The organism is Bradyrhizobium sp. CCBAU 051011 (assembly GCF_009930815.1).
Lineage (GTDB): Bacteria > Pseudomonadota > Alphaproteobacteria > Rhizobiales > Xanthobacteraceae > Bradyrhizobium.
On sequence record NZ_CP022222.1, the window covers coordinates 2170166 to 2283833 of the forward strand.

The window sequence follows — 113668 nt, forward strand, 5'->3', positions numbered from 1 at the left end:
GCGGCCGCCCGACGTGTGCGGCGGCAATGAGTGGGAGGGAAAGATGTCCGAGAAGATTTACGACGTATCAGCCGATTGGGCCAAACGCGCCTTTGTCACCGATGCCAAGTACCGCGAAATGTACGCCCGCTCGGTCTCGGACCCCAACGGTTTCTGGGCCGAACAGGCCAAGCGGGTGGACTGGATCAAGCCGCCCCACAAGATCGAAAACGTCTCCTTCGCCCCCGGCAACATCTCGATCAAATGGTTCGAGGACGGCGTCCTCAACGCCGCCTGGAACTGCATCGACCGTCACCTCGACAAGCGCGGCCACCAGACCGCGATCATCTGGGAAGGCGACGATCCCTCGCAGTCCAAGCACATCACCTATCGCCAATTGCACGACGAAGTCTGCAAGATGGCCAACATCCTGCGCACAAGGAACGTCAAGAAGGGCGACCGCGTCACGATCTATCTGCCGATGATCCCGGAAGCGGCCTATGCGATGCTGGCCTGCGCGCGGATCGGCGCCATTCATTCGGTGGTGTTCGCCGGCTTCTCGCCCGACAGCCTCGCCCAGCGCATTACCGATTGCGAGTCCAAGGTCATCATCACCGCCGACGAGGGACTGCGCGGCGGCAAGAAGGTGCCGCTGAAGGCCAATGTCGATGCGGCCGTTGCCAAAGCCGGCGGCGTCGATTGGGTCGTCGTGGTCAAGCGCACCGGTGCAGCCGTCGACATGAATCCGTCGCGCGATTTCTGGTATCACGAAGCGGCTGCGATGGTGACGACCGAATGCCCGGTCGAGCACATGCATGCGGAAGACCCGCTGTTCATTCTCTACACATCAGGCTCCACCGGCCAGCCGAAGGGCGTGCTGCACACCACCGGCGGCTATCTCGTATTCGCGTCGCTGACGCACCAATACGTGTTCGATTATCACGACGGTGATATCTACTGGTGCACCGCCGACGTCGGCTGGGTCACCGGCCACAGCTATATTCTGTATGGACCGCTGGCGAACGGCGCCACCACGCTGATGTTCGAAGGCGTGCCGAACTATCCCGACAATTCGCGCTTCTGGAACGTCATCGACAAGCACAACGTCAACATCTTCTACACCGCGCCGACCGCGATCCGCGCGCTGATGCAGGCCGGCGATGCGCCCGTGCAGAAGACCTCGCGCAAGAGCCTGCGCCTGCTCGGCTCGGTGGGCGAGCCGATCAATCCGGAAGCGTGGGAATGGTACCACCGCGTGGTCGGCGACGGCCGCTGCCCGATCGTCGACACCTGGTGGCAGACCGAGACCGGCGGCATCCTGATCACGCCGCTGCCGGGCGCGACAAAACTCAAGCCGGGTTCAGCGACGCGGCCGTTCTTCGGCGTGGTGCCTGAAATCGTCGACGCCGACGGCAAGGTGCTGGAGGGCGAGACATCAGGCAATCTCTGCCTCGCCAAATCCTGGCCGGGTCAGATGCGCACGGTCTATGGCGATCACGCGCGTTTCGAGCAGACCTATTTCTCGACCTACAAGGGCAAGTATTTTACCGGCGACGGCTGCCGCCGGGATGCCGACGGCTATTACTGGATCACCGGCCGCGTCGACGACGTCATCAACGTCTCCGGCCATCGCATGGGTACCGCCGAGGTCGAGAGCTCGCTGGTCGCGCATGCCAAGGTGTCGGAAGCCGCCGTCGTGGGCTACCCCCACGACATCAAGGGCCAGGGCATCTACGCCTATGTGACGCTGATGGCCGGCACCGAGCCGACCGAGGAGCTGCGGAAAGAGCTGGTCGCCTGGGTGCGCAAGGACATCGGGCCGATCGCCTCCCCCGACCAGATCCAGTTCGCCCCGGGCCTGCCGAAGACCCGCTCCGGCAAGATCATGCGCCGCATCCTGCGCAAGATCGCCGAGGACGAGCCGTCGAGCCTCGGCGACACCTCGACCCTCGCCGACCCCGCCGTGGTCGACGATCTCGTCAAGAACCGGCAGAACAAGAAGGGCGCACCCGCATAGGGCTATCGCCCCCCCCGCATCGTCATCGCCGGCATAGCCGTCCGAAGGACGGCGTTGCTTCCGCTCGCCTGGGCCCGGCCATCCACGTCTCAGCCCTGCACAGAAAGAAATGGATACCCGGGACATCTGGCGCTCCGCGCTTTTGCCCGGGCATGACGGGTTTGTGGGACTGATTCCGGCACACCGAAGCAGCAGATCCTGCCGGAAATTCCATCGCTCACGCGGTTGTCAGTGGCGAGCCCGCCTCAGTGGGGTTTTCGCTGCCATGTGTTGTTTTCCGGTTATTTACTTTATTTCCAACATTTCCTTTGTTCCGCCCGTCGAAATCAGTCTCGAGGGCCGGCGTTGAAACCAGCCGGTCAGTTCGCGCGACTAAACTGAAGGCCGCGCACGCGAGACAGCGGGCCGTCAAGACTTGAAAGGATAGTTGAGGGTCCCCGAGAGGGCGGGCAGAGTGGAGCTGGGAAATGTTTACGAGAATTGCGGTGGCGTTGGCCGCCACCATGGCTGCGGGCATTGCGATGTCGTCGGCGGCGCAAGCGCGGCCGGAACTGGTTGCCATTAGCGACGATTACGCGCCGGGTACGATCGTCGTGAAAACCCATGAGCGGCGTCTCTACCTCGTTCTCGAATCCGGCCGCGCGATGCGCTATCCGGTCGGCGTCGGCAAGGCCGGCAAGCAATGGTCGGGCACCACCAAGATCGACGGCAAATATCTCAACCCGGCCTGGGCGCCGCCGAGCGAAGTCAAGCGCGACAAGCCCGATATGCCGGACGTCATTCCCGGCGGCTCGCCGCGCAACCCGATGGGCGTTGCGGCGATGACGCTGGCCGGCGGCGAATATGCCATTCACGGCACCAACGTGCCTGGCTCGATCGGCGGCTTCGTTTCCTACGGCTGCATCCGCATGCTCAACGACGACATCGCCGACCTCTATCAACGCGTACCGGTCGGAACGACCGTGACCGTCACACGTTGATCTTCGGATCAGATTGAATACAAGAGCCGCGCGATTGCGCGGCTCTTTCATTTCATTTGGATAATGGCTGGCTTGCGGTCGCGCACCAGCCGTTGCGGTGGCCGCCGCCATAGCTGCGCGCCTGGCCTGCGGCGAGCATGGCCGTCGATACGTTCCCGGTGCGCCTCGTCGCGGCGTCGGCCACGACCCGGCCGCCATATTTGTCCGGCCCGATATTGAAGATCGTGACATCGCCCTCGCGCAGCAGCGCGCGCAGGGCGTCGGTCGCAGCTTCCGCCATCTGCAGCTCCTGCGGACACGACGCCTTCAATTCGGGAGCATCGATACCGCGCAGCCGTATGCGCGTAGTCGGTTCGACGCCGGGCGACAAATGCACCCGCGCCTCGAACGTGTCGCCGTCGATGGTGCGGATGACATCGACGGGGTGACGCATGTCAGGACTTCCAGCTCGCTTCCAGACCAGCTCGGCGTCGCGTGCCGCCTGGCTGTCGGTGACATCAGGCAACGACCGCCGCACCCAGTCCCGCACCGGCAGCATCGACACCGCCGCCACGCACAGCACGAACACCCACGGCAGGGCGGCCGCAAACCAGCGCCGCGAGGGACCCCGGCGCGGGGCCCGGTATGCATTCATTCTCTCGTAGGGGGACATATTTCGACTAAGGGCTGAGTCGCCTCTTCCGGCAAGACCCTCAGGCGATCAAAAATCCGACGCGATCCCTTTGCGCTCCCAATCGCCGTAGCGGGTCGGTTCCGGGCCCTTCGGTCCCTGGAATTCCTTCTGCAGCGTCGTTGCATTGGCCTCGGCAGCCTTGCGGCGCGCTTCCGCCTCGGCGAGCGCGCGCTCGGCCGCGGGCGTCAGCTTCTTGCGTTCCGCGACAGGCGCGGAAGATGAAGAATTGTCGGTCATCGCAACTCATCCATAGCATGGGATGGGCGCACAGATGACATCACATTCGCAAAATTGTCTGTGGCGATTCTTACATTTGGCATATTCGCATGCCAAAGGAACCTCCCATCCATTGGCATGAGCCGAACCTTTCCGCCTTCCGAGACATTGCTGCTGCATGCCCCCGTCAAGATTCGCAGTACCTTCAGAAGTGCCCGGCCTCGCAGCGCGGCGCATCGCGGCTGACATTCTCGACGGCGTGCTGCACAAGCATCGCACCCTCGACGACCAGCTCGACGGCGCCGGCGCGCATCCCGGACTGAAGACGCTCGCCGATCGTGACCGCGCTTTGATGCGGCGGCTGGTGGCGACGATCCTGCGGCGGCTCGGCACGCTCGGCCATTTGCTGTCGCGCCTGCTCGATCGCGGCATCCCGACTGACGCGCCGCGCGCGCAGAGCGCGCTGCTGATCGGTGCGGCGCAGATTCTCTGGATGGACGTGCCCGATCACGCCGCCGTCGATCTTTCGGTGCGGCTGGTGCAATCGGATCGGCGCGCCGCGAAATATGCCGGCCTCGTCAACGCTGTGTTGCGCCGCTGCGCCCGCGAGGGACAACCGCTGATCGAGGAAGTCAAATCGCAGACGCTGGACATTCCGCCGTGGCTGCTCGCGCGCTGGATCGGTGCCTATGGCGAGAGCACTGCGCGAGAGATGGCGCGCGCCATCGGCCACGAGCCGTCACTCGACATCACCGTGAAGGCCGACGCGCCGCAATGGGCGAACCGTCTGCATGGCGAAACCTTGCCGACCGGAACGGTGCGCACGCTGTTGCAGGGTGCGGTGACCATGCTGCCTGGTTTCTCCGAGGGACAATGGTGGGTGCAGGACGCCGCCGCTGCGCTGCCGGCGCGGTTGTTTGGCGACGTCGGCGGCAAGACCATTGTCGACCTCTGCGCCGCGCCTGGCGGCAAGACCGCACAGCTCGTGCAGGCCGGCGCGCGCGTCACCGCAGTCGATCGCTCGCCGGCGCGCATGGCGCGGCTGCGCGACAATCTGGCGCGGCTTTCGCTGCAGGCCGATGACGTCGTGACCGATGCCGCCGAGTGGCAGGGCCCCGGCAATGGCGGCTTCGACGGCGTGCTGGTGGATGCGCCCTGCACCTCCACCGGCACCATCCGTCGTCACCCTGACGTCGCCTGGCTGCGTCAGGAAACCGATATCGCGACGCTGTCGGCATTGCAGAAGCGGCTGTTGCAACGGGCGGTCGCACTGCTCAAGCCGGGCGGAACGCTGGTCTATTGCACCTGTTCGCTGGAGCCCGAGGAAGGCGAGCAGGCGGTCGCGTCCCTGCTGGCGGCCGAACCGGGCGTGCGCCGGGTCCCGATCGAGACGGGCGAGGTCGCAGGCTTGAGCGAAATCGTCACCGCGTCAGGCGATTTGCGCACCCTGCCCTTCCATTTGCCCCATCCCGACCCCCGGCTCGGCGGGATGGATGGATTTTACGCGGCACGTCTGGTTAAAACCTGATTTTAGCCCAGAATCTCCCGGCCTTCGGGTGATTCGTCTGTGTTCAAGATGGTGTCATACCGGCGTTTCCGGATTAAAAGGATTCGCCAGAATACCCCTCCCTCCCTAAGCCCAAGGCACGGCGTGTCGGTCGCTCAACGCAGACGCATCTCGACGCTTATCATGAGCCGCTCGGCGCGGACCGTGATCGCGCGCGCGACCGGCGCGACGGTGGCAGTGTCGCGGCTGTGGCCCGGCCGCGCCGACCGGCTGATCATCGCGCCACATGACCTGCGTACCGCCGACGCCACCCGCGCCGCCGAAATCTATGCCGGCCGCTTCGTGTTCGCCGGCAAGATCGTGACCTGCCACGGCCGCTCGATCTTCGACCTCGAGCCGCCGTCGGAAGATTGGGAAGTCGCCCTGCTCGGCTTCGGCTGGCTGCGCCACTTGCGCGCCGCCGACACCGCGCTGACCCGCGCCAACGCCCGCTCGCTGGTCGATGACTGGATCTCGAATCCGGGACGCCGGCGGCCGCTCGAACGCCGCCCCGACGTGCTGGCGCGGCGCGTTATCTCGCTGTTGTCGCAGGCGCCGCTGGTGCTCGGCGACACCGACGGAAAGTTCTATCGCAAATATCTGCGCGGGCTGACCCGCGAGATCCGCTATCTGCGCTACACGACGCTCGACATCGCCGACGGCGTGCCGCGGCTGCAGGTTTTGATCGCGCTGTGCTACGCCTCGCTGTGCCTTGCCAACCAGGCGCGGAACATCCGCTCCGCGACGCGCCGGTTGTCCGACGAATTGCAACGGCAGATCCTGCCCGACGGCGGACATATCTCGCGCAACCCCGGCGCGCTAGTCGAACTGCTCAGCGATCTCTTGCCGCTGCGCCAGACCTTTGCGGCTCGCAACATCGCGCCGCCGCCGGCGCTGCTCAATGCGATCGACCGCATGATGCCGATGCTGCGCTTCTTCCGCCACGGCGACGGCAGCTTTGCGCTGTTCAACGGCATGAGCAACGCGCCCTCGGACCTGGTGGCGACGCTGCTCGCCTATGACGATACCCATGGCGTGCCGATGGCGAACATGCCGCATACCGGCTTCCAGCGTCTCGATGCCGGCACCACGACAGTCATCATCGACACCGGCCCGCCGCCGCCGCCGAACGTCAGCCAGGAAGCGCATGCCGGCTGTCTCTCGTTCGAATTGTCGTCCGGACCGAGCCGGATCGTCATCAATTGCGGGATGCCCTCCACCGGCCGGGACAATTGGCGCACCTTTGCGCGCAGCACAGCGGCGCATTCGACCCTGACCTATCACGATACATCCTCGTGCCAGTTCGTCGAGCTGTCGGCGATGAAGAAGCTGCTGCAAGGCGCGCCTGTCGTCAGCGGTCCGGCCAATGTGCAAAGCTACCGCGAGGCGATGGCGGACGGCGATCTCCTGACTACTTCGCATGACGGCTATCTCGGCCGGTTCGGCGCCCTGCATCGCCGCGTGCTGATGATTTCCCATGACGGTGCAAGGCTCGACGGCGAGGACACGGTCTCGCCGGCGCCGGGCGGCCGCATCAAGGGCGCCGAGTCCGATTTTGCGCTGCGGTTTCACCTGCATCCTGCGGTAAAGGCCAGCCGTCTGAGCGATGCGCGCGGCGTGATGCTGGTATTGCCCAACCGCGACGTCTGGACCTTCGAGGCGCTCGACGACAAGGTCGACCTCGAGGACAGTGTATTTCTCGCCGGTAATGACGGCCCCCGCCGCACCGCCCAGATCGTGATCCGCCAGGATTCCCGCCACGCCTCCTCGATCCGCTGGAGCTTTGTCCGCTCATCGACGACGGCTGCCGGCACCAACGCCCGCCGCAATGCGCGGCGCGAGCCGGAACTGCCGCTCTAGAGTCTCCTGCAGAGACGGCAATCTGCGCCCATTGTGAACCTCGCCAAAAGCTGCTAACCAGCGCGCTCTCGCGCGACTGGCGACTTTGGATGGAGCACCATCGGGAAGCGCGAGAGTAATCGCCGCGCGCCTGGGCATAAGCATCCCCTAACAAAGGACCTTGCCCATGACTGATACGACCCGCCGCGTCACCCGCGCTCTATTATCCGTTTCCGACAAGACCGGCCTGATCGAATTCGCCAAGGTACTCGCTGGCCATGGCGTCGAGCTCGTCTCCACCGGCGGCACTGCAAAGGCAATCGCGGCAGCCGGACTGAAGGTCAAGGACGTCTCCGAACTCACCGGCTTTCCCGAAATGATGGATGGCCGGGTCAAGACGCTTCATCCGAAGGTGCATGGCGGCCTGCTCGCGATCCGCGACAACAAGGAACATGCTGAGGCGATGAAGTCGCACGGCATCGCGCCGATTGATCTGCTCGTCGTCAATCTCTACCCGTTCGAGGCGACCGTCGACAAAGGCGCGGGCTATGAGGACTGCATCGAGAATATCGACATCGGCGGTCCAGCAATGATCCGCGCGGCGGCGAAGAACCATGACGATGTCGCGGTGGTCGTCGAGGCGCAGGATTATCAGGCCGTGCTCGACGAACTCGCCGCCAACAAGGGCGCAACCACGCTGCCGCTGCGTCGCCGCCTCGCCGCCAAAGCCTATGCCCGCACCGCAGCCTATGACGCCGCGATCTCGAACTGGTTCGCTGTCCAGCTCAACGACAACGCGCCCGATTTCCGCGCCTTCGGCGGCAGGCTGATCCAGTCGCTGCGCTATGGAGAAAACCCGCACCAGACCGCAGCGTTCTATGCAACGCCCGAGAAGCGGCCGGGCGTCTCGACCGCACGGCAGTTGCAGGGCAAGGAGCTCTCCTACAACAACATCAACGACACCGATGCCGCCTATGAATGCATCGGCGAGTTCGATCCCGCGCGTACCGCGGCCTGCGTCATCGTCAAGCACGCCAACCCCTGCGGCGTCGCCGAAGGGCCCGATCTCATCACCGCCTATCGCCGCGCACTCACCTGCGATTCCACATCCGCCTTCGGCGGCATCGTGGCCCTCAACCGCACGCTCGATGCGGAATCGGCCCGCGCCATCACCGAGATCTTCACCGAAGTGATCATCGCGCCTGACGCCACAGAAGAAGCGATCAAGATCGTTGCAGCCAAGAAAAACCTTCGGCTGCTGCTAGCCGGCGGACTGCCCGACCCGCGCAGCGTGGGTTTGACGGCTAAGACAGTGGCCGGCGGTCTCCTTGTTCAGAGCCGCGACAACGCCGTGATCGATGACATGAACCTGAAGGTCGCGACCAAGCGCGCGCCAACCGAGGCTGAGCTGCGCGATCTCAAATTCGCCTTCCGCGTCGCCAAGCACGTCAAGTCGAACACCATCATCTACGCCAGGGATCTCGCCACCGTCGGCATCGGCGCCGGCCAGATGAGCCGGGTCGACTCCGCGCGCATCGCCGCCCGCAAGGCGCTGGACGCCGCGGCCGAACTCAAGCTCGCCGAGCCGCTGACCAAGGGCTCCGTCGTTGCATCGGACGCCTTCTTCCCCTTCGCCGACGGCATGCTGGCCTGCATCGAGGCCGGCGCGACGGCCGTGATCCAGCCCGGCGGCTCGATGCGCGACGAGGAAGTGATCAAGGCCGCGGACGACCACGGCATCGCCATGGTGTTCACGGGCACCAGGCATTTCAGGCATTGATCGACTAACGCACCCGTCGTCATTGCCTGCGACAAACGCGAAGCGTTTGCGCAAGGGAGCGAAGCGTCCATGTCTCCGCTTGTGGCGCAATGGATTGCTTCGCTTCGCTCGCAATGACGAACTGAGAGCCGTAGGGTGGGCAAAGGAGCGCAAGCGACGTGCCCACCATCATCACCGATTGTGCTGCTTGATGGTGGGCACGCTTGCGCTTTGCCCACCCTACGGCACCTGTGATGCGATTGCCCGATGGACAAATCACTTCTGATTTTCCGAAATCGTGTCAAGGCCCGGAATCAAAAATATTCCGCTTTCGTTCTCACCCAAATCAGTCGCATAACTCCGCCCGTCTCCCGCAGATGAGGGGCGTTGGCCATCGTCACGAACGCGCGGCGAGATGCGATGGACGCTGAAGGCGCGCTCGACGTACGCGCCGGAAGCGTACGGCGAAGTCGTGTGGTCCTGGCGTCGCGGTGCTGGCGTTAAGTCCAAGAGAAGCGAAGCTTGGAGCGAAGCTTCTCAGGGGCGACGGAGGCAAGAAAGCCGTTCTCCGGGGAGAGCACGTTATAAGCCGTAAAGCCATTGCGCAGGGAAGGCCGGGATGCCCCCGCTGTACCTGTATGCTCGTGTGCGTTTTTCTTTATGCGCAACGGCACACGAGACCTCGGGTGCAGCAAGCACCCGGTCTTCCCTGCGCCCTCCGAATGAGAGGGCGGATAAAGAGATGCAAGCCTCGGGCGCAACATGTCGCGAGATCGCGAATCTATATCCCCGTCATTGCGAGATGGGCCGCGGCGCACCGGATACCACGCATGCGCAGCTACAACGATCCGCACTCACTCCCTCACGCGCATCAGCAGCGCGAGACCTGCGACGAAGAACACCACCAGCAGCGCCATGCCCGCTTTCTGGCTGGCGGTTACGGCCGTGATCACACCGATCAGGAGCGGGCCGATGAACGACGTCACCTTGCCGGTCAGCGCGAACAGTCCAAAGTACTGCGCGATGCGGTCCTTTGGCGCGAGACGGATCAGCAGCGTGCGCGACGCCGCCTGCAGCGGGCCGCCGGCGGCGCCGATCAGACATCCCAGCACCAGATAGGCGCGCTCGGCGGCGCCGGAGAACAGCGCGCCGCCCGGGGCTGGCGGCGCGACCTTCACGAAAAGAATCGAATTCTTGTCGACCAGCAGGATGGCGGCAAGCGCGAAAAGCAGGATCAGCAGGCTGCCGGCAATGACGCGCTTGGGGCCCAGCCTGTCGTCGAGCTTGCCGCCGAGCCACGCGCCGAAGGTGCCGGCGATGGCCAGCAGAATTCCAAACGTCCCGATCTGGATCGTATGCCAGCCGAACGTGCCGGCTGCATAAATGCCGCCGAAGGCGAACAGCGACACCAGCCCGTCGCTATAGATCATGTTGGCGAGCAGGAATGTCGCCATCGATCGCTGCTTCGGCAATTCGCCGAGCGTCCGCTTCAGCCCGCTCAAGCCTTCGCGCACTGCGTCGCGGATTGGGCGCCTGGCCGGATAATCCGGCGTGAACAGGAACATCGGCGTCACGAAGATGACGAACCAGATGCCGGTCAGTGGGCCCGTGATGCGATCGCCCTGATGGGATACGGGATCGAGACCGAACAGCGGCGTCAGTCCGAACAGGGTGCGGCGCGTTTCGGGGCTGGCAGCAAGAAAACCGAGCACCAGGATGAGGCTGAGAATGCCGCCGACATAGCCGGTCGCCCAGCCAGTGCCGGACAACCGTCCGATTCGATCGGGCGGCACCAGCGTCGGCATCATCGCATTGTTGAAGACAGTGGCGAATTCGACGCCCACGGTTGCGATCGCATAGACCAGCAAGAGTGGTGGGATGACGCTCGCATCACTTGGCTTTCCGAACCACATCAGGCAGGAGCCGATCACCAGCAGCGCGCCGAATCCGGCGATCCATGGCTTGCGGCGGCCGCTGGCATCGGCGATGGCGCCCAGTACCGGCGACAACAGTGCGATCATCAGACCGGCGGCTGCGGTAGCAAATCCCCACAGCGCCTGCCCCTGCGCCGGATCGGCCGCGACGAAGTTCGCGAAATAGGGCGCGAACACAAAGGTGGTGATCAGCGTGAAATAGGGCTGGGCCGCCCAGTCGAAGAAAATCCAGCTCACGACGGCGGCGCGGCCCGGATATTCCTGCGCAATTTTGCCGCCAGTTGCCTCGGAAGCGATCACCGCCATGCCGGATATTTCCTTCAAACTCACGTGAAGCGTTCTGCCCGTCGAATTCGATCCCATATAGCATGCGTCACCGACGCTTTGGGTGTTGCCGGGCGTCACACGGGGCTTCCTAACTGCGGCGGATTTTCGATGACGGTCTTTTCAATCCGGTGGCGTCGCGTAGCTGCCACATTCATCCTTGCGTTTGCCTGCGGAACGGCGGCCTTTGCGCAGGAACGCCGCGCTTACGCCCCTCCCGATCTCACATCCGTTCGCGCCGTTACATCCGAGCACGGCATGGTGGTGGCGCAGGAGAGGCTTGCCGCGCAAGTCGGCGCCGACATCCTGAAGCAGGGCGGCAACGCGATCGACGCCGCGGTCGCCACCGGCTTTGCGCTTGCCGTCACCTATCCGCGCGCCGGAAACATCGGCGGCGGCGGCTTCATGGTGATCCATTCGGCCGGACGGAATGAAGACGCAGCTATCGATTATCGCGAGACCGCACCCGGTGCGACCACCCCAGACATTTTCCTCGGACCAGACGGCAAACCCGATACCGACAAATCACGCAATTCGGCGCTCGGCATCGGCGTGCCCGGCACGGTTGCCGGATTGGCATTGGCGCTCGAGAAATACGGCTCGGGCCGCTTCACGCTCGCGCAAATTCTCAAGCCCGCCATCGAACTGGCGCGCGACGGTTTCCTGGTCACCGACGACACGGCCGATACGCTGCCGGACATGTATCGCCGGATGGCGCGCTGGCCGGATTCGGCCAGGACATTCTCCCGCAGCGATGGCACGGCGCTGCGGGAGGGCGACCGGCTGATCCAGGCCGAACTCGCAGCAACGCTGTCGGCGATCGCCGAGCAAGGGCCGCGCGGCTTCTATCAGGGACCCGTCGCCGAAAAACTGGCGAAGGCCGTCCGCGATGCCGGCGGCATCATGACGGTGGACGATCTCAAATCCTACGAGGCGGTGGTACGCAGCCCCGTGCGCGGCAGCTATCGCGGTTACGACATCGTGTCGATGCCGCTGCCGTCCTCGGGCGGCACCGTGCTCTTGGAGACGCTGAACATTCTCGAAGGGTTTCCGATGCCGGACATGAAGCAGGGCTCCGCGCCTTCGCTGCATGTCATGATCGAGGCCATGAAGAGGGCCTACGCCGACCGCGCGCGCTATCTCGGCGATCCCGCCTTCGTCAACGCGCCGGCGGATCTTCTGATCAGCAAGGACTACGCCGCGAAACTGCGCGACGGCATCGACCTTGCGCGCGCAACGCCGGCCGAAGCGCTGGCTGTGAAATCGCCGCGCGAGGGCAGCAACACCACGCATTATTCGGTGGTCGATACCAGCGGCAATGCGGTCAGCAATACCTACACCCTGAATTTTTCCTATGGCGTCGGACTGGTCGCCGATGGCACCGGCGTGCTGCTCAACAATGAACTCGATGATTTCACCGCGGCGCCCGGCGCATCGAATGCGTTCGGGCTGGTGGGATTCGAGGCCAATCTGCCCGGCCCCGGAAAGCGACCGCTGTCGTCGATGTCGCCGACCATCGTGCTGAAGGATGGCAAGCCGGTGCTGGTGACGGGCTCGCCGGGCGGCAGCCGCATCATTTCGGCCGTGCTGCAGGTCGTGGTCGACGTGCTCGACTACAAGATGGACGTCGCCGCCGCCGTAGCAGCTCCCCGTCTCCATCACCAATGGATGCCGGACGTGGTGCGCGTGGAACAGGGCTTTCCGCAGGAAACGCTGGATGCGTTAAGGGAGAAGGGCCACCATGTGATCGAGCCGCTCGGCCAGACCTCGGCCAATTCCATCACCGTCACGCCCAACGGCCTGCTCGGCGCACCCGACCCGCGCACGCGAGGCGCGGCGGCGGTAGGACAGTAACGTAGCACTGCATCCTTCAAAGGAGAGTTTCAGATGACATCTCTCAAGGGCAAGACGCTGTTCATCTCGGGCGCCAGCCGCGGCATCGGTCTGGCGATTGCGCTCCGCGCCGCGCGTGACGGCGCCAATGTCGCGATTGCGGCGAAGACTGCGGAGCCGCACCCGAAACTCAAGGGCACCATCTATACCGCCGCGGAAGAAATTCGTGCCGCCGGCGGCAAGGCGCTGCCGGTGCTGTGCGACATCCGCGACGAGACACAGGTAATGGCGGCGATCGAGCAGACCGTCGCCGAATTCGGCGGCATCGATATCTGCGTCAACAATGCCAGCGCCATCAGCCTCACCAACTCGCAGGGAACCGACATGAAGCGGTTCGACCTCATGATGGGCATCAACACCCGCGGCACCTTCATGGTGTCGAAATATTGCATCCCGCATCTGAAGAAGGCCGCCAACCCGCATATCCTCATGCTGTCGCCGCCGCTCGACATGAAGACCAAATGGTTCGAGCATTCCACCGCCTACACCATGGCGAAGTTCGGCATGAGCATGTGCGTGCTGGGATTGTCAGGCGAACTGAAATCCGCCGGCGTTGCGGTCAACGCACTGTGGCCACGCACCACCATCGCCACCGCTGCCGTCGGCAACCTGCTCGGCGGCGAGGCGATGATGCGCGCCAGCCGGACGCCCGAAATCATGGGCGATGCCGCGCACGCCATCCTGACCAAACCGTCGCGCGAGTTCACCGGGCAGTTCTGCATCGACGACAAGGTGCTCTATGCCGCCGGCGTCAGGGATTTCGAGCCCTACCGCGTCGATCGCTCGGTGCCGCTGATGTCGGACTTCTTCGTCCCCGACGACGACCTGCCACCGCCCGGCGTCACCGTGCAGGCGCTGCCTTCGGTGGGCGCGGCGCAAACGTCGCGCTAGAGACCACGGAGCATGTGAACGTTGCGAAAGTGGATTGCCATCGCCCTCGCCGTCCTGGTCGCCACGCTGGCGGGCGCGAGCGTCTACTTCCGGCCCGATCGCGCCATCCGCGTCGCGACCGGCTATGTCGCCCATAACATCTGCTCGAAGACCTTCGTCTCGGGGCTCGATCCACAGACGGTATTCGCGGAGGTTTCGGAACGCGCCGGAATACGGCGGCTGCGCCACGCGCTCCGCTTCGCGCTCGACCGTGGCGCGGGGACTGTCGACGCCTCGACGCTCGGACTATTTCGTAGCCGCGCGGCCTTTCACGACGGGCTCGGCTGCGTCGATCAGCATGGAGCAAAAGAGCCTTATCTGCTGAAGAGCGACGTCGAGGCGCTGAAGGCGAAGACGCCGCCGGCGCTTCCCGAGATCGCCGGCCCCGCTGTGGTCGAACCGGCGGACCCGGCGCTGAAGGCGGCGCTCGATCACGCCTTCGAGGAGCCGGCCGCGCCGCCGTTCCGCAGAACCAAGGCGGTGGTCGTGGTGCACGACGGCAAGGTGATTGCCGAACGCTACGCTCCCGGTATCGGCGTCGAGACGCCGTTGCTCGGCTTCTCCATGACCAAGTCGGTGATCAACGCGCTGATCGGCATCTTGACGCAGCAAGGTCTTGTCACGCCCTCGATGCCCGCGCCGATACCGGAATGGCGCGGCGCCGGCGATCCCAGGCGCGAGATCGAGGTCGAGCATCTCATGCGCATGACCAGCGGCCTCGACCTCGACGAAAGCAATTCCGGCTTCGATCCGTCCAGCCGGATGTACCTGCAGGACGACACGGCTGCCTATGCGGTGAACACGAAGATGATCGCGCCGATCGGCACGCGATGGGCGTACTCGAGTCCGACCACGCAGATCCTGGCGCGCATCGTTCGCGACGCCGTCGGCGGACCGGAACAGACGCTGGCGTTTGCGTGGCGCGAACTGTTCAACCCGCTCGGCATGCGCAATGTTACGCTTGAGTTCGACGGCGTCGGCACGTTGCAAGGCTCGACCTACATGCTGGCGAGCGCGCGGGACTGGGCGAAGTTCGGCCTGCTCTACCTCAATGACGGCGTCGCCGGCGAAAAGCGCATCCTGCATCCGGACTGGGTCGATTCTTGCGCGGCTGCGACGCTTCATACCGATTACGCCGCCGGCTTCTGGACCAATCGCAGCGAGCACCCCAACGCAAAAGGCCGCGTGCTGTTAGGCATCCCGCGCGATGCCTTCTTTGCCTCAGGCGACCTCGGCCAGCGCATCATCATCGTGCCGTCGCAGCGCCTTGTCGTGGCGCGGCTCGGCGACAGCGTCGATCCGACCGGCGATATCAGAGGCGTTGCGAGGCTGGTGAAGGAAGTGATCGCGGCGGTGCAGCCTTGAGTCGGCTACCGCCCAATCACATACGGCCCGCCCTTTTCCAGCGCACGCGCATAGGCCGGGCGGGCATGAATCCGTTCGAGGAACGCCATCGCCTTGGGATGGCCCTGCTCCAGTCCGCCGCGCGCCGCGGCGGCTTCGAGCGGAAAGCTCATCTGGATGTCCGCGCCCGAAAATTCATTGCCGGCGAACCATTCGCTTTTTCCCAGCTCGCCCTCCCAGTAGTCCATGTGCTGCTTGAGCTGCGGATTGACCAGCGTGGTCAACGCCGTGTTGGAGACCTTGCGCACCAGCGGCCGCAGCAAGGCCGGCGCGCGCTTTGGCATCAAGGTGAACAGCAGCTTCAACAGCAGCGGCGACATCGCCGAGCCTTCCGCATAGTGCAGCCAATAGGTGTAGCGCAGCCGTTCCGGCGTGTTCGGCGGCGGGATCAGACGGCCGTTGCCATAAGTGCCGATGATGTATTCGCAGATCGCGCCGGACTCGGCGATCGTATTGCCGTTGTCGGTGATGACGGGCGATTTGCCGAGCGGATGAATGGCGCGCAGTTCCTTGGGGGCGCGCATGTCCGGCTGGCGCTGATAGCGAACAATCTCGTAGGGAACACCGAGCTCTTCGAGCAGCCAGAGCACGCGCTGGGAGCGAGAGTTGTTGAGATGATGAACCGTCAGCATTGGCGCTCCCCTAAAGTTGGCGTCGCGTTGGTGCCAGCCGGGGGACAGAAAGTCGAGACGGCCTTAGGCGAAGCGGTATATTTACCCGGGTGATATTGACAGCATAATTTATCCGGGTAAATATAGACTAGCGAAAATCCGGAAGTCCCTCGAATGCCCGACAAGATCCGCCCCCAATTCACCGCCTTCATCGGCCCGCAGCGCCTGGCGACGGGCCCGCTGGCCGAGGTCGCGCTGGCAGTGATGCAGGCTTCCCGCAGGCCCGCCGCGCCGCCGATCATCATATTCAGCGATGCCACCGGCCAACCGATCGATCTCGACCTTCGCGGCACCGAACGCGACGTCATTGCGCGCCTGCCGCAGTCGCCGCCCGATCCGGAATCCGCGACCGATGAGTCGGCGGAGGCGCCGCGCGGGCGCGGACGGCCCAAGCTCGGCGTCGTCGCGCGCGAGGTGACGCTGTTGCCGCGCCATTGGGAATGGCTGGGAGCGCAGCCGGGCGGGGCGTCCGTGGCGTTGCGCAAACTCGTGGAAGAAGCGCGCCGCGCCAATGGCGATCTCGATCGCGCGCGTGCGGCCAGGGACGCCGCCTATCGCTTCATGTCCGTGATGGCCGGCAATCTCGCGGGCTTCGAGGAAGCGTCGCGGGCGCTGTTCGCCGACGACCGGCGGCGATTCGTCGGTCTCGTCGCCGGCTGGCCCGACGATATCCGCGATCACGTCGTCAAGCTCGCCTTCAGCGATCGCGCCGAACCGTAGGAGCGATCGGTGACGCGGGGCGACCGCGCTTTTCACAGTATTACGATCGTAATGATACCGGTGGACGCGCTACCTGCCTTGCGCCACAATGCGCCAAAACAATCAGGGAGACTGCCGTGAGCTCAAACCCGCAATTCCTGTTCGACTTCGGCAGCCCCAACGCCTTCCTCAGCCACGAAGCGATCCCGGCGATCGAACAACGCACCGGCGTGAAGTTCGAATATGTGCCGGTCCTGCTCGGCGGCATCTTCAAGGCCACCAACAACAGGTCGCCGGCCGAAGCATTCGCCGGCATCAAGAACAAGCGCGAATTCCACGCGCTGGAGACCGAGCGCTTCCTGAAGCGGTTTGGAGTCAAGCCCTACGTCTGGAACCCGTTCTTCCCGGTCAACACGCTGCATTTGATGCGCGCGGCGATAGCAGCCCAGTTCGAGGGCGTATTCGAAAAGTATGTCGAGGCTGCCTTCCATCACATGTGGGTCGAGCCGAAGAAGATGGATGATCCCGAAGTTGCAGCCAAAGCGCTGGCATCGTCTGGGCTCGATGCTGCAAGGCTATTGACGCGCTCGCAGGACACCGACGTAAAAGCCAAGCTGATCGAGAATACGCAAAACGCGGTCGAGCGCGGCGCGTTCGGCTCGCCGACCTTCTTCGTCGGCAAGGAAATGTTTTTCGGCAAGGAGCAGCTTCGCGAAGTCGAGGAAATGGTCTCGGGGAAATAGCCGCCCTGATTCGACTGTTTGGCGAGAAGTGGTAAAGAAGCGAATGGTGATTGGCGAATAACGAATGGTTGGGGTGGAAGTAGCCGATATCTTCTATTCACCATTCGCTACTCGCTATTCGCCCGCCTCCAAGACCAATAACAAAGGGAAGTTGATCCATGCGTATTCTCGTGGTGGGCGCCGGCGCCATCGGCGGCTATTTCGGCGGCAGGCTGCTGCAGGCCGGGAACGATGTCACCTTCCTGGTCCGGCCGAAGCGCGCTTCCGAACTTGCGAGCGCAGGCCTTGTCATCAAGAGCCCGGCCGGCGATGTAACGCTCAAGAATCCACCGACGGTGCAGGCCGACAAGCTCGCCGAGCCGTTCGACGTGGTGCTGTTGAGCTGCAAGGCGTTTGACCTCGAAGACGCCATCAAGTCCTTTGCTCCCGCGGTCGGGCCTAAAACGGCGATCATCCCGCTGCTCAACGGCTTGCTGCACCTCAACGTGCTGGACAAGAAGTTTGGAGCGGAACGCGTGCTGGGCGGCCTCTGCGCGATCGCGGTGACGCTCAACGAAGCCCGCGAAGTGGTGCAGCTCGCGCCGATGCAGTCGCTCAATTTCGGCGAACGCGATGGCGCAATGTCGGAGCGGGTGCGCGCGATTGCGAAGGTGTTCGACAGCGGCAAGTTCGGCGCGGCGGCGAGCGAACACATCATGCAGGACATGTGGGAGAAATGGGTTTTCCTGGCTTCGCTCGCGGCCTCCACCTGTCTGATGCGCACGTCGGTCGGCAACATCCTGGCGGTCGCCGGTGGCAAGGATTTTCTGCTCGGCATGCTCGATGAATGCGGCGCGATTGCAAAGGCGTCGGGCTTTGACCCGGCCGGCCCATTCTTCCAGCGCACCGCCGGCTTGCTGACGACCGAGGGGTCGCCGATGACCGCCTCGATGTTCCGCGACATCAAAGCGGGCCTGCCGGTTGAAGCTGACCACGTGATCGGCGATCTCGTCGCGCGCGCCGACGCTGCCAAGATTCCGGTACCGAAGCTGCGGATCGCCTACACCCATCTCAAGGCGTATGAGAAGCAGCGCGGCTAGTTGGACCCGTAGCCCGGATGAAGCGCAGCGTAATCCGGGGCATTCATTCGCGTTGGTTAGGTCATCCCGGGTTGCGCTGCGCTCCACCCGGGCTACGCCATCTTCAAAGATGCGCGAGATAGTGCGCGAGTGCCTCGATCTCTTCCTCGCTCAGCGGAAAGGCCACATCGGCCATCGCTGCCATCGCGCCGCCGGCCCGCACGCCCGTCTTGTAGTCGCGCAGGGCCTTCACGAGATATTCTTCGCGCTGGCCGGCGACGCGGGCGACTGCCTTGGTGCCGGCATACGTATCCAAGTGGCAGGAGGCGCAGCGCCGGCCGGCAGCCGCCTGCGCACCCTTCTTTGACAGATCGGGGTCGTCGTCGGGCTTCGATTCCTTCGGCGGCGGCAGTGAGGCGAAATAGGCGCCGAGGTTGCGGATATCCTCATTGTTGAGCTGTTCGACGATCGGCTGCATCTGCTCGTTCTTGCGGGTGCCGGCGCGGAAGAACACGAGCTGCCACTGAATGAACAGGTCCGGCTGTGCCGCCAGCGAGGGCATGTTTTCCATTTGCGAAATGCCGTTTTCGCCATGGCAGCCGACGCACAACTCGGCTTTTTCCTTGCCGGCGGCGATATCGGCGGCGCGAGCGAACGAGCCGCAAGACATGAAAACCGCCAGCGCTCCGACCAATGCCCTTCGCATTTCAACTACTCTCCGCCATCCGCTTCAAACAACAGAGGCTGCGGCCACTCGTTCCCGAGCAACCGCAGCCTCCGATGACTCACGTCCTACTTCTTGTAGCTGATGCGATAGATGGCGCCGGCCCAGTCGTCGGCCACCAGTATCGAACCGTCTTTGGCGAGGATGATGTCGTTCGGACGACCGAGATAGTTGGTGTCACCCTCAAGCCAGCCGGAGGCGAATATCTCCGACTTGGCGTTCTTGCCGTCGGCATCCACGATCACACGCTTGATCCGGGCGCCCTGGTACTTGTAGCGGTTCCAGGAGCCGTGCTCGGCGATCAGGATGTTGTTCTTGTATTCGGCGGGGAATTGATCGCCGGTATAGAACTTCATGCCGAGCGGTGCGACATGAGCGCCGAGCTTGACGACAGGCGGTGTGAATTCATCGCACTTGTGGCCCATCGCGAATTTCGGATCCGGCATGTCGCCCTGGTGGCAATAGGGATAGCCGAAATGCTCGCCTATCTTGGTGATCATGTTGAGCTTGTCGCTCGGCATGTCGTCGCTGATCCAGTCGCGCGCGTTCTCGGTAAACCAGTATCGCCCCGAGCGCGGATCGACGTCGCCGCCGACGCTGTTGCGGACGCCGAGCGCCCAGATCTCGGCATTGCCGGTCTTGGGATCGACGCGCCGGATCTGCGAGACACTGGTCGGCGGGATGCCGATGTTGAACGGAGGTCCGAACGGCAGATAGAACCAGCCATCCTTGTCGACGGCGATATATTTCCAGCCATGCGCGACGTAGGTCGGCATGTCGTCATACACCACCTTGCCGGCGCCGAGATTGTCGAGATTGGCTTCGGCATTTTCGTATTTGATCAGCCTGTTGATCGCGACGACGTAGAGCGCGCCGTCGAGGAACGCCAGACCGGTGGGCATGTTGAGACCCTTGAGGACGGTCTTGACCTCCCTCTTTCCGCCATTGTCCTTGATCGCATAGACGTTGCCGAGGCTGAAGGAGCCGACAAACAGCGTGCCCTTGTCGCCCCAGGCCATCTGCCGCGCCTCCAACACGTTGGAGGCGTAAACCTCGATACTGAAACCATCCGGCAGCTTGATCTTCTTCATCATCGCCGCTAGCTCGGCCTCCGAGGCGCCGGTCGGCGGACCGGAAGGCGGTGCCTGACCTTTCTGAGCCTCGGTCTCGTCGCCGAGGAACCAGTCCGGCGGCGGGTTGGTCCAGAACTCCTTGGTGCCGGATTCGTACTTCTTCAGGGCCTTCTGCTGCGCGCTGGCCTGGCTGGCGCCTGCGACAACAAGGATGGCTGCGAGCGCAAGAATGGATCGATTGAAAGCCGATTTCATCGCGTCACTCCCTATGCAGCCTGGAGGCTGCGCATGTTATTATTTGGGAACGTTCGAGAGACGAACTTGGTCTGGTGAAGTGAAAACAGACCGGGAAATGGTAGCACATCCGCTCTCGGCGAGAAGCGCGGGCACCGCGGCTCCGTCAGACGAAAGCAAATTGTGAGACGGATTGATAACTGGCTGTCGATCCGCATTTACAGCTGCGCCCGCTGCACCGCAATATTCTCGCGATGCCAACGGCTGTGATGCTGATTTGAGCCGGCTCAGGTGGGCGTGCTTCCACAGACGAGGCCGAGTGCGCGTGTCCTCATGCTCGGTGGGACAGGTTCGATCGGTTCTGCCTTGGTGCCAGAACTGTTTGGCGAGAGCCACGAATTGTTCGGCCTGGCGCGATCCGGTGCAGCGCCGGCGAAGTTGAAGCCGGCTGAAGCAACGCCGACCGCGCTATTTTCGCTTTACCGTCAGTTTCGCCGCCCCCTTGTTATTTCGATAAAAGAGATCATAGAGGCCGGGAACGCCGAGCACGGAGTCGTTGACGAAGATGAACAGCTCACCTTCGCGGGTAGGCTTGATGGTGGCTTCGATCACGGAATCAGAGGGATCTGGATCGAGAAAGGCCTCCTCTCCGCCGATGTCTCCATAGCGTAGAACGATCCGAAACCAGTCCTTGGTCAATTCGCGGCGCAACGGCACGCCGAGTCCAAGCAGGATTCGCTGTTTCCAGGTCGGCTGTTCAGTGGGTGAGAAGCCGCCGAACGGGACGTTGATGCTGGCATCGTGCCAGGTCTCCGATGGCACCGGCTCGACCTTCACCAGATATCTGGCTCCGCCGCCGTCGAGGTGAATGCCCGTCGGCTTGCACAGGTCCGATGTCTTGAAGATGACGGGCGGCGCGCCCTCTCCCCTGGTGAGGCCCGTCGCCTTCGTGCTGGGCGTGCAGGTAAGACCGGCAACGTCCTGGACGTTGTAGAGCAGCCGGTTCACGAGGGCCAGACCGATATAGGCGAACAACAGGGCAAAGAACGCAGGTGCCCATCTGCGTTTCAGCCCTTCGTGCAGCGCGATGTAGAATCTGTTGCTGCGAAGCCGATAGATGAAATCATCGGGCAAGCTCGACGGTGCAGAAGGCGTTTTTCGCCAGATCGCCCCCATACGGTCGTCGATGCGGGATGCGATTCGCACTCCCCAAAGATTGAAGAACACGACCAGTCCGGCAAGCAGCAGGAAGGAAAACGGCGAGCGGGCATAGCCGTCGATCCACGTGGACGCGAAACCCGGCAGAAACGCTCCGACGAAGCGGATTATGTCCGAGACCCATCGAATCGGGCTCGTGAACTCGTCGGAGCGCGTGGCGCCGCTGATCAACGGAAAAGCCAGCAGCCATGCGGTCGCGCCGACGGTAGCGAAATAGACGACGCGCCGTTTCCAGATTTCGTTCCAGACATGCTCCTGTGCATCCGCGCGCGTTTTGGCCGCATCGATGGTCTCGCACCCAAATTGATCTGGCGTGACGATCTCGCCATCGGCCTTCACGACGTCGTAGACCGGGGGCAAGCCGATGGGCGCATAGGCGTGCGCATGGTTCCTGATCCGCCTGAACACGGATTCGTGGATTTTCGGACGGTCGATCGCGACTTCGTCGTCTTCCTGTTTCGAGTATCGGTAGTTGCAGAGCCGAACGAGCTTCCGCGGGCCGTAACGGTAATAGGCGCCGAGGCCCGCGCGCGGATCGTAGATTCGGCCATCCTTGTCCGCTCTCGACATGGCGCTCTTGAACGCATCCGGATAGGCAGGCGGATCGCCGGTTTCGGATTTGAATTTCAGGCCGCAGCGCCGCGCCTCGTTGAGCATCCAGACCAACGGAATGTAGGCCAGCGCATCATCGGGATATCCGCCGCCTACGTTGGAATGCACGCCTGCGAACCAGACCTGGCTGATCTGTTCGTCGGCGATGTTGCGCTTCTGGTTTGGATCGAACTCCGACGGCGGAACGACTTTTTCATCCCAGAGTTCGGGATGAAAGGTAGTTCGCTCTTCATCGAGCGAAAGCGCCTGGCACGCACGCTGGACACGTTTGCGATCCAGCATGTGATTGGGAAGTTCGAGCGGAACGATCCATCGGCTGACACCGCGCGTCATCTCATCCATCGGCAGCCCATAGGCGGCCACGGTGTCCCACACACCCACGAACCGGATGCATTTGACTTTGCGATTGTCGCGCTTGTCGTACTTGATCGGAAAAAGGAAGTTGCGAATGGCCCGGTACCAGTCCTCGGGATGCCAAGGCCACAGAGTGTGGTAGCGCTCGCTGCGGTACTGCCGGTACGCTGCTATGGCCTTTTTGTTGAGTTCGCTTTCGCTATCAGCGGACACAAGCCCCTGGTTGAGAATCAGACCGATGACGACACGGATCGTAAACGCGCCGCGGCTGAAGCCGAAGCCGTAGAGATCGTCGTCCTCATCCTTGTAGTTGCGACATGCAAATTTGTAGATGTCGATGACGTTCCGCTTCAGTCCAAAGCCGAACGCGCCCCCAAGGACCGCCAAAGGCTTGAACGTCGACGTGCCGACGCCATCATCATAGAAGGCGACCTGGTCGTTGCCGGAAAGATCCAGTGCCTCAAAGGTGCGCCAGACGTTGGTGCGCCAGACCTTGGCCGCGGAATTGCCGGTGCCGTCGGACAGCAAAACAATGTTTCGGCCCATGAAATTGCCCTGCCGAGTACAATGCGATTCCACAATCTCTGGTCTAAGAGCATTGCACGCTCTCATTGAGCGAAAAGAGAGCTGGGTCACACCGGGGGCCAAAAAACGACAAGGCCGCCAAAAGGCGGCCTGTCGTTGGATCATGGCGTTGCCAATCCTAGGAAATCTGGAGCGGGCGAAGGGGCTCGAACCCTCGACCCCGACCTTGGCAAGGTCGTGCTCTACCACTGAGCTACACCCGCATCCGAGATGGCGGCGATCGCTCGCCGTCAGCGGCAGACCTATGCCAAATGCGGACTGGGAATGCAACAGTCCGAACGCAATCTGATGACACCTGATTGGCCGATTTCATTAACAAACAGGCTCGAATCAGCTCGAAACCATGCCTGATGGGCTCAATCGGCGTCAGAGGGTGCGATTCGGAACCTGGGCTGGGCCGCCAGCGGCCTGCGGGCGATTCTGAGCCAAGCGCGAACAGGAGGGTTCCGATAGGTGCGGCCCGCGCCGAACGTCAATCGACGATTGCCGGCTGTCACCGGCGCAAGCCTCAAGCACCGCCCCATAACCACATAACGGGGCGCGCAGTGGTTTTTTGTCCCCGATCTCCGCTCGAGCCGGCTGGCGGAGTGCCCCTATGGCCAATTGAATTTTGTGGCCAAGCCGCCATCTAGCGGATGAGAACTTGGTTCCGGGACGTGCTAGAACGGGCCCCGTTTCCGACCAGCATTCGCAAAGCACATCAGGCGAGGGATACCGTGACGATAGTTGAGCAGGGCGGCGGCCCGGCACCGCAGGCAGCACCCGATCTGATCAAGGAGACGACCACTCAGGCCTTCGTGAAGGATGTCATCGAGGAATCGAAGCGCCAGCCGGTGCTGATCGACTTCTGGGCTGAATGGTGCGGTCCCTGTCGCCAGCTGACGCCCGTGCTGGAAAAGGCGGTCCGCGCCGCCAAGGGCAAGGTCAAGCTGGTCAAGATGAATATCGACCACCATCCGGCCATTCCGGGCCAGATGGGCATTCAGTCGATCCCGGCCGTGATCGCGTTCGTCAACGGCCAGCCCGCAGACGGGTTCATGGGCGCGGTGCCGGAGAGCCAGGTCAACGCCTTCATCGACAAGCTGACCAAGGGCATGACCGCACCGGGCGAGCCGAACATTGCGGAAATCCTGCAAGAGGCCGAGGCCGTGCTGGCGGAGGGCGACCCGGCCGCAGCAGCCCAGATCTATGCCGAGATACTGGGCTTTGACGCCGCCAACATCGCGGCGCTGGCTGGACTGGCGAAGTGCTACGTGACGACGGGCGCGATCGAGCAGGCCAAACAGACCCTGGCGATGGTTCCGGAATCGAAGCGCAACGACGCCGCAGTCAAAGCGGTGCAGGCCTCGATCGACCTCGCCGAGCAGGCGCAGTCGGTCGGCCCGGTGACCGAACTGGAACAGAAGGTCGCCGCAAACCCGCTCGACCATCAGGCACGGTTTGACCTGGCGACCGCGCTCAATGCGCTCGGCAAGCGCAGCGAGGCGACCAACCAGTTGCTGGAAATCGTCAAGCGGGATCGAAAATGGAACGATGACGGCGCGCGCAAGCAGCTCGTGCAGTTCTTCGAGGCGTGGGGCGGCGCCGACGAGGCGACCGTCGAGGGACGAAAGCGGCTATCGACGATTCTTTTTTCGTAGGCCGATCCAAACCCGTGGAAACTGGTTTTGTGAAGAGTATACGCACCAAACCAAGAAACTGACCGGAACCGCCGATGCCGATCAATGCCGAATACCGCGGACCCGGCGAACTTCCCGAGATCATTCCGGTGTTTCCACTGCCGGGCGCGCTGTTGCTGCCGCGCGGCCAAATGCCGCTCAATATTTTCGAGCCGCGCTATCTGGCGATGGTGGACGACGCGCTGCGCGACGGCCACCGGCTGATCGGGATGATCCAGCCGGATATTTCCCATAGCAGAGACGAGGCTAGGCCGGAGCTGTTCCGGGTCGGCTGTGTCGGCCGCATCACCCAACTCGCCGAATCCGGTGACGGGCGCTACATCCTCGAATTGACCGGCGTCGCCCGTTTCAAGGTCGTGGAGGAAATCACGGTCCTGACCGCGTACCGGCAATGCAAGGTGGACTTCTTCCCCTATGTCGACGATTTCGTCGCGCGCAAGGGCGAGGAGGCCGTGGACCGCACGGCCTTGCTCGACGTGCTGACTGATTTTCTCAACGCCAACAACCTGAAGGTGGATTGGGAAGGTATCGAGAGTGCGCCGAACGAGGCACTGGTCAACGCGCTGGCGATGATGTCACCCTATGGCCCGGCGGAGAAGCAGGCGATGCTTGAAGCGCCCGATCTGAAGACCCGCGCCGAGATCCTGATCGCGGTGACCGAAATGGACCTCGCCAAGAAGCGCACCAGCGGCGACACCGGGCTGCAGTAGCGTCAAATTAGGTCAAACATCCCCAACGCAAGCCCGTGCATCAGCCGGCAGGACTTGACGGCGCCTTCAGCGCGCCGCTGCCATGTCTCGACTGCGCCGCCTCACGGGCTGGAGCTGCCGGCGCACCATTTTCAGAGCTTTAGCTGCACATATTGGCCGACTGAAGTAACCTTGCATTTCAGCGCATGCCCCTTCACGGAGGATCGCCAGCTGCTCCTCGGTTTCGACTCCTTCGGCCGTCGTCGTCTTGCCGAGACTGACTGCAAATCGAACCACCGCGCGTGCGATCCGGCGTGACTCCTCGTTCGCACCCGACAGCGCGTTGACGAAGCTGCGATCGATCTTGATTTTGTCGAATGGGAACTTCTGAAGCAGGCTCAACGATGAATAGCCGGTGCCGAAATCATCGAGGGCAATTCGCACGCCCAGTCTGTGCAGCTGGTCCAACGCAGCAAGCACCGCCTCGCTGTCATGCATGGTGATCGTCTCGGTGACCTCGAGCTCCAATCTATGGGCAACAATGCCCGAATTCGCGAGCGCGCCGACGATGGTCGAAACCAGCTCCTTGCTCCTGAATTGAGCGGGTGACAGATTTACCGCGATCTTCAGGCCATCGGGCCATTTGGCCGCCTCGTTACAGGCGGCCCTCAACACCCATTCTCCGATGGGCAGGATCAGGCCGGTCTCTTCCGCAAGCGGGATGAATTCAGCCGGCATGATCAAGCCGCGTTGAGGGTGATGCCAGCGCAAGAGCGCCTCAAAGCCTAAGGGTTCACCGCTTTCGGCATTGATGATCGGCTGGTAATGAAGCTCGAATTCACCCTTGGCCAACGCATCACGCATGTCGCGCTCCATATTGCGCCGGGCATGCATGAGCTGGTCCAGCTCGGGCTCGAAGAAGCGGAATGAACCGCGTCCGCCGCTCTTGGCCGAATAGAGCGCGAGATCCGCACTCTTCAGGATCTCGTCAGGGTTGGTGCCGTCGCGTGGCGCGATGGCAATGCCGATGGTCACCTGATGGTCGCCAAGATCGAAAGGCCTGCAAAGCGCTTGGCTGATTTTCTCGGCAAGGGCCGTGGCCTCGACGACGGGATTGGTCACGTAGTCGATGACGGCGAACTCGTCGCCGCCCAGCCGTGCAATCAGAGCGGTATCGCGGATGCATTCGAGCAGCCGCGCGGCGACGGCTTGCAGTAGCTTGTCGCCTGTCGGATGACCGAGCGTGTCGTTGACCTCCTTGAAGCGATCGAGATCGAGCATGAAGACGGCAAGGCCGGATCCGCCCTCGCGGGTAATTGCGAGAGCGTGATCCATGCGCACGCGCAGCCGCACTCGGTTTGGCAGGTCGGTCAGCGCGTCATGCTGGGCCATATGGATGATCTTGGCTTCGGACTGCCGCTGCTCGGTGACGTCGAGGTGCGTCGCCACCCAGCCGCCTCCCGCCATGGGCTGCCGGGTGACGCAGATCAATCGCCCGTCCGCAAGTTCGTCCACCCTGCTGGCGACAGCGTCGGGCGGCAACGCATTCAGAGAGCAACCGATTCGCGGCGCTCTCGCTGGTCTCGCCTTTGAGGATGCCGTTCGCAATCCGATGCGCGATGACTTCGTGGTGTGGCGTTCCCGGCTCCAGCAGTTCCGGCGGCAGCCGATACATTTTGGCATAGCGATCATTGCATACGACAAGCCGCTTGCAGAGACCCTCGCCCATGTGATTGATGGCCGTATCGAGCCTGAGTTTCTGTTCCTGCAGTTCTCTTCGCGAAGCTTCGACTTCTTGCCGGGCGAGCGACAACTGGCTGATGATTTCCTCGAATTTGCGAGTCCGGGTGGCCAAACGGCGATCCGCCAGCACCCCGATAAGGCTCATCCCGAGCACCGACAAGGCGACGCCGGCGATCAGCAGCGCGAGGAAGGTCGGAGAAAGCGACAGGGTGTCCGGCGCCCGCATCGGATCCGGAACGATCTGCACCGCGCCCATCGCGGTGAAATGATGCGAGACGATGGCCAGCGTCAGCAGCAGCGCGGCAGCAAATGTTCCTCGCCTGTCATTATGGCGCGTCGCGATGGCCAGGGCGGCACAGCCGAAGAACAGGCCGAGAGCGATCGATGCCAACACGAGATCCGGTGACCAGCTCACGCGGCCGGGCACCTCAAGCGCCCACATGCCAAGATAGTGCATGCTCGCAATGCCGGCGCCGATAATCGCGCCACCGACGGGGGCACGCCACCGACCGGGATCGCTGGCGGCAAAACCAAGTCCGCAGGAAGTCAGTATCATCGCAGCCGCGAGCGACAATCCCGTCAAGGCGATGGCGTAGCCGGTTGAAACGCCCGGCTCATAAGCCAGCATGGCGATGAAGTGCGTCGCCCATATCCCATAGCCGATCGCCGCGCCTGCAATCGCAATCCAGATCAGCCGCGTCCTGGCTTGCGACGCAATGGCGCGATGAAAAATCGTGACGGCAACAATGCTTGCAACGAAGCAAACCAGGCCGGCGAGCAGAACGAGCCGCCAATCATGATCGGCAGTAAGACAGCTGAAAACACGAAACATATTGTTGATCCCATCGGCAATACCGTCGATGAGACATCTGATTAGACTTGCTTCGCGTTAATTTGCCGCAATGCCCACTTGCATGCTTATTGCGACGTAAAAATTATTTGCGGAATGACGCGCGTGCACCGTGAAAACACGGAAAATTTTGTGGCCACCTGAATACCCGCTCGCACCCCGGGCGCGAACGCTCACGAGAGCTAGTATCCTGCCACTGCGAGCACGACGACGGCGCCGAGCGCTTTCCAGCCGAAGCCGCGGCCCCGCGACCACCATGCATTGGCCGCGGCGGCGAAGGCATAGACCGCGACGATCGTCACCACGATCCAGTGCCGTGCGCTCTCCGATCCCATCGACGGCGCGGCGATCAGCAACACGCCGCCGCCGATCCACGCCACGGTACCGGCCTGCCAGACCAGCCGGATCAGGGTCCGCAGCCTCTCCGGCTGGATGGTCGCCTTGGCGAACACCTTGGTTTCTCCCAGCACCCCGTGGATCAGAGCCACTATTATGCCGGCGACACCAGCACACTGCAGAATGAGATCGCGCATCGACGCCTCCATACAGCACTGTATGGCCATGCGCCGCATTCTGGCGTCTGTCAATACAGTAGTGTATGGTAGCAGGAATATGAGCGATCAACTCTCGGCAAAGGACTGGGTCGACCAGGGCCTGAAGGCACTGGCGAGCAGCGGCTTCACCGCGCTGAAGGCGGAACCGCTGGCGAAGGCGTTGCGCGTGTCGCGCGGCAGTTTCTACTGGCACTTTGCCGATATCGCCGCGTTTCATGCCGCGATCCTGGCGCGCTGGCACGAGGTTGCAGCCGAGCAGATCATTGCCAATATCGAAGCTGCCTCGAAGGACGAGAATCCGCTGGCGTTGCTGCTGCGCCGTGTGTTCGGCGAACGGCTGATGCTGGAGCGGGCGGTCCGCACCTGGGCCAGCGTCGATCCCGCCGCCCGCACCGCGGTGCAGGCCATCGACCGGCGCCGGCTGAGCTATGTGGAGGGCCTTCTGGCGCAGTCCGGATTGTCGGCGGAGACGGCCCGCGCCCGCGCCCAAATTCTCTATTGGGCGTTTCTCGGCTTTGCGCTATCGGATCAGCCGTTGCCGAAGGCGCGGCAGCAGGCCGTGATCGACGAACTGGTGCGGATGTCGGCGTCATGACATCTCGCGAGCTTGTATGCTAAGGACCACGCAATCCGGAGACGATACATGAACGCCCTGCCCGAACGCCTCGACAGCACCGTCGATCCGAAATTGCTGGAGATCCTGGTCTGTCCGGTGACCAAGGGTCCGCTCGAATTCGATTCAACCCGGCAGGAGCTGATCTCGCGTTCGGCGAAACTCGCCTACCCGATCCGCGACGGCATTCCGATCATGCTGCCGGAAGAGGCGCGGAAGATCGAGTGATAGCGAGACTGTTCGCGTAGCCCGGATGAAGCGCAGCGCAATCCGGGTTGATCCGATCCGCTTGCAACACCGTTCCCGGATTTCGCTTCGCTCCATCCGGGCTACGAAAGGTTTACAGCGTCTCGCCCTTCAGCAGCCGCGGCACTTCGCCTGACAATCCTGCCGCCTGGCGGATGAACAGGTTCTTCAGCGGCGGCGCGCGGTCGACCAGGCCGAGACCGATGTCGCGCACGGTGCGCAACAGCGTCGATTCATTGGAGAACAGGAAATTCAGCGAGTTGGTCGCAACACCCATTGCCATGGTGTCAAAGCGACGCCAGCGCTGGTAGCGGTCGAGGACATCGGCCTGCCCGGGGTCGATGCCGAGCCGGGCTGCGTCGACCACGACTTCGGCCAGCGCCGCGACATCCTTCAGGCCCATGTTGAGGCCCTGCCCCGCGATCGGATGAATCACATGCGCAGCATCGCCGACCAGCGCCAGCCGCTCGGCGACGAACGAGCGCGCGACGAAATAGCCGAGCGGAAACGCACGCGGCTTGTCGAGCGCCTTGATCTCGCCGAGGTGCAGCCCGAAGCGCTTCTCGAGCTCCTCGTGGAATTCGGCCTCGCCAAGCGCGGTGACGCGCGCGGCCTCCGTGCGGGTCTCGGTCCACACCAGCGACGAGCGTTTTCCGGTCAGCGGCAGGATCGCGAACGGCCCCGCGGGAAGAAAATGCTCTTCGGCGCGGCCGTGATGATCGCGCTCGTGGCCGACGGTGACAACGATGCCGGATTGATCGTAGTCCCAGCCATGGGTGGCGATGCCGGCGCGCTCGCGCAGCTTTGAGCGGGCGCCGTCGGCGGCGACCAGCAGGCTTGCTTCGATGACAGCGCCATCGGCGAGCGTCACGGTGACACCATCGGCGCGAGCGTCGTAGGTCGAAACCGCCGTGGCGCGGAGATCGATGCCTTCCGCCTCGGCGCGGGCGACCAGCGCATCGATCAGCCGCCGATTTTCGACCATGTGGGCGAAGGGTTCGCCGGGTTCGACATCGCCGGCAAAGGTCAGGAACACCGGACGGGTGGCATCCTCCAGCTTGGAATCGGTGACGACCATGTCGAGGATCGGCTGGGAATCCGAAACCTGATTCCAGACGCCGAGCGCCTCAAACAATCGCCGGCAGGCCGCCACGATAGCAGTGGCGCGCGGATCGCGGCTCGGCCGCGCAGCAAGGGCCGGATCGGCAACGATAACGGGAATGTCCGCGCCGAGGCCCTGACGGAACGCCAACGCCAGCGCCAGCCCGGCAAAGGCGCCGCCGCAGATGACAATGCTTCGCTGTGCCGCCATGCGATCCTTACCCGGTTTCTGCGTCAGACTACGCTTGCTACCTGATAATAGCTGGGCGAAACAGGGTCGAGAAACAAGGTACTTAACCAGACCGTCATTCCGGGGCGCGCGTTGCGCGAACCCGGAATCCAGAGGTTTTGGCCGAGATTCCGGGTTTGCCTCTTCGAGGCGCCCCGGAATGACGGTGCCTCCACGAATTGAAAGCACTCCCCATGTCCAAAGGCCTGATTGACCTGATTTCCATCCTCGATCTCGAGCAGCTCGAGGTGAACCTGTTCCGGGGCAACAGCCCGAAGACAAGCTGGCAGCGGGTGTTCGGCGGCCAGGTGATCGGCCAGGCGATGGTCGCGGCATGCCGCACCGTCGAGGGGCGCCTGCCGCATTCGATCCATTGTTATTTCATCCTGCCCGGCGATCCGCAGATCCCGATCATCTACCAGGTCGAACGCCTGCGCGACGGCAAGAGCTATTCGACCCGCCGCGTGACCGCGATCCAGCACGGCAACGCGATCTTCTCGATCATGGTGTCATTCCATGCGGAAGAGGAAGGCGCGTTCAACCATCAGGACACGATGCCGGATGTTCCGCCGCCGGAAAAACTCACGGCAGAAGAAGTATCGAAGCAGCCGATGTTCAAGGAGATGCCGGAGTTCATTCGCCGCTATTACGAATCCGACCGGCCGATCGAGCTGCGCCCGGTCGAACTCGGCCGCTATTTCGGCCAGAAGATCGACGACGGCCGCATCCATGTCTGGATCCGCACCGCGGCCAAACTGCCCGACGATCCGGCGCTGCATTTGTGCGCGCTGGCCTATGCGTCGGATTTTTCGCTGCTCGATGCCGTGATGGCGCGCTATGGCCGCACGCTGTTCGACAAGCGGATGATGCCGGCGAGCCTCGACCATGCGATGTGGTTTCACCGGCCATTCCGCGCCGACGAGTGGCTGCTCTATGCGCAGGACTCGCCGAGCGCGCAAGACGGCCGCGGGTTGACCCGCGGCCTGATCTTCAAGCCTGACGGCACGCTGGTGGCGTCGGTCGCCCAAGAGGGCTCGGTGCGACAGCGCAAGTGAGGCTTACGCGTTCACCGTCGCGCCGCGCTCCGCCAAAACAGTCTGCGACGCCAGCCACTGCGACATCCACCGATATACCCAAGGTATCGGGATGATGAAGAAGAAGCCGATCACAGCCACGATCGCGCGCCACAGAAACTCCAGTCCGCTGCCGATGAAGAGGACTTCACGCCGCGTGCCCTCGATGTTTCGGCAAAACCATCGCAGCCAGGCGACGTAGACCCAGGCCCAGCCGACAATCGTGATGATGGAGATCACAGCCAGAATGGACCATCCGATATAGGCCCAGACCGAGCCGGAGAAGCTGAGCCCGAGCGGCTGCCCGTTGGACGAAAGGTTCGCGATAAACCATTTCAGGAAAAGCCAGTAGAGAACGAGCTGAGCGATGTTCAGCAAATTGCTGAGCCACTCAATGCCGATCAGGCCAACCCCAATGAAAACGACGGCAGCTCCGAAATACCAGGGAACGATCGTCATCGGCTCGCCTTCGAAGCCGAGGTTCGGCCGTCCTGGCACCTGGACACACGGAACGATCCATTTGGCGTACCACACGAGGACCCACGGTCCCGGAATGATGAAGATGAGGCCGATCACGAGTACGAGGCTACGCCAGACAAACTCAAGGATTCCGAAATCAATCGACAGCGGGCCTCCGCTATAGCTTCCGGCGGCATAGCTTCCAGCCGTTTGTGGCGGGCCACCGGGCTGCGCGAAGGCCGGCGGCCCCGAACCGCCGGGCACCAGGCCGGGGATTTCTCCCGCCCGCTGCCAGCCCGACATCCCCTCGGTCCATACCAGCGTATCCGCTCCAACGGCCCCCCGGGTAATGAGATCACGAAGCTGGACCTCCGGATAAGGGCCCTGTTGCTGGCCGTTGGCTGCATAAAACCACGATCGGTTCGACATTTTATTTCCTTGAGCCGTGGAAAATAGAAAATATGGGAGATAGCCGGCGGGCGGCTGAGGGAGAGCGCATTTTGGCGGACGATCCTGCCGCCTGTACAGTGATTGACGTCACCAGCTCGAAATGTTTTCCCCTTCTACCTGCAACTTTTTTGTGCCATTTGCTCAGAAAGATGCCAGATTTGCGCCGGCAGCAAGCCGCCGGATGGTCGGCCTGCCCAGTGCTTAAAAAGTATCCACGGAAATGAAGGCCTGACCATGAAACTTGTCGTCGCGATCATCAAACCTTTCAAGCTTGACGAGGTGCGCCAGGCGCTGACGGCGATCGGCGTCCACGGCATGACGGTGACCGAGGTCAAGGGTTACGGCCGCCAGAAGGGGCACACCGAAATCTATCGCGGCGCCGAATATGTCGTGAACTTCCTGCCCAAACTTCGAATCGAAATCGCGGTCGCCTCCGACGTTGCCGACAAGGCGGTCGAGGTCATTACCGCCAACGCGCGCACCGGGCAGATCGGCGACGGCAAGATCTTCGTCACGCCGATCGACCACGCGCTCCGAATCCGCACCGGCGAGACCGATAGCGACGCGCTCTGAACATCACTGAATTCAAGGCGCGGCGGCAGCGACGCCGAACGCGCGAAGCCAAGAAACGACAACGAAACGACAACACGCCGGGGGATTCCATGGGGGCACCATCGTATCGTGCAGCACGCCATGCTGCGCTCGTCACGCTTGCAGCGAGCTTCACGCTCACCACGCCAGCCTTCGCCGAGACCTCCACCATCAATGCCGCCGACACGGCGTGGATGATCGTTGCCACCGCGCTTGTCCTGATGATGACGATACCGGGTCTGGCGCTGTTCTATTCCGGCATGGTGCGCAAGAAGAACGTGCTGGCGACCATGGCGCAGAGCCTCGCTGCGGTTGCGCTCATCTCTATACTGTGGGTGGCGTTCGGCTATTCGCTGGCCTTTGTCGGCGACGGCGCCTGGATCGGCACGCTCGATCGCTGGTTCCTGATCGGAATGACGATGGAGAGCGTCAATCCGGCGGCCAAGACGATTCCGGAAGCGCTTTTCATGCTGTACCAGATGACATTTGCGATCATCACCGTGGCTCTGGTGTCGGGCGCGGTAGCGGACCGGATGCGATTTTCGGCCTATCTCCTGTTCTCCGCCGGCTGGTTCACGTTCGTCTATGTACCGCTCGCGCACTGGGTGTGGGGCGGCGGTTTCCTGGCCACCAAGGGCGTGCTGGATTTCGCTGGCGGCCTCGTCGTGCATCTTTCCGCCGGGGTCGGCGGACTGGTTGCCGCAACCGTGATGGGCCGGCGTCAGGGCTATGGCAGCGAGAACCTCGCGCCGTTCGACCTCTCGCTCGCCGTGATCGGCACCGGATTATTGTGGGTCGGCTGGTTTGGCTTCAATGGCGGATCGGCGCTGGCCGCGAACTCGCGCGCGGTCATGGCGATCACCGCGACGCATCTGGCGGCTTGCGCCGGTGCGCTGGTCTGGGCCGCGATCGAATGGGCGACGCGGCGAAAGCCGTCGGTGCTCGGCATGATATCGGGCGCCATCGCAGGTCTTGGCACCATCACCCCGGCCTCCGGTTTCGTTGCGCCGTGGCATGGCGTCGTGATCGGCGTCGTCGCGGGAACACTCTGCTTCTGGGCCTGCACCTGGCTCAAGCAGCGCCTCAAGTATGACGACTCGCTCGACGTTTTCGGCGTCCACGGCATTGGCGGATTGACCGGCACGCTGCTCGCCGGCGTCTTTTCGGTAAGCGCGATCGGCGGCACCGCGGGGCTGATGGAGGGCAATCCGCAACAGGTCCTGACCCAGCTCTATGGGATCGTCGCCACCCTGGTGTGGTCCGGCGGCATCACCTTCCTGCTGCTAAAACTGGTGGGTGTGTTCGCGCCGCTACGCGTATCGCTGCAGCAGGAGCTGGAAGGCCTCGACATCTCGCAGCACGGCGAAGCGCTGCAATAGGCTGCCCATCTCGTTACCGTTTTCTTGCCCTGCCGCTAAGCAGGATTGTGACGCCAGTCAGCGCGTGCTCATGTTTTGGGCATGCATGACTACGCTTTGGGCGCGACGGAATGGCGCAGGAAGGGGCAATCCCCGCAGAATGCGAAAAGGTCCGGATTCATAGTCCGTTAGGGAGCGGTCCCGATCTGGCACGGCATTTGATTCTAAGGGTCTCGGCTGTGCCCGCGTAGTGAACATCTCCGCGTGGTGAACCTCAGTCGAGAACGCCCGGACCGCCTGCACCGGGCCCAAGCGGGGACCAAGACCCATGAAAATTGTTATGGCGATCATCAAGCCATTCAAACTCGAAGAAGTCCGCGACGCCCTGACCGCCATTGGCGTTCACGGCCTCACGGTGACGGAAGTCAAAGGCTACGGCCGGCAGAAGGGCCACACCGAAATCTATCGCGGCGCCGAATATGCCGTGAGCTTCCTGCCCAAGATCAAGATCGAGGTCGCCGTCGCCTCCGACCAGGTCGACAAGACCATCGACGCCATCACATCCGCTGCCAAGACCGGACAGATCGGCGACGGCAAGATCTTCGTCATCAACCTCGACCATGCGGTTCGCATCCGCACCGGTGAGGCGGATGCCGCGGCCCTCTGATTTCGCGCTCAAACCTTACCACTTAGGAGTAAAATCAATGACGTTTAAACGTCCCTATAGCGCGGGACTGGCGGCCCTCGCAGTCGGCTTGTTCGCCGCGACCGCGGCCTACGCCGAACCGACCGTCAATAAGGGCGACAACGCCTGGATGCTGACGTCGACAGTGCTGGTGCTGTTGATGACCATCCCCGGCCTGGCGCTGTTCTATGGCGGTCTCGTCCGTTCCAAGAACATGCTCTCGGTCCTGATGCAGGTCTTCTACACCGTCTGCATCGTCGTCGTGCTCTGGGTACTCTACGGCTACAGCCTCGCCTTCACCGGCGGCTCCGACTTCATCGGCGGCTTCTCGAAGGCCTTCCTGATGGGCGTGACCACCGATTCGAAGGTGGCTACCTTCAGCGTCGACGCCAATATCTCCGAGCTGGTCTATGTCTGCTTCCAGATGACCTTCGCGGCGATCACTCCCGCGCTGATCGTCGGCGCCTTCGCCGAGCGCATGAAGTTCGCGGCGATCGCGCTGTTCATCCCGCTCTGGGTCACGCTGATCTATTTCCCGATCGCCCACATGGTCTGGTACTGGCCCGGCCCGGATGCGATCTCGGATGCGGCCAAGGCACTTGCCGCGGCGGCTGACGGTGCGGCGAAGACCGCGGCGCAGGCCAAGCTCGACGAGATCAACGCCGATGCCGGCTGGATCTTCAAGAAGGGCGCGCTGGACTTCGCCGGCGGCACCGTGGTGCACATCAACGCCGGTATCGCCGGTCTCGTCGGTGCGCTCCTGATCGGCAAGCGCGTCGGCTACGGCAAGGATCTGATGGCTCCGCACTCCCTGACCATGACCATGATCGGCGCTTCGCTGCTCTGGGTCGGCTGGTTCGGCTTCAACGCCGGATCGAACCTTGAGGCTTCCGGCGGTGCAGCGCTCGCCATGACCAACTCCTTCGTTGCGACCGCAGCGGCGGCGTTGGCCTGGATGTTCGCTGAATGGATCGTCAAGGGTCATCCTTCCGTGCTCGGCGCGCTGTCGGGCGCAGTGGCCGGCCTCGTCGCGGTCACCCCCGCAGCCGGTTACTCCGGTCCGATGGGTGCGATCGTGCTCGGCCTCGTGGTCGGCATCGTCTGCCTGTTCTTCTGCACCGTGGTGAAGAACTCGCTCGGCTATGACGACTCGCTCGACGTGTTCGGCGTCCACTGCATCGGCGGCATCGTCGGCGCGCTGGGCACCGGCATTCTGGTTAATCCCGCCCTCGGCGGCACCGGCGTGATGGACTACGTCGCCGGCAAGGTCGGCGAGTACGACTTCGTCGCCCAGATGACCTCGCAGCTCTGGGGCGTCTGCACCACGCTGGTGTGGTCGGGCATCGGTTCGGCGATCATCTACAAGGTGGTCGACGTGATCGTCGGCCTGCGCGTCAACGTCGAGACCGAGCGTGAAGGCCTCGACGTCACCGAGCACACCGAGCGCGCCTACAACATGTAAGTTCTCCCGGGGTGCGATCCCCAAGGGGACAACGTAGTCGTTGCCCCGGGGGCTCGCATCCACAACTCCGGTTCGGGCACATACCCGGCAATGCCCTGACCGTTGAGGGGCTCCAGCGCAAGTTGGAGCCCCTTTCTTTTTGCCAGAGCCAAAGCGCCATCACGCGGTTCGACCCGTGAGCCATCCAAATTTCGCGCTGAGCTTTGGAAGCAGGACGTCCAGCTCGTCCTCGTCCTGCCACTCGGTCCCCTCGGGTTGATCCGGCATTCTCCGTTGCGGGCGATCGCCGGCAGCCGCTACGACGCCGTCGGTTACGGCGTATTGATAGCCTTCGTAGAACCAATCCTCGTCATCGTCAGGTTCGTCGGCGAGCGAATCGGGGTTCGACAAGGCACGCTCGAATGCCTGACGCCCCCGGGAAATCAATGAGGAGCAAAAATCGTCGAAAGTATCGTCGCTGCACCCGCCGTTAATGACGTAAGCCGCGCCCCACAATGTATGGCTATAGGCCTTGCCCATCATAGCGTCGAACTGTTGCGCAAATTCAATCGCGTCCGCCGCAGGCAGGGCCGAGATTTTTTGCTTCAGCACGTTGCATTTCCGTACCATGTCGCCGCCTGCAGCGTCATTCGCATCCTGAACGATTTCCCAGAAACCGGTTTCGTCCATCACACATGCTCCCGCTCTGTGGCACGCTGCGCCCTTGTGTCCAGGAAATCTGTCAGAATGTGCGAACGGGCGGTTGCGCACCAACCGCCCGTTGCTGGAACTGAGCCCGTTGCGCCCAAAGGCGACCGAGCCTGTGTCAGAGCGAGGGACAGCTCCGGTGTCTTCCTCAACCCGAACAGTTGCAAGGGCTTCGAGCCCGAACCGAGCAAGGAAGGGAGTGGATGATGGCACAAAATGCTCATGTTGTCGTGGGTATCGATGTCGCCAAGGACAAGGTGGATGCGTGCATTCGTGCGTTGGGATTACGGCAAACCCTCCCGAGCACGACCCAGGGGCACCGTAAGCTGGTCGCCTGGCTTCGCAAGCACCAGGCGAACAAGGCGGTGATGGAGGCGAGTGGCGGCTATGAGCGTGCCTGGGCCAAGGTGCTGCGCGACGCCGGCATCGAAGTTCGGATCGTCGACCCCAAACGGGTCCGCAGCTTCGCGCTATCAGCCGGACGGCTGGCCAAGAACGATACGATCGATGCCGAGATGATTGCCTGGTTCGCCGAGACATTCAGCGATGCGCCGGGCCAGAAACACGATGCGGCACAAGAGGAGCTGCAGGCACTCGTAAAGGCGCGCTTAAGCCTGATTGATTTTAGGATGCGCTTGGTCAGCCAAAGCGAGCATGCCGCGCCGGGATTGGTGCAGAAGGCGCATGCCCGCATCTTGAAGAACCTGGCCTGCGAGATTGCCAAGCTCGAGGCCGCCATCTGCGCCAAAATCAAGTCCATGCCGGATTTTGCGGAACGCGCCGAGATCATCGAGAGTGTGCCGGGGTTCGCCGAGACGAGTTCGGCAAACCTCCTTGCAGGAATGCCGGAGCTTGGTCAGGTGAGCAACAAGATCGCCGCGGCCTTGATCGGGGTCGCCCCCTATGACGACGACAGCGGAAAGCGCCGCGGCGAGCGCCACATCAAGGGAGGCCGCCGCTGGGTCCGTAACGCCATCTACATGCCCTGTGTTGGCGCAGCCACGCTGAACAATCCCGTGCTGAAGGCCTACTATCAGCGCCTGATTGCCAAAGGAAAAGAGCCGAAGATTGCCATCATCGCCGGCATGCGCAAGCTGATCATCATCCTCAACACCATGATCGCACGACGGCAGAAATGGGATCCCAGCCGTTACGCGTTGAGCTGACGAGCGCGCCCACCGCGATCGGTTCCGCGACCGAGCGCTTGCAAAGCCGACAGACCGGTGAACGGGCGGGGTCAAGGCCGCAGCCGCCGTAGGCGGGGGCGCGCCAGCGCCAGCCTTGAGGCCGGCCGATCACCGGGCTACTTCCAGCACAGTTGCTCTGATTGGATCTTCCTGCGTCTCACCCTTCGGTGGAACCCGCAGCCTAGCTCGGGGAACGTCGGATCGATGGCAAAACGAACGGCGGGCTAAAAAAGATTGCCAACGCGGAGCCGTGACGGCGGATCGTCACTTCCGGAAATTGCGCGGTTGCTCGCGCCGTGCCGGACCTGGCCCCCGGACGGAGGCTGCGGCCCCGCTGGAACCATCGGCCAACCCTCAAACCGGAAAAGCCGCAAATCGTCGCTGGCACCGATGGTTAATCGCGTCTTAACCTCGCCGTATCTATGGTGGTTTGATGGGTTTCCGGGGCTCGCTTCAGCCCTTCGACCGCTTTTGAGAGTACTGGCGTTTCAGACATGGCAATGACCGCCTCTTCCGGCGTGGCGCAGGGCGCTGGCAGTGCAATCCCTGCCGGTCAGGCCGAACGCTCGCCGTTTTTGCGTACGACCGAGCTATTGGCGCCCTATCAGCCGGCCAAGCCATTGATTACGCTGTCCTTGGGCGAGCCGCAGCACCCGGTGCCCGATTTCGTCGGGCCGGTCCTGGCCAAACACATCGCCGAATTCGGCCGCTATCCGCTTGCCAAGGGCATCGAGCCGTTCCGGCGCGCCGCCGCCAATTGGCTTTCGACCCGGTTCCAGCTCCCTCGCCCGATCGACTCCGAGAGCGAAATCCTGGTGCTGAATGGCAGCCGCGAGGGGCTGTTTTTCGCGGCGATCACGGCCGCCCGCTATGTTGGGCCGCGCCAGGGCAGGCCGGCGATCCTGATGCCCAACCCGTTTTATCCGGCCTATGGCGCGGGCGCCCGCGCAGCTGGTTGCGAACTGATCTACCTGCCGACCACGCTCGCCAACGGATTTTTGCCGGATCTCGATTCGCTCGATGAGGCGACGCTGGCCCGAACCGTCGCCATGTTCATCGCCTCGCCCGCCAATCCGCAAGGCTCGGTCGCCTCGCGCGACTACTTCACGCGGCTGAAGAGCCTCGCCGACCGCTACGGTTTCATGATCCTGAGCGACGAGTGCTATTCGGAAATCTACACCAGGCAGGCGCCGGGCAGCGCGCTGGAATGCGCCGGACCCGATTTCACCAACGTCGTTGCGTTCCAGTCGCTGTCGAAACGCTCGAACCTGCCGGGCATGCGCGTCGGCTTTGCCGCCGGAGACCGGAAATTTCTCGCGGCCTTTCACGAATTGCGCAACGTCGCCGCACCGCAGGTGCCGGTGCCGCTGCAGCACGTCGCGGTCGCCGCCTATAGCGATGAAACCCATGTCGAAGAGAACCGCAGGCTCTACCGCATCAAGTTCGATCTCGCCGACCAGATTCTCGGCAGCCGCTACGGCTATGTGCGGCCCGCCGGCGGCTTTTGCGTCTGGCTCGACGTATCCGAGCGCGGCGGTGATGAGGCGACGACGGTGAGACTTTATCGGGACGCAGGCGTCCGCGTGATCCCAGGAAGTTATCTGTCGCGGCTGCAGAACGACGGCTTCAATCCCGGCGCGGGCTACATCCGCCTCGCACTGGTCTCCGATAGTGAATCAACCGCCGAGGCGTTGCACCGGCTGGTCGAAATTCTGGATTAATCGCAGGGCCCCATGAGCATGCCAGCGATCGAACGTGTTATTCCCCTGGTCGGCCATCTGCCGGTTTCGATCCGCGAGGCGCTGGCGCGGCGCCTGCGCGAGCTCGCCGGTCTTTGCCTGATCGCGCTTTCCGGCGTGGCTGCGGCGGCGTTGATGACGTGGTCGGTGCAGGACCCGAGCCTGAGCCATGCGACGTCGCGGCCGATCCGCAATGTCCTCGGCTATCCCGGCGCGATCGGCGCCGATCTGCTGATGCAGATTCTCGGTCTCGGCGCGATCATGCTGATCCTGCCCGTCGCCGTGTGGGGCTGGCGCATGCTGACCCATCGTACCTTCGACCGCGAAGCGCTGCGCCTTGGATGCTGGATTCTCTGCACGGTGATCGCGGCCGGCTTTGCCAGCTGCTGGCCGCATGGCGGAGCCTGGGCGCTGCCGACCGGTCTTGGCGGCGTCGTTGGCGATGCGCTGGTGCGCGCGCCAGCGGTGGTGTTCGGTCCGGCCGGCTTCACCTATCGTCTCGTGCTCGGCATCATCCTGTTTGCGGCGATGTGCGCAGCCTTTCTGTTTGCCAGCGGCTGGGGCTCGCGCCCGCGAGATGAAGAGCTGACGCCGATCGAAGACGATGACACCCCCTTCGAGGAAGAAGGGGATCGCGGTTCGGTCCCGCTCGGATGGGTGTATCATGCGCTGATGAGCTTGAAGGCGCGGCTCGGTTGGCTGATGACCGCGGCCTACCGATCACTGGTGTCGAGTTCGCCGCCGCCTCGCAGGGCCTCGTTCGAACGTCGGGAACCAAGCCTCAGCGGCCGCGCCGCCCCGACACTTGCCCCGCGGGAAGAGGAATTCGAGGACGAGGAAGAAGAGGAAGACGAGGAGGAAGAAGCTCCCGCCGCCCGTACCCCGCGCAAGAAACCCGCGCCGCGTGCCTCGGCGCGCAAATCCGACAAGTTCGAACTGCCTTCGGTCTCGATGCTCACGGCGCCCAAGGCGTCGGATCGACAGCCACTCAGCAAGGCCGAACTGGAAGCCAATTCGCGCGCGCTGGAAGGCGTGCTCGGCGACTTTGGCGTCCGCGGCGAGATCGTCAAGGCCAACCCCGGCCCGGTGGTAACACTCTACGAACTCGAACCGGCGCCCGGCATCAAATCCTCGCGCGTCATCGGCCTCGCCGACGATATCGCCCGCTCGATGAGCGCGCTCTCGGCCCGCGTTGCCGTGGTCGCGGGCCGCAACGCCATTGGCATCGAACTGCCGAATGTCCATCGCGAAAAGGTTTATCTGCGCGAATTGCTGACTACCAAGGACAGCAACGAGTCGACGGTGAAGTTGCCGCTCTGCCTCGGCAAGAACATCGGCGGCGAATCCATCATTATCGATCTCGCGCGCACGCCGCATATGCTGATCGCCGGTACCACCGGCTCCGGCAAATCGGTCGCCATCAACACCATGATCCTCAGCCTGGTCTATCGCCTGAGGCCGGATCAGTGCCGCCTGATCATGGTCGACCCCAAGATGCTCGAACTCTCCGTCTATGACGGCATCCCGCATCTGCTGACGCCGGTCGTGACCGATCCGAAGAAGGCGGTGGTCGCGCTGAAATGGGCCGTGCGCGAGATGGAAGAGCGCTACAAGAAAATGGCCAAGCTCGGCGTGCGCAACATCGACGGTTACAACCAGCGCCTCGTCGAAGCCAAGGGCAAGGGCGAGGAGCTGACGCGCACGGTGCATACCGGCTTCGACAAGGAAACCGGCAAGGCGATCTACGAGGAAGAAAAGCTCGAGCTCGAACCGCTGCCCTATATCGTCATTATCGTCGACGAAATGGCCGACCTGATGATGGTGGCCGGCAAGGACATCGAAGGCGCGGTGCAGCGCCTGGCACAGATGGCGCGCGCCGCGGGCCTCCACGTCATCCTCGCCACGCAGCGTCCCTCGGTCGACGTCATCACCGGCACCATCAAGGCGAATTTCCCGACCCGCATCGCCTTCCAGGTCACTTCGAAGATCGACAGCCGCACCATTCTCGGCGAGATGGGGGCCGAGCAGCTGCTTGGCCAGGGCGACATGCTCTATATGGCCGGCGGCGGCCGCATCAGCCGCGTGCACGGTCCCTTTGCTTCCGACGAGGAGGTCGAGAAGGTCGTGCGTCATCTCAAGACGCAGGGCTCACCGGAATATCTGGAAGCGGTCACCGCGGAGGAGCCGTCCGAGGAAGACGGCGCGGTATTCGATTCCACCGGCATGGGCGCCGATGGCGGCGGCGACCTGTTCGCGCAGGCGGTTGCGATCGTCAAGCGCGACCGCAAGGCCTCAACCTCCTACATTCAGCGCCGGCTGCAAATCGGCTATAACCGTGCCGCCTCGCTGATGGAACGAATGGAACAGGAAGGGATCGTCGGACAGGCGAATCACGCCGGTAAACGCGAAATTCTGGTCGAGGAGGAAGAGGGCGGGTTTTAAAAATCGGCGCGGAACAGCGCTTCAGCGCAACGATTTTCACGGAAAAACGATATCTCCTTTGGTCGAAAGCACGATAAACTGGCTGGCAACGGGGCCCCTCGTTCGAATAGAGATCCGAAATACCTGATGACAGAACAATCCACCCATCGCGGGCTGCGCACCGGACTGGCCCTTTTGATCGCCACCTCCATCGCCGGCTTCGCCACGCCGGCGCTCGCGCAGAACGTTCCGGTTCCGAAGCCCGCGCCCAAGGCCCGCGAGGGCGGCGTGCAGATGAGCGCGCAGGATAAGGTTCCGATGACCACCGGCGCCACCCAGGCACCGCCGAATCCGGTGATCCCGAACCCGAACCGCAATGTCCCGGCCAATGTGTTTGCAACCTTCGATGCCAACCAGAAGGCGCAGGCTGCCCGGGTGAGTTCCTACCTGTCCTCGCTGCAGACGCTGGTCGGAAATTTCGTCCAGGTCGGGCCAGATGGCAGCAAGACCAAGGGCGATTTCTACATTCAGAAGCCGGGCAAGGTGCGCTTCGAATATGACGACCCGAGCCCGATCGCGATTGTCGCCGACGGCTCGTCGCTGGCGGTGCGTGACCGCAAGCTCGCGACCCAGGACATCTATCCGCTGTCGCAAACGCCGCTGCGTTTCCTGCTGTCGGACCGGATCGATCTGTTGAAGGATACCAATGTCGTCAGCGTCACAGCTGATGATGTCTTCATCAGCGTCACCATCGAGGAGAAGCAGGCCTTGATCGGCACCAGCCGGCTGATGCTGATGGTCGGCACCAAGGACGGCCAGCTCAAGCAATGGACGGTGACCGACCCGCAGGGCTACGACACCACCGTTGCAGTTTACAATCTGGATTCGTCCAAGAAGGTCGATCCCGGCCTGTTCAAGATCGACTTCACCAATTACATCACGCCGGCGAACTGAGCCGCACTTTCTGCGCAGCCGCAGGGTGGGCAAAGCGCAAGCGTACCCACCATCTTCATCGAGATCAGGATGCATGGTGGGCGCGGCGCAGGTGCGCCTTTGTCCACTTTACGCCACCTGTGGACAACGCGCGCGACGTCACCATGAACCGTGGTAATACACGGCCCTCATGCGTTTCTCCCTGACAACGTGGAATATCAATTCGGTGCGCCTGCGCATCGACATCGTCGCCAAATTCCTCAAATCGGCGCGGCCGGACGTGCTGTGCCTGCAGGAAACCAAATGTATCGACGACGCGTTTCCGCTGAAGCGATTCAAGCGTCTCGGCTATGAGCATGTCGCGCTGAACGGACAGAAGGGCTATCACGGCGTCGCCATCGTCTCGAAACTGCCGTTCGAGGCCACCGACATCAGAACCTTCTGCGACAAGATCGATTCACGGCACATTTCGGTATCGTTCGGCGAGAAGGCCCAGCTTGCGAAACCGGTGGTGCTGCACAATTTCTACGTCCCGGCCGGCGGCGACATTCCCGATCCGGTGCTCAATCCGAAGTTCGATCACAAGCTGAAATTTCTCGACGAGATGAAGGCCTGCGAGCCGCTGCATCCGCGCGGTGAGGACCGGCATATCCTGGTCGGCGACCTCAACGTCGCGCCGCATGAAAACGACGTGTGGTCGCACAAGCAGCTCCTGAAGGTGGTCTCGCACACACCGATCGAATGCGAAAAGCTCCTGGCCGCGCAGGTCCATGGCGAATGGTTCGACGTCGCGCGCGAGCGAATCCCGCTATCTGAAAAGGTCTATACGTGGTGGAGCTACCGCGCGGCCGACTGGACGGTCGGTGACCGCGGCCGTCGGCTCGACCACATCTGGGTGTCGCGCGCGCTGAAAGACGGTGTCAGCGATTTCAAGATCACCCGCGATGCTCGCGGCTGGGAGCGCCCGTCCGACCACGTGCCGGTGACGGTCACGCTGGAAGTATAGCGATCAGATGCTCAGCTTGGCGCCGGCCATCAGAATATCGCTGGCGAGCTGGCTGGTGCGGGTGGCGAGTTCATCGCGCAGGCGGCGCGCGGCGGCAGGATCGCTTTCGAGCACACGCTGAAACAGGCTGCGTGCCACGCGGATGACCGAGGAATGATCAAGCGCGACCGCGCTCGACGGCCGTTTCATCGCGACGATCAGCGCCAATTCGCCGATCAGGGAGCCGGGGCCGGCGACGACTTCAGCGCCGCCGTCCTCGACGCGAAACGAGCCGCGCTGCACGATGTAGCCGGCATCTGCATCATCGCCGGCATTGAACAGATAATCGCCCGGCGAGAAATCGCGCTGCTCCGAGCCGATCGCCAGCATGCGCAGAGCCGCCGTCCCCAACAGGTGCAATGTCGGGACCCGCTCGAGCAGGGCTACATCATCTTCGATCGACATGGACCGGTGACCGGGACGCGCGGAAAATTACGAACCGTGGCTGCGAATCGTATCACGGCACCAGCTTGTAGCCACCAGCTTCCGTCACCAGGATTTCCGGGTTGGCCGCATCTTTCTCGATCTTCTGCCGGAGCCGGTAAATATGGGTTTCCAGCGTGTGCGTGGTGACACCCGAATTGTAGCCCCAGACTTCCTGCAGCAGCGTCTCGCGCGACACCGGCAACTGGCCGGCACGATACAGGAAGCGCAGGATCGCGGTTTCCTTCTCCGTCAGTCGCACCTTTCTGGCATTGGCGGCGGTCAGCATCTTGGAGCCGGGGCGGAAGCTGTAGGGGCCGACGGAAAACACCGCGTCCTCGCTGGCCTCGTGTTGGCGAAGTTGCGCCCTGATCCGGGCGAGCAGGACGGCGAACCGGAACGGCTTGGCGACGTAGTCATTGGCGCCGGATTCGAGGCCCAGAATGGTGTCGGAATCGGTGTCGTGCCCGGTGAGCATGATGATCGGCGCCTTGAAGCCGCCCTTGCGGAGGCTCCGCACGACTTCGCGTCCGTCGGTATCCGGCAGGCCGACATCCATCAGCACCAGATCGGGGGAGTTGGCTTTGGCGGCGCTGGCGCCCTTGGCGCCGGTATCGACTGCAGAGGCTTCGAACTCCTCATGCAACGATAGTTGCTCGACCAGCGTGTCGCGCAGATCGGTGTCGTCATCCACGATCAGGATCTTGCGGGCATTGGGCATAGGATACGATCCTCTTGAGGCAGGCGGCGGACACAGGCGGGGGCGTCTCAAGCCGGGTCTTGGTCGATGACAAACCTGATTCGCGGGCAAATTTCGCTAGCAAGCCGCGTCATCAGGGTACTGATTCGTATTGAGGTAAGACATTGTTACAGATTCACAAGCCGATCACAGTCTATCCCAAATTTGGGGCGCGTTTGGATGAATGTCCTGTAATGGCGTCAGTTAGAATAGCAGCGGCCGGGCAGACAATCCCCGGATTTGGGCATTGGCATGGAAAACAACCCAATTTCAATCACTTATAAGATAGCTCCGCGTGATCAGCCGCTTGCGGCGATCCGGGTCCGCCAGGCCGCCGGCGACCCCCGACGGGGGTGGCTGACCGCAGACGGCTGGACTGTGCCGGTGGCACTTGGCCGCGGCGGCATCCTCGCCAACAAGCGGGAGGGCGATGGCGGCACCCCGAGGGGCACCTATCATCCGCTGCGATTGTGGTGGCGCGCCGACCGCCATATTCGGCCCCGGACCTATCTGCCGGCCCGGCCAATCCGGCCCGAAGACGCCTGGTGCGAAGACCCGGGCGACCGCCATTACAACCAGCCGATCCGCCTGGTCCGGAATCAGCCTGGCGACCGGCTGACGCGTGAGGACCATCTCTACGACTTCATCGTCGAGATCGATCACAACAGCGCGCCGCGCATTGCCGGTCGCGGCAGCGCCGTGTTCCTGCATCTGGCGCGGACCAATTTCTCGCCGACAGCCGGATGCGTCTCAATGACAAAATCCGCCATGCTGCGGCTGTTACGGCGCATGGGCCCGCAAACGAAAATCATGATCGGCTGATGGGGAATCACACGCGATGCTCGACAGGAACGCGATAGAAGCCGCGTCAAAGACGCTGCACGACCACTGGCGCGCCGGCACCAAATTATCCGGCCTCGACGCCTCGCTACGGCCGCGCGACCGGATTGAGGCCTACGCTATTCAGGCGACAATCGAAAAGTACTCGTCCGAGAGCCTGTTCGGCTGGAAGATCGCGGCCACCAGCGAAGCCGGGCAAAAGCACATCAATGTCGAGGGGCCAATGGCCGGGCGCATTCTGGCCGAGACCGTCATTCCCGATGGCGGAACGGCTTCGATGGCAGGCAATGAAATGCGCGTCGCCGAACCCGAATTCGCCTTTCGAATGCGCGTCGATCTGCCGGCGCAACCGACACCCTATACGGTTCAGCAGGTGCTCGATGCCGTCGACACGCTGCATCCGGCCATCGAGATTCCCGATTCGCGCTTTGCCGATTTCGCCGGCGCCGGCGAAGCGCAGCTCATCGCCGACAACGCCTGTGCGCATCTGTTCGTGCTGGGCCCTGCCGCAACGGCCGACTGGCGCTCGATGGACCTCGTCGAGGAACGGCCGGTCATGACGATCCGCGGCGAAAAATTCGTCGGCCACGGCAAGAACGTGCTGGGCGATCCGCGGATTGCGCTGACCTGGCTTGCCAACGAACTGCGCCAGCTTGGCGTGACGCTGAAGGCCGGCCGAATCGTCACGACAGGCACCTGCCATCCGCCGCTGCCGATTCAATCGGGCGATTTTTTCGCAGTCGATTTCGGCGCGCTTGGGAAGGTGTCGGTAGGATTTACGTAGCTCTCTCCCCGTCACTGCGAGGAGCGCTAGCGACGAAGCAATCCATCAAGCCGTTATGCCGCGCGATGGATTGCTTCGCTGCGCTCGCAATGACGGAGACCGAGTCACCGCGCCCCGAAAATCGCCGAGCCCACCCGCACATGCGTCGCGCCTATCTGGATCGCGACCGCGAAATCGGCGCTCATGCCCATCGACAGATTTTTCAAGCCATTGCGCGCGGCGATCTTGGCCGTCAGCGCAAAATGTGGCGCCGGCGCGTCGTTGACCGGCGGGATGCACATCAGACCGGAAATGACCAGACCATATTTGTCGCGGCAGCTCGCGAGGAAGGCATCGGCATCGCCGGGCGCGATGCCGGCCTTTTGCGGCTCCTCGCCAGTGTTGATCTGAACGAACAATTCCGGCCGTTTGTTCTGCGAATTGATTTCCTTGACCAGCGCTTCGCAAATGCTGGGACGGTCGACCGAATGGATGGCGTCGAACAGCGCCACGGCTTCCTTCGCCTTGTTGGATTGCAGCGGCCCGATCAGATGCAACGCAATCCCGGGATGGGACGACACTAGCGCCGGCCATTTCGCCTTGGCTTCCTGCACGCGATTTTCGCCGAACACGCGCTGCCCGGCATCGATAACCGGCGAAATCGCTGCGGCATCAAACGTCTTCGACACCGCGATCAGCGTCACCGATGCACGCTCGCGGCGCGCTTCCTTGCACGCGCGCGCGATGTCCTGCTCCACCTGGGCCAGACCGATTGGTAAAGACTTGGTTAGCGGCGTCGTCATCTCTCTCGCATCGTGTCGTATTTCGGCGAGGAGATTCTACGGCATTTCCTCGAACTTTACCAAGTTCGGGAAAGGCTTTTTGAACCCTTCGCTCTACCCTGTGGTGCGGGGGGCAGGATGTCTGGCGTTACTTTCAACCGCAAGCGGGTCAAGCTCAAGAAGCTGTTCGGAATCCGGGCGCGGCTTGCGATGCTGGCCGTGCTGCTGGTGGCGCCCTTGATGCTGGAGCGCGTCCGCTCGCTCGAAGACACCCGCGCCAAACAGATCACGACGGCTTCGGAAGAATACGCCAACATCACCCAGCACAGCGCCCAGACCCAGCGCGAAGTGATCTCCTCGGTCGAGACCATGCTGAAATCGGCCGCCTATATCCGCGCCTCCAGCGGCATCGGGCGCAGTTGCGAAATCTTGCGCGCCAGCCTGCCCGCCAACCTGCCCTGGATCCGCGGCATCATGCTCGTGAGCAAGGAAGGTGTGGTGCAGTGCTCGACGCTGAACATTCAGGTCGGCCTCAACATCGGCGATCGCGAATATTTCAGGAGGGCGCAGGAGACGCGCGATTTCGTCTTCAGCGACTATCTGTTCGGCAGGACCAACAACCGCCCGATCATGATGGCGGCCTATCCGGTCGCCGCGATCAATCCGGAAGAAGAATCGGTTGCGGTCGCCGGCATCAATCTGGACTGGCTGTCGAAGATCATGGCCAATTTCAGCGGACGGCCGGGCATATCAGCTTTGTTGATCGACAGCACCGGCGTGGTGCTGGCGGCACCGCCGGACCAGGCCAGCATGATCGGCCAGCCGCTCGACAACGTGCCACTGTTGTCGGCAATCACCTACAAGGCGCTCAGCTCCAACTCCGACACCGGCTCGCTTTCCTTTACCGCGACCGACGGCTCCAAGCGCGCGATCAGTTTCGCGCGCATTCCCGGGACGCAATCGCGCCTGATCGTCAGCGTCGACGAGGCCAAGGTGACGGCGGTGATCAATCGCGAGATCCGCACCGCCTATCTGCAACTCGGATTCGTCTGCCTGTTCGTGCTGCTCGGCGCGCTGATCGGCGCCGAGAAGCTCATCATCAATCCGATCGAAGTCATGACCGGCATGGCCAGGCGATTCGGCGAGGGCGACTGGACAGCCCGCGTCACGCGCAGCCGCCTGCCGTCGGAATTCATGCCGCTGGCCCGCGCCTTCAACGCAATGGCGGCCCAGCTCAGCCAGCGCGAGCGCGAACTGGTCGCCACCAACGACCGGCTCACCGTGATGGCCTCGATCGACATGCTCTCGGGCCTTGCCAACCGCCGCGGCTTCCAGAGCCGGCTCGATTTCGAATGGTTGAAGGCACAGCAACATCATAGCGAGCTGTCGCTGCTGATGATCGATGTCGATCACTTCAAGCTCTACAACGACACCTATGGCCACCCCGAAGGCGACGCCTGCCTGGCCCGGATCGGCGCAACGCTGGCGGGCATCGCTGCCGACACAATGGGCTTTGCCGGCCGCTATGGCGGCGAGGAATTCTGCCTGTTGCTGCCGAACACCAGCGCGCAGAAGGCGCTCGAGATCGGCGAAACCGTGCGCGCGACCGTTCAGGGCCTCGCCCTGCCCCACATCACCTCCAGCTACGGGATGGTCACTGTCAGCGTCGGCGTCGCCGCTACGCTTCCGAGCGACACCCAAACCCCCGGCGACCTGATCGAAGCCGCGGACGCCGCCCTCTACGCCGCCAAGCACCGCGGCCGCAACACCGTGGTCGAGCACGGCTTTGCCAAGCTGGTCGACGAGGCCGGGATCGCGATGGCGGGGTGAGCCGACGCTCCGCGTCACCGGCCAAATGACTGTTCCTGCCGTCCCAACCCGTTGACCCCGCAGCCGCTTTTGTGGCCTAGTCCGCCGTCCTCTAGACGGGACCCGAATCCACAAAAAGCCCTGCGATTCCATGACCTCCGAACGTTATAACGCCCGTGATTCCGAGCCTCGCTGGCAGCGCCAGTGGGACGAAAAGGCGATCTTTGCGTCGAAAAACGACGACCCACGACCGAAATACTACGTGCTCGAGATGTTCCCCTACCCGTCCGGGCGCATCCATATCGGGCATGTCCGGAACTATACGCTGGGCGACGTGCTGGCGCGGTTCATGCGCGCCAGGGGTTTCAACGTGCTGCACCCGATGGGCTGGGACGCTTTTGGCCTGCCGGCGGAGAACGCCGCAATCGAGCGCAAGGTCGCGCCAAAAGCCTGGACCTACGACAACATCGCCGCGATGAAGAAGCAGTTGCGGTCGATCGGGCTGTCGCTCGACTGGAGCAGAGAATTCGCGACCTGCGACCCCAATTATTACAAGCATCAGCAGAAGATGTTTCTGGACATGCTGCGCGCCGGCCTGGCCGAACGCGAGAAGCGCAAGCTCAACTGGGATCCGGTCGACATGACCGTGCTCGCCAACGAGCAGGTGATCGACGGCCGCGGCTGGCGCTCGGGCGCGGTCGTCGAACAGCGCGAGATGAGCCAGTGGGTCTTCAAGATCACGAAGTACTCGCAGGAACTGCTGGACGCACTCGACGGGCTTGACCGCTGGCCTGACAAGGTGCGGCTGATGCAGCGCAACTGGATCGGCCGCTCCGAAGGCCTGCTGATCCGCTTCTCGCTGGATGCTGCAACGACGCCGGCGGGCGAAACCGAGCTGAAGATATTCACGACGCGGCCGGACACGCTGTTCGGCGCAAAGTTCATGGCGATCTCGGCCGACCATCCGCTGGCGATAGCCGCGGCGGCGAAGAATCCAAAGCTCGCCGAGTTCATCGCTGACATCAAGAAGATCGGCACCGCGCAGGAAATCATCGACACCGCCGAGAAACAGGGTTTTGACACCGGCATCAAGGCGGTTCACCCGTTCGATCCGAACTGGAAGCTGCCGGTTTACGTCGCGAATTTCGTGCTGATGGAATACGGCACCGGCGCCATCTTCGGCTGCCCGGGCCACGACCAGCGCGACCTCGACTTCGTCAATAAATATAATCTCGGCGTCACGCCGGTGGTCTGTCCCGAGGGTCAGGACCCAAAAAGCTTCGTGATCACCGACACCGCCTATGATGGCGACGGCCGCATGATCAATTCCCGCTTCCTCGATGGCATGACCATCGACGAGGCCAAGGAAGAGATTGCAAAACGGCTGGAATCGGAGATACGGGGCAATGAGCCGGTCGGCGAGCGCCAGATCAATTTCCGCCTGCGCGACTGGGGCATTTCGCGCCAGCGCTATTGGGGCTGCCCGATCCCTGTCATCCATTGCCCGAAATGCGATGTGGTGCCGGTGCCGGACGACCAGTTGCCGGTGACGCTGCCGGAGGACGCAACCTTCGACAAGCCCGGCAACGCGCTCGACCATCATCCGACCTGGAAGCACGTCACCTGCCCGAAATGCGGCGGCAAGGCTAGCCGCGAAACCGACACCATGGACACCTTCGTGGATTCGTCCTGGTACTTTGCGCGCTTCACCGATCCCTGGAACGAGAAGGCGCCGACCACACCCGACGTCGTCAATCGGATGTTGCCGGTCGACCAGTATATCGGCGGCGTTGAGCACGCGATCCTGCATCTGCTCTACAGCCGCTTCTTCACCCGCGCGATGAAGGCGACCGGCCACATCGGCATGGACGAACCGTTCGCAGGCATGTTCACCCAGGGCATGGTGGTGCACGAGAGCTACCGGAAGGCCGACGGCACCTATGTCACGCCGGCCGAGGTGAAGGTCGAGGTCATCGGCGGCGAGCGGCGCGCCACGATGCTCGATGGTGGCGAAGAGGTCACGATCGGCCCGATCGAGAAGATGTCGAAGCAGAAGAGGAACACCGTCGACCCCGACGACATCATCGCGACCTATGGCGCCGATGTCGCGCGCTGGTTCATGCTGTCGGACTCCCCGCCCGATCGCGATGTGATCTGGAGCGACGAGCGCGTGCAGGGCGCCTCACGCTTCGTGCAGCGGCTGTGGCGGCTGGTGAACGAATCGGCCGAAATCGCCAAATCGGCACCTGCCGACCGGCCGGCCACGTTCGGCGCCGAGGCGCTGGCGCTGCGCAAGGCGGCCCACGGCGCGCTCGACAAGGTCTCGTCAGGCATCGAGCGGCTGCACTTCAACGTCTGCCTGGCCCATATCCGGGAATTCGCCAATGCGCTGGCGGAGGTGCTGGGGAAGGGCGGCAAGCCGGCGGCCGACACCGCCTGGGCGGTTCGGGAAGCCGCAACCATCCTTGTTCAGCTCATTGCGCCCATGATGCCCCATCTGGCTGAAGAGTGCTGGCAGGTTCTGGGCCAGCAGGGGCTGATTTCGGAGGCCAACTGGCCCCAAATCGAACGCGATTTGCTGGTTGAAGACACCGTGACGCTGGTGGTCCAGGTCAACGGCAAGAAGCGGGGTGATGTTACCGTGCCACGGGTCGCCCAAAATCCGGAAATTGAGGCTGCCGTTTTGGCGCTCGATGCGGTAAAACTCGCTCTCGGCGGCAAGGCCGTCCGCAAGGTAATCGTAGTTCCCATGAGGATCGTGAATGTCGTTGGCTAAGACCCGGATCGCCGTTCGGCTCATCGCCGTCGCCGCTCTGGCGGCGCTCACGGCCGGCTGCTTCCAGCCAATGTATGCCGAACGTACCGACGGCAAGCCTGGCTTGCGCGAAAAGCTGATGGGCGTGGAAGTCCCGCCGGTCGACAAGCCCAATGCGTCGCGGGAAGCCCGAATCCAGGTGGAGATACGTAACGCGCTGGCGTTCAAGCTCTACGGCAACGCCACCGGCATGCCGCCGACCCATCGGCTGGTGCTGCGCTTCACCACCACCCGCAACTCGCTGATGATCGATCCCAACACCGCCCTGCCCTCGAGCGAAAACTACGGCATCGACGCCCAGTACAACCTGATCGACCTTGCCACCAACAAGTCGGTCATGACCGGCACGACCTTCTCCCGCGTGTCCTATGACATCCCTGGCCAGCTCCAGCGCTTCGCCCGCGCCCGCGCCTTCCGCGACGCCGAGGATCGCGCCGCCAACGAGATCGCTGAAAACATCCAGACCCGGCTGGCGTCCTACTTCTACGCCGGCACCTGATCCCGTTGGTCGCGCTCCGCGGAAAAGACATCGACGCTTTTCTCGCCCGGCCTGATGCCGGCCGCCCCATCATCCTGCTCTACGGTCCGGATGCCGGTCTCGTGCGCGAGCGCGCCGATGCGTTGATTGCGTCGGCGGTCGACGATCCCAACGATCCCTTTTCGCTGGTGCGGCTCGACGGCGACGAGCTGGCGGCCGAGCCGTCGCGGCTGGTCGATGAAGCCATGACGATCCCGATGTTCGGCGGCCGACGGGCGATCCGCGTGCGCGCCGGCTCCCGCAGTTTTGCCAGCGGCGTCGATACGCTGGCCGATTCGCCAGTGAAGGATTGCCGCATCGTGATCGAGGCCGGTGAGCTCCGGCCGGAATCGCCGCTGCGCAAGGCGTGCGAGCGCGCCAAGACCGCGGTCGCCATCGCCTGCTATCCCGACACCGAGCGCGATCTCGCGAGACTGATCGACGAGGAATTGCGGACTTCCAATTTGCGCATTGCCGCCGATGCGCGCGCCGTGCTGCTGTCGCTGCTCGGCGGCGACCGCCAGGCCTCACGCAACGAACTGCGCAAGCTCGCGCTCTATTCCCACGGCAAGGGCGAGATCGCGCTCGACGATGTCATGACCGTCGTGTCCGACGCCTCCGAGCTGAAACTCGACCCGATCGTGGATGGCGCCTTTGCCGGCAAGCCGGACCTGGTCGAAGGCGAATTTGCCAAGGCCATGGTCGCCGGCACCTATCCCGGCGTGATCATTTCCGCCGCGCAGCGCCAGGCGGCCTGGCTGCACAAATCGGCGCTCGCGGTCGCGGAAGGAACGCCGGTCTCGACCTTGCTCGAAAGCGGCTATCCGCGCCTGCACTTTTCGCGCAAGGGCGCCGTCGAAATCGCGCTGCGTAATTTCAGCCCCGCCCGGCTCGCCGGCATCATCGATCAGCTTGGGACCGCGGCGCTCGACATGCGCAAACAGGCCTCGCTGGCGTCAGCCATCGGGCTGCGCACACTGCTATCGATTGCGGCGAACGCGAAGCGGCGGGGGTGAGATGTCGAATGGGGCGGAGGACGCCGTAACCCTTTGGCGTCCGGTTGGACCGAAGGAGCCGGAATGATTCGCAACAGCGGAATACGCGCGTTTCCGCCGCGACTTCCCGATCAGCCCATCTTCTATCCGGTGCTCTCAGAAGAATACGCGGTGAAGATTGCCCGTGACTGGAACGTGCCGGCCAGCGGCTCTGACTATGTCACTCGTTTTCAAGTCAGACGGAGCTTCCTGGAAAACTACAGTGTCCAAAAGGCCGGTGGCTTGGCTCATTTGGAGTACTGGATTCCTGCCGAGGAAATGGCCGCTTTCAATGCGGCCATCGTGGGTGAGATCGAAGTCGTCGCCGAGTTTCGCTGACGCCGCGCTCTCCGCCCGTCATTGCGAGCGAAGCGAAGCAATCCATCGCGCCACAAGTGGAGGAATGGATTGCTTCGTCGCTATCGCTCCCTTGCGCAAACGCTTCGCGTTTGTCGCAGGCAATGACGCGGAGAGACTTATCAATTCCCCTTCTCCAGTCGTCGCATCACCTCATCCAACTGTTCGAGGTTGCGATAGCTGATCTGGACGCTGCCGCCGGGGTCGCGGTGGTTGACGGTCACGGTGAGGCCGAGCGCATCGCTGACGCGCTTCTCCAGCGCGATCGTGTCGGGGTCTTTGGTCTTGCCGCCGCCGCCCCTCGCCTTCTGCGGCTTGCGCTCCGGCACACCCTCTTCATGCGCCAGCGCTTCGGTCTGGCGGACGTTGAGACCTTCCGCGACGATGCGCTTGGCTGCGGCCAGCGGATCGGGCACGCCGATCAGCGCGCGGGCGTGACCGGCCGACAATTCGCCGTTCGCAATAAGGGTCTGCACCTCCGCCGGCAATTTCGTCAGCCGCATCATGTTGGCGACGTGGCTACGGCTCTTGCCGACTTCCTTGGCGATGTCTTCTTGGCTGCGTTTGAACTCGTCGGCCAGCGCGTGATAGCCCTGCGCCTCTTCCATCGCATTGAGGTCTTCGCGCTGCACGTTCTCGATGATCATGATCTCGAGTGCGTCGCTGTCGCTGACTTCGATGGGGACGATCGGCACTTCGTGCAGGCTGGCGAGTTGCGCCGCGCGCCAGCGTCGTTCGCCGGCGATGATCTCGTAGCGGTCCTGTGTGCCTTTCACCGGCCGCACCACGATCGGCTGAATCACGCCGTGCTGCTTGACGGAGGCCGCAAGCTCGCCGAGCTCGGCATCGGAAAAGGTCCGGCGCGGGTTACGCGGATTCGGTTTCAGGAACTCGATCGGCACCTTGCGCTGGTTGCGCGGGCGTTCGACATGCGCGGCCTCGCCGCCGACGTCCCCGATCAGACTTGCGAGACCACGACCCAGTCGCGAACGCGTTTCGTCGGCCATCGCCGCCAACTCCCTAGGATTCACTTAAGCTACTCCGGAACCGAATTCGGTGATCGTTGGGTGGGCAAAAGCAAAGCGTGCCCACCGACTCTCGCGGCAGCGCGTAGGATGGGTTGAGCGTAGCGAAACCCATCATCTTTACCACGCGACTTGATGGGTATCGCTGCGCTCAACCCATCCTACATTTCCCTCTAATGCCTCAGCTCGCGCTCGCGCTGGATCACTTCCGTCGCAAGCTTCAGATACGCTTCGCTGCCGACGCATTTGAGATCGTAGACCAGCACCGGCTTGCCGTAGGACGGCGCCTCGGAGATGCGCACGTTGCGCGGGATCATGGTGTCGTAGACCTTCCCGCCCATGAACTGCCTGACGTCGGCGACCACCTGGTTCGACAGGTTGTTGCGGGAGTCGAACATGGTCAGCACGATGCCGTGGATGGACAGGTTCGGATTGAGGGTCGAGCGCACCTGCTCCACCGTCTGCAGCAGTTGCGACAGACCTTCGAGCGCGAAGAACTCGCACTGCAGCGGCACCAGGATCGCATCCGACGCCGCCATCGCATTGACGGTGAGGAGATTGAGCGAGGGCGGGCAATCGATCAGCACATAGGTGTAATCGGTGTCGGGCGCGGCGTTCTTGTTCAACGCTGCGATCGCATCGCGCAGGCGGAATGCGCGGCCCGGGGTGGTACCGAGTTCGAGCTCGAGGCCCGACAGATCCATGGTCGAGGACGCGATGTGCAGCCTCGGCACCGCGGTGGCAACCACAGCGTTGCGCAGCGGCGCTTCGCCGATCAGCACGTCATAGGTCGAGCAGTTGCGGTTGCGGCGATCGATGCCGAGACCGGTAGAGGCGTTGCCCTGCGGATCGAGATCAACGATCAGGACGCGCTCGCCAATTGCCGCGAGCGCGGTGCCCAGATTGATCGCGGTGGTGGTCTTGCCGACGCCGCCCTTCTGATTCGCGAGCGACAGGATGCGTGGATGGGGCGGTGGAGTTTGCTCTCTATCTTCTTGATATAACTGATCTAATTCGCTCATGCCCGATCGCCATGTGTGATCGCGGAGGGGTTGCGTCGCTCGATCCGATCGAGTTCGACGATCCAGCCGTGCCCGCCCGTGCGGCTGGAATGGAGTCGCGGTTGAATATTCCAATATTTAGTGGCTTCGGTCAATTCAGCCTCTACATCTTGGCCCTTGAGAAACAGCGCTTTCGCGCCATCTCTCACAAACGGCTCCGCGAAGCCGACAAGCTGATGTAATGGAGCCAGCGCCCGCGCAGTCACGCAATCAACGCGACTTCCAATTCTATCCACAATATCCCCGATTCCCGCCAAATGCACGATTGCAGACGCGGAAGTTACGCGAATTGCCTCGCGCAGGAAGGCGGCCTTTTTGGCGTTCCTCTCGACCAGATGCACATTTGCGCCTGGCGTTTCCACCAGTGCACAGGCGAGCACCACGCCGGGAAATCCGCCGCCGCTGCCGAAATCGACCCAGATTTTTTTTGATGGTGCCAGGTCGAGGAGTTGCAGCGAGTCGGAAATGTGCCGTGTCCAGAGATGCGGAAGCGTGGAGGGCGCCACGAGATTCGTTTTGATCTGCCACTCAAGAAGGAGGGCGACGTAGCGTTCGAGCCGCGCCTCCGTTTCACTTGAAACGGGCGTGAGGGCCAGTGCGGCTGCTTTGTCGGAGGCCAGGATCGGCGAGGGGATCTCGGCAGCGGCTTTCGCCATTGAACGGGTCTCAGGTGGGTTTGGATCGTAGTGGGTTTGGATCGTAGGATGGGTGGAGCGAAAGCGATACCCATCTTTCGGGCATCAGCAGCGATTGGGTATCGCTTCGCTCCACCCATCCTACATCAACGTTTCACGTGAAACAGATTCTTAAGCTGTCGCCTTCGCGCTCTTCCGTCGCGCCTCGCGCCGTAGATAGGCCGCCAGAATTCCAAGCGCCGCCGGCGTCAAACCATCGAGCCGACCCGCCTGCCCCACGGTCCGTGGCTGGGCCGCCTGAAGCTTTGACCGGGCCTCATTCGAAAGTCCGGGCACATCGGCATAGTCTATACCGGTCAGGACCAGACCTTCGTCGCGTCGGAAGGCATCGACGTCGGCGGTCTGGCGCTTGAGATAGACATCGTATTTGGCGTCGATCTCGAGATGCACGGCGATCGACGGATCGATAGCGGAGAGCTCCGGCCAGATACCGCGCAGGGTCGTCCACTCGACCTCCGGATAGGCCAACAGCTCGAATGCCGATCGGCGATGGCCGTCGCGGTTGAGCGCAAGGCCGTGCTTGGCCGCTTCGTTGGGAGTGATGCCCAGCGACTTGGCCAACGCCTTGGCGGCCTCCAACGCAGCCATCTTCTCGCGATGCCGTTGCGAACGCGCCTGCCCTACGCAGCCCAGAGCGATACCTTTGTCCGTCAGGCGCTGATCGGCGTTGTCGGCTCGAAGCGTCAGACGGTACTCGGCCCGCGAGGTGAACATCCGGTACGGCTCAGTGATCCCGCGGGTCACGAGGTCATCGATCATCACCCCGAGATACCCGTCAGCGCGATCGAACACGATCAGATCAGTGCCACCCGCCATCAACGCAGCGTTCAGACCGGCTACGATCCCCTGAGCCGCCGCCTCTTCGTATCCTGTCGTGCCGTTGATCTGCCCAGCCAGGAAGAGACCGGGCAGACGCTTGGTCTGCAGGGTCGGCTCAAGCTCCCGCGGATCGACATGGTCGTATTCGATGGCGTAGCCCGGCCGGACCATCTTCACCCGCTCGAGGCCGGGAATGGTCGCGAGGATTGCGAGCTGCACCTCTTCCGGCAGCGAGGTCGAGATGCCGTTGGGATAGACGGTGGAGTCGTCGAGCCCTTCCGGCTCCAAAAAGATCTGGTGCCCGTCGCGATCGCCAAAGCGGACGATCTTGTCCTCAATCGAGGGACAATAACGCGGGCCGCTGCTCTTGATCTGACCGGAATACATCGGCGAGCGATGCACATTGGCGCGGATGACCTCATGGGTCGCCGGCGTTGTCCGCGTGATGCCGCATTGGATCTGCGGCGTCGTGATCCGGTCGGTCATGACCGAGAACGGCTCTGGGGGCTCGTCACCGGGCTGCATTTCCACCGCAGACCAGTCGATGGTCGTGCCGTCGAGCCGCGGCGGCGTGCCGGTCTTCAACCGCCCCAGTGTAAACCCGGCACGCTCAAAGGACGCCGAAAGCCCCAGCGCGGGCTCCTCACCGACGCGGCCGGCGGGCCAGTTCTTTTCGCCGAGATGGATGAGGCCCCGGAGGAAGGTGCCTGTCGTGATAACGACCGCACCGGCCGCAAGCTCACGCCCGAACCCCAGCCGTACGCCCCTCACCTGGCCATTCGAAACGATCAGCTCATCCGCCTCGCCATCGATCACGCTGAGGTTCGCCGTCTCCCGGATCGCGGTCTGCATGGCGGCGGCGTAGAGCTTGCGGTCCGCTTGGGCGCGCGGTCCGCGGACCGCCGGACCCTTGCGGCGGTTCAACATCCGAAACTGGATGCCGCCGGCATCGGCCACGCGACCCATCAGACCATCCAGAGCGTCGACTTCACGGACCAGATGGCCCTTGCCGAGCCCGCCGATCGCGGGATTGCAGGACATCGCTCCGATGGTCGCAAACCGATGGGTCACCAAAGCCGTCTTCGCGCCCATCCGCGCAGCCGCGCTCGCGGCCTCGCAGCCGGCATGGCCGCCGCCGATGACGATGACGTCGAATGAGTCTGCTTCGGAAATCATGCCGGGACTTCTATCGCGGAGTTGGAAAACCCGGAAGTGGGTTTGAGGAGTCTTTGTTTCACGTGAAACGCCGGCTGGCCCGCCCGTCTGTTTCACGTGAAACATTTATAGATAAGGAAGTCTTACTTACCTACACAGAACTCCCGGAAGATGACGTCCAGGATGTCCTCGACGTCCACGCGGCCTAATAGTCGGCCCAACGAATGGGAGGCTGAGCGCAGTTCTTCCGCCGCAAGTTCTTCACCCTTCCCGACCACGGCGAGACAGCGGCGCAACGCGGCGACCACATCTTCCAATAACTTCCGCTGTCGGGTACGGCCGATCAGGCCAGCCTCGCTGCCGCCAAAGTAGCTTTGGGCGAACTCGACCAGGGCATTAATCAGCTCCGGTAGGCCGTCGCCGCGGCTCGCCGAAATCTGGAAACTTGGCTGGCTCGGTTTCCCGGCCTCGGCCAATGGCCGACCCGCCTCCGCGAGATCGATTTTGTTTCGCACCTTCCAGATCGGTGCGCTCCCGTCGTGATCTATCGCCGCTTGCGGAGAGTCGGAAAGCCACAGCACGAGATCCGCATCTGCCGCACGAGCTCGGGCGCGACGAACGCCCTCCTGCTCCACCGGGTCGTCGGTCTCCCGAATGCCGGCAGTGTCGATCACGGTTACCGGATAGCCGTCGAGGTCGAGCTGTACCTCGATGATGTCGCGCGTAGTCCCGGCATGCGGAGAGACGATCGCGACCTCACGGCGCGCGAGCTGATTCATCAGCGTCGACTTACCCACGTTCGGTGGGCCGGCGATCGCGACGACGAGGCCATCGCGAAGCCGTTCACTCCGCCCCTGCCCCGCCAGCACTTCCTCGATCTCGGCCAGCAGCGCTTTGACCTTTGCCAGCGCCGGCGCGATCAACTCTGCCGGCACATCGCCCTCATCCGAGAAATCGATCCCGGCCTCGATCAAGGCGGACGCCTCGATGATCCGCGCACGCCAATCGCGCGCCCGGTCGCCAAGCAGTCCCTTCAATTGACGCAACGCCTGGCGCCGCTGCCGATCGGTATCGGCGTGGATGAGATCGTCGAGGCCTTCGGCTTCGGTGAGATCGAGCTTGCCGTTCTCGAACGCGCGCCGCGTAAACTCGCCGGGCTCGGCGATGCGAACATCCTCGAACGCGGACAGCGCCGCGAACAAAGCGGCCAGGACCGCGCGTCCGCCGTGGACGTGAAATTCGGCAACGTCTTCGCCGGTCGCACTGGCCGGACCTGGAAACCAAAGTACCACGGCGTCGTCGATCGGCCGCTGGCCGACACCCCGAAGCAGGGCGCGGGTGGCCATTCGCGGTGGCGGCAATTTGCCGGCCAGGGCCGTCACGACCTTTCCGGCCTGCGAACCCGAGACGCGCACTAACGCGATCGCACTCGGTGGCCGGCCCGATGACAGCGCAAAAATGGTCTGGTCCCGCGGATGCATGGCCTATTTGCGCGGGAGGTTTTGAAAAGGCAACGCGATTCAGTTCGAGGCCCTGACCGCGCAGGCCATGCGGCTGGTTTTGCCGTAAAAAGATCCCGCAAAAAATGCTGCAAAATCTGGAGAGGCACCCTCCCCGAACATCCCGCAACAATAAATAAGAATAAAATTCAATACCTTATATGGTTAACCAATCGCTAAGACCAATTTCGCATGCTGCATTCGCACCGCAGCGGCGCGCGCAGCATGAAAAAGGGCGCCCCGCTGGTACGAGGCGCCCTCCCCTAAGCCCGGTTTGACGGCTCAGGTATTCATGGAATCGAAGAACTCCGAGTTGTTCTTGGTGTTGCGGAGCTTGTCGAGCAGGAAGTCGATGGCGTCCATCGTGCCCATCGGATTGAGGATCCGGCGCAGCACGTACATCTTCTTCAGGAGCTGCGGATCGGTGATCAGCTCTTCCTTGCGGGTGCCGGAGCGCGAGATGTCGATCGCCGGGAAGGTCCGCTTGTCCGAGACCTTGCGGTCGAGGATCAGTTCGGAGTTACCGGTGCCCTTGAATTCTTCGAAGATGACTTCGTCCATGCGGCTGCCGGTATCGACCAGCGCGGTCGCGATGATCGTCAGCGAACCGCCCTCCTCGATGTTGCGCGCGGCGCCGAAGAATCGTTTCGGCCGTTGCAGCGCATTGGCGTCGACACCGCCGGTCAGCACCTTGCCGGATGACGGCACCACCGTGTTGTAGGCTCGGCCCAAACGCGTGATCGAGTCCAAGAGGATCACGACGTCGCGGCCATGCTCGACGAGACGCTTAGCTTTCTCGATCACCATCTCGGCGACCTGGACGTGACGTACGGCGGGTTCGTCGAAGGTTGACGACACCACCTCGCCTTTCACCGAGCGCTGCATGTCCGTGACTTCTTCCGGACGCTCGTCGATCAGAAGCACGATCAGATAACACTCAGGATGATTGGCGGTGATGGAGTGCGCGATGTTCTGCATCAGCACCGTCTTGCCGGTGCGCGGCGGCGCCACGATCAGCGCGCGCTGGCCCTTGCCGATGGGCGCGACGATGTCGATCACCCTTGCAGAAAGGTCTTTTCGCGTGGGGTCTTCGAGTTCGAGGCGGAAGCGCTGGTCCGGAAACAGCGGCGTCAGATTGTCGAAATTGACCTTGTGCTTGGACTTTTCCGGATCTTCGAAATTGAGCGTGTTGACCTTGAGCAGCGCGAAATAGCGTTCGCCTTCCTTCGGGCTGCGGATGTGGCCTTCGATGGTGTCGCCGGTGCGAAGACCGAAGCGGCGGATCTGCGACGGCGAAACGTAGATGTCGTCGGGGCCGGGCAGGTAGTTGGCATCGGGCGAACGCAGAAAGCCGAAGCCGTCGGAGAGAACCTCGACGACGCCTTCGCCGATAATGTCGATTTCCTGAATCGCGAGCTGCTTGAGAATGGCGAACATCAGCTCCTGCTTCCGCATGGTGCTGGCATTTTCGACCCCGCTCTCTTCGGCGAACGTTACAAGCTCGGCCGGCGTTTTCGATTTGAGGTCTTGGAGTTTCATTTCCCGCATTGGGGTGGTCCTGTGGAGTGTCTTTTGAGAAGGGGTGCGAGGTGGCTTTAGAAAAAAGCGGACACGAAAAATGGAAGGTCCGCAGGTCTAAGCAAGGAAAGCGCCGGTGAGGCTTCAAACCTGATGCGGCGGCCGGTCCAATGAAGGAGCCGGAACGCAGCCACATCCGCCTGCGTGGGGTGGGATTTCGATAATATAGAAAATCGGCCGCCGCTTCGCAAGCAGATGAGAAACGGCCGTATCAGCGAAAACGCGTCCTAGAACGGCTTCACGATCACCAGGATGACGATGAAGACCATCATGACGGTCGGTACCTCATTGATAATACGATAGAATTTCTGGCTTCTGGTATTCCGGTCGACGGCGAAATCCTTGACCCAGCGGACAAAAAACCCGTGGACGCCCGACAGGATGAGGACCAGCGTCAGTTTGGCGTGAAACCAGCCGTACCTGTACCAATCCCCGCTCCAGGCCAGATAAAGCCCGGCCAGCCAGGTGATGATCATCGCGGGATTGATGATCGCCTTCAGCAATCGCCTTTCCATCACCTTGAAGGTCTCGGACTGCTTCGATCCGACCTCCGCCTCGCAATGATAGACGAACAGCCGCGGCAGATAGAGCATGCCGGCCATCCACGAGATGACGGCAATCACATGCAGCGCCTTGATCCAGGGATACGCCGTGAGGATGGTGAACTCGTACATTGCAGTCGCCAGGCCTTGTTCGTCTCTGGAACGTTCCGATCATCCCGGCGTTGCGAAGAAGCGCTGCCAACGTGGGACGCAAGACATATCCGCAAAGCTCCGCTTCTCTAAACTAATAATTTTAGAATCTTAGGTTTGAGTCTAAGTGACGGTGATTATGACTCACGCAAAACGATCCCGCATGTTTGCGAGGCTTGTTCACAACCGTCCCCAATTTCGGCCGGGCATTGCATCATCCTGATAACGCCACGCACATCAATTGCTTGTGCCGTTTCGTGGCCAGCTTATGAAGAGACAAATCCACACCTTCCCACTATCATGGCGATGAGCTGGCGGACTTGTCCTCTCGTGTGGCCCTGTGAAGAAAGGTAAGGGTTATCCCTGAGGCGGCGACGCGGGGCCTGATAACGCGGTTAAGCTCCACAGGATTCACAGGATTACACAGGGGTTCTGGTGCCCACGACCGGCAATTATTTTCATCTTCATCTGGTCTCCGACTCGACCGGCGAGACGCTGATTACGGTGGCGCGCGCGGTGGCTGCGCAATACGCCAACGTGACCGCGGTCGAACATGTCTATCCCCTGGTGCGCAGTCAGAAGCAGCTCGACCGCGTGCTCGATGAGATCGAGGAGGCGCCGGGCATCGTGCTCTTTACGCTGCTGGAAAAGGATCTGGTCGGCCGGCTGGAAGCCAAGTGCAGGGACATCAATATCCCGAGCCTCTCCATCATTGGGCCGGTGATGCAGTTGTTCGAGGCTTATCTCGGCGCGGCAACGACGGGCAGGGTGGGTGCCCAGCACGTTCTGAACGCGGAATATTTCAAGCGCATCGATGCCTTGAACTATACCATGATGCATGACGACGGACAGCACGTCGAAGGCCTGGAGGAAGCCGATGTCGTTTTGGTCGGCGTGTCCCGCACCTCGAAGACGCCGACCTCGATCTATCTTGCCAACCGCGGCGTCCGCACCGCAAATGTGCCACTGGTGCCGGGCATTCCGCTGCCGCACCAGCTGGAGACATTGAAAAAGCCACTGGTCGTCAGTCTTCACGCCACGCCCGAGCGGTTGATCCAGGTGAGGCAAAACCGATTGCTGAGCATGGGTGCGGATACGCCCAACGATGATTACATCGATCGTCAGTCTGTGGCCGACGAAGTCGCCTACGCGCGGAAGCTGAGTGCCAGATTCAGTTGGGCGCAGCTGGATGTCACGCGACGCTCGATCGAGGAGACTGCCGCCGCAGTGCTAAAGCTGTTCACCGACCGACAGCGGCAGCGGCTGCCGGAATGAAGCTGATACGATGACCATCTGGCGCGAAAAAGATCTGCTGATTCTCGCTTCGCAGAGCCGCGCACGGCAAACTCTGCTCGCCAACGCCGGCATTCCCTTCAAGGCCGTTCCCGCCGATATCGACGAGCGCGCGCTGCAGACCAATTCCGGCCTTTCATCGCCTGGCGAGATTGCGGGTCTGCTGGCGCGCGAAAAGGCGCAGTTCGTATCATCAAAGAATCCCGGCCGCCATGTCGTCGGCGCCGATCAGACCCTGGCTTTGGGAAGCCGGCTGTTCAGCAAGCCGGCGGGGCGCGCACAGGCGGCGGATCAATTGCGCCTGCTTGCCGGCCACACGCATGAACTGCACTCTGCCGTTGCGGTTGCCCGCGACGGCAAGATAGGATTTTGCGATGTCAGCGTTGCCAAAATGACGATGCGGCGTTTGAGCGAAAGCGAGATCGAAAATTATCTAGATCAAGCGGGTGAGGCGGTCACGACCAGCGTCGGCGCCTATCAGCTCGAAGGGCTGGGCGTGCATCTGTTCGAGCGGATCGAGGGCGATCATTTCACCATTCTCGGCCTGCCGCTGCTGCCGTTGCTGGCATTCCTGCGCGGCGAGGGCCTGCTCAATGTCTAGGACCACCTTTTTGGAAACGGCGAGCTGAATGCGTATTCTCGGACTGACCGGCTCGATCGGGATGGGAAAATCCACCACCGCGAAGCTGTTCGTCGAGGCGGGCGTGCCGGTTTACGACGCCGACGCCGCCGTTCACAAAATCTATGAGGGCGAGGCGGCGCCGGCGATCGAAGCGGCATTTCCCGGCACGACGGTCGGCGGCAAGGTCGATCGCGCCAAATTGTCCGCCAAGGTGGTGCAGGACCCCGCCGCCATCAAGCAGCTTGAGGGAATCGTTCACCCGATGCTCGGCGCGTCCCGCCAGAAATTCCTCGACGAGGCCGAACGCTCCGGCGCGCCGGTCGTGGTGATGGATATCCCGCTCTTGTTCGAAACCGGCGGCGAGAAACGCGTCGATGCCGTGGTCGTGGTCAGCACCGATGCGGCGACCCAGCGCGAACGAATCCTGGCGCGCGGCACCATGACCAATGAGGCACTCGACGCCATTCTGGCGCGGCAATTGCCCGACGCCGAAAAGCGCAAGCGGGCGGATTTCGTGGTGGATACCTCGCATGGACTGGAGCCGGTGCGGGCCGCCATCCGCGACATTCTGGCCGCGGTCGTTAAGATGCCGCAACGGCGAACTTGATTCGCCGTAGAGCTGCGGTCCCAAAATCCATGCGCGAAATTGTTCTCGATACCGAAACCACAGGCCTCGACCCGCTGCGCGGCGACCGGCTGGTCGAGATCGGCTGCATCGAAATCTTCAACCGCATGCCGACCGGGCAGACGTTTCACCGCTACATCAATCCCGAGCGCGACATGCCGGCCGAAGCATTTAACGTGCACGGCCTGTCCACCGAGTTCCTCGCCAGCAAGCCGCTATTCCACGAAGTGGTCGAGGAGTTCCTGGATTTCATCGGCGACGCGCCGCTGGTGATTCACAACGCTTCATTCGACATCAGCTTCATCAATGCCGAGCTCGACCGCATCAAGCGGCAGCCGATCTTGCGAGAACGGCTGGTCGATACGCTGCTGCTGGCGCGCCGCAAACATCCGGGCGTGTCGAATCGACTGGACGATCTCTGCTCGCGCTATTCGATCGACAATTCCCGCCGCACCAAGCACGGCGCGCTGCTGGACGCCGAGCTCCTGGCCGAGGTCTATATCGACCTGATCGGGGCGCGGCAGTCGCAGCTGATCCTGGCGTCGGAAACCCGCGTCACTGTCAGCAACGGATTTGGTGAAACGCCGCGCCGGCAGCGCGAGGTGCCGCTGACGCCGCGAATCACCGACGCCGACCGCGAGGCTCATCGCGCTTTCATTGCCACATTGGGCGACAAGCCAATCTGGAACGATTTTCTGCCGGCCGCTGGCTAAGGCAGGACGCACCCCGGATGCAAGCGGCCCGAGGGCCGCGAGCCGGGCCCCATTCTACTGTGCATGGGGTTGTTTTCGAGATTTTGTATTTGAGACCTGTGTTCGCTTGCTTTAGCTCGGCTTCGCGCCGGAAGCGGCTTGCGCCGCAGCCTGCCGCTCCATGTTCTGGCGGTACAGACCGACGAAATCGACGGGATCAAGCATCAACGGCGGGAAGCCGCCGTCGCGCACGGCGGTCGCGATAATCTCGCGCGCGAACGGGAACAGCAGCCGCGGGCATTCGATCATGACCAGCGGATGAAGCTGTTCCTGCGGCACGTTGACGATGCGGAACACGCCCGCATAGGCGAGTTCGAAGCTGAACATCACCTTGCCGCCATTTTCAGCCTTGCCCTCGATCGAAAGCGTCACTTCGAACTCATTTTGCGCGAGATTGTTCGCCGCAACGTTGATCTGGATGTTGATCGCCGGCTGCTGCTGTTGCGGCGCGAGCGAAGAGGGCGCGTTCGGATTCTCGAACGACAGGTCTTTGGTGTATTGGGCCAGCACATTGAGCTGGGGAGGGGCCTGCTCGGAAGGCGCGCCGTTGCCGTTGGTCATGAAAATCTCTCCTGAAGCGCTCGCGAGCGCGGCCCGGGTTCGTTTGAATGTGTTTTCCGGGCGAGTGGCTATCATAGCCCCGGCTCGTTCCACAAGGACGACGGCCCGGCGGCGGAGCGGCCCGGCCGCCAAATGTGGCGGATATGCCTAATACCGCCTCGCCGGAGGCTCAATAGGCATCCTAAATTATTGAATATGCGTGATTTCCGGACACGATCGGGTTTCCCCTCGCGGCCAAAACGCGCTACAATTACCCCGCGCCAAAACGCGCCATTGGCCGGGCATAGTTTCATGCCTACATGCAGCAGTCTCAATCGATGATGTAATCTCCCGTTCCCAGGGAAACCTCATAAGAGAATCTCTCATCAGGGAACGCTCGACCGCCGGGCCCGTTGCCGGCGCTAGAACCAGAAAGCGAATACGACGTGGATATCTACACCATCATTTTCCTGGCGCTGGCGGTCTTCATCTTCCTGCGCCTGCGCAGTGTCCTCGGCCAGCGCACCGGGAGCGAGCGGCCCTATGACCGCGCCGCGCCCACTGTCGCGCAACGGACGCAGGACAATAATAACGTGGTTCCGATGCCGGGCACCGTCATTGACCAGGCGCCCATGCCGCCGAACGCCGATGTAACGCCGGCCGATCGCTGGAAGGACATTGCCGAGCCGGGCACGCCGCTCGCCGCAGGTCTTGACGGTATCGCCGCCCAGGACTCCTCGTTCGATCCCAAGCACTTCCTCTCCGGCGCCCGCAGCGCCTACGAGATGATCGTGCTGGCCTTCGCCAATGGCGACCGCCGCGCGTTGAAGGATCTCCTGTCCAGCGAGGTCTATGAGAGCTTCGATGCCGTGATCAAGGATCGCGAGAAGCACGAGCAGAAGACCGAAACGCGGTTTGTTTCGATCGACAAGGCCGAGCTGGTGAGCGCGGAAGCCCGCGACCGCGCGGCGCAGCTGACGGTTCGCTTCGTGTCGCAGATGATTTCGGTCACCCGCGACAAGACCGGCGCCATCGTCGATGGCAACCCCGATAAGGTCGCCGATATCACCGATGTCTGGACATTCGCCCGCGACACGAGCTCTCGCGATCCGAACTGGAAGCTGGTTGGCACCGGAAGCGCGGGCTAAGTCGCCGAGCCTTGTGAGGCTCGCGTTTGGCGTGGTCGCTTTGGCGTGGTCGCTTGCTCCGGTGGATGCCGCAACCGCGCGTCATGCGCGTTCGCAAAAGCCTTCGCCGGCGCCTGTCCGGCATCTGCCATATCCGGAGCTTGAATTGCCGTTTCAGATCAGCGGCGGCCAGTATGCGCCCGTCGCCTGGTCCGAGATCGCGGGCTGGAGCGCGGATGATCATCTTGCAGCCTACAAGGCATTTCGGATCAGCTGCAGGCCGATAGCGGCGCAACAAAAGCCGCCTGTCGATCCGAAGGCGCTCGGCACCTCGCTGCGCGATCCCTGCCGTATCGCCAAAGGTCTCGAACTATCAGATGGTGCGAAGGCGCGGGCGTTCTTCGAGGAGCACTTTCTTCCCGTGCGCATTTCGCGGCTTGGCGAAGGCGAGGGTTTTGTCACCGGTTATTACGAACCCATCGTCGACGGCTCGCGGACCGAGAACGAGGTCTACAAAGTGCCGGTATACCGCCGGCCGTCGAACCTGTTCGTCCGCGGCACCACGCAGGGCTCGGTCGGTCTGCCCAACAAGGGCCAGGTGTTCCGCAAGATCGGTCGCCGCAAGCTCGTGCCTTACTACGATCGCGCCGAGATCGAGGACGGTGCGATTGCCGGCCGCGGCCTCGAAATTTGTTTTCTGAAGGAACAGACCGACCTGCTGTTCTCGCAGATCCAGGGTTCGGCGCGGGTCAGCCTCGACGACGGCTCCACCCTTCGTATCAATTACGATGCCCATAATGGCTTTCCCTATACGGCGGTCGGCCGCATCCTGATCGAGCGCAACATCATCCCCAAGGATCAGATGTCGATGCAGAAGATCCGGGAGTGGATGGAGCAGAATCCTAATGAAGCCGACGAGCTGCGGCGGCAGAACAAGTCCTACGTCTTTTTCCGCGAGGTGCAGCTTTCCGACAAGGACGAGGCGGTCGGCGCCCAAGGCGTGCCGCTGACGCCGGGCCGGTCGATTGCGGTCGACAAGGCGCTGCATGTCTATGGCACGCCGTTCTTCATCGAAGGCGAGTTGCCGATTGAATCGGAGCTGTCGAAGACGCCGTTCCGCCGGCTGATGATCGCTCAGGACACCGGCTCCGCCATCGTCGGTCCCGCGCGCGCCGACCTTTATTTTGGCGCCGGTCTCGATGCCGGCAAGGTTGCCGGCCGCCTCCGTCACAATGCGCGCTTCGTGATGCTGGTGCCGAAGAGCCTTGATCCCGGAGCGCGCGGCCGCAAGATGCCGGTGCCCGACGCGCGGCCATCGGAGCAGATCGCAAAGCTGTTCCCGCAAACCGATCCGTTGAAGAATCCTGCGAAGCCGCCGGACGTTACCGCCGCGACTAACGCCAAGCCTGCGGCCCCGGCGGCGACACCGCCCGCAGCCGGGCCTTCGCAAGCGCCAGCCGTCCAGGCCGCGGCAGCAACGCCGGTCCCGCTTCCCGAGCCGCGGCCGAAAGTTGAAGCAGTTTCACCGCAGCCGCGTCACCTGCGCCGATATCGCCACCGTCGATGAAACGCCGTTCTTCCAGCTTGATACCCGAATTGGAGCCACCACGACGCAAGCGCGGCCTGAGCGACGAGGAGCGCGCGCTGTGGGAGAGCGTCGCCAAGCAGGTCAAGCCGCTGCGCAAGCGCCACCGCGTCGCGAAGCCGTCGGTTGCTTCAACCGAAGCCAATATCAAGATCGCGCCCAAACTGGCCGCTAGGCCAAAGCATGCCGCGCCGGCGCGAATCGTCCTGCCTTCAAGGCCGGAGCCACCGCCGCTGGCGCCGATCGGCCGCCGCGAACGATCGCACCTGTCACGTGGCCGCAAGGAGATCGATGCAAGGCTCGACCTGCACGGCATGACGCAGACGCGGGCGCATCGCGCGCTGTTCGGCTTCCTGCAACGCGCCCATCATGACGGGCTGACGTTCGTCCTGATCATAACCGGCAAGGGCAAGATGGGCGCGGAATCCGAACGCGGCGTGTTGCGCCGCCAGGTGCCGCAATGGCTCGGCCTGCCGGAATTCCGCTCGCTGGTGGTCGGCTTCGAGGAAGCCCATATCGGCCATGGCGGCGAGGGCGCCTTGTACGTTCGGGTGCGACGGGCGCGAGTTTAAAACGGACGCACGATTCCGACGCGAGGGATCAGCGTAACGATCCAGCCGAACACCACGGTCTTACGATCGTCCGCTGATATCGGCGGCGTGTCCTTTGAAGCCGGCAGCGCTTTCACCGCGTACAGGATCAGGAACATGCAAACGGTCCAATTCGAAATCCACCTGGAATAATCGAATATCATCGCGAACATGACGAGATAGCCGAGACTGACGACAACGATTGCAGCAGCGACGATGCGGCGATGTGCTTCCATTGATAACGTCGCGATCAGATTTAAGAAATATCGCCAGAGCGGCGTGTGCAGCCAGATCAGGAGCGCAAATACCGGAATGCCAAGAAGGTTGTGCGGCAGCCGCTGCCAGGTATCAAAGACCTCCTTCGACAGCGGCTGATACCAGATATAGCTAAAGCTCAGCAATTTGGTTTGCGATGGGTTCGCCATCCGGCTTTGCAGATAGGAGACGAATTCCGCCTCCGGCACCGCCATCGTGCCGTAGAATTGCGCGGCGATGAAGAGCAGGCCTATGGCAGCGAGCGATGCGAGGCCAACGGTGGCATTCTGCCGGCTCACGCCCTGCACGAGATAATGACGCAACACCACAATGGCGGCGATCGTCGGGACATACATCAGGAGATGGATGTGGTGGATCAGAACGAGCGTCGCCGAGAACGCCGCCGCGAGCAGCACATAGGCCAGCGACCGCGCCGGAAACAGCAGCAGGCAGATCGCGAACAGGCATCCATAAATATCGAAATGCCCGAGCGTGTGCATGAAGTTCTTCAGGAAGAACGGCGAGCCCGCCATGAACACGAACAGCGGCAAATGCTTCTCGTCGAAGCCGAACGTTCGCCGGAATAGCTGCACGAACAGTCCTGCCGTGATCAGCCACGCCGCGCCGCCCAGCGCGAACACCAGCCACACCGGCACCTTGGCCGCAAACAACGAGATGACCGCGCCGATCAGCGCGCGCTTGGTGAAGCCGAAATGGTAATCGACCAATAGATGGATATAGGGAACATAGGGCGGCAGCGTGATCTTGTGCCAGAAGACCCCGATCAGCACGGCGGCATTGACGGCCAGCATCAACCGCCAGGGGTTTTCCCACACCCGCAAATCCAGATTCATCGTCGTCCCGGTCAAGCGATAGCGCGAGCCGGGACCCATAACCACAGGCCGGCGCGACAGACGGGATAGCGGCCCCAGCGAAAACGCACAATGGAGATTTGGGCGCGTAGCCCGGATGGAGCGCAGCGCAATCCGGGGCCTTGCCGCCAGCGGATTCACCGATCCCGGATTTCGCGGAGCCTGTCATCGGGCGCGCGTTCGCGCGACCCGTTGGCTGCATCCGGGCTACGAAGTTACTACAGAATAAACCGGCTCAAATCAGCGTTCTTGGCGAGGTCGCCGATGTGCTTCTGCACGTAATCGGCATCGACCTTGATGGTCTCGCCATGACGGTCCGGCGCTGCAAAGGATATCTCGTCGAGCACGCGCTCCATCACCGTCTGCAGGCGCCGCGCGCCGATGTTCTCGACCGTCGAATTGACGGCAACCGCAATGTCTGCCAGCGCGTCGACGGCGTCGCCGGTGATGTCGAGGGTGACGCCTTCGGTCTGCATCAGCGCGACATATTGCTTGATCAGCGACGCCTCCGGCTCGGTCAGGATCCGGCGCATGTCGTCGCGCGTCAGCGCTTCCAGCTCGACGCGGATCGGCAGGCGCCCCTGCAATTCCGGCAACAGGTCCGAGGGCTTTGCAATATGGAACGCGCCGGACGCGATGAACAGGACGTGGTCGGTCTTCACTGCGCCGTGCTTGGTCGTGACCGTGGTGCCTTCGATCAGCGGCAGCAGGTCGCGCTGCACACCCTCGCGCGAGACGTCGCCGCCAGTACGGCCATCGCGCACGCAGATCTTGTCGATCTCGTCCAGGAACACGATCCCGTTGTTTTCGACCGCGCTGATCGCTTCCAGTACCAGCTGATCGCTGTCCAGCAGCTTGTCGGATTCCTCGTTGACGAGGATTTCGTGCGAGTTTTCGACCGTCAGGCGGCGGGTCTTGGTTCGTCCGCCGAGTTTGCCAAAAATGTCGCCGATCGAAATCGCGCCCATCTGCGCGCCGGGCATGCCCGGGATTTCGAACATCGGCATGCCGCCGGACGACTGCGTCTCGATCTCGATTTCCTTGTCGTTGAGCTCGCCGGCGCGCAGCTTCCTGCGGAAGGAATCGCGCGTTGCCGGGCTCGACGCCGGTCCGACCAGCGCATCCAGCACGCGCTCTTCGGCGGCCTGCTGCGCGCGGGCCTGTACGTCCTTGCGCTTGCGCTCGCGCATCTGGACGATTGCGACCTCGACGAGATCGCGGATGATCTGCTCGACATCGCGGCCGACATAACCGACTTCGGTGAACTTGGTGGCTTCGACCTTAATGAAGGGAGCGTTGGCAAGCTTCGCCAGCCGCCGCGCGATCTCGGTCTTGCCTACGCCGGTCGGCCCGATCATCAGGATGTTCTTCGGCAGCACCTCTTCGCGCAAGTTGCCGGTGAGCTGCAGCCGCCGCCAGCGGTTGCGCAACGCGATCGAGACGGCGCGCTTGGCGTCGGCCTGACCGACAATGAAGCGGTCGAGTTCGGAGACGATTTCACGGGGAGAAAAGTCGGTCATGTGTCCTAGGTAGGCGTCCAATGTTGCGAGAACAAGCCGCAGGTGAGGCAGATCAGATGATCGGCGGCCCACCTTGCCATAGCTTAATCGCCTCGAAGGGATGAATCAGCATGATGATGTTGAGCGTCAGATTGTCGCGAATGTGCAGCGCCAACACGAGCTCGAACAGCAGCGCCATCGCCACGGTGATGGCCACCGGAAGCATTTTTGCCAGCAGGAAGCCGCCGATCATCGCAAGCATATCGGCGACCGAATTGACGATGGTGTCGCCGAAATAATCCAGCGAGATCGTGCCGGCGCGGTAGCGGTTGATGATCCAGTCGGAATTCTCGACCAGTTCCCAGCCGCCCTCGACCAGCATCGCGAGGATCAGGCGGCCCTGCCAGGCAAGGCGCGGGAACGCGAGGAAGGCGGCGCCGTAGAACAGGAAACCGTGCAGGACGTGCGACAGCGTGTACCAGTCGGCGATGTGCTGCGAATTCTCTGAGCTCAGCACCACGCCGTGCCAGAGTTTGACATAGCCGCAGGCGCAGATCGGCAGCCGGCCCATCCCGTACAGGATTGCGGCCTGAAGTGCGATAATGCCGGCGGCGATTGCGAACCAATGCCAGGCCGAAAGTGCGCGGGTAGCCGAAGCTTTTTCGATGCTGCTGGTAGAGGTCATGCGTTGCGCACCATCAGTAGAGCGGGCCCATCAGGTGTGTCGACCATACCAGCTTTTTCAAACCCCGCCTTCTCATAGGCACGAACGGCCCGGGTATTCGCCGGATCGGGATCGGTGACAATGCGCGGCGCACCATTCCGCAGGCGCTCGTCGACGAAGGCGCGAATGAACGCCGAACCATGGCCGCGTTCGATCATATCGGGCTCGCCGATGAACTGGTCGATGCCGCGGGTGCCGCGCGGATGTTCGCCAAACCCTGAATTCCACGCGGTCAGGTCGTAGCATTGCAAATAGGCGAAATCGCTGCTGCCTGCCGAAACGATGAACTGGTCCATCGCGGGTTCGTTCAAGTCGCCACTGACCAGGTCATATTGCTCGGCCGGATCGCCCCACCATTGCACCACGTGCGGCGCTGCCAGCCAGCGCCGGACCAGCGGCAAATCGGCCGATGTCATCGAACGAAACTGATAGGGATCATCCGGCATCGCCTGCCTTGTATCACGCATCGCGCACCATCAGCAGCGCCGGGCCATCGGGCGTGTCTACTTCGCGCACGCGACGGCAGCCGGCTTTCTCATAGGCCCTGATCGCACGCGAATTGGTCGGGCTCGGATCAATCACGATCCGCGGTACGCCTTTCCTCATCAGCCGTTCAATGAAAGAGCGGATGAAAGCCGATCCATGGCCGAGCGCAAGCTTATCGGCTTCGCCGATAAATTGGTCGATTCCCCTTGTGCCGGTGGGCTGCGGTCCAAGGCCGCTGTGCCATTCGCCGATCTGGTAGCATTGCAGATAGCCGAGAGGATGATCATCCAGCGTCACAATGAACTGCGCCACGTCGGGATGGTCGAGATCGCCGCTGACGAACTCAAACGCCTCAGGATCATGCCACCATTCGGCGACATGCGGTTGCGCCAGCCAGCGCTGGATCAGCGGGAGGTCAGCCGCCGTCATCGGGCGGAAGGCATATTCCGATGCCATGGGCGCGTCCTACAGCGTTTCGATCGTGACGTTCCGGTTGGTATAGACGCAGATGTCGGCCGCGATATCGAGCGCGCGACGCACGATGGTCTCGGCATCCTTGTCGGTTTCGACCAGGGCGCGGGCGGCGGCCAGTGCGTAATTGCCGCCGGAGCCGATCGCCATCACGCCCGCTTCCGGCTCCAGCACGTCGCCGGTGCCGGTCAGGACCAGCGAGACGTCCTTGTCGGCAACGATCATCATGGCCTCCAGCCGGCGCAGATAGCGGTCGGTCCGCCAGTCCTTGGCGAGTTCGACCGCCGCGCGGGTCAATTGCCCCGGATACTGCTCGAGCTTGCTTTCCAGCCGCTCGAACAGGGTGAAGGCATCGGCGGTGGCCCCGGCAAAGCCGCCGATCACGTCACCCTTGCCGATTTTGCGGACCTTTTTGGCGTTGGCCTTGATGACGGTCTGGCCGATCGAGACCTGGCCGTCGCCGCCGATTACCACCTTGCCGCCTTTACGGACCGTCAAAATCGTCGTGCCGTGCCAGATCGGCAGGTTGTTCTCTGATGCTTGCATGGATTGTCCTCGTTCCCGTCAGATTTAGGGGCTGGCGGGGAGGGTTACAATCGCGGCATTTGGGCCGGAATCCCGGTCACCATAGGCCGAACTTCGGCCCGCCGAGCGTCATCCCGCAGTAGCGAAGGTGACATCCGCCTGTTAAAAGGGCCGCGTTTTCGGCCCCCAAGCGGCCCAAGGGAAGCAATTTTCATGCGCACAGCGTCCATCAAGCGCAAGACCAAGGAAACCGACATCGAGGTGGCGGTGAACCTCGACGGATCAGGCGTATCCAAGGTTTCGACCGGGATCGGCTTTTTCGACCATATGCTCGATCTCCTGGCCCGGCATTCCCGCATCGACATCACCGTCAAGGCCGATGGCGACCTCCACGTCGACCACCACCACACCACCGAGGACGTCGGCATCGCACTTGGGCAGGCCGTGAAGCAGGCGCTCGGCACCATGGCCGGCATCACCCGCTATGCCTCGGTCCACATGCCGATGGACGAGACGCTGTCGCGCGTCGTGATCGACATTTCGGGCCGGCCGGTCTTGGTGTTCAAGGTCGATTTTCCGCGCGACAAGGTCGGCCAGTTCGACACCGAGCTGGTGCGCGAATGGTTCAACGCCTTCACCATCAACGCCGGCGTGACTTTGCACGTCGAGACCTTATATGGCGAGAATAGCCATCATATCGCCGAATCCTGTTTCAAGGGTCTGGCAAGGGCGCTCCGTGCCGCAGTCGCGATCGATCCGCGCAACGCAGGCGAAGTGCCTTCCACCAAGGGTCAGCTCGGCGGCTGATTATCGTTCGCGTCTCGCGGCGGAGAGCTACGATGCGGGTTTATACAGTGCATGCCCCCGTGGGTGACGGCGCCGACCTGGCGGCGGCCGATAAATTCGTCTTCGTTCGTGACGGCTTCCATTTCTGGGCTGCAGTCGCGAGCGTGATCTGGCTGCTTTGGCATCGCCTTTGGCTGGCATTGATCGGCTGGATCGTTCTGGTTATTGCGATCCAGTTCGGAATGGCGGCGCTTGGCGCCACCCGCGGTACGATCTTCATCGTTGACGTCCTGTTAGCCATTCTGATGGGGCTCGAAGCGGCCAGCTTGCGGCGCTGGACACTTTCTCGGCGCAAATGGCGCCAGCTAGACATCGTGGTCGCCGACGACCAGGAAGCGGCCGAGCGCCGCTTCTTCGAGCGCTGGGCTGCGAAGCAGCGGGGCTTCACCAATGACCAATACGCGGTCGATCGCGGCGGACCGCCGCCGACCCGCAACGTCCCCGGCCAGTCGTTCTCCAAACCGCCGCCGCCACTGCCGCAGGGCGGGATCATCGGCCTGTTCCCGGAGCCGGGAGGACCGCGATGACCGTTGCGATCGTCGATTACGGCTCGGGCAATCTTCACTCGGCGGCGAAGGCGTTTGAGCGCGCCGCGCGGAGCATGGAAGAGCCGCAGAAGGTCATGGTGACGCGCGATCCGGACGCGGTGTTTCGCGCCGACCGTATTGTGCTGCCCGGTGTCGGCGCCTTTGCCGATTGCCGCCGCGGCCTCGACGCCGTGGATGGCATGCTGGAAGCGATGACGGAAGCGGTGCGCGTCAAGGCGCGGCCGTTCTTCGGCATCTGCGTCGGCATGCAGTTGATGGCAACCCGCGGCAAAGAGCATGTCACGACCGACGGCTTCAACTGGATCGCGGGTGACGTCGAGAAGATTTCGCCGCGCGAGGAAAACCTGAAAATCCCGCACATGGGCTGGAATACGCTCGACATGGTCCGCGAGCATCCGGTGCTGGAACGCCTGCCGCTCGGGCCGAAGGGCCGCCATGCCTATTTTGTGCATTCGTTCCATCTCAACGCTTCGAACGAGGCCGATGTGCTGGCGCGCGCCGACTATGGCGGGCCGGTGACGGCGATGGTCGGCAAGGACACCGCCATCGGCACGCAGTTTCACCCCGAGAAGAGCCAGCGGTTTGGATTGGCCCTGATCTCGAATTTCCTGAAGTGGAAGCCGTGATTCTCTTTCCCGCCGTCGACCTGAAAAACGGCCAGTGCGTGCGCCTCGAGCAGGGCGACATGGCGCGCGCCACCGTGTTCAACCTCGATCCCGCAGCACAGGCGCGTTCCTTCGCCGAACAGGGGTTCGAATATCTCCACGTCGTCGATCTCGACGGCGCCTTTGCCGGCAAGCCGATGAATGCGCTCGCCGTCGAGGCGATGCTGAAGGCGGTCACCATGCCGGTGCAACTCGGCGGCGGCATCCGCGATCTCAAGACCGTGGAAGCCTGGCTCGACAAGGGCATCGCACGCGTCATCATCGGCACGGCCGCGGTGCGCGATCCGGAACTGGTGAAGAGCGCCGCGAAAAAATTCCCGGGCCGCGTCGCCGTGGGACTCGACGCACGTGACGGCAAGGTCGCTGTCGAAGGCTGGGCCGAAACCTCGCAGGTGACCGCGCTCGAAATCGCGCAACGGTTTGAGGACGCTGGCGTCGCCGCGATCATCTTCACCGACATCGCCCGCGACGGGCTGTTGAAGGGCCTCAACCTCGATGCCACGATCGCGCTGGCCGAGCGTATCTCGATCCCCGTCATCGCCTCCGGCGGTTTTGCATCCATTGAGGACGTCAAGGCGCTCTTGGAGCCACGCGCCAAAAAGCTCGCCGGCGCCATTGCGGGCCGCGCGCTTTATGACGGACGGCTCGATCCTGCTGCAGCCCTGACGCTGATCCGCAACGCGCGCGCCGCGGCCTAGGAGTTTCGCCATGTTCAAGGTCCGCGTCATTCCCTGTCTCGACGTCAAGGACGGTCGCGTGGTCAAGGGCGTCAATTTCGTGGACTTGCGCGATGCCGGCGATCCTGTCGAAGCGGCGATTGCATATGACGCCGCAGGCGCCGACGAATTGTGCTTCCTCGACATCACCGCCACCCACGAAAACCGCGGCACCATGCTGGACGTCGTGCGGCGCACGGCGGAGGCCTGCTTCATGCCGGTGACGGTCGGCGGCGGGGTGCGGACCATCGAGGATATCAAGACGCTCTTGCGCTCCGGCGCCGACAAGGTCTCGATCAACTCGGCCGCCGTCTCCAACCGCGAATTCGTCAAGCAGGCGGCCGAAAAATTCGGCGAACAGTGCATCGTGGTCGCGATCGACGCCAAGCGGGTCAAGCGCGCCGGCGGTTCGGACCGCTGGGAGATATTCACCCATGGCGGCCGCAACTCCACCGGGATCGATGCCATCGAATACGCGCAGGAAGTGGTGTCGCTCGGCGCTGGCGAAATCCTTCTGACCTCAATGGACCGGGACGGCACGCGGCAAGGGTTCGACCTGCCGCTGACGCAGGCCATCGCCGACAGTGTCCCCGTACCGGTCATCGCCTCCGGCGGTGTCGGCAATCTCGACCATCTCGTCGACGGCATCCGCGAGGGCCACGCCACCGCGGTGCTGGCCGCCTCGATATTCCACTTCGGCGAATTTACCATACGCCAAGCCAAGGAGCACATGGTCCGCGCTGGCCTGCCGATGCGGCTCGATCCCTGACGACTCCCTGTCACAAAAGTGCTAAGTCCCTGTTCGGGACGGTGCCGCGGCCTTCGGCCGGGCGCGAGTGTTGAGTTCGGTTGATGTCGCGTTTCACGATCCACGATCTGGCCGCCACCATCGATGCACGGGCCGCATCGGGAGGAGAGGCGTCCTACACCCGCAAATTGCTCGACAAGGGTGCGGAGCACTGCGCCAAGAAGCTGGGCGAGGAGGCGGTCGAGACCGTGATCGCGGCGATCGAGAACGATCGCGGCCACCTGATCGCCGAAAGCGCCGATCTCGTATTTCACCTGCTGGTGCTTTTGAAGTCGCGTGGCGTGACGCTCGAGGAGGTCGAAGCCGCGCTGGCGCAGCGGACGTCGATGTCCGGGCTTGAGGAGAAGGCGTCGCGCAAGCGCGACTGACCGAGAGGACAGCTGATGGATATTCGGGCTCCCGACCAGCAGTACAACCCTTACCGCATCTTCACGCGCGAGCAGTGGGCGCGGCTGCGTGACGACACGCCGATGACGCTGGAGCCGGGCGAGTTCGAGCGGCTGCGTTCGATGCACGACCGCCTCGACATGCAGGAGGTCGAGGACATCTACCTGCCGCTGTCGCGCCTGTTGTCGATCTATGTCGACGCCACCCACCGCCTCTACCAGGCGCAGCGCCAGTTTCTGGCGATCCGCGATCGCAAGGTGCCCTACATCATCGGCGTCGCCGGCTCGGTGGCAGTCGGCAAATCGACCACCGCGCGCGTGCTGCAGGCGCTCCTGGCGCGCTGGTCGCCGCGGCCCAAGGTCGACCTGGTGACGACAGACGGTTTCCTGTTTCCCAATGCCGTGCTGGAGCGGCAGGGCCTGATGCAGAAAAAGGGCTTTCCCGAGAGTTACGATCTGCCGACGTTGCTCGCGTTCCTCTCCGACATCAAGGCCGGCCGCCGGCCGGTGCGCGCGCCGGTCTATTCGCATCTGGTCTACGACATCGTGCCGAACCAGTGGATCGAGGTCGACCGCCCCGACATCCTGATCGTTGAGGGCGTCAACGTGCTGCAGACCGGCCGCCTGCCGCGCGACGGCAAGGCGGTGCCCGTGGTGTCCGACTTCTTCGACTTCTCCGTCTATATCGACGCCGAGGAACAGGTGCTGCGCGAATGGTATGTACGGCGCTTCCTCGCGCTCAGGGACACCGCATTCCACGATCCCAAATCGTACTTCCATCGCTACGCCGTGCTATCGGACGAGGAGGCGACTGCGACCGCGATCGCGATCTGGGAGCGCACCAACCTCGCCAATCTCGAGGACAATATTTTGCCGACCCGTCCGCGCGCGACGCTGATCCTGAAAAAGCGCGCCGACCATCTGGTCGAGACGGTCGCGCTGCGGCGGTTGTGACCTCCGCGCCGGTTTCCTAGGGTGGGCAAAGGCGCGTTTGCGCCGTGCCCACCATCTTTCCTGATCGCTAACTGAAATGGTGGGCACGCTTCGCTTTGCCCACCCTACAAATCCTTCGCTATCACCTCACGCCGCGATGTGGCGGGATGTGATCAGGCCAAGGAGCGCCTCGGCGAGCTTTTCGCGGTCCAGCGGCTTGATCAGGAATCCATCCATGCCGGCCTCGAAGCAGGCGTAGCGGTCTTCCACCAGCGTGTTGGCGGTGAGCGCGAGAATCGGTGTCCGGCTTGCCGGCTCGCCGGCCTCAAGCGTGCGAATCCGCTTGGTGGTCTCGATGCCGTCGAGCTGCGGCATCTGGATGTCCATCAGCACGAGATCATAGGGGGTGCCCGCCGATTTCGCCGCCAGCCAGGACTCCAGCGCCTCGGCACCATTGGTGGTGATCATGGCGTGATGGCCGAGCCGGCCGAGCAGTGAGCGGATCAACAGCGCGTTGATCTGATTGTCCTCGGCAACGAGGATCGAAAGGCCCTTGGCCGAGGAGGCGGCCGGCTGATCGATCGGATCGATGGTCGGCTCCAGGCTCGGCGAGGTCACTTCCGGTGCTGCCATCAGGCGTGCGGCAAGCGAGGCGGCGCGCAGTGGCTTGACCAGATAGCCGGTGAAGGCGGAGATCGTCGACGGTTGCAATTCGTGCCGTGTCACCGGCGTGAACATCACGATGCGCTGCGTGGCGTGAAGGCGTGCGGCTTCGCTGAGTCGCTGCATATCGGCCAGCCCCAGCGCGTGGTCGATCAGCACGGCGTGCCAGGCGCGCTCGGGCAACAGGGCCTCCGCGACATCGGTATCCGACACCATGCAGGTCTGACCGCCCCAGCGCTGCAGCCGCCGCGCGGCCAGCGAGGCCTCGATGTTCTGCGGCGATACCAGCATGATCGACTGGCCGGAGAGATCCGGCGCGGCGAATGAGGTTTGTTCGCTAGCCGCAGCGACAAGAGGAATCGAGACTTCGAATGTCGAGCCGGCGCCCGGCTGGCTTTCCAGCGCGATGCGGCCGCCCATGCGCTTGACGATGCGGTCGGAGATGCTGAGACCAAGGCCAGTGCCGCCATAGCTGCGGGCGATCTTGGCGTCGGCCTGTTCGAACTCGCGGAAGATCCGCTCGCGCGCCTCGGGCTCGATGCCGATGCCGGTGTCGCGCACCAGGAAACTGATTTCATTGGGCCAGATGCCGGGCTCGACGATCAGGGCGACGCCGCCGGTCGAGGTGAACTTGATGGCATTGCCGGCGAGATTGAGCAGCACCTGACGCAGCCGCGCCGCGTCGCCGACCACCACGCTCGGCAGCCGCTCGTCAACATAGGCGGCCATCTCGATTTTCTTGGCCTCCGCGCGCGGCGCGAGCAATTCGGTGATGTCCTCGATCAGGCCCGACAGCGCGAACGGACGATGGTCGAGATCGATCTTGCCGGCCTCGATCTTGGAATAGTCCAACAGCTCCTCGATCAGCGACAGCAGCGCGTCGCCGGAGGTTTTCACCGCCTTGACATAGGTCGTCTGTTCCGGCGTCAGCGGTGTATCCATCAACAGGCCACTCATGCCGATGATGCCGTTGAGCGGCGTGCGGATCTCGTGGCTTGCCATGGCAAGGAAACGCGACTTGGCGCGGCTCGCGGCATCGGCCTGGTCGCGGGCCTCGGTCAGCGCGCGTTCGCTCTCGGTGCGGTCGGTGACGTCGCGGCCGACGCTCTGCATTTCTGCGCGCTCTCCGGCGTCGTTGCGGACCAGACCCTCGCGCCATGCGATCCAGCGCGGGCCGAGCGGACCCTCGATTTGTTGATCGTGAACGCGGGTGCCGTTCGGCTCCAACGCGGTGTCGCCCTGTTCGAGAACGCGAAGTGCGAAGCGGCTGCCGATCAGCGCGTCGCGCGGCATCTGCGCGAGCTCGCAATAGGCGTCGTTGGCATAGGTGATGCGGCCTTCCGCATCGCGCAGCACGATCAGGTCACCCTGCGCTTCGAACAGGCGACGGGCGCGCTGCTCGGCTTCCTGCAGTTCCCAATTCCGGTCGGCGAGCGCTTCATTATGAAGCGCGATCTTGCGCATTCTCTTGCGTAGCAGCCGCAGCCGGAAGCTCAAGGCCGCGAGCGCGACGCAGGCGAGAGCGAACAGGAAGGCGACGCCGATCGCAAAAGCGTGCGGGTCATAGCCGGAATTTTCCGTCTTGCTTCCGGCGATGAAGCCATAGGCGACGCCGAACACGATCGAGAAGATCATGAACGACCGAAGCGCGAAGGTGAGCCAGGGATGGCGGCGGCCGAAACGACGAAAGCGAAGTTTGATCCGGAATGTCAGCCCCATCGCCAATGACCCTGAGCTTGCTGCTTGAACTGAACCGGCCCGCTGCGCCGTATGCCTTAGACAGACGATGCGTCGCCGACGTTGCAAAGTGCTTGAGGTGCTCAGCGCGTAACGGCCGCGATGAGAACAGGGTGAATGAAACGTTAACCGAGCATGGTCAGGAGAAGTGGAAACCGGCTTCCGAGAAGACCGTGCTCCAAACCTAGAGCGACGCCGCCTGGATGCGGTGGCGCTCGCCGCGGGCGCCGACGATCAGGGCAGCGGCATCGAGCAGCGAAAAGCTCTTCGAGGACACGAAAATGCGGTAATCGGCCGGCCCGTCCCGGGAGAGATAGATCACGGGATCGGAGCCGGAGGGTTTTCGGGAAATCGCGACCAGTCGCGGCGGCGTATTGCTCTCGCAGGCACCCGCCTCGGCCGTATCGATGTCGTCGATCACGGTGAAGTCGGCCGCTTCCGGGCTGTCGGAGATCTGGACCCGAACCGTCGCGCGGGACGGATCGTTGGTGAAGCTGACGTAGTGGTGCGCCTCCCAGGAGAGGGAGGCGATCTGGACGGAAGTGCCCGCGATTTCGATGCAGGGCCGCGAACCGTCCAAAAACTCGCTCCGCGCGAACAGGGCGACAATCGCCAGCGGAACCACGGAGACCAGGACTTTCAAACGCAACATGACACGCTACTCGCTCGCCATGAGCCCACGACATGGGGCTTATGGTTGGCAGAGTGTGAAAGAAATTAGTTACCGCGACGTTGACGCCGGTTGTTTTTTGCGCTCGCGGCATCCTGATCGCGAGTGAGGGAAGGGGATGCGCGGCCGCCTTATCGATGGCCGTCGTTTCCGCATCGGCAGGGCATCCGATACGCTGCGGCCTTTCAGCGTCATTGCGAGCCAACGGGTCGGCACGAAGCGCCGCCCGATGACAGACTCCGCGAAGCAATCCATAGCTCGGCTCGGGGATAGATGGCTTGCTTCGCTTGGCTCGCAATGACGTAGATATAGATTCGCGATCTCGCGACATGTTTTGCCCGCCGGTCAGTTTGCCGCACTTACTGCATAAAATTGCCCTTGTACGCGAGGCAAATCAGCTTGCGGTTCACGGACACGACGCAAGCAAGTTTGCCAACGGTGCGTGTTGGACTGACCGAGGAAGGGTTGCGTCATGCGAAAATTGTTGGGGCTCGTCGTCATGATTGTCAGCGCGGCAATCTCCACCGCAGATTCCGCGTCCGCCAAGAAGATGAAGCAAGTGCTCGAGGCGAGGATGGCCTGCGCCAAGGCTCCACCCAATCTGACCATTGGGCCGAAATTCCTATCGCATGTGAAGCGCATGTGCGAGGGCAAGACGGAGTGCAGCGTCGGGCCAGGTGAGTTGTTCGCGGCCGGAGACATGGAGCGCTGGGGATGCAACAAGGGATTCTTCGTTCTCATCAGCTGCGGCGGCAGTGACAAGCAGCAGTATCCTTCCGACAACGTGAAACAGAAGATCGACGTGTTCTGCGACGCGCCATAACCGCATCCCGCGCTAAAGCGTGATGACTTTTCTGCGAATCGTCATCCCGCTTTATCTTTTTGTTTGAGCATGATCTTTTCGGAAGACCGCTACACACTTTTCCGGATCATGCTCTAGGGCCGCTCGGCTGCGGCGCCCGCCAGGTAGCGTGCCAGTTCGGAGCGCGGATCCTGACGAAAACTCTGGCGCTCCCTCAACTCCGGCGGCGCCCGCCAGCCCGGCTCGATGCCGGTCATATCAGGCAATTCGTGCGCGATGCCCTTGTGGCAGTCGATACAGGTCTTCTCGCCGGTGGTGAGAAATTTGCCATGGATCTCCGCGGCCCGCCGCGTCTGCTTGGTGAAATCCATCGCGACCGCGGAGTGGCAGTTGCGGCATTCCAGGGAATCATTGGCTTTTAGCCGCGCCCATTCGTGCTTGGCGAGCTCGAGCCGGTGATCCAGAAACTTCTGCCTGGTGTCGATCACGCCGAAGATCTTGCCCCAGACTTCCTTGGAAGCCTGCATCTTGCGGGCGATCTTATCGGTCCAGTCGTGCGGAACGTGACAGTCGGGGCAACTGGCGCGGACGCCCGAACGGTTCGAGAAGTGGGGGGTGTGCTGCAGCTCCTCGAACACGTTGCTGCGCATTTCATGGCAGGAGGTGCAGAACTTCTCGGTATTGGTGACTTCGAGCGCGGTATTGAAGGCGCCCCAGAACAGCACGCCGCAGACGAAGCCGCCGAGCGCGAGAAACCCCAGGCTGAGATGCGTGCTGGGCCGGCTGGCGATGCGCCAGAACCAGATCAGCAGTTCCTTGAGCCGCTTCATCGCCCACTCACTTTTTCTCGGGTTCGACGAGCAGCATGTCCTTGAACGTGCTCGGGACCAGCGGCTGTGCGTCCGTTTGCTGGACATGGCAGGCGGTGCAGAAGTAGCGCCGCGGGGTGACATCGGCGAGCACCTGCCCGTTGCGGTCCATGAAGTGGGTGACGCTGATCATCGGCGCACCCGAGCCTTCGGTGAATTGCCGCCGGTGACAGTCGAGGCAGCGGTTGGTCTTGAGCGTGAGCTGATAATTGTCGATCGAGTGCGGAATGATCGGCGGCTGCTCCGGATAGTTGCGCATCAGCCGCTTGTCATCGATGACAGGCCGCGCCAGGGCAGGCGCCGGCACGTCGCCCATGGGCGAAGCGGCGCCGGTGACGCGCGGCACGACCTGGGGCGCGTTCTGCGCGTAGATCGCGCCGCAGACGAACACCAGCATGCCGCCAAGCAGCGCGCCTGCGAGCGGCGTTCGAAGTCTCTTCAGGCCGGGATGATCTTGACCGCGCATTTCTTGAAGTCCGTCTGCTTGGAAATGGGATCGGTGGCGTCCAACGTCACCTTGTTGATGAGCTGGCTGGCGTCGAACCAGGGTACGAAGACCACGCCGCGCGGCATCCGGTTGCGGCCCTTGGTGTCGATCCGGCTCCTGATTTCGCCGCGCCGGGAAACCACCCGGACTTCCGCGCCCTCGTTGATGCCCCGGGCGCGGGCGTCTTCGGCATGCATGTAGACCCTGGCGCCGGGATACGCCTTGTAGAGCTCCGGCACCCGCATGGTCATGGAGCCGGAGTGCCAATGTTCGAGCACGCGGCCGGTGACGAGCCAGATATCGAACTCCTTGTCCGGAGATTCCGCCGGCGGCTCGTACGGTACCGCGATGATCCTCGCCTTGCCGTCCTTGTTGCCGTAGAACTCGACGCCCTTGCCCGGCTTCACATAGGGATCAAGGCCTTCGCGATAGCGCCACTTGGTCTCCTTGCCGTTGACGACAGGCCATCGCAGTCCCCGCACCTCGTGAAGGGTGTCGAAATCAGCGACATCGTGGCCGTGCCCGCGGCCGAACTGGGCGTATTCCTCGAATAGTCCCTTCTGCACGTAGAAGCCGAACGCCTTCGCTTCGCGGTTCCCGTACTCGGCGGGGATTTCGGTCGTCGGGAACTTGTCGACATTGCCGTTGCGGAAGAGAACGTCGAACAATGTCTTGCCGCGATAGTTCGGATTGGCGTCGAGGATCTGCGCCGGCCATACCTCGTCGGTGGTGAAGCGTTTTGAGAATTCCATCATCTGCCAGAGATCGGAGCGCGCTTCGCCCGGCGCATTGACGAGCTGCCGCCACACATGGGTGCGGCGCTCAGCGTTGCCGTAGGCGCCCTCCTTCTCCACCCACATCGCCGCCGGCAGCACGAGATCGGCGGCCATCGCGGTGACGGTCGGATAGGCATCCGAGACCACAATGAAATTGTCCGGATTGCGGTAGCCGGGATAGGTCTCGCGCGAATTGTTCGGCGCGGCGTGCATGTTGTTGTTCACCTGAACCCAGTAGAAGTTCAGCTTGCCGTCATGGAGCATGCGGTCCTGCTCGACGGCGTGGTAGCCTGGCTTCTCCGGAATGATGCCGTGCGGGATGCGCCAGATTTCTTCCGCGTGCTTGCGGTGCTCCGGGTTGGTGACGACCATGTCGGCGGGCAGACGGTGCGCGAAAGTGCCGACCTCGCGCGCCGTGCCGCAGGCGGAGGGTTGCCCTGTCAGCGAGAACGGCGAATTGCCGGGCTCGGAGATCTTTCCTGTCAAAAGATGCAGATTGTAGAGAAGCTGGTTCGCCCAGACGCCGCGGACATGCTGGTTGAAACCCATCGTCCACAGCGACATCACCTTGCGTTTGGGATCAGCATAGAGCTCGGCGAGCTCCTGCAGGAAGCCGCGCTCGACGCCGGTGAGCTCGGATACCTTCTCGAGCGTGTAGTCTTTCACGAAGGCGGCGTAGGCGTCGAAATCGATCGGCAGCGTCGCGCCTGCGTTTGCTGCGCCCTTGGCCTTGACTTCCAGCGGATGGTCGGCGCGCAGGCCGTATCCGATGTCGACCGTGCCTTTGACGAACGTGGTATGGTTCTTGACGAAATCCTGGTTGACCCGCCCGGTCGTGATGATGTGGTTGGCGATGTAATTCAGGATCGCCAGATCCGTGCCCGGCTTGAACACGATCGGGATGTCGGCGAGATCGGAGCTGCGATTGGTGAAGGTCGAGAGTACCGCCACTTTCACATGCGGCTGGCTCAGCCGGCGGTCGGTGAGCCGCGTCCACAGGATCGGATGCATCTCGGCCATGTTCGAGCCCCACAGCACGAAGGCGTCGGCGGCTTCGAAATCGTCATAGCAGCCCATCGGCTCGTCCATGCCGAAGGTGCGCATGAAGGCGACCGCTGCGGAGGCCATGCAATGGCGCGCATTCGGATCGAGGTTGTTGGAGCGGAAGCCGGCCCGCATCAGCTTGGTGGCGGCGTAGCCTTCGTAGACCGTCCATTGGCCCGAACCGAACATGCCGAGCGCCGTCGGGCCCTTCTCCTTCAGCACCGTCTTGGCGCGGGCGGCCATCACGTCGAAAGCCTCGTCCCACGAAACCGGCGTCAGTTCGCCGTTCTTGTCGAAGACGCCGCCCTTCTTGCGCAACAGCGGCGTGGTCAGGCGGTCGCCGCCATACATGATCTTGGAGAGGAAATATCCCTTGATGCAGTTCAGCCCGCGATTGACCTCGGCGAGCGTATCGCCGTGGGTGGCGACGACCTTGCCGGCCTTGACGCCGACCATCACCCCGCAGCCGGTGCCGCAGAAGCGGCACGGCGCCTTCGACCATTTGATCTCCAGCGATCCGATGCCGCCCGCCACTGGCTGCGCGGCCGCAGGAACGGTGATGCCGGCGGCCGCGGCGGCGACGGCGGCGGCCTGCGCCTTCAACAATTCGCGTCGCGAGAGTGACATGATCCTAGTCTCCGATATCGGCTGATCTTTCGACCTGCTCGAACACCATGTTGGCCGACAGGACTCCCTGCCAGCATGCGATTTCGGCAAGGCGGCCACCGAGGATTCCGCTCTCGGCCGCCTCCATCACGATGACGATCTTTCTGGCGTCGCGCTGATGAACCTCGACGTCCGGCAGCGCAGCGAGCGCCTGCAGCACCTCGTTCCGGTGTTTGGGCAGCACGGATACGACCGCGCTCGAAATGTGAATGGTGGCTTCGTCTGTCATGCGGCGTCTCCGCCACGCGCGGCGCCCAGCACGATCGTAGCGCCGGGGCAGGCAGCGATGCATTCACCGCATCCGGTGCAGGCAGCTTCGTTGACGATGGCCTGAGGCGGCAATCCTATTCTAGGGCGGAAGCTGATCGCGGAAGCAGGACAGACATCGCCGCAGGAACGGCACACGATGCCGGCTTCGGCGAGGCACGCGTCACCGATGACGGCGACCGGTTTGGTGAGGAATTGACCGCGAAACAGAGCGCGGCGCGAGGGGCCCTGGGTTTGCATGGCGTTTCATGCTCCCGGAGGACCGGGCGGCCCCAGGATCAACTGGGACATCCACACCAGAAAGCCATAGCCACCGACCACGCCGACGGCGACCACCGGCCAGATGAAGGCGGCGATGATGGCGAACACCAGGAATTCCGCACGTCGACTTGCCCCGTGTACCTTCTTCGGCTGCGCATCAAGTTGAGTTGACGTATCGGGCATGTAACGACCTGCCGCCTTTGGAATCGAGTAATTACTCAGCCGGCCGCGCGTTCCCCGCCCATGCCGGCTACTTTGCCAATTGCCATCGCCGTCAGACGGAGTGCGCGACGAGTTCCCGCGCCGCTGCAGGATGCGTCACCGCAGCGATAGGGTAGCTGCGCGCGGGAAATCCTTCATTGATCTGGATCAAATAATGAAGAACAAACGCTTGGATTATTTGATGATCTTTCGGCGCGTTGCGCCGGAAGAGCTGCTGCGACTCAACTGAGCTTGGGCATGATCTCCGGGCAAACGCGTCGGGTTTGTCCCGCGGAAAACCGCTTCACGCTTTTGCGCGAACGCGGCCCTTCGTATCAGGATCATGCACTATGCCGCGCGCCTTAAATCCTCGGCCAGCGCGCGGTAGGACAGCGCTTCGGCCAGATGCAGCCGTCCGATTTTCTCCGCGCCATCGAGATCGGCGAGCGTGCGCGCGACGCGGAGCACGCGGTGATAGCCGCGCGCGGTGAGCTTCATGGTGTCGGCGGCGTCGCGCAGCAGTTTCTGGCCCTGCGCATCCGGCTGTGCGATCGTTTCCAATAGCGAGGCCGGCGCTTCGGCATTGGTGCGGATCTGCGGCATGCCGGCCGTTGCGTAGCGTGCGAGCTGGATGTTCCGGGCGGCGGCGACGCGGGCAGCGACTTCGGCCGAGCCTTCGGATGGCGGCGGCAGGATCAGGTCGGCGGCGGTCACCGCCGGCACTTCGATACGTAGGTCGATGCGGTCCATCAGCGGGCCGGAGATGCGCATCTGGTAATCAGACGTGCAGCGCTCGATGGGCGCGCGTCTGCAGGAATAACCGGGGTCATAGGCCTGGCCGCAGCGGCAAGGGTTCATCGCCGCGACCAGCATGAAGCGCGCGGGATAGGTGACGCGGTGATTGGCACGGGACACCGAGACCTCGCCGTTCTCCAGCGGCTGTCGCAAGGAATCGAGCACGCGCGGATCGAACTCCGGCAATTCGTCGAGAAACAGCACGCCCTGATGCGCCAGCGAAATCTCGCCGGGCCTGGCGCGCAGGCCACCGCCGGTCAGTGCGGCCATGCTGGCGGAATGATGCGGTGCGCGGAACGGCCGCCGCGCCGTCAATGCGCCGTCGCGGATTTCGCCGGCGACGGAGGCGATCATCGAGACTTCCAACAGTTCGGACGGCGACAGCGGCGGCAGGATCGAGGGCAGTCGCGCCGCCAGCATCGACTTGCCGGCGCCGGGCGAGCCGATCATCAGCATGTGATTGTCTCAGTGCCCATAGTGGGCCACCTGAAGGCAAACATGAACCGCATCAAAATCGCCCGTGGCTGCAATCCGCTCGGCTCAAATCATCAAGGGACAATACTCATCAACGAAGCCGATGCTCAGCGGCTGGGAGCACCCATGGACATGCAGCGGCCCGCGAGGGCGTACAGCTACGTGCGCTTCAGCACACCGGAGCAGGCGAAAGGCCATTCGCTCCAGCGGCAGACTGAGGCGGCGCAGGCATGGGCCGCTGCGAATGGTGTGGTGCTGGATGATGAGCTGACGTTTGAGGACAAGGGCGTCTCAGGGTTCCACGGAGCCAACCGAGAGACGGGTGCATTGGGCGTGTTCCTTGATCGGGTGCGAGACGGCACCATTCCTCCCGGCTCTTGGCTTCTGGTGGAAAACCTTGACCGCATCAGCAGGCAGGTAGCACGCAAGGCCGTGCGGGCGATTGAGGACATCGTTGAGGCCGGGATAACCGTTATAGACATGTCGGACGGCGGCCGGGAGTACAATGCCGCCGCGCTCGATAGCGACCCAGTGCTGTTCCTCATGATGGTGCTGCGCTTTATCCGCGCCAACGAGGAGAGCGCCACGAAGGGCGTGCGCGTCGCTAAGGCGCACGCTGCCAGACGACAGAAATTCGCAGGGCAAGAGAAGCTCACCAAGCCATACACCCGCAGGCTCCCTGCGTGGATACGATGGAGTGACGAGGCCTCGGACTATGAGCTGATCGAAGACCGAAGCGCATTGCTGCGGTGGATGTTCGAAATGGCTGACGATGGCATGGGAGAATACAGCATCGCTGCGCACCTCAATGCCACCAAGGAAGACACTTGGGGTGCGGGCAAGTGGAAGGCGGCGCATTGGCATCGCAGCTACATCCATAAGCTCCTCACCAACAAGGCGGCCATTGGCGTCTTCGTGCCACACCGGGTTCAGAAGGTTGAAGGCAAGCGCACCAAACAGCGTGTCCCGCTGGAGCCCATCGCCCACAGGTTCCCCGCAGCCGTGGACCGAGAATTGTTTGAACGAGTGAACGCCCGCCTGAGCACCACAGAGGCGCGCGGTAGGAACGCCAAGGCTCCCGTGCGGTCCATCTTTGCGGGATTGGCGAAATGTCAGCACTGCGGGGGTACCGTCACTAGGGTCAACAAGGGGGAGCATGTGTATCTCGTGTGCTCGGCAGCGCACGCGAACGCGGGCACATGCAAGTACGAAAGCGTGCCCTACCACGATGCCGAAGTGGAGATGCGCCGGGTAATCCACCAAGTCTTGGATGCGGCTCCCCGGGGCAATGACACCGCAGAGATGGACGCCAAGATTGAGCAGATGCGTGCGGCGATTGATGTAGGCGAGGACAGGGTACGCGAGCTGCTGGAGCTAACTATCACCGACAAGAGCAGGGCAGCGAGACAGGCGCTGAACACCGCTGAACAGGAACTTGAGGAGACCACAGAGAGCCTGCGGAAGATGCTGGAGCGGCGGGACACCATGACTAGCACCAACGTCAAACTACGGCTGGCAGCAGTCGAGAAGGCGCTCACAGCGGAGCCCATGGACACTGAGGAAGCCAACAAGGCGCTGCGGGCCGCGGTGCGCAGGATGGTCATGAGGCCGCAGGAGGGGCGCTTGGACATCCTGTGGCACCACGCCGATGAGCCGCAAGAGACGCTGTTCATGACTAGCCGCTTCGATTGGGACGCCAATCAGATTGAAAAGAAGAACACGGAAGAAACAGGGCTATGAAGCATCAGCCAGCAAAGGCAAAACGAAAAGAGACAGTTGAGCGACGACGGGCCATCACACGCGAGGGCATCAAGAGGCCGCGCGACACCGGCGCGACCAAGGAAGACATTGAGAGGAAATTAGCCACGAGTGCGACCCCGAAACACACAAAGGGGAGCGCTGTGGTGAAACTCAAGGTCAACAGCATCCGCGTGGCCCAAGAAGTGTTCCAGTGGAGAACGCCGCAGTACAACATGATACCGAGCGATGACCATATTTTCGAAATGGCTAAGGCTATACAGAACACGGGCGCGCTAGAGCCGATACTCGTATTCCCGGTGGCTGATAAGTACTACGTGATAGATGGGCACCACCGGCTAGCGGCCTACATCACGGCAGGATGGCAAGGCAGCATTCCAGCAAGAGTATTCACAGGCAGCCTGGATGAGGCCATGCGGGAGGCGCTAAAGCTCAACATCAAGAACAAGCTGCCGATGACGACTAGAGACAAAACAGAGGCCGCATGGAGGTTAGTGAAGGAAGGCAGGCCGGGAGAGTGGCCGGACAGCATCAGCGAAACGATGAAATTAACAGGCGTCGGGAAAGGCACGGTGAACCGAATGCGCAGCGCATGGGAAACGCTGCACAACGCGCAGCATAGCGACCCTAAAACCGGTGAGCCCCCTAGGGACATCAGTTGGGCGCAGGCACAAGCCAAGATCAAGGGAAACGGAGAGCCGCAGTTCAATTACGACAGTTGGCTTGAGGAGCGAGCGCAGAACTTGGCGGAGGATATCGTCAGGGCGAAGCTGCACCTAGCGAAGGACATAGAAGTCACCGCACTCGCATTGGAGATGCTGGACCCGCAATTACCCGAGGCGCTCATGGCGCACTGGGCCCCGCCGCGTCCCTTTGATCCGGACGCGGTAGACGAGGACGAGTTGGACGAAGACGGCGAACGACTGCCATTCTAGGCCACAGGTACCCCAACCCATGGTGCCCCTTTGGGGTAGGCTGGGGCGCAGCGCCTTAAAAGGCCGCAGTTGCCTTAACCCATAATGCCCCTTTGGGTAGCCAACAGAGGACTATGGCTTTGGGAAGCCACCGAGGATCGGGGAAGGAAGGCCCCTGCGAAACCCTACGGAGGCGCAGGATTCATTGTTGGCCCCTCGGCTACCCGGGGAGCGGCCACTCCAAACGGTCACCAGTGGATTCCGTAGAGTCTTCTGGAGCCCATTGCTCATATATGTGCACATATGCTCCCTTGGCTTTTGTCAGAGACGCTTCGGCGGCTCGCCCCTTGAAGCCGAGTAATTTGAAATCGGGGTGCCGGGGCCGTTCTAACAGGGGGCCCAGTACGCCGTATGGGACCCGTGAATTTCTGTGTGACCCCGGAGGGACAAGTCCTTACCTCTTTCGTTTCCGTGGCACGGCCGCCTTTGCAGGAACAATGTCGATGACGTGCTCAGGGAGGAAAACGACAGGGCTCCCCCATTTTACATGCCGGTGGCGTATGTCGAAACCGAGCTTGGCCAGATCGGAGGCCTTTAGGGTCGTGCGCTGCTTCTCAGTCGGGATGTAGAAGGTCTTGGGATGCTTCTTGTTTGTCTTTACCCCGTTATGCAACGCCCAACCGTCCTGCTTCATTGTTGGAAGCCGGAGCAGCGGGGCCGTACTCGTCCGTGGTCGTTTTGCAGGCGTATTGAAAATTGCGCGGAGAAGCTCTTCAAGGGTGCTGCTCGCCAAACGCTTTGAGCGAGCATCCACCGTGTAAATACCACCAAGGTGTGTAGGGATGGCGCAGCTTCTACCCGGCTTGTGATCGCCTGCACGGAGCATTCCGCCGCGGGATGCCGGCCAACCTGTCGGCCGAAATGATCTGCTGCTCGAACCCGACGCCGCCTTGGCGCGCGTTTGATTTACGGGCGTAGGCCGGAGTGCAAACGACAACCACGTGGCCGCTTGATCGTATCTTGCTCTCCATGAACTTGGTGAGACTCTCGCCTGCCTTCACATGCCATTGATCGAGCCATACCTTGACGCCATTCTGCTCAAGACGCGCGGCTAGGGATGCCACCCAACGCTCGTGCGTGGCGGCACTGTCCCACGAATAGGAGATGAAAGCGCTGGGCTGTCGCATGATCGACTGCCGAGCTTACCGGTGGCGCAGTTCCCCCGGAAGTATCAGAGGTTGACCCTCCACAGCCTTGCGGGGCACCTCCGGCCTCTAGATACCCGGACGGTGCTGGGGCGCGCGGCCAAACCGACAGACCCCGACGGGGGATGGCGGGTAGTGCCCGGCCCGCCAGAGCCGCCCAGTCGGGGTATTCGCCACCCAGAACTAGTCATGGGTCATCATTGCGAAGTTAGCACCCTCGCCTTACAGGCCGATGAGGTGCTTCATGACCAACAGCGCATAGCCGGTGATCAGGAAGAAGTGGGCCACGGTTTCCATGGACACCCTCCTTTCTTATTTTCCGGTCAGTCAATTCTGCTTTTCCGGGGACGGTCGTTGCCGCCCAGCGGTGCTTATACGCGAAAAGCTTCGCCCTGCCCGCGGCTTTGCTTCCGTTCTCTGATAGCTCCCTGATCCATCCATCATTGGAGAAGCCCGTGGGAGGCTGAACAGAGAGCAACCGTCCGCGTGTGGGCTCCACCGAACCGCTCTGCCATGCGCAAAGATAGGGCCCGCACACTCATACCAGCCGTGGGCTGGGCCGCAGCCGCAGCTTTTAAGCAAGAGCTGTGAGTCGGGAAGGCCGGGGTCGATCAAAAATGGGGCCCGGTTGGTCATATGGGACCCGTGTGTTTCCCGTTGACGAAATCACCTCCTGGACCGTGAACGCTCCTGGAGACCGAGAAATAGCGTCAGATTTGTCGCCGTTAATCAGACCGAGCTTGTTCTGGTAGAAGTTCCAAGGTAAGTCCACAGCACTGGTTCCACCTATGGGCAGTGCGGGATGGCGGAAAGCCACGAACATCAGCAAGAGACCGACCCAGTTCTTCTGAAGCAGAGCAGGGTTGAGGAGCGCTACGGCGAAGCAGGAAAAGCCGGGTGGGCGCCGGTCCCCGATGTCCTTCTGCTCAACCAAAAGAGGTTAGGGATAAATAGTGCCGACCTGAACGTGTTGATGAACATGATCCTCCACTTCTACCGTCCCGGTGAGATGCCGTTCGTGAGGCCGAACGTGATTGCGAAGCGAATGGGGGTGGAGGAGAGAACTGTTCAAAGGGCGATTGCGAGACTGAGGAAACTTGGTCTCGTACGAAAAGGGAAGCACGAGAACGGACACATCACACACGACCTCACCCCGCTTCTGGAGCGGTTACAGCCTTATGCGAGAGAACGGATTGCCGAGCGCGAAAGGCGCAGGCAGGCAAATAGCGGCGTAGCTCAACTGGAAAGAGCCCCCGGTTTCGACACCATTGGCGGTCTGATGGTTGGCCGGGGAGATGCAGGTTCGAACCCTGCCGCCGCACCCGATATGCTCGTGACCGTCCAGAAGCCCGAGATGGGGCCGAAGACTTGACGGGTGCGCGCATCTTCCCATTGAAGTAATTACCGCTGATCATTCTGGCGGAGGGGGGCCGCGTGAATGCGAGACGAGCTTCTGGAGGTCATCAAGCTTCAACAAGACTACTCCGCAGCCAACACACCGGCGATGCAACGGCGCGGGGAGCTCATCAGGCGTGTAATCCGGGAGCAGCTTGAGGACGTGAGCGAGCAGCTGCGCCATGCTCTAGGCGCGCACGGTGTCGACTTGGACTTTGAGGGAAGGGATGGCACGGGACGCAAGACGCGCATCCCGTGGGTTCGCTTCTACTCCAAGGCCCGCTCCCACAGCGCGCAAGATGGATGGTACTGCGTGTACCTGTTCGATGCGCCAGGGACCGGCGTGTACCTTGAGCTCGGTCACGGCTCAACGACGCTAGAAGGAGGAGAGTTCCGACCCCGTCCACCGGAGGAGCTAGCCAGGCTGGTGGCCTGGGGGCGCGAGGCCCTCAAGTCGATCATCAGTGATGAACCGGCATTAGCGTTGCCGATGAAGCTGGGAGGGCGAGAGCTCGGAGACGCCTACGAGCGAAGCGCCGTTCTTGCGAAGTGGTACCCGGCCGATGACATGCCCAGCGACGAGGAGCTGCTCAATGACGCCGTTGCGTTCGCGGGATACCTGAAGCTCGTTTACGATGCGGAGGTTCTTGGGCTGGCTCCTACAGCGCCACCGCCCGAAGTTGTTGAGGTCGAGAGAGCAGCCTCTGGACAATCTCAGCGCCGCAGCAAGGCGCAGGGATTTGGATTGAACACGGCGGAACGTTTAGCGGTGGAGCTGCATGCGATGGCGCTCGCGAAGTCCCACCTGCAGGAGCTCGGGTGGCGCGTCCGAGACGTAAGCGCGACACATCCCTATGACTTTGAGTGCACGCAGGGCGAACAGCAAATGGTCGTCGAGGTTAAAGGGACGACATCAACTGGAGAGGAGGTCGTCGTCACGCACAATGAGGTCGAGGTTCAGCGAATGCGATACCCGAACAACGCGCTTATTGTGGTGCACTCTGTCGACTTGCTGCGGTCCGCTGACACACCAAAGGCCCGTGGGGGAATGCTGTTGATGCGTTCGCCATGGGAGATTGAAGACAACCACTTACGCCCGATTGCCTTCAGATGCGCAGTCCAGCGAGAGGAGCTCAGCTAGTGGAAGCCGGGCTTGCACGAATGGGCGGTGGAGAAACCGCACGCAACCGTATTTCGCCGGAGCGCCCCACTGCTGATGTGAGCCGAGCGGCGGCAGCAGCTCTTTAAGGCGAGGAACCGAAATCGCCTGAGCGACCGCGTCCAATTTGGGACCCATAGGCATGTATGGGACCCAGTATTGCGCGTTGGCCCCTCCGGCGGATGCCTTTTTCCCATTGACGAAATTCACATGCTGACGCGCGAGTGAAACTAAAGCTCGCGCCGCCCCGGGCAGCCGACTTCGCCTACCTGTGCACTCCAGTGGATACTGCAGGATAACCGCGGAACAAATGCTGGACGGGACGAGAATCGATGTAAATTACGAGCGGCAAGACGCGAATCGACGCGGCTTCTCCAACCGACGCCCAGCCCTGACACGGCCCGGGGCGCAGGTGCGCTTTCGGGGCAGCGGGGACCATACCCCGCCATGGAGAAGTAAATGCTTTCGTGTTCTCTGCCGCGGCCGGTCTACGTCCGGTCGTACTACCGCTTTCGCAAGGGGCGGCTTGAGTTCGTAACGGAGCATTGCCGCGGGCGGCCCGGCTCGCGCCGGAACCACACCGCGACTGCTATGTAACGTCTCTGTCCAAGACTTGGCCTCCGCTCTCAACCGGGCGGAGGTCCTTTTTCTCCACCATCGAGGGTGAAGAACTCGAATCCGACGCGACCGGCTAAGCCGTATCGGAAATGCCCAAAATCCTTATGTGTTTCACGCGCCCCGAGCGGCAGCGGCGCACTCGCTGTAATGCTGACTTCAGCACCTCGCCGAATCGTTTTCGATAACGCATTCGGCTGTCTCAAGAATTTCCCCCGTCATTCTGAGTAGGAAGAATCCTATAATTCCAATTCTCATAACGCAACGTTTCACGTGACGTGAAATATGTTTCACGGCCTTTTTCCCCTGCGGACCTCGCAGGCCCCGATTGGAGAATCTGCAGTAAGCGGGGCGGCGCGGCCTTACGCTTCGGTGGCCTCCGGGGGCGAGGGGCCGGCATGCCGCCTCTGATGTCAGGGCGCGCGCCTAACGTCCAATGCTCTGCAGCGACCGCCCAGCCGCTATCAAGCCGTCTGCTGCCGCGTCACTGCGAGCCTGCCTTTGCGCTTCCTCCACCTGCGCCTGCTGCCGATAGTAGAGCAGGTTCCGGCGGCACTGCTGATAGGCATCCGCGCCTTTGCCTGCCGATAACCCCCTGCACGAAGCGTCATCCTGAGCTTCCATCTTGGCCGCCCTCACGCCTGCGTCCTCCCTTTCCATGCAGCCGGAAAGGGACACAAGGCACAGCACCAACATCAACGCGCGCATCTTCAGCCCCACGCTCCTATGCACGGTCCCACGGTCCCCGGGAACCCGCGGCGGGAGGCGGAGGGACGCTCGGAACAGTGCGCTGCCGCGGAGGATCAGGGACGGTCGGGACCTCGGAGGAGCGGAAGGCCTGACGCACCGGGACATTCGGAGCAGCGAAGCGTTCCACGAACTCCTTGGCAGGCCCGGGCGTCTCCCGGGGACCAACGAAGACGTAGCGAACACCGCGACCGAACAACCAGACTGCAGCCGCAACCGCCAGGAGCGCCCACGCGAGGGTAGGATCACCGCGCCCATTGACGAAGATCAGGACGGCCGGCGCTGCGCAGATGAGAGCAACGGCGTTGAATAGCCAGCCGAGGAAAACACCAAGGCGGCCCAGCATTCCAAGAGCAGGAGGTGGCAAAGGACTACTCGCTATTGCAGAGGGGGCGGGGATGGGAGGGGATGCAGGAGCACCAGCGGTGACACCAGAGGTTCCTGAGGGCTTCACCACAGGCCGCCTAGCTGGTGGCGTGTCTCGCTCCAGCCACTCCTTGAGTGGCAGCGCCATCCCTGCGCAGATCAGCACGACGAATGCGGCTTCAACGTCGAACAGAACGGTGTGGATCAATCGATCCACGATGGCCCAATGCGTTGGCTGGAAGTCCGCAGGAATACCGAGTTGAGAGCCGAGCGTGTATGACGGCCACTTACCTGTCTGAAGCCACTGTACTACCTGATAGCCCAGACCGATCATCGCACCGAGCGCCATGACATCACCGAATATCGCGAGCGCGCCGACGAACAGCGCGGCGTAAAACACGTAAGTCCAATCCACGGAGGCAGCCCCTACCTGATTTGACCGAAGGATACCCAAGGGACGCACTGCGGCTCAACTGAACCATAGTGCAACCAAGGACGCACACCGCTGCCGTGAGCCGAGGAGACGACGAAGACCTTGAAGGCAGGCGGCCCCCGGCAGTGAAGCGGTTATTGCGTCAGCTCGGGGTGATGGAACATCCACAGCATGAATGCAAATGTTAGGAGGCAGAGGACGCTGGTTGGGCTTCCTCAGTTCCCGTCTCCACAACCAAACTGACCCACAGCCTTGGGGCTCGGATTACGGCTATTGCTGTGAGCCGGGCAGCGGCGGCCTTGAAGTCGAGGAACTTGAAAGCGCCAGCATAGACCCAAAACGCATAGCACCGACGGGGCGCATGTGCATGACATTTGCCACTGAGTAGATCATGTGCTGACGCTGAACGCCGGGCACCTGATGGGCGGGCGTGAGGAATGGCGCGGACCAGGTTTCTTGTAAGGAGACGCTTCACACGGAAAGCGCAAAAATTGCCATTGAAGAAAGTCACCTGTTCGTCCGCAACGGAACGGTTGGTGAGGCACTTTCTGCTTGCGCTATCCGCGAAATCTCTCGGGCCATGTCCTCGGCGCCACTCTCGGGCGTAACCTCGATGTACCGGACCCCGGCCTTTCGCAGTGCCTCTTTCTTAACGGCATCTCGCGCTGCAGCAGTTCCTTGGTAGTGGCCGTATCCTTGGTACTCAATAGCCGCAATCGGATCGCCGCTGCGGGAGACGATGAGAAGGTCGACGCGCTTGCTGTTGATCGCACTGTAGGCCCGCGCATCCGGGGAGGAGAGAACCTCACCCAAGCTAACTTGCGCCATCACGCGCCACTGGAGGTCCGCAATGTTGATTGCCTTTTCGGCGGCGTACAAAACCTGGGCCTCCGACCGTGAGAGGAGGCGGCGCTTCTTAAACACAGCACCCATGACCAGGCGAAGCTGCTCTGCGGGGTCGGTGACAGGAGCTGCTCCCGCCTCCACCCCGCCTTCACCTCTCCTCCGACGCCACGCTCGACGTGCCAGCTCCGCGCGAAGACGTTCGCAGCAAAGACCGGCGAGGAATGCGGCCACGACGGTAATGAACACAATTGGCAGATCGCCTTGCAAGCCTTGCATAGCGTTGGCTTCCCGTTGAGGGTCTCGCAGCGACTTGTAGGCAGTAAGGCTTGATCGTCTTGCTCGGGTTGCCAATTTCTTGTGATTTTCCGTCAAAGATGGTTTCTGCCACCCTTCCGGCTCGGGAGCCGCGAACGCTACGCCGCCTTCGCGACGACGAATAACTTCAAGAACGGCTGGTACGGGTATCCCGTCCAATGCGGCGCGGCCTCCCCTCGGTTGCGACAGACCAATGCTGCACCGGCGCGAGCCGGATGAAGGCAGGCTGCTGCCGACGGCTTTAGCCCTCGATTTTTGAAGCCAGAGGGGCCGAGCTCCAGCCAAAACGGTACCATGCCCCAAGGGGGCCCCAAAATCTGATCCAAAATTCCCATTGACGACACCACCTGAGCAAATGATGTCCGCCGGCTGCGGCAATCTCCAGCGCACGCTTTGCACTTTCCTGGCCTTTGATATCGCGCAGGTCGAGATGGGTTGCTTCCTGCTCGTGCACGCGCGGCTGCGGACGCGACAGCACCTGCGTGCCCTTAAAATGGTTGGCGATCTGGATCAGCGATTTGGCCGCGATGATCTGGATATCCGGGCTCGCCCAGGCCGCTTCCGAGCCGCATGCGGCGGGACAGATCAGCCCTTCCTCGCGCGCGTTCGCCCCGATCGCAGCCGGCAGCACGCCTGCGACCGGCGCGATCGATCCATCGAGCCCGAGCTCGCCGAGCACGGTAAAGCCGTTGAGCGCATCCGGCGGGATCGCGCCGATCGCAGCCATCAGGCCGAGCGCGATCGGCAGATCGTAATGGCTGCCTTCCTTCGGCACGTCGGCCGGTGCGAGGTTGACCGTGATCCGGCGGGCAGGGAGCGCCAGACCCGAGGCGATCAGCGCTGAGCGGACCCGCTCCCGCGCTTCCGACACCGCCTTGTCCGGCAGGCCGACGATCGCAAACGCCGGTAGGCCGGGCGCGACCTGCACCTGCACGTCGACCGCGCGGGCCTTCAAAGGCTACAGTAGATACCCGCGCGACCATCTCGCCCCTCGTGACGCAATCGAAGGTAGCGGGGAACCGGAGGGCAAGTCAAGAACATTGGGGGAACATAGACGCAAACGATCCTGTCTGCACCGTCTGCCTGTCAGACCGGCACAACCTCGGGGCGTGGACACATTCCGGCCGGGAGCTGCCGTCCCTCAGCGCTCCGTTCTCATGTATGGGCTGCTCTCGGAAACATGCTTCAGCGCCGGATCGTCGGCGAGAATGCGCACCGCCTGCGTCTTCTCCGGGCTCGGATTGGGCGGGGTGTCGCGCAGGCTCCATACGGCCAGGCCAACGACGAGCATTCCCGCGCTGATCGCTATCATGTCTTTGGTCATGTGCCGGGCCTCCAAACTGGCTGCCAAGCGGCCGAGACGCGGGCCTCATTGGTTCGGCTTGAAAGCCGATTGGCCCTGCGGCCTGACGCTTATGTTGCTCTCGGGCATCTTGCCCTGGTCTTGTTCGTTGTTGGCGTCCCTGCCGCCGAGGGCCGGAAGTTCCGCTGCCGGCTTCTTCGCTTAAGAGGAAACCAATTTCGGCGGATCGCGATGGTTCCTAAGGCGCGTCTTTTTCGATCGACTCGGTCTACGAAGCTGCGCTCCTGTGGCAGTAGCTTGACGATCCGGGGCCGGTGATCGGCCGGCCCCGCATCGGGGCGTCTTTACAGCTGCATGTTCATCGGCTCGGGATAATATCTAAAACCGTCGCCGTTCTTGGCGACGTGGCCGAAGCCCGGCCAGGCGAAGTGATAGGACATGACAGGGATCTTCTGGGCGGCGAGCATGTCCAGCATCTTCACCCGCGAGTTCGCTGCCTGCTTCGGATCGCTGTCGTAGGAGAACTCCATCCGCGGCTTCTCCAGCAGCAGCACGGCGTGATGGGAGAGATCGCCGAGGAAGCAGAAGGATTTGCCCTTTGAGCTCACCATGTAGATGGTGTGGCCGACGGTATGGCCGGGCGCTGATAACGCGGTGACGCCGGGCAAAAATTCCTGATTGTCCTTGATGAACACGATGCGGTCGCGCACCGGCATCAGGTTCTTGCGGGCGTGGAGGATAAAATCCTTCAAGGGACTGCCGAGCTTGCCTTCGTCGGTCCAGAAATCGAAATCGCTCTGGGCGATGTAGACCTGCGCATTCGGGAACAGCGGCTTGTCGTCGGCGCCGACAAGGCCGCCGATGTGGTCGATATGGGCGTGCGAGCAAACCACGGCGTCGATATCGCTGGCCTTGATGCCGGCCGCCGCGAGGTTCTTCTGCTGCTGACCGGTGGTCGGCCCGAACGCCTTCGAGGTGCCCATGCCGGTATCGAACAGGATCAGCTTGTCGCCGGTGTTCACGACCGGCGAGTTCTGCTCCAGCACGACATTGTCCGGGTTGAGGAAGTTGTCGGAGAGCATCTTCTTCACTTCTTCCTTCGGCACGCCGGTAAACGTACCGGAGGGATCGCCGAGCGGCAGTGGGCCGTCAGAGACCACGGTGACCTCGGCGTCGCCGAGATTGAATCGGTGCCAGTAGGGGGTCTGCGTGGCGAGCTTGGGCGCTTTGGCCAGTGCGCTGCCGCCGAGCATGGTTGAGGCGCCGAGACCCATTCCGAGTCCTGCGCCGAGCGCAAGCAAAGACCGTCGCGAAAGATTCGTCGTCATGCGTCTTCCTCCCACTGACTTTATTGAATTACAGCATGTGCCCGGACGGATTCATCCGTGGCGACAGGCTGCGCCCGCTTCCCGAAATTGGCAAGTGGGAGGACACGCCACAACAGGGATGTGAAAATGCGGGTGGCACGGCGTTATGTGGCGCCGCGCTTCTTTTCGATGGCATCCCGGATTTTCGCGCCGGCGTTGCAGGACGGGATTTTCGGATGATCACCGCGTCGACGACTACCAATCGTCGTAGATCCACTCCCTTGGGTATCGAGGCCGCGATCTCGCTTGCGGCGACCGCTCCGGCTTGCGGAAGGTCGGGGCCGGCTTCGCCGGAGGCGGTGACGCCCTGGGCGGGCTTTGCTCGGAAACCTTCGCGAGCGCGCGTTTCATCTCTTCCTGGCTCGCCTTCAGCTCTCCAATGGCCTTTGAATTGTCACTGGTGATTTGTTGCTGGTTCGCCTTGAGCTGCTCGATGTTTCGCTCCAGGTTCGCGAGGTTGCGCACGATCGTTTGCAGCAGCTGTGTCTGGTCGGGAGGCGCCGCGGTGGTTGGCGGCGAGGCGTCTTGCGGCGGTGCGGCCTGAGCCAGGGTTGGTGCTTGCGGAGGTGCTTCCTGTGGCGGTGCCGCTTGCGGTGGCGATGCTTGTGATGATGCTGCTGGCTCCGCCGCGGCCACTTGAACGGTGGATGGAGCGGGCTCGGCGGCAAGCGGCGGATTTTCCGGCGGCAATGCGGGCGTTGAAACGAGCTGCGGCGCTGAACGGGCGGCAACCTGCTTGTCCCCACCGCCATAGGACGATTGCCAAACCAGGGCAGCGGCAACAATGCACGCTGCCACGGGCAAGGCAACAAGCGTCCGGAGCGCCGGCCTTTTTTCCGGTGATGGCGCAGGCGGTGATTGCGAGGCGGGTTGGGCCGAAGGCGGATGCGCGTCATCGCGCTCCATTCTTGCAAGCTGTTCGGTCAACCGCGTGAGCTGTTCATCCGCGCGCTTGATCTGTTCGTGAGCATGCGCGAGCCGTTCATCGGCGCCCGCGATTGGGGCATCAGTTTCTTTCGGAGTAGGTGTGGAGTTCATTGGCGTTTCCCTTTCCGCCCAATGTCATCCGCAGGTAGCCGGTCGACCATGCGCCGACGCTCCGTGCAGTCTTGTCCAAAGAATGGCCGTATGATGATAGAGTACTGGATCACATGGCGATAGACGTTCTGGAATCCCGCGGGCCGTTGCCGACGGCGCAGCAGAGCGGCGCCACGACTCTCTCCGCCGGTTCCATTCAGCCAGCGCGCCATTCGTCCGGCCGCCCAAGTTCCTGATGGGGCGCGAAACGGGCGCGGGGAAATTGGTTGGTCGATAGGGCGCGAGTTGAAAATTATTTCCCGGCGCGCTTCTTCTCGATGGTGTCCCAGATCTTGCCGGCGACGTCAGGGCCGTTGAGCCGTTGGATCGCGCGGATGCCGGTCGGCGACGTCACGTTGATTTCGGTGAGGTTGCCGTCGATCACGTCGATGCCGACGAACAGCAATCCGCGTTCGCGCAAAGCAGGTCCCAGCGTGTCGCAGATTTCGCGCTCGCGCGGCGAGAGGTCGGTCGCCTGCGCGGCGCCGCCGCGGACCATGTTGGAGCGGAGGTCATCGGCCGCGGGGACGCGGTTGACCGCGCCGGCAAACTCGCCGTCGACCAGGATGATGCGCTTGTCGCCGTGCTTCACCTCGGGAAGGAAGCGCTGGATCACCCAGGGCTCGCGGAAGGTCACCGAGAACATGTCGAACAGCGAGCCGAAATTCATGTCCTGCGGCATCACGCGGAAAACGGCAGCTCCCCCATGACCGTGCAGCGGCTTCATGACGACGGCGCCGTGCTGGTCGCGGAACGAATTGATCTCGTCGAGGTCGCGCGAGATCAGCGTCGGCGGCATCAACTGCGGAAAATTCATCACGAACAGTTTTTCCGGCGCGTTGCGCACCGAGGCCGGATTGTTCACCACCAGCGTCTTCGGGTGGATGCGCTCGAGGAAATGAGTCGAGGTGATGTAGGCGAGGTCGAAGGGCGGGTCCTGCCGCAACAGGATGACGTCGAAAGCCTCGAGCGACTCGCGTTTGGGCTCGCCCAGCGTAAAATGGTCGCCGATCTCATCGCGGACGGTCAGCCTTTGCACCGGCGCCACCAACTCCTCGCCGCGCAGCGAAAGCTTGTCGGGGGTGTAGTAGGAGAGGCTGTGGCCGCGCGTTTGCGCCTCCAGCAGCAGCGCAAAGGTCGAATCGCCGCGGATGTTGATACGCGCGATGGGATCCATCTGGACAGCGACATTCAGTTTCATAGGGAAGTTCCGGGTCTCTGGAGGGTCATAGCGTTTTCAAGCGAAGTGGGTACCGGTTCGCGTCAAGAAAACGCGTCCAAGATAAGAGTTTTAAGTGCTGGCGTCGAATGCCGCTAACAGATGGCGTGGCAGACGGCGCGGCGCAATCAGGACGGCGTCAAATCGTAGCTCGAATTCGGCATGCTCGGGATGCGCCATCAGCCAGGCTTGGGCGGCATTGATGATGCGCGCCTGCTGGCGTGGGGTGACCGCATAAGCGGCGTCGTCGAGGGTGGCTCGTGCCTTGACCTCGATGAAAGCAACCAGATTGCGCTTCTTCGCCACCAGGTCGATCTCGCCATAGGGGGTGCGGAAGCGCTTGGCGAGGATACGGTAGCCCTTGGCCATCAGAAAGGCCGCGGCGCGGCTTTCGGCTGATAGTCCGGTGCGGAAGGCAGCGACGCGCTCGGGCGCGGCAAGCTTGGCGGCCGCGTCGGGCGGAATGCCGTCAGTCTTCGCCATCGCCGCCCCTGACTTCCTTCGCAAGCTCAAGCGCGCGGGCATAGACCTCGCGGCGTGGCCGTCCCGAAAGCTCGACCGCATGCGCCACGCTGTCCTTGACGCTTTCGCGCGCCAGCGAGGCGCGCAGGAGATCGTCGAGGTCATGCTGGGTCATGACGTCGGCGTCCTTTCGCGGCGGACTGAGGACGAGCACGAACTCGCCACGGGTTTCCAGCGTATCGGCGGCCTTCGCCAGTTCTGCAATCGGCGCGCGCGTAATCTCCTCGTGCAGTTTGGTGAGTTCGCGGCAGATCGCGGCGTCGCGGCCCGCCATGATTTCCGAGAGATCGGCCAGCGTCTCCTGCACGCGATTGCCGGATTCGAACATCACCAGCGTGGCGTCGATGCGGGAAAGCTCTGTGAGCCTAGTCCGCCGCGAGACCTGCTTGGCCGGCAAAAATCCCTCGAAGAAGAACCGGTCGGTGGGCAGGGCTGCAACCGAAAGCGCTGTGAGCACCGAGGATGCACCGGGTACCGCGATCACGGCGTGGCCGGCGGCCGAGACCTCGCGCACCAGCTTGAAGCCGGGATCCGAAATCAGGGGTGTGCCGGCATCCGATACCAGCGCGATGGAAGCGCCCTGCGCCAGCCGCTCCAGGATCTTCGGCCGCGCCATCGCCGCGTTGTGCTCGTGATACGGCTTGAGCTCCGCCGAAATCGCATAGCGCTCGATCAGGCGGCGGGTGATGCGGGTGTCCTCGCAGGCGATGATGTCGACGCCGGCCAGGGTCTCCAGTGCGCGCAAGGTAATGTCGCCGAGATTGCCGATCGGGGTTGCCACCAGATAGAGGCCGGAAACCGGCTTCGGCGCATTCAGGATGTGGCCGCCAATCAAAAATGTTCTGTTGGCCGAACCCGGTTCGGTGTCAGGGCCGTAGTTGGAACTGGGTTTTGCGCGCATAATGACAATTCTAGAGCGCCCGCGAGCCCGGCGCCACATCGCGGTGGGGCGGGGCAAGTCGATGTTTCCGGCAACGGCCATGCGCCGCGCGGGGTGTAATCCTTTTGTTTTAGTTAACTATTCGCAGACAATATGCTGAATCTACCTTCGCGTTGTGGGGCGGAGGTCCTGACCGACGGCGGTCGGTCAAGAGAAGAGACAAGATGGTAGGCCCTCTCAATCGCAAGCCTGGATCCCCGGATTTTCGTCCGTTTGGACCGACCCGGCGGACCGCACTCGGTCTTATACTTGGCGCGCCGCTGCTCGGCGCCTGCGCCGGCAACAGTCCGATTTCCAACCCGTTCGGTCCGTCCGCGCCCGAGGGACCCCCAGGCCCGCAGCAACAGCCGGTCGCGATTGGCGCCGGACAGGTCAAGGTCGGCCTGATCCTGCCGCTGTCGGCCGCCGGCAATGCCGGCGTTGCCGCGCAATCGATGAAGAACGCGGCCGAAATGGCGCTGGCGGAATTCCAGAATCCGAACATCCAGCTCCTGATCAAGGATGACGGCGGTCTCCCGCAAGGCGCCCAGCAGGTGACGCAGCAGGCGCTTGGCGAGGGTGCGGAAATCATCCTGGGCCCGTTGTTCGCTGCCTCGGTGCCGGCGACCGCGCAACTGACGCGCGCGAAGGGCGTTTCCGTGATCGCGTTCTCGACTGATTCGAGCGTTGCCGGACGCGGCGTATATCTGCTCAGCTTCCTGCCCGAATCGGACGTCAACCGGATCGTCGACTATTCCGCCAGCATCGGGAAGAAATCCTTTGCAGCCCTGCTGCCGGACAATGCCTATGGCAATGTGGTGGAAGCAGCGTTCAAGCAGGCGGTCGGCCGCAAGGGGCGCATCGTCGCTTTCGAGAAATATGCCGCCGATCGTGCCGGGGCGGCGCGGACCGTGGCGCAGTCGTTGGGCTCGGCGGACGCGCTGTTCATCGCCGATGACGGCGAATCCGTCGTGGCGTCGGCGGATGCCTTGACCGCAGCGGGCGCGAACTTGCGCAACATCCAGTTGCTCGGCACCGGGCTTTGGGACAACCCGCGGGTCTATGCCAGCCCGCCGCTGCAGGGCGGGCTCTATGCCGCGCCCGATCCATCGGGCTTCCGCGCTTTCGCCGGCCGCTACCGCGCCAAATACGGCAGCGATCCCGTGCGCACCGCAACCCTCGCCTATGACGCGGTCGCTCTCGTCGCCGCATTGTCGAAGCAGCAGGGCGGCCAGCGCTTCGCCTCGGAGACGCTGACCAACCCGTCCGGCTTTGCCGGCACCGACGGGCTGTTCCGATTCCGCTCCGACGGCACCAATGAGCGTGGCCTTGCGGTGATGAAGGTCGCCAGCGGCGGCAGCACGCCGGTCGCCGGCTCGCCGAAGAGTTTTGGAGCGTAACTTTTAGCCAGTTTTCGTCGCGCTCGCGAATTCGGCTTCGTAGCGCCGCCGGTTGCTCCAGTAGATGTTGGCGAACAGCGCGGCCTCCTGGCGATAGGGGATGTGATCGTCCGCATCCTGCGCCACCTGCGCCTCGATCCATGCGGCATGCTCGGCAATGGCGCCCGAGCGGTCGCCTTGCAGCGATCGAATCTGAAACGCGAACATATGCTGCTCTATCTCGCCGTAGCGATCGTACCAGCAGGTCGACCATTGCCGGTTCTGCAGCGCGAAGCGGCGGATCCAGCGCTCCGTCAGATCCATCTCGTGCTCGGGTTTTGAAAACATCACGTCGCGCCGTGCTTCCTGCAGCGTTTCGATCGCGACCGGCTTGTTCGCGCGCCAGAGCGTCTGCATCGCGGGATCGGACAGGAAGCGGTCGGCATAGATCGGATGCGGAAAGGCGATCTCGCGCAAATGCGGCAGCTCGAAGTAAACGCGGATCTCCGAACAGACGCTGGCCTTCAGCTCGTTATCTTCCATCTTGCGGTGAAAGGCGTCGAAGCCGATGCCGGGGAAATAAGGCATGAAAGCCGCGTGGAACATCTCGTGCAAACGATAGAGATCTTCGATCGCCGGATTGTCGTAAGCGCGGTTCATCGTGACGCCCCACCATGAACAGAAATGCGCGCGCTCCAGCCGGTCGTCGGTCGTATCGCAGAACAGCCGCGGCAGATTGGCGAATTGCTCGATGATGTCGTGAATGAATCCGCGCTCGGCATGCGAGGCGCGGATCGGCGCGCTGCGCCAGAGCCCGTGCACGTGGCGATGAATCTCCTCACGGTCCGTCAGGATGATCGCGTTCTTCATGGCGCGACTCCGGGAATCGCGATCGGTCCGGCCGTGCCGATCATTTCGGCCATGGTCGGCGTCAGGCACAGCCTGAGCGGTGCGTTGGGATCGCCGGTCGGCCGGCGCAGGAAGGCGGCGAGGGCGCGGTCGGCGGCCGCGCTGACGTCCGCCTGCGCCAGCACGTTGACGTCGCACGCGGACAGCGACAGGCCGAGGCGGCGGCCGACGCGCGCCGCGGCCTCGTGCTGAACGGATTTGTAACGCCGCGGCAGTTCGAACACGTCGTGGCGATCGAGCAGCACCTGGCCGAGCTGCAGCGAGGTCAGGTTCTTGAACCATTGATTGCCGAACAGGCTCGGCATCGCCTTGCGGCACAGCACGCCGCCGATGCGGTCGTAATAGACCCCGAACGGCTTCGACAGGCTGAAGGCGAGCGCCTGCACGGACGGGCTGTTGGCTGCAATTCGCGTAGCGGGTTGCTCGGCGATGGAGCCGACATAGGTGACGTCGAGCAACACGCGGGGCTCTTTCGCCCCGGTCGCGAGCAAGGCGAGGAAGTCGTTTGCCTCGCGCCACACATTGCCGTCGATGGCGGACGGCTGGCTGAGGCAGAACAGCGCGGTTGCGGGCAACGCACGGCCGACCGCCTGCCAGTCGGCACGGGGATGCTCGACGACGGCGACGCCGCAGGCTTCGGCATAGGCCTTGTGGCCTTCATACTCGCCGGCAAAGACATGCACCTCCGGATTGAAGCGCTCGACGCGGGCGCGGTTGCCATAGGCGGTGATGACATGAAACAACGCCTCGCTGCCGCCGCCGGTCGGATAACGCCAGGGGAAGCCGGCCGCGTCGATCGCGATGACAGGCGATGCCCACGCCATCCAGCGTTCGAGAAAGGCTTCATGCGAGGCGAACTGTTTGCCGGTCCAGGCGTCGCGGAATTGTTCGAGATGGTGGCGGCGAGCCGCATCCGGTCCGGCGGTCGCATTGCCAAGGATGAAATGCTTGGCGGCTTCCGTCTCCGGCGTGACGAGCGCGTAAACGGTCTTGCTCGCGCCGGCGTCTTTGACGCGGCGGTCGAGTTCAGGATCATGGATCGGCGGGGGAATGGTCCGGTCGTTCACGATCGTCATTCAGAAAGTGGCGGGCGAAACTGATCTAGCACAAATGGGCGAGCGCTGCGCGAGATCCCGCGTGTTGGCTTGTCAAACCTTTATGATTGCGTAGCCCGGGTGGAGCGAAGCGTAACCCGGGACGCTCTCGCAAGCGGGCACACTGTCCCCGGATTTGCGCGGAGCCTGTCATCGGGCGCGCATTCGCGCGACCCGTTGGCTCCATCCGGGCTACGGTTGTTCGCTACGCGGCGAGGTCCGCCACCACGGCGTCGAGCACCGGAAAACCGTCCTTGGTCACGCGCAGCCTGCCATCGGCGTCGACGGAGATCGCGCCTTCCTCGCGCAAGATGGCGATCCGGCCCGGATCGAGCGCGCGGCCGGACAAGGCCGCATAGCGCTTGGGGTCGATGCCTTCGGCGAGGCGCAATCCCATCAGCAGATATTCGTCGGCGCGTTCTTCGCTGTTCAGGTCATCGTCGGTGACGACGCCGTGGCCCTTGGCCTCGACGCGCATCAGCCAGGCCTCCGGCCGCTTCTCGGTCGCGGTCGCGTGCCTGATGCCATCGATGTCGAGGCGGCCATGCGCGCCCGGTCCGATGCCGGCATATTCGTCGCCGCGCCAATAGACCAGATTGTGCTGGCACTCCGCGCCTTCGCGCGCGTGATTGGAAATCTCGTAGGCTGGCAGTCCATGCGCGGCGCAGACGTCCTGCGTGACGTCGTACAGCGCGCGCGCCAGCGCCTCGTCCGGCGTCTTAAGTTTGCCCGCGGCATGCAGGCCGAAGAACGGCGTGCCTTCCTCGATCGTGAGCTGGTAGAGCGAGAGATGCTCGGCTGCTTCCGAAATCGCGAGCTTCAGTTCATCCGTCCACATCTGCGGCGTCTGCTCGGGACGGGCATAGATCAGGTCGAACGAGTAGCGATCGAACGCAGTGCGTGCGATGGCGACGGCATCGAGCGCCTCGCGCGCGGTATGGAGCCGTCCCAGCGCTTTCAGCGAGGCATCGTCGAGCGCCTGTACGCCGAGCGAGACGCGGTTGACGCCGGCTGCGCGGTAGCCGCGAAACCGTGTCGCCTCGACGCTGGTGGGATTGGCCTCCAGCGTGACCTCGACATTGCCGGCGACGCGCCAGTGTTTGCCGATCGCATCGAGAATCGCGCCGACAGTCTGCGGCTGCATCAGTGACGGCGTGCCGCCGCCGAGAAAGATCGAGGTGACGGTTTTGTCAGGCGCGCGCTCCGCTGTGGTCTCGATCTCGCGTGCGAAGGCGCGCGCGAAGCGCTGCTCGTCGATCGGCGCATGGCGGACATGGCTGTTGAAATCGCAATACGGGCATTTCGACAGGCAGAACGGCCAGTGCACATAGACGCCGAAGGCCTCTTTGAGGCGTGGTCGCTCGCGACTAGCCAAGGCAGATCTCCGCCAGTTTGACGAAGGCACGCGCCCGGTGCGACAGGCCAAGGCCGAGCGGTGGCAGGCCGTGCTTTTCGATCGAGGTCATCTCGCCAAAGGTCCTGTCATGCCCATCGGGCAGGAAGGCCGGATCATAGCCGAAACCGGCGGTGCCGCGCGGCGGCCAGGCCAGAGTTCCATCGACCCGTGCCTCGACCTCCTCGATATGGCCGTCGGGCCAGGCGACGCACAGCGCGGAAACGAAGTGAGCCTTGCGCTTGTCCGGCGTGGTCGCGCCGCGCTCCTGCAGCAGGCGCTCGATCCGGGTCATCGCCGCCATGAAATCCTTGCCCTCGCCGGCCCAGCGCGCCGAGTGGATGCCGGGGGCACCATCGAGCGCATCGACGACCAGGCCGGAATCGTCGGCGAAGGCGGGCAATTGCGCGGCATTTGCCGCCGCGATCGCCTTGATCGCGGCATTGGCGCGGAACGTCTTGCCGGTTTCCTCGGGCTCGCCCAGGCCAAGCTCGCCCGCGGCAACCGCCTCGACGCCGTGCGGCGCCAGCAATTCCCGCATCTCGGCGAGCTTGCCGGGATTGTGGGTCGCGATCACGAGCCGGCCGGTGATTCGACGGTGCTGAGCCATGGATATTTGTATTCCGTCATGGCCGGGCTTGTCCCGGCCATCCACGTGTTATGACGACCTCTTGTGAATTACGCGACAGCCAGCTTCTGCAGGTCCACCAGACGGGCGACACCGTTGCGCGCCAGTTCCATCAGCGCCAGGAACTCGTCCTGCGAGAACGGCGTCTTTTCGGCGGTGCCCTGCACCTCGATGATGCGGCCATCGCCCGTCATGACGAAATTGGCGTCGGTCTCGGCCTCGGAATCCTCGGCATAGTCGAGGTCGAGCACCGGCGTGCCCTGATAGATGCCGCAGGAGATCGCGGCGACGTTGTCGCGCAAAACGTTCGCTTTCAGCATGTTGCGGCTCTTCATCCAGCCGATGCAGTCGGCCAACGCCACCCAGGCGCCGGTGATCGAGGCGGTGCGGGTGCCGCCATCGGCCTGGATCACGTCGCAGTCCACCGTGATCTGGCGCTCGCCAAGCGCTTCGAGGTCGACGGCTGCGCGCAGCGAGCGCCCGATCAGCCGCTGGATTTCCACGGTGCGGCCGCCCTGCTTGCCGGCGGCGGCCTCGCGGCGGGTGCGCTCAAGGGTAGCGCGCGGCAGCATGCCGTATTCGGCCGTGACCCAGCCGCGGCCCTGACCCTTCAGCCAGGGCGGCAGCCGCTCTTCCAGCGTGGCCGTGACCAGCACATGGGTGTCGCCGAACTTCACCATGCAGGAACCTTCGGCGTATTTGACCACGCCGCGTTCCAGCGACACGGGGCGCAACTGATCGGGCGCACGGCGGCTTGGCCGCATGGGAAATCCTTTCGAAAACGAGGCGAAAATTCGTTCGCGGTGCTTGTAGGAGGGGGAACGGGCAGCGGCAAGGGCTTTTGCCTGCAATTTCATGATGTTTTGACGCGCTTTCTTCACGAGAATTGCGGCCATTCTGCCGGAAAACGCCATGAACAGAGCGCGCTTGTCATCGGCGCCCCGGATGGACAAATTAGGGGTGCTGGGAGGAAGAGTTAGTGGCCCACCACGATCCGATTGGACTGATCGCGCCGCATGCCGGGCTGGCTCAGCTCAACGAGCGGTCGCGCGACATTTTTCGGCAAATCGTCGAGAGTTATCTCGCCACCGGCGAGCCGGTCGGCTCGCGCAACATTTCGCGCCTGATCGCGGTGCCGTTGTCACCGGCTTCGGTCCGCAACGTGATGTCGGACCTCGAGCACCTCGGGCTGATCTATGCGCCACATACCTCGGCCGGGCGGCTGCCGACCGAACTCGGCCTGAGGTTCTTCGTCGACGCCCTGATGCAGATCGGGGACCTTACCGAACCGGAACGGGAATCGATCCAGAGCCAGCTTGCATCCGTCGGCCGCGCGCAATCGGTCGAGGCCGCGCTCGGCGAAGCGCTGACGCGGCTGTCCGGCCTGACGCGGGCGGCCGCCGTGGTGCTCACTGCCAAATCCAATTCGCGGCTGAAGCACATCGAATTCGTGCGGCTGGAGCCGGAGCGCGCGCTGGTGGTGCTGGTCGGCGAAGACGGCCAGGTCGAAAACCGCGTGCTGGCGCTGCCGCCCGGCGTTCCCTCGTCGGCGTTGACCGAGGCGAGCAACTTCCTCAACGCGCGGATTCGCGGCCGTACGCTGGCCGAAGCGCGGCTTGAGCTGGAAAACGCGATGGCGCAGAGCCGCGTCGAGCTCGATCAA

The 113668-nt window shown here is 62.8% G+C and carries 105 protein-coding genes, 2 tRNA genes, 3 pseudogenes and 1 riboswitch (1 of these 111 only partly in view); of the genes and pseudogenes, 55 read left to right on the plus strand and 55 right to left on the minus strand.

Annotated elements, in window-relative coordinates; genetic code table 11:
- Positions 1–43: 43 nt before the first annotated feature.
- Both acs and ACH79_RS10305 read left to right on the plus strand, forming a co-directional pair.
- Positions 44–1996, plus strand: coding sequence for an acetate--CoA ligase (gene acs / locus ACH79_RS10300; RefSeq protein ID WP_161850928.1), 1953 nt, complete (start codon positions 44–46; stop codon positions 1994–1996).
- A 467-nt stretch (positions 1997–2463) separates the two neighbouring features.
- Positions 2464–2976: a L,D-transpeptidase gene (locus ACH79_RS10305; protein ID WP_161850929.1), complete on the plus strand. Its 513-nt coding sequence runs from the start codon at positions 2464–2466 to the stop codon at positions 2974–2976.
- A gap of 52 nt (positions 2977–3028) precedes the next feature.
- On the opposite strand, the gene ACH79_RS10310 is transcribed toward ACH79_RS10305, so the two are convergent.
- Together ACH79_RS10310 and ACH79_RS10315 are read right to left on the minus strand one after the other, a co-directional pair.
- A complete protein-coding gene (locus tag ACH79_RS10310; protein ID WP_202639213.1) occupies positions 3029–3628 on the minus strand; it encodes a thermonuclease family protein in 600 nt (199 codons plus the stop codon).
- Between the two features lie 48 nt (positions 3629–3676).
- Positions 3677–3886, minus strand: a complete 210-nt coding sequence (locus tag ACH79_RS10315) for a DUF1674 domain-containing protein (RefSeq protein ID WP_161850930.1) — start codon at positions 3884–3886, stop codon at positions 3677–3679.
- A gap of 157 nt (positions 3887–4043) precedes the next feature.
- Here ACH79_RS10315 and ACH79_RS10320 point away from each other — a divergent pair, with 157 nt between their 5' ends.
- From ACH79_RS10320 to purH, 3 genes are all read left to right on the plus strand, one after another.
- The gene (locus tag ACH79_RS10320; protein WP_161850931.1) at positions 4044–5393 is read left to right on the plus strand and encodes an RsmB/NOP family class I SAM-dependent RNA methyltransferase; all 1350 of its coding nucleotides are present in this window, start codon (positions 4044–4046) and stop codon (positions 5391–5393) included.
- Positions 5394–5555: 162 nt separating this feature from the next.
- Positions 5556–7271, plus strand: a complete 1716-nt coding sequence (locus ACH79_RS10325) for a heparinase II/III family protein (protein ID WP_161850932.1) — start codon at positions 5556–5558, stop codon at positions 7269–7271.
- Positions 7272–7333: 62 nt separating this feature from the next.
- Positions 7334–7414, plus strand: a riboswitch (ZMP/ZTP riboswitch).
- Between the two features lie 23 nt (positions 7415–7437).
- A complete protein-coding gene (gene purH, locus ACH79_RS10330) occupies positions 7438–9030 on the plus strand; it encodes a bifunctional phosphoribosylaminoimidazolecarboxamide formyltransferase/IMP cyclohydrolase (RefSeq protein WP_161850933.1) in 1593 nt (530 codons plus the stop codon).
- An 833-nt stretch (positions 9031–9863) separates the two neighbouring features.
- Here the strand turns inward: purH and ACH79_RS10335 are convergent.
- Entirely contained in the window at positions 9864–11249 is a 1386-nt protein-coding gene (locus ACH79_RS10335) for an MFS transporter (protein ID WP_161856303.1), read from the minus strand.
- 129 nt (positions 11250–11378) lie between these two features.
- Here ACH79_RS10335 and ggt point away from each other — a divergent pair, with 129 nt between their 5' ends.
- Genes ggt through ACH79_RS10350 form a run of 3 tightly spaced genes read left to right on the plus strand, consistent with a single transcriptional unit; the run spans position 11379 to position 15455 of the window.
- A complete protein-coding gene (gene ggt, locus ACH79_RS10340) occupies positions 11379–13121 on the plus strand; it encodes a gamma-glutamyltransferase (RefSeq protein WP_161850934.1) in 1743 nt (580 codons plus the stop codon).
- A gap of 33 nt (positions 13122–13154) precedes the next feature.
- Positions 13155–14051, plus strand: coding sequence for an NAD(P)-dependent oxidoreductase (locus ACH79_RS10345; protein WP_161850935.1), 897 nt, complete (start codon positions 13155–13157; stop codon positions 14049–14051).
- Between the two features lie 21 nt (positions 14052–14072).
- Positions 14073–15455 (plus strand): serine hydrolase, encoded by a 1383-nt coding sequence (locus ACH79_RS10350; RefSeq protein WP_161850936.1) that lies wholly within the window; start codon positions 14073–14075, stop codon positions 15453–15455.
- 5 nt (positions 15456–15460) lie between these two features.
- Here ACH79_RS10350 and ACH79_RS10355 read toward each other — a convergent pair whose 3' ends face one another.
- Complete coding sequence (locus ACH79_RS10355) at positions 15461–16126, minus strand: glutathione S-transferase family protein (RefSeq protein ID WP_161850937.1); 666 nt, start codon at positions 16124–16126, stop codon at positions 15461–15463.
- Positions 16127–16279: 153 nt separating this feature from the next.
- On the opposite strand from ACH79_RS10355, the gene ACH79_RS10360 reads away from it, so the two are divergent.
- The 3 genes from ACH79_RS10360 (at position 16280) to panE (ending at position 18686) form a co-directional block, all read left to right on the plus strand.
- Entirely contained in the window at positions 16280–16885 is a 606-nt protein-coding gene (locus tag ACH79_RS10360) for a DUF2239 family protein (protein WP_202639214.1), read from the plus strand.
- A 116-nt stretch (positions 16886–17001) separates the two neighbouring features.
- Positions 17002–17607 (plus strand): 2-hydroxychromene-2-carboxylate isomerase, encoded by a 606-nt coding sequence (locus ACH79_RS10365; RefSeq protein WP_161850938.1) that lies wholly within the window; start codon positions 17002–17004, stop codon positions 17605–17607.
- A 158-nt stretch (positions 17608–17765) separates the two neighbouring features.
- Positions 17766–18686, plus strand: coding sequence for a 2-dehydropantoate 2-reductase (gene panE, locus ACH79_RS10370; protein ID WP_161850939.1), 921 nt, complete (start codon positions 17766–17768; stop codon positions 18684–18686).
- Positions 18687–18789: 103 nt separating this feature from the next.
- On the opposite strand, the gene ACH79_RS10375 is transcribed toward panE, so the two are convergent.
- The 4 genes from ACH79_RS10375 to ACH79_RS10390 all read right to left on the minus strand — a co-directional run bounded on the left by ACH79_RS10375 (position 18790) and on the right by ACH79_RS10390 (position 23668).
- Positions 18790–19371, minus strand: coding sequence for a cytochrome c (locus ACH79_RS10375; RefSeq protein ID WP_161850940.1), 582 nt, complete (start codon positions 19369–19371; stop codon positions 18790–18792).
- Positions 19372–19457: 86 nt separating this feature from the next.
- On the minus strand, positions 19458–20717 hold the full coding sequence (locus ACH79_RS10380) for a sorbosone dehydrogenase family protein (RefSeq protein ID WP_161850941.1): 1260 nt from the start codon (positions 20715–20717) through the stop codon (positions 19458–19460).
- Positions 20718–21164: 447 nt separating this feature from the next.
- Positions 21165–23426 carry a DUF2235 domain-containing protein gene (locus ACH79_RS10385; protein WP_161850942.1) on the minus strand — a complete coding sequence of 754 codons (2262 nt, stop codon included), beginning with the start codon at positions 23424–23426 and terminating at the stop codon, positions 21165–21167.
- A 167-nt stretch (positions 23427–23593) separates the two neighbouring features.
- Positions 23594–23668, minus strand: a tRNA-Gly gene (locus ACH79_RS10390).
- Between the two features lie 513 nt (positions 23669–24181).
- Between ACH79_RS10390 and trxA the strand changes: the two genes are divergently transcribed.
- Positions 24182–25105, plus strand: a complete 924-nt coding sequence (gene trxA, locus ACH79_RS10395; protein WP_161850943.1) for a thioredoxin — start codon at positions 24182–24184, stop codon at positions 25103–25105.
- 74 nt (positions 25106–25179) lie between these two features.
- A complete protein-coding gene (locus ACH79_RS10400) occupies positions 25180–25854 on the plus strand; it encodes an LON peptidase substrate-binding domain-containing protein (RefSeq protein WP_161850944.1) in 675 nt (224 codons plus the stop codon).
- Between the two features lie 66 nt (positions 25855–25920).
- Here ACH79_RS10400 and ACH79_RS43800 read toward each other — a convergent pair whose 3' ends face one another.
- On the minus strand, positions 25921–27282 hold the full coding sequence (locus ACH79_RS43800; protein ID WP_246738497.1) for a bifunctional diguanylate cyclase/phosphodiesterase: 1362 nt from the start codon (positions 27280–27282) through the stop codon (positions 25921–25923).
- On the minus strand, positions 27212–28204 hold the full coding sequence (locus tag ACH79_RS43805) for an MHYT domain-containing protein (RefSeq protein ID WP_246738660.1): 993 nt from the start codon (positions 28202–28204) through the stop codon (positions 27212–27214). The genes ACH79_RS43800 and ACH79_RS43805 overlap by 71 nt, the downstream gene beginning before the upstream one ends.
- Before the next feature lie 9 nt (positions 28205–28213).
- Between ACH79_RS43805 and ACH79_RS43810 the strand changes: the two genes are divergently transcribed.
- Positions 28214–28453 (plus strand): hypothetical protein, encoded by a 240-nt coding sequence (locus ACH79_RS43810; protein WP_246738793.1) that lies wholly within the window; start codon positions 28214–28216, stop codon positions 28451–28453.
- Between the two features lie 155 nt (positions 28454–28608).
- Here the strand turns inward: ACH79_RS43810 and ACH79_RS10410 are convergent, their stop codons facing one another.
- Positions 28609–28959 (minus strand): hypothetical protein, encoded by a 351-nt coding sequence (locus tag ACH79_RS10410; protein ID WP_161850945.1) that lies wholly within the window; start codon positions 28957–28959, stop codon positions 28609–28611.
- 79 nt (positions 28960–29038) lie between these two features.
- On the opposite strand from ACH79_RS10410, the gene ACH79_RS10415 reads away from it, so the two are divergent.
- Both ACH79_RS10415 and ACH79_RS10420 read left to right on the plus strand, forming a co-directional pair.
- A complete protein-coding gene (locus tag ACH79_RS10415; protein WP_161850946.1) occupies positions 29039–29575 on the plus strand; it encodes a TetR/AcrR family transcriptional regulator in 537 nt (178 codons plus the stop codon).
- 48 nt (positions 29576–29623) lie between these two features.
- On the plus strand, positions 29624–29821 hold the full coding sequence (locus ACH79_RS10420) for a Trm112 family protein (RefSeq protein ID WP_161850947.1): 198 nt from the start codon (positions 29624–29626) through the stop codon (positions 29819–29821).
- Between the two features lie 112 nt (positions 29822–29933).
- On the opposite strand, the gene ACH79_RS10425 is transcribed toward ACH79_RS10420, so the two are convergent.
- Positions 29934–31151 (minus strand): ubiquinone biosynthesis hydroxylase, encoded by a 1218-nt coding sequence (locus tag ACH79_RS10425; RefSeq protein ID WP_161850948.1) that lies wholly within the window; start codon positions 31149–31151, stop codon positions 29934–29936.
- A gap of 212 nt (positions 31152–31363) precedes the next feature.
- Here ACH79_RS10425 and tesB point away from each other — a divergent pair, with 212 nt between their 5' ends.
- Positions 31364–32224, plus strand: coding sequence for an acyl-CoA thioesterase II (gene tesB / locus ACH79_RS10430; RefSeq protein ID WP_161850949.1), 861 nt, complete (start codon positions 31364–31366; stop codon positions 32222–32224).
- A gap of 3 nt (positions 32225–32227) precedes the next feature.
- On the opposite strand, the gene ACH79_RS10435 is transcribed toward tesB, so the two are convergent.
- Positions 32228–33130, minus strand: coding sequence for a DUF4339 domain-containing protein (locus ACH79_RS10435; RefSeq protein WP_161850950.1), 903 nt, complete (start codon positions 33128–33130; stop codon positions 32228–32230).
- A gap of 255 nt (positions 33131–33385) precedes the next feature.
- Here ACH79_RS10435 and ACH79_RS10440 point away from each other — a divergent pair, with 255 nt between their 5' ends.
- The 4 genes from ACH79_RS10440 to ACH79_RS10455 all read left to right on the plus strand — a co-directional run bounded on the left by ACH79_RS10440 (position 33386) and on the right by ACH79_RS10455 (position 37247).
- Complete coding sequence (locus ACH79_RS10440; protein WP_028348351.1) at positions 33386–33724, plus strand: P-II family nitrogen regulator; 339 nt, start codon at positions 33386–33388, stop codon at positions 33722–33724.
- An 89-nt stretch (positions 33725–33813) separates the two neighbouring features.
- Positions 33814–35121: an ammonium transporter gene (locus ACH79_RS10445; RefSeq protein ID WP_161850951.1), complete on the plus strand. Its 1308-nt coding sequence runs from the start codon at positions 33814–33816 to the stop codon at positions 35119–35121.
- Positions 35122–35428: 307 nt separating this feature from the next.
- Positions 35429–35767: a P-II family nitrogen regulator gene (locus tag ACH79_RS10450; protein WP_008142813.1), complete on the plus strand. Its 339-nt coding sequence runs from the start codon at positions 35429–35431 to the stop codon at positions 35765–35767.
- A gap of 37 nt (positions 35768–35804) precedes the next feature.
- Positions 35805–37247, plus strand: a complete 1443-nt coding sequence (locus ACH79_RS10455; protein WP_161850952.1) for an ammonium transporter — start codon at positions 35805–35807, stop codon at positions 37245–37247.
- 159 nt (positions 37248–37406) lie between these two features.
- On the opposite strand, the gene ACH79_RS10460 is transcribed toward ACH79_RS10455, so the two are convergent.
- Positions 37407–37916: a DUF4240 domain-containing protein gene (locus ACH79_RS10460; RefSeq protein WP_161850953.1), complete on the minus strand. Its 510-nt coding sequence runs from the start codon at positions 37914–37916 to the stop codon at positions 37407–37409.
- 224 nt (positions 37917–38140) lie between these two features.
- Here ACH79_RS10460 and ACH79_RS10465 point away from each other — a divergent pair, with 224 nt between their 5' ends.
- The 5 genes from ACH79_RS10465 (at position 38141) to ACH79_RS10485 (ending at position 45220) form a co-directional block, all read left to right on the plus strand.
- Complete coding sequence (locus tag ACH79_RS10465) at positions 38141–39100, plus strand: IS110 family transposase (protein WP_161849892.1); 960 nt, start codon at positions 38141–38143, stop codon at positions 39098–39100.
- Between the two features lie 515 nt (positions 39101–39615).
- Positions 39616–40842: an aminotransferase class I/II-fold pyridoxal phosphate-dependent enzyme gene (locus ACH79_RS10470; protein WP_161850954.1), complete on the plus strand. Its 1227-nt coding sequence runs from the start codon at positions 39616–39618 to the stop codon at positions 40840–40842.
- Positions 40843–40854: 12 nt separating this feature from the next.
- Positions 40855–43302 (plus strand): DNA translocase FtsK, encoded by a 2448-nt coding sequence (locus tag ACH79_RS10475; protein WP_161850955.1) that lies wholly within the window; start codon positions 40855–40857, stop codon positions 43300–43302.
- A 126-nt stretch (positions 43303–43428) separates the two neighbouring features.
- Positions 43429–44235, plus strand: a complete 807-nt coding sequence (locus ACH79_RS10480; RefSeq protein ID WP_161850956.1) for an outer membrane lipoprotein carrier protein LolA — start codon at positions 43429–43431, stop codon at positions 44233–44235.
- A gap of 169 nt (positions 44236–44404) precedes the next feature.
- Entirely contained in the window at positions 44405–45220 is an 816-nt protein-coding gene (locus ACH79_RS10485; RefSeq protein ID WP_161850957.1) for an exodeoxyribonuclease III, read from the plus strand.
- 3 nt (positions 45221–45223) lie between these two features.
- On the opposite strand, the gene ACH79_RS10490 is transcribed toward ACH79_RS10485, so the two are convergent.
- Together ACH79_RS10490 and ACH79_RS10495 are read right to left on the minus strand one after the other, a co-directional pair.
- Positions 45224–45664, minus strand: a complete 441-nt coding sequence (locus ACH79_RS10490) for a cyclic nucleotide-binding domain-containing protein (protein ID WP_161850958.1) — start codon at positions 45662–45664, stop codon at positions 45224–45226.
- 52 nt (positions 45665–45716) lie between these two features.
- Positions 45717–46403, minus strand: a complete 687-nt coding sequence (locus tag ACH79_RS10495; RefSeq protein ID WP_028348340.1) for a response regulator transcription factor — start codon at positions 46401–46403, stop codon at positions 45717–45719.
- Between the two features lie 270 nt (positions 46404–46673).
- Here ACH79_RS10495 and ACH79_RS10500 point away from each other — a divergent pair, with 270 nt between their 5' ends.
- Both ACH79_RS10500 and ACH79_RS10505 read left to right on the plus strand, forming a co-directional pair.
- The gene (locus tag ACH79_RS10500; protein WP_161850959.1) at positions 46674–47243 is read left to right on the plus strand and encodes a L,D-transpeptidase; all 570 of its coding nucleotides are present in this window, start codon (positions 46674–46676) and stop codon (positions 47241–47243) included.
- 16 nt (positions 47244–47259) lie between these two features.
- Entirely contained in the window at positions 47260–48045 is a 786-nt protein-coding gene (locus tag ACH79_RS10505; RefSeq protein WP_161850960.1) for a 2-keto-4-pentenoate hydratase, read from the plus strand.
- 104 nt (positions 48046–48149) lie between these two features.
- Here ACH79_RS10505 and ACH79_RS10510 read toward each other — a convergent pair whose 3' ends face one another.
- On the minus strand, positions 48150–48827 hold the full coding sequence (locus ACH79_RS10510; protein WP_161850961.1) for a YggS family pyridoxal phosphate-dependent enzyme: 678 nt from the start codon (positions 48825–48827) through the stop codon (positions 48150–48152).
- 117 nt (positions 48828–48944) lie between these two features.
- Between ACH79_RS10510 and ACH79_RS10515 the strand changes: the two genes are divergently transcribed.
- The 5 genes from ACH79_RS10515 to ACH79_RS10535 all read left to right on the plus strand — a co-directional run bounded on the left by ACH79_RS10515 (position 48945) and on the right by ACH79_RS10535 (position 55320).
- On the plus strand, positions 48945–50636 hold the full coding sequence (locus ACH79_RS10515) for a diguanylate cyclase domain-containing protein (RefSeq protein ID WP_161850962.1): 1692 nt from the start codon (positions 48945–48947) through the stop codon (positions 50634–50636).
- 130 nt (positions 50637–50766) lie between these two features.
- The gene (gene leuS / locus ACH79_RS10520; protein WP_161850963.1) at positions 50767–53391 is read left to right on the plus strand and encodes a leucine--tRNA ligase; all 2625 of its coding nucleotides are present in this window, start codon (positions 50767–50769) and stop codon (positions 53389–53391) included.
- Positions 53378–53929 (plus strand): LPS assembly lipoprotein LptE, encoded by a 552-nt coding sequence (gene lptE, locus ACH79_RS10525; protein ID WP_161850964.1) that lies wholly within the window; start codon positions 53378–53380, stop codon positions 53927–53929. The genes leuS and lptE overlap by 14 nt, the downstream gene beginning before the upstream one ends.
- A 5-nt stretch (positions 53930–53934) precedes the next feature.
- The gene (gene holA / locus ACH79_RS10530) at positions 53935–54963 is read left to right on the plus strand and encodes a DNA polymerase III subunit delta (protein WP_161850965.1); all 1029 of its coding nucleotides are present in this window, start codon (positions 53935–53937) and stop codon (positions 54961–54963) included.
- 63 nt (positions 54964–55026) lie between these two features.
- Positions 55027–55320, plus strand: a complete 294-nt coding sequence (locus ACH79_RS10535) for a hypothetical protein (RefSeq protein ID WP_161850966.1) — start codon at positions 55027–55029, stop codon at positions 55318–55320.
- 140 nt (positions 55321–55460) lie between these two features.
- On the opposite strand, the gene ACH79_RS10540 is transcribed toward ACH79_RS10535, so the two are convergent.
- The 7 genes from ACH79_RS10540 to hemJ all read right to left on the minus strand — a co-directional run bounded on the left by ACH79_RS10540 (position 55461) and on the right by hemJ (position 63844).
- Positions 55461–56345, minus strand: a complete 885-nt coding sequence (locus tag ACH79_RS10540) for a ParB/RepB/Spo0J family partition protein (protein WP_161850967.1) — start codon at positions 56343–56345, stop codon at positions 55461–55463.
- A 191-nt stretch (positions 56346–56536) separates the two neighbouring features.
- Positions 56537–57385, minus strand: coding sequence for a ParA family protein (locus ACH79_RS10545; RefSeq protein WP_161850968.1), 849 nt, complete (start codon positions 57383–57385; stop codon positions 56537–56539).
- A complete protein-coding gene (rsmG, locus tag ACH79_RS10550; protein ID WP_161850969.1) occupies positions 57382–58080 on the minus strand; it encodes a 16S rRNA (guanine(527)-N(7))-methyltransferase RsmG in 699 nt (232 codons plus the stop codon). Before rsmG ends, ACH79_RS10545 begins: the two co-directional genes overlap by 4 nt.
- 150 nt (positions 58081–58230) lie before the next feature.
- Entirely contained in the window at positions 58231–60114 is a 1884-nt protein-coding gene (gene mnmG, locus ACH79_RS10555; protein WP_161850970.1) for a tRNA uridine-5-carboxymethylaminomethyl(34) synthesis enzyme MnmG, read from the minus strand.
- 122 nt (positions 60115–60236) lie between these two features.
- Positions 60237–61574: a tRNA uridine-5-carboxymethylaminomethyl(34) synthesis GTPase MnmE gene (gene mnmE / locus ACH79_RS10560; protein ID WP_161850971.1), complete on the minus strand. Its 1338-nt coding sequence runs from the start codon at positions 61572–61574 to the stop codon at positions 60237–60239.
- A gap of 300 nt (positions 61575–61874) precedes the next feature.
- Positions 61875–63140 (minus strand): transcription termination factor Rho, encoded by a 1266-nt coding sequence (rho, locus tag ACH79_RS10565; RefSeq protein WP_057834504.1) that lies wholly within the window; start codon positions 63138–63140, stop codon positions 61875–61877.
- A gap of 257 nt (positions 63141–63397) precedes the next feature.
- Entirely contained in the window at positions 63398–63844 is a 447-nt protein-coding gene (gene hemJ, locus ACH79_RS10570; RefSeq protein WP_161850972.1) for a protoporphyrinogen oxidase HemJ, read from the minus strand.
- A 453-nt stretch (positions 63845–64297) separates the two neighbouring features.
- Between hemJ and ACH79_RS10575 the strand changes: the two genes are divergently transcribed.
- The 4 genes from ACH79_RS10575 to dnaQ are packed head-to-tail and all read left to right on the plus strand — an operon-like array spanning position 64298 to position 67115.
- Complete coding sequence (locus ACH79_RS10575) at positions 64298–65137, plus strand: pyruvate, water dikinase regulatory protein (protein ID WP_161850973.1); 840 nt, start codon at positions 64298–64300, stop codon at positions 65135–65137.
- Between the two features lie 10 nt (positions 65138–65147).
- Complete coding sequence (locus tag ACH79_RS10580) at positions 65148–65756, plus strand: nucleoside triphosphate pyrophosphatase (RefSeq protein WP_161850974.1); 609 nt, start codon at positions 65148–65150, stop codon at positions 65754–65756.
- A 28-nt stretch (positions 65757–65784) separates the two neighbouring features.
- Positions 65785–66384, plus strand: a complete 600-nt coding sequence (gene coaE, locus ACH79_RS10585) for a dephospho-CoA kinase (protein ID WP_161850975.1) — start codon at positions 65785–65787, stop codon at positions 66382–66384.
- Between the two features lie 29 nt (positions 66385–66413).
- The gene (gene dnaQ, locus ACH79_RS10590; RefSeq protein WP_161850976.1) at positions 66414–67115 is read left to right on the plus strand and encodes a DNA polymerase III subunit epsilon; all 702 of its coding nucleotides are present in this window, start codon (positions 66414–66416) and stop codon (positions 67113–67115) included.
- Between the two features lie 111 nt (positions 67116–67226).
- On the opposite strand, the gene secB is transcribed toward dnaQ, so the two are convergent.
- Positions 67227–67715, minus strand: coding sequence for a protein-export chaperone SecB (gene secB / locus ACH79_RS10595; RefSeq protein ID WP_057862246.1), 489 nt, complete (start codon positions 67713–67715; stop codon positions 67227–67229).
- A 425-nt stretch (positions 67716–68140) separates the two neighbouring features.
- On the opposite strand from secB, the gene ACH79_RS10600 reads away from it, so the two are divergent.
- From ACH79_RS10600 to ACH79_RS10610, 3 genes are read left to right on the plus strand one after another with little or no spacing between them, the layout of a single operon-like run.
- Positions 68141–68842 (plus strand): Tim44/TimA family putative adaptor protein, encoded by a 702-nt coding sequence (locus ACH79_RS10600; protein WP_161850977.1) that lies wholly within the window; start codon positions 68141–68143, stop codon positions 68840–68842.
- On the plus strand, positions 68820–70388 hold the full coding sequence (locus ACH79_RS10605) for a murein transglycosylase A (protein ID WP_371419381.1): 1569 nt from the start codon (positions 68820–68822) through the stop codon (positions 70386–70388). The genes ACH79_RS10600 and ACH79_RS10605 overlap by 23 nt, the downstream gene beginning before the upstream one ends.
- A complete protein-coding gene (locus tag ACH79_RS10610; RefSeq protein WP_161850979.1) occupies positions 70385–70978 on the plus strand; it encodes a Smr/MutS family protein in 594 nt (197 codons plus the stop codon). Before ACH79_RS10605 ends, ACH79_RS10610 begins: the two co-directional genes overlap by 4 nt.
- On the opposite strand, the gene ACH79_RS10615 is transcribed toward ACH79_RS10610, so the two are convergent.
- The 6 genes from ACH79_RS10615 to hslV all read right to left on the minus strand — a co-directional run bounded on the left by ACH79_RS10615 (position 70975) and on the right by hslV (position 75849).
- A complete protein-coding gene (locus ACH79_RS10615) occupies positions 70975–72099 on the minus strand; it encodes a hypothetical protein (protein WP_161856305.1) in 1125 nt (374 codons plus the stop codon). The two genes, ACH79_RS10610 and ACH79_RS10615, sit on opposite strands and share 4 nt — an antisense overlap.
- Positions 72100–72341: 242 nt before the next feature.
- A complete protein-coding gene (hslU, locus tag ACH79_RS10620) occupies positions 72342–73643 on the minus strand; it encodes an ATP-dependent protease ATPase subunit HslU (protein ID WP_161850980.1) in 1302 nt (433 codons plus the stop codon).
- Positions 73644–73695: 52 nt separating this feature from the next.
- Positions 73696–74307, minus strand: a complete 612-nt coding sequence (locus tag ACH79_RS10625; protein ID WP_161850981.1) for a DUF2585 domain-containing protein — start codon at positions 74305–74307, stop codon at positions 73696–73698.
- Complete coding sequence (locus ACH79_RS10630; protein WP_246738498.1) at positions 74304–74813, minus strand: GNAT family N-acetyltransferase; 510 nt, start codon at positions 74811–74813, stop codon at positions 74304–74306. The genes ACH79_RS10625 and ACH79_RS10630 overlap by 4 nt, the downstream gene beginning before the upstream one ends.
- Positions 74806–75288: a GNAT family N-acetyltransferase gene (locus tag ACH79_RS10635; protein ID WP_161850982.1), complete on the minus strand. Its 483-nt coding sequence runs from the start codon at positions 75286–75288 to the stop codon at positions 74806–74808. The genes ACH79_RS10630 and ACH79_RS10635 overlap by 8 nt, the downstream gene beginning before the upstream one ends.
- Before the next feature lie 9 nt (positions 75289–75297).
- Complete coding sequence (gene hslV, locus ACH79_RS10640) at positions 75298–75849, minus strand: ATP-dependent protease subunit HslV (RefSeq protein WP_161850983.1); 552 nt, start codon at positions 75847–75849, stop codon at positions 75298–75300.
- A 192-nt stretch (positions 75850–76041) separates the two neighbouring features.
- Here hslV and hisB point away from each other — a divergent pair, with 192 nt between their 5' ends.
- The 7 genes from hisB (at position 76042) to coaA (ending at position 80751) form a co-directional block, all read left to right on the plus strand.
- Positions 76042–76635, plus strand: coding sequence for an imidazoleglycerol-phosphate dehydratase HisB (gene hisB, locus ACH79_RS10645; protein WP_161850984.1), 594 nt, complete (start codon positions 76042–76044; stop codon positions 76633–76635).
- Between the two features lie 32 nt (positions 76636–76667).
- Positions 76668–77201 (plus strand): DUF2628 domain-containing protein, encoded by a 534-nt coding sequence (locus ACH79_RS10650; protein WP_161850985.1) that lies wholly within the window; start codon positions 76668–76670, stop codon positions 77199–77201.
- Entirely contained in the window at positions 77198–77848 is a 651-nt protein-coding gene (hisH, locus tag ACH79_RS10655; RefSeq protein ID WP_161850986.1) for an imidazole glycerol phosphate synthase subunit HisH, read from the plus strand. Before ACH79_RS10650 ends, hisH begins: the two co-directional genes overlap by 4 nt.
- A complete protein-coding gene (gene hisA, locus ACH79_RS10660) occupies positions 77836–78585 on the plus strand; it encodes a 1-(5-phosphoribosyl)-5-[(5-phosphoribosylamino)methylideneamino]imidazole-4-carboxamide isomerase (RefSeq protein WP_202639215.1) in 750 nt (249 codons plus the stop codon). The genes hisH and hisA overlap by 13 nt, the downstream gene beginning before the upstream one ends.
- A gap of 10 nt (positions 78586–78595) precedes the next feature.
- Positions 78596–79372, plus strand: a complete 777-nt coding sequence (gene hisF, locus ACH79_RS10665) for an imidazole glycerol phosphate synthase subunit HisF (protein ID WP_161850988.1) — start codon at positions 78596–78598, stop codon at positions 79370–79372.
- An 83-nt stretch (positions 79373–79455) separates the two neighbouring features.
- Entirely contained in the window at positions 79456–79779 is a 324-nt protein-coding gene (locus ACH79_RS10670) for a phosphoribosyl-ATP diphosphatase (protein WP_057862233.1), read from the plus strand.
- Positions 79780–79794: 15 nt separating this feature from the next.
- A complete protein-coding gene (coaA, locus tag ACH79_RS10675; protein ID WP_161850989.1) occupies positions 79795–80751 on the plus strand; it encodes a type I pantothenate kinase in 957 nt (318 codons plus the stop codon).
- A 126-nt stretch (positions 80752–80877) separates the two neighbouring features.
- On the opposite strand, the gene ACH79_RS10680 is transcribed toward coaA, so the two are convergent.
- Complete coding sequence (locus ACH79_RS10680) at positions 80878–83112, minus strand: ATP-binding protein (protein WP_161850990.1); 2235 nt, start codon at positions 83110–83112, stop codon at positions 80878–80880.
- Between the two features lie 202 nt (positions 83113–83314).
- On the minus strand, positions 83315–83782 hold the full coding sequence (locus tag ACH79_RS10685) for a hypothetical protein (RefSeq protein WP_161850991.1): 468 nt from the start codon (positions 83780–83782) through the stop codon (positions 83315–83317).
- Positions 83783–84272: 490 nt separating this feature from the next.
- Here ACH79_RS10685 and ACH79_RS10690 point away from each other — a divergent pair, with 490 nt between their 5' ends.
- Entirely contained in the window at positions 84273–84623 is a 351-nt protein-coding gene (locus ACH79_RS10690) for a hypothetical protein (RefSeq protein ID WP_161850992.1), read from the plus strand.
- 113 nt (positions 84624–84736) lie between these two features.
- On the opposite strand, the gene ACH79_RS10695 is transcribed toward ACH79_RS10690, so the two are convergent.
- The 7 genes and pseudogenes from ACH79_RS10695 to ACH79_RS10725 all read right to left on the minus strand — a co-directional run.
- Positions 84737–85432 carry a cytochrome c3 family protein gene (locus ACH79_RS10695; protein WP_161850993.1) on the minus strand — a complete coding sequence of 232 codons (696 nt, stop codon included), beginning with the start codon at positions 85430–85432 and terminating at the stop codon, positions 84737–84739.
- A 7-nt stretch (positions 85433–85439) separates the two neighbouring features.
- Positions 85440–85937: a nitrate reductase cytochrome c-type subunit gene (locus ACH79_RS10700; RefSeq protein WP_161850994.1), complete on the minus strand. Its 498-nt coding sequence runs from the start codon at positions 85935–85937 to the stop codon at positions 85440–85442.
- Positions 85910–88405: a periplasmic nitrate reductase subunit alpha gene (gene napA / locus ACH79_RS10705; RefSeq protein WP_161850995.1), complete on the minus strand. Its 2496-nt coding sequence runs from the start codon at positions 88403–88405 to the stop codon at positions 85910–85912. The genes ACH79_RS10700 and napA overlap by 28 nt, the downstream gene beginning before the upstream one ends.
- A gap of 4 nt (positions 88406–88409) precedes the next feature.
- Positions 88410–88673, minus strand: coding sequence for a chaperone NapD (locus ACH79_RS10710; protein ID WP_161850996.1), 264 nt, complete (start codon positions 88671–88673; stop codon positions 88410–88412).
- The gene (locus tag ACH79_RS10715; protein ID WP_161850997.1) at positions 88670–88951 is read right to left on the minus strand and encodes a 4Fe-4S dicluster domain-containing protein; all 282 of its coding nucleotides are present in this window, start codon (positions 88949–88951) and stop codon (positions 88670–88672) included. Before ACH79_RS10715 ends, ACH79_RS10710 begins: the two co-directional genes overlap by 4 nt.
- Positions 88952–88957: 6 nt before the next feature.
- The gene (locus tag ACH79_RS10720; RefSeq protein WP_161850998.1) at positions 88958–89155 is read right to left on the minus strand and encodes a nitrate reductase; all 198 of its coding nucleotides are present in this window, start codon (positions 89153–89155) and stop codon (positions 88958–88960) included.
- Between the two features lie 366 nt (positions 89156–89521).
- Positions 89522–90430, minus strand: a pseudogene (locus ACH79_RS10725) (YifB family Mg chelatase-like AAA ATPase); the annotation flags it as partial.
- 36 nt (positions 90431–90466) lie between these two features.
- Here ACH79_RS10725 and ACH79_RS10730 point away from each other — a divergent pair.
- Complete coding sequence (locus ACH79_RS10730; RefSeq protein WP_161850999.1) at positions 90467–92182, plus strand: recombinase family protein; 1716 nt, start codon at positions 90467–90469, stop codon at positions 92180–92182.
- A complete protein-coding gene (locus tag ACH79_RS10735) occupies positions 92179–93135 on the plus strand; it encodes a ParB/RepB/Spo0J family partition protein (protein WP_161851000.1) in 957 nt (318 codons plus the stop codon). Before ACH79_RS10730 ends, ACH79_RS10735 begins: the two co-directional genes overlap by 4 nt.
- 833 nt (positions 93136–93968) lie before the next feature.
- Here ACH79_RS10735 and ACH79_RS45050 read toward each other — a convergent pair.
- Entirely contained in the window at positions 93969–94301 is a 333-nt protein-coding gene (locus ACH79_RS45050; protein WP_161851001.1) for a toll/interleukin-1 receptor domain-containing protein, read from the minus strand.
- Positions 94302–95121: 820 nt separating this feature from the next.
- On the opposite strand from ACH79_RS45050, the pseudogene ACH79_RS45055 reads away from it, so the two are divergent.
- From ACH79_RS45055 to ACH79_RS10755, 3 genes and pseudogenes are all read left to right on the plus strand, one after another.
- Positions 95122–95433, plus strand: a pseudogene (locus ACH79_RS45055) (helix-turn-helix domain-containing protein); the annotation flags it as partial.
- A gap of 111 nt (positions 95434–95544) precedes the next feature.
- A tRNA-Arg gene (locus ACH79_RS10750) sits at positions 95545–95641 on the plus strand.
- 116 nt (positions 95642–95757) lie between these two features.
- Positions 95758–96855, plus strand: a complete 1098-nt coding sequence (locus ACH79_RS10755) for an MrcB family domain-containing protein (protein ID WP_161851002.1) — start codon at positions 95758–95760, stop codon at positions 96853–96855.
- A gap of 1357 nt (positions 96856–98212) precedes the next feature.
- Here the strand turns inward: ACH79_RS10755 and ACH79_RS10760 are convergent.
- The 9 genes and pseudogenes from ACH79_RS10760 to rsmI all read right to left on the minus strand — a co-directional run bounded on the left by ACH79_RS10760 (position 98213) and on the right by rsmI (position 106584).
- On the minus strand, positions 98213–99016 hold the full coding sequence (locus ACH79_RS10760) for a hypothetical protein (RefSeq protein ID WP_161851003.1): 804 nt from the start codon (positions 99014–99016) through the stop codon (positions 98213–98215).
- 525 nt (positions 99017–99541) lie between these two features.
- The gene (locus tag ACH79_RS10765; RefSeq protein ID WP_161851004.1) at positions 99542–100354 is read right to left on the minus strand and encodes a DUF2726 domain-containing protein; all 813 of its coding nucleotides are present in this window, start codon (positions 100352–100354) and stop codon (positions 99542–99544) included.
- A 190-nt stretch (positions 100355–100544) separates the two neighbouring features.
- Positions 100545–101178, minus strand: a pseudogene (locus ACH79_RS10770) (magnesium chelatase domain-containing protein); the annotation flags it as partial.
- Between the two features lie 158 nt (positions 101179–101336).
- A complete protein-coding gene (locus tag ACH79_RS10775) occupies positions 101337–101519 on the minus strand; it encodes a hypothetical protein (RefSeq protein ID WP_161851005.1) in 183 nt (60 codons plus the stop codon).
- Positions 101520–101842: 323 nt separating this feature from the next.
- Positions 101843–102826: an MBL fold metallo-hydrolase gene (locus ACH79_RS10780; RefSeq protein ID WP_161851006.1), complete on the minus strand. Its 984-nt coding sequence runs from the start codon at positions 102824–102826 to the stop codon at positions 101843–101845.
- Between the two features lie 234 nt (positions 102827–103060).
- Positions 103061–103555 carry a hypothetical protein gene (locus tag ACH79_RS10785; protein ID WP_161851007.1) on the minus strand — a complete coding sequence of 165 codons (495 nt, stop codon included), beginning with the start codon at positions 103553–103555 and terminating at the stop codon, positions 103061–103063.
- Between the two features lie 640 nt (positions 103556–104195).
- Entirely contained in the window at positions 104196–105143 is a 948-nt protein-coding gene (gshB, locus tag ACH79_RS10790; protein WP_161851008.1) for a glutathione synthase, read from the minus strand.
- Positions 105144–105233: 90 nt separating this feature from the next.
- Positions 105234–105644 carry a YraN family protein gene (locus tag ACH79_RS10795; protein ID WP_161851009.1) on the minus strand — a complete coding sequence of 137 codons (411 nt, stop codon included), beginning with the start codon at positions 105642–105644 and terminating at the stop codon, positions 105234–105236.
- Positions 105631–106584, minus strand: coding sequence for a 16S rRNA (cytidine(1402)-2'-O)-methyltransferase (rsmI, locus tag ACH79_RS10800; protein ID WP_161851010.1), 954 nt, complete (start codon positions 106582–106584; stop codon positions 105631–105633). Before rsmI ends, ACH79_RS10795 begins: the two co-directional genes overlap by 14 nt.
- 203 nt (positions 106585–106787) lie before the next feature.
- On the opposite strand from rsmI, the gene ACH79_RS10805 reads away from it, so the two are divergent.
- Positions 106788–108002, plus strand: a complete 1215-nt coding sequence (locus ACH79_RS10805) for a penicillin-binding protein activator (RefSeq protein WP_161851011.1) — start codon at positions 106788–106790, stop codon at positions 108000–108002.
- A gap of 3 nt (positions 108003–108005) precedes the next feature.
- Here the strand turns inward: ACH79_RS10805 and ACH79_RS10810 are convergent, their stop codons facing one another.
- The 5 genes from ACH79_RS10810 to rph all read right to left on the minus strand — a co-directional run bounded on the left by ACH79_RS10810 (position 108006) and on the right by rph (position 112769).
- A complete protein-coding gene (locus ACH79_RS10810) occupies positions 108006–108851 on the minus strand; it encodes a hypothetical protein (RefSeq protein WP_161851012.1) in 846 nt (281 codons plus the stop codon).
- A complete protein-coding gene (locus tag ACH79_RS10815) occupies positions 108848–109957 on the minus strand; it encodes an aminotransferase class I/II-fold pyridoxal phosphate-dependent enzyme (protein ID WP_161851013.1) in 1110 nt (369 codons plus the stop codon). The genes ACH79_RS10810 and ACH79_RS10815 overlap by 4 nt, the downstream gene beginning before the upstream one ends.
- 232 nt (positions 109958–110189) lie before the next feature.
- The gene (gene hemW / locus ACH79_RS10820) at positions 110190–111359 is read right to left on the minus strand and encodes a radical SAM family heme chaperone HemW (protein ID WP_161851014.1); all 1170 of its coding nucleotides are present in this window, start codon (positions 111357–111359) and stop codon (positions 110190–110192) included.
- On the minus strand, positions 111352–111987 hold the full coding sequence (rdgB, locus tag ACH79_RS10825; protein WP_161851015.1) for an RdgB/HAM1 family non-canonical purine NTP pyrophosphatase: 636 nt from the start codon (positions 111985–111987) through the stop codon (positions 111352–111354). Before rdgB ends, hemW begins: the two co-directional genes overlap by 8 nt.
- Before the next feature lie 68 nt (positions 111988–112055).
- The gene (gene rph, locus ACH79_RS10830) at positions 112056–112769 is read right to left on the minus strand and encodes a ribonuclease PH (protein WP_161851016.1); all 714 of its coding nucleotides are present in this window, start codon (positions 112767–112769) and stop codon (positions 112056–112058) included.
- Between the two features lie 215 nt (positions 112770–112984).
- Here rph and hrcA point away from each other — a divergent pair, with 215 nt between their 5' ends.
- Positions 112985–113668, plus strand: the 5' portion of a protein-coding gene (gene hrcA / locus ACH79_RS10835) for a heat-inducible transcriptional repressor HrcA (RefSeq protein WP_161851017.1). It continues 405 nt past the right edge of the window; the window shows 684 of its 1089 coding nt (coding positions 1–684); it begins with the start codon at positions 112985–112987; its stop codon lies off the right edge, out of view.

Bases quoted from the DNA above. Each gene is read 5' to 3' on its own strand.
- acs (WP_161850928.1), top strand. From the start codon at position 44: ATGTCCGAGAAGATTTACGACGTATCAGCCGATTGGGCCAAACGCGCC.
- ACH79_RS10305 (WP_161850929.1), top strand. From the start codon at position 2,464: ATGTTTACGAGAATTGCGGTGGCGTTGGCCGCCACCATGGCTGCGGGC.
- ACH79_RS10310 (WP_202639213.1), bottom strand. From the start codon at position 3,628: ATGTCCCCCTACGAGAGAATGAATGCATACCGGGCCCCGCGCCGGGGT.
- ACH79_RS10315 (WP_161850930.1), bottom strand. From the start codon at position 3,886: ATGACCGACAATTCTTCATCTTCCGCGCCTGTCGCGGAACGCAAGAAG.
- ACH79_RS10320 (WP_161850931.1), top strand. From the start codon at position 4,044: ATGCCCCCGTCAAGATTCGCAGTACCTTCAGAAGTGCCCGGCCTCGCA.
- ACH79_RS10325 (WP_161850932.1), top strand. From the start codon at position 5,556: ATGAGCCGCTCGGCGCGGACCGTGATCGCGCGCGCGACCGGCGCGACG.
- purH (WP_161850933.1), top strand. From the start codon at position 7,438: ATGACTGATACGACCCGCCGCGTCACCCGCGCTCTATTATCCGTTTCC.
- ACH79_RS10335 (WP_161856303.1), bottom strand. From the start codon at position 11,249: ATGGCGGTGATCGCTTCCGAGGCAACTGGCGGCAAAATTGCGCAGGAA.
- ggt (WP_161850934.1), top strand. From the start codon at position 11,379: ATGACGGTCTTTTCAATCCGGTGGCGTCGCGTAGCTGCCACATTCATC.
- ACH79_RS10345 (WP_161850935.1), top strand. From the start codon at position 13,155: ATGACATCTCTCAAGGGCAAGACGCTGTTCATCTCGGGCGCCAGCCGC.
- ACH79_RS10355 (WP_161850937.1), bottom strand. From the start codon at position 16,126: ATGCTGACGGTTCATCATCTCAACAACTCTCGCTCCCAGCGCGTGCTC.
- ACH79_RS10360 (WP_202639214.1), top strand. From the start codon at position 16,280: ATGCCCGACAAGATCCGCCCCCAATTCACCGCCTTCATCGGCCCGCAG.
- panE (WP_161850939.1), top strand. From the start codon at position 17,766: ATGCGTATTCTCGTGGTGGGCGCCGGCGCCATCGGCGGCTATTTCGGC.
- ACH79_RS10375 (WP_161850940.1), bottom strand. From the start codon at position 19,371: ATGCGAAGGGCATTGGTCGGAGCGCTGGCGGTTTTCATGTCTTGCGGC.
- ACH79_RS10380 (WP_161850941.1), bottom strand. From the start codon at position 20,717: ATGAAATCGGCTTTCAATCGATCCATTCTTGCGCTCGCAGCCATCCTT.
- ACH79_RS10385 (WP_161850942.1), bottom strand. From the start codon at position 23,426: ATGGGCCGAAACATTGTTTTGCTGTCCGACGGCACCGGCAATTCCGCG.
- ACH79_RS10400 (WP_161850944.1), top strand. From the start codon at position 25,180: ATGCCGATCAATGCCGAATACCGCGGACCCGGCGAACTTCCCGAGATC.
- ACH79_RS43805 (WP_246738660.1), bottom strand. From the start codon at position 28,204: ATGCTGGCTTATGAGCCGGGCGTTTCAACCGGCTACGCCATCGCCTTG.
- ACH79_RS10410 (WP_161850945.1), bottom strand. From the start codon at position 28,959: ATGCGCGATCTCATTCTGCAGTGTGCTGGTGTCGCCGGCATAATAGTG.
- ACH79_RS10415 (WP_161850946.1), top strand. From the start codon at position 29,039: ATGAGCGATCAACTCTCGGCAAAGGACTGGGTCGACCAGGGCCTGAAG.
- ACH79_RS10420 (WP_161850947.1), top strand. From the start codon at position 29,624: ATGAACGCCCTGCCCGAACGCCTCGACAGCACCGTCGATCCGAAATTG.
- ACH79_RS10425 (WP_161850948.1), bottom strand. From the start codon at position 31,151: ATGGCGGCACAGCGAAGCATTGTCATCTGCGGCGGCGCCTTTGCCGGG.
- tesB (WP_161850949.1), top strand. From the start codon at position 31,364: ATGTCCAAAGGCCTGATTGACCTGATTTCCATCCTCGATCTCGAGCAG.
- ACH79_RS10435 (WP_161850950.1), bottom strand. From the start codon at position 33,130: ATGTCGAACCGATCGTGGTTTTATGCAGCCAACGGCCAGCAACAGGGC.
- ACH79_RS10440 (WP_028348351.1), top strand. From the start codon at position 33,386: ATGAAACTTGTCGTCGCGATCATCAAACCTTTCAAGCTTGACGAGGTG.
- ACH79_RS10445 (WP_161850951.1), top strand. From the start codon at position 33,814: ATGGGGGCACCATCGTATCGTGCAGCACGCCATGCTGCGCTCGTCACG.
- ACH79_RS10450 (WP_008142813.1), top strand. From the start codon at position 35,429: ATGAAAATTGTTATGGCGATCATCAAGCCATTCAAACTCGAAGAAGTC.
- ACH79_RS10455 (WP_161850952.1), top strand. From the start codon at position 35,805: ATGACGTTTAAACGTCCCTATAGCGCGGGACTGGCGGCCCTCGCAGTC.
- ACH79_RS10460 (WP_161850953.1), bottom strand. From the start codon at position 37,916: ATGGACGAAACCGGTTTCTGGGAAATCGTTCAGGATGCGAATGACGCT.
- ACH79_RS10465 (WP_161849892.1), top strand. From the start codon at position 38,141: ATGGCACAAAATGCTCATGTTGTCGTGGGTATCGATGTCGCCAAGGAC.
- ACH79_RS10470 (WP_161850954.1), top strand. From the start codon at position 39,616: ATGGCAATGACCGCCTCTTCCGGCGTGGCGCAGGGCGCTGGCAGTGCA.
- ACH79_RS10475 (WP_161850955.1), top strand. From the start codon at position 40,855: ATGAGCATGCCAGCGATCGAACGTGTTATTCCCCTGGTCGGCCATCTG.
- ACH79_RS10480 (WP_161850956.1), top strand. From the start codon at position 43,429: ATGACAGAACAATCCACCCATCGCGGGCTGCGCACCGGACTGGCCCTT.
- ACH79_RS10485 (WP_161850957.1), top strand. From the start codon at position 44,405: ATGCGTTTCTCCCTGACAACGTGGAATATCAATTCGGTGCGCCTGCGC.
- ACH79_RS10490 (WP_161850958.1), bottom strand. From the start codon at position 45,664: ATGTCGATCGAAGATGATGTAGCCCTGCTCGAGCGGGTCCCGACATTG.
- ACH79_RS10495 (WP_028348340.1), bottom strand. From the start codon at position 46,403: ATGCCCAATGCCCGCAAGATCCTGATCGTGGATGACGACACCGATCTG.
- ACH79_RS10500 (WP_161850959.1), top strand. From the start codon at position 46,674: ATGGAAAACAACCCAATTTCAATCACTTATAAGATAGCTCCGCGTGAT.
- ACH79_RS10505 (WP_161850960.1), top strand. From the start codon at position 47,260: ATGCTCGACAGGAACGCGATAGAAGCCGCGTCAAAGACGCTGCACGAC.
- ACH79_RS10510 (WP_161850961.1), bottom strand. From the start codon at position 48,827: ATGACGACGCCGCTAACCAAGTCTTTACCAATCGGTCTGGCCCAGGTG.
- ACH79_RS10515 (WP_161850962.1), top strand. From the start codon at position 48,945: ATGTCTGGCGTTACTTTCAACCGCAAGCGGGTCAAGCTCAAGAAGCTG.
- leuS (WP_161850963.1), top strand. From the start codon at position 50,767: ATGACCTCCGAACGTTATAACGCCCGTGATTCCGAGCCTCGCTGGCAG.
- lptE (WP_161850964.1), top strand. From the start codon at position 53,378: ATGTCGTTGGCTAAGACCCGGATCGCCGTTCGGCTCATCGCCGTCGCC.
- ACH79_RS10535 (WP_161850966.1), top strand. From the start codon at position 55,027: ATGATTCGCAACAGCGGAATACGCGCGTTTCCGCCGCGACTTCCCGAT.
- ACH79_RS10540 (WP_161850967.1), bottom strand. From the start codon at position 56,345: ATGGCCGACGAAACGCGTTCGCGACTGGGTCGTGGTCTCGCAAGTCTG.
- ACH79_RS10545 (WP_161850968.1), bottom strand. From the start codon at position 57,385: ATGAGCGAATTAGATCAGTTATATCAAGAAGATAGAGAGCAAACTCCA.
- rsmG (WP_161850969.1), bottom strand. From the start codon at position 58,080: ATGGCGAAAGCCGCTGCCGAGATCCCCTCGCCGATCCTGGCCTCCGAC.
- mnmG (WP_161850970.1), bottom strand. From the start codon at position 60,114: ATGATTTCCGAAGCAGACTCATTCGACGTCATCGTCATCGGCGGCGGC.
- mnmE (WP_161850971.1), bottom strand. From the start codon at position 61,574: ATGCATCCGCGGGACCAGACCATTTTTGCGCTGTCATCGGGCCGGCCA.
- rho (WP_057834504.1), bottom strand. From the start codon at position 63,140: ATGCGGGAAATGAAACTCCAAGACCTCAAATCGAAAACGCCGGCCGAG.
- hemJ (WP_161850972.1), bottom strand. From the start codon at position 63,844: ATGTACGAGTTCACCATCCTCACGGCGTATCCCTGGATCAAGGCGCTG.
- ACH79_RS10580 (WP_161850974.1), top strand. From the start codon at position 65,148: ATGACCATCTGGCGCGAAAAAGATCTGCTGATTCTCGCTTCGCAGAGC.
- coaE (WP_161850975.1), top strand. From the start codon at position 65,785: ATGCGTATTCTCGGACTGACCGGCTCGATCGGGATGGGAAAATCCACC.
- dnaQ (WP_161850976.1), top strand. From the start codon at position 66,414: ATGCGCGAAATTGTTCTCGATACCGAAACCACAGGCCTCGACCCGCTG.
- secB (WP_057862246.1), bottom strand. From the start codon at position 67,715: ATGACCAACGGCAACGGCGCGCCTTCCGAGCAGGCCCCTCCCCAGCTC.
- ACH79_RS10610 (WP_161850979.1), top strand. From the start codon at position 70,385: ATGAAACGCCGTTCTTCCAGCTTGATACCCGAATTGGAGCCACCACGA.
- hslU (WP_161850980.1), bottom strand. From the start codon at position 73,643: ATGACCGACTTTTCTCCCCGTGAAATCGTCTCCGAACTCGACCGCTTC.
- ACH79_RS10625 (WP_161850981.1), bottom strand. From the start codon at position 74,307: ATGACCTCTACCAGCAGCATCGAAAAAGCTTCGGCTACCCGCGCACTT.
- ACH79_RS10630 (WP_246738498.1), bottom strand. From the start codon at position 74,813: ATGCGTGATACAAGGCAGGCGATGCCGGATGATCCCTATCAGTTTCGT.
- ACH79_RS10635 (WP_161850982.1), bottom strand. From the start codon at position 75,288: ATGGCATCGGAATATGCCTTCCGCCCGATGACGGCGGCTGACCTCCCG.
- hslV (WP_161850983.1), bottom strand. From the start codon at position 75,849: ATGCAAGCATCAGAGAACAACCTGCCGATCTGGCACGGCACGACGATT.
- hisB (WP_161850984.1), top strand. From the start codon at position 76,042: ATGCGCACAGCGTCCATCAAGCGCAAGACCAAGGAAACCGACATCGAG.
- ACH79_RS10650 (WP_161850985.1), top strand. From the start codon at position 76,668: ATGCGGGTTTATACAGTGCATGCCCCCGTGGGTGACGGCGCCGACCTG.
- hisH (WP_161850986.1), top strand. From the start codon at position 77,198: ATGACCGTTGCGATCGTCGATTACGGCTCGGGCAATCTTCACTCGGCG.
- hisF (WP_161850988.1), top strand. From the start codon at position 78,596: ATGTTCAAGGTCCGCGTCATTCCCTGTCTCGACGTCAAGGACGGTCGC.
- ACH79_RS10670 (WP_057862233.1), top strand. From the start codon at position 79,456: ATGTCGCGTTTCACGATCCACGATCTGGCCGCCACCATCGATGCACGG.
- coaA (WP_161850989.1), top strand. From the start codon at position 79,795: ATGGATATTCGGGCTCCCGACCAGCAGTACAACCCTTACCGCATCTTC.
- ACH79_RS10680 (WP_161850990.1), bottom strand. From the start codon at position 83,112: ATGGGGCTGACATTCCGGATCAAACTTCGCTTTCGTCGTTTCGGCCGC.
- ACH79_RS10685 (WP_161850991.1), bottom strand. From the start codon at position 83,782: ATGTTGCGTTTGAAAGTCCTGGTCTCCGTGGTTCCGCTGGCGATTGTC.
- ACH79_RS10690 (WP_161850992.1), top strand. From the start codon at position 84,273: ATGCGAAAATTGTTGGGGCTCGTCGTCATGATTGTCAGCGCGGCAATC.
- ACH79_RS10695 (WP_161850993.1), bottom strand. From the start codon at position 85,432: ATGAAGCGGCTCAAGGAACTGCTGATCTGGTTCTGGCGCATCGCCAGC.
- ACH79_RS10700 (WP_161850994.1), bottom strand. From the start codon at position 85,937: ATGCGCGGTCAAGATCATCCCGGCCTGAAGAGACTTCGAACGCCGCTC.
- napA (WP_161850995.1), bottom strand. From the start codon at position 88,405: ATGTCACTCTCGCGACGCGAATTGTTGAAGGCGCAGGCCGCCGCCGTC.
- ACH79_RS10710 (WP_161850996.1), bottom strand. From the start codon at position 88,673: ATGACAGACGAAGCCACCATTCACATTTCGAGCGCGGTCGTATCCGTG.
- ACH79_RS10715 (WP_161850997.1), bottom strand. From the start codon at position 88,951: ATGCAAACCCAGGGCCCCTCGCGCCGCGCTCTGTTTCGCGGTCAATTC.
- ACH79_RS10720 (WP_161850998.1), bottom strand. From the start codon at position 89,155: ATGCCCGATACGTCAACTCAACTTGATGCGCAGCCGAAGAAGGTACAC.
- ACH79_RS10730 (WP_161850999.1), top strand. From the start codon at position 90,467: ATGAACCGCATCAAAATCGCCCGTGGCTGCAATCCGCTCGGCTCAAAT.
- ACH79_RS10735 (WP_161851000.1), top strand. From the start codon at position 92,179: ATGAAGCATCAGCCAGCAAAGGCAAAACGAAAAGAGACAGTTGAGCGA.
- ACH79_RS45050 (WP_161851001.1), bottom strand. From the start codon at position 94,301: ATGCGACAGCCCAGCGCTTTCATCTCCTATTCGTGGGACAGTGCCGCC.
- ACH79_RS10755 (WP_161851002.1), top strand. From the start codon at position 95,758: ATGCGAGACGAGCTTCTGGAGGTCATCAAGCTTCAACAAGACTACTCC.
- ACH79_RS10775 (WP_161851005.1), bottom strand. From the start codon at position 101,519: ATGACCAAAGACATGATAGCGATCAGCGCGGGAATGCTCGTCGTTGGC.
- ACH79_RS10780 (WP_161851006.1), bottom strand. From the start codon at position 102,826: ATGACGACGAATCTTTCGCGACGGTCTTTGCTTGCGCTCGGCGCAGGA.
- gshB (WP_161851008.1), bottom strand. From the start codon at position 105,143: ATGAAACTGAATGTCGCTGTCCAGATGGATCCCATCGCGCGTATCAAC.
- ACH79_RS10795 (WP_161851009.1), bottom strand. From the start codon at position 105,644: ATGGCGAAGACTGACGGCATTCCGCCCGACGCGGCCGCCAAGCTTGCC.
- rsmI (WP_161851010.1), bottom strand. From the start codon at position 106,584: ATGCGCGCAAAACCCAGTTCCAACTACGGCCCTGACACCGAACCGGGT.
- ACH79_RS10805 (WP_161851011.1), top strand. From the start codon at position 106,788: ATGGTAGGCCCTCTCAATCGCAAGCCTGGATCCCCGGATTTTCGTCCG.
- ACH79_RS10810 (WP_161851012.1), bottom strand. From the start codon at position 108,851: ATGAAGAACGCGATCATCCTGACGGACCGTGAGGAGATTCATCGCCAC.
- rdgB (WP_161851015.1), bottom strand. From the start codon at position 111,987: ATGGCTCAGCACCGTCGAATCACCGGCCGGCTCGTGATCGCGACCCAC.
- rph (WP_161851016.1), bottom strand. From the start codon at position 112,769: ATGCGGCCAAGCCGCCGTGCGCCCGATCAGTTGCGCCCCGTGTCGCTG.